Origin of the sequence: Evansella halocellulosilytica (genome assembly GCF_002335745.1) — a bacterium.
Lineage (GTDB): Bacteria > Bacillota > Bacilli > Bacillales > Salisediminibacteriaceae > Bacillus_CA > Bacillus_CA halocellulosilytica.
The window spans coordinates 727,641-842,983 of record NZ_NIST01000001.1; the positions used below are offsets into that span (position 1 = coordinate 727,641).

At 40.4% G+C, this 115,343-nt stretch carries 121 protein-coding genes, 2 rRNA genes, 2 pseudogenes and 1 other annotated feature (1 of these 126 only partly in view); of the genes and pseudogenes, 114 read left to right on the forward strand and 11 right to left on the reverse strand.

The genetic code is table 11. The features are described from left to right. The first annotated feature begins 519 nt into the window (after window positions 1-519). Window positions 520-3,455: ribosomal RNA gene (locus tag CD001_RS03295) — 23S ribosomal RNA — on the forward strand. Window positions 3,456-3,548: 93 nt separating this feature from the next. After that, window positions 3,549-3,665 (forward strand): 5S ribosomal RNA (gene rrf / locus CD001_RS03300). 327 nt (window positions 3,666-3,992) lie between these two features. Here rrf and CD001_RS27210 read toward each other — a convergent pair. Continuing rightward, window positions 3,993-4,121: pseudogene (locus CD001_RS27210) on the reverse strand (transposase); the annotation flags it as partial. A gap of 947 nt (window positions 4,122-5,068) precedes the next feature. Here CD001_RS27210 and CD001_RS03310 point away from each other — a divergent pair. The 69 genes from CD001_RS03310 (at window position 5,069) to rpsI (ending at window position 60,611) form a co-directional block, all read left to right on the forward strand. After that, window positions 5,069-5,782 carry an MgtC/SapB family protein gene (locus CD001_RS03310; protein WP_096186184.1) on the forward strand — a complete coding sequence of 238 codons (714 nt, stop codon included), beginning with the start codon at window positions 5,069-5,071 and terminating at the stop codon, window positions 5,780-5,782. A 198-nt stretch (window positions 5,783-5,980) separates the two neighbouring features. Continuing rightward, entirely contained in the window at window positions 5,981-6,454 is a 474-nt protein-coding gene (locus CD001_RS03315; RefSeq protein WP_096186185.1) for a CtsR family transcriptional regulator, read from the forward strand. Window positions 6,455-6,474: 20 nt separating this feature from the next. Further along, entirely contained in the window at window positions 6,475-7,011 is a 537-nt protein-coding gene (locus tag CD001_RS03320; RefSeq protein ID WP_096186186.1) for a UvrB/UvrC motif-containing protein, read from the forward strand. Window positions 7,012-7,014: 3 nt separating this feature from the next. Next, the gene (locus CD001_RS03325) at window positions 7,015-8,106 is read left to right on the forward strand and encodes a protein arginine kinase (protein ID WP_096186187.1); all 1,092 of its coding nucleotides are present in this window, start codon (window positions 7,015-7,017) and stop codon (window positions 8,104-8,106) included. After that, window positions 8,103-10,547: an ATP-dependent protease ATP-binding subunit ClpC gene (gene clpC / locus CD001_RS03330; RefSeq protein WP_096186188.1), complete on the forward strand. Its 2,445-nt coding sequence runs from the start codon at window positions 8,103-8,105 to the stop codon at window positions 10,545-10,547. The genes CD001_RS03325 and clpC overlap by 4 nt, the downstream gene beginning before the upstream one ends. Before the next feature lie 299 nt (window positions 10,548-10,846). Further along, window positions 10,847-12,253, forward strand: coding sequence for a DNA repair protein RadA (radA, locus tag CD001_RS03335; RefSeq protein ID WP_096186189.1), 1,407 nt, complete (start codon window positions 10,847-10,849; stop codon window positions 12,251-12,253). Continuing rightward, window positions 12,228-13,310: a DNA integrity scanning diadenylate cyclase DisA gene (gene disA / locus CD001_RS03340; RefSeq protein ID WP_096186190.1), complete on the forward strand. Its 1,083-nt coding sequence runs from the start codon at window positions 12,228-12,230 to the stop codon at window positions 13,308-13,310. The genes radA and disA overlap by 26 nt, the downstream gene beginning before the upstream one ends. Window positions 13,311-13,522: 212 nt before the next feature. Beyond that, window positions 13,523-14,626, forward strand: coding sequence for a PIN/TRAM domain-containing protein (locus CD001_RS03345; RefSeq protein WP_096186191.1), 1,104 nt, complete (start codon window positions 13,523-13,525; stop codon window positions 14,624-14,626). A gap of 17 nt (window positions 14,627-14,643) precedes the next feature. After that, window positions 14,644-15,336 (forward strand): 2-C-methyl-D-erythritol 4-phosphate cytidylyltransferase, encoded by a 693-nt coding sequence (gene ispD / locus CD001_RS03350; RefSeq protein WP_096186192.1) that lies wholly within the window; start codon window positions 14,644-14,646, stop codon window positions 15,334-15,336. Beyond that, entirely contained in the window at window positions 15,336-15,818 is a 483-nt protein-coding gene (gene ispF, locus CD001_RS03355) for a 2-C-methyl-D-erythritol 2,4-cyclodiphosphate synthase (RefSeq protein ID WP_096186193.1), read from the forward strand. Before ispD ends, ispF begins: the two co-directional genes overlap by 1 nt. A 120-nt stretch (window positions 15,819-15,938) precedes the next feature. Next, a complete protein-coding gene (gene gltX, locus CD001_RS03360) occupies window positions 15,939-17,399 on the forward strand; it encodes a glutamate--tRNA ligase (RefSeq protein WP_096186194.1) in 1,461 nt (486 codons plus the stop codon). 445 nt (window positions 17,400-17,844) lie between these two features. After that, a complete protein-coding gene (gene cysE / locus CD001_RS03365; protein ID WP_096186195.1) occupies window positions 17,845-18,516 on the forward strand; it encodes a serine O-acetyltransferase in 672 nt (223 codons plus the stop codon). Window positions 18,517-18,520: 4 nt separating this feature from the next. Next, window positions 18,521-19,921: a cysteine--tRNA ligase gene (gene cysS, locus CD001_RS03370; protein WP_096186196.1), complete on the forward strand. Its 1,401-nt coding sequence runs from the start codon at window positions 18,521-18,523 to the stop codon at window positions 19,919-19,921. Between the two features lie 6 nt (window positions 19,922-19,927). Next, on the forward strand, window positions 19,928-20,353 hold the full coding sequence (locus tag CD001_RS03375) for a Mini-ribonuclease 3 (RefSeq protein WP_306454055.1): 426 nt from the start codon (window positions 19,928-19,930) through the stop codon (window positions 20,351-20,353). Next, window positions 20,343-21,098, forward strand: coding sequence for a 23S rRNA (guanosine(2251)-2'-O)-methyltransferase RlmB (gene rlmB, locus CD001_RS03380; protein WP_096186197.1), 756 nt, complete (start codon window positions 20,343-20,345; stop codon window positions 21,096-21,098). Before CD001_RS03375 ends, rlmB begins: the two co-directional genes overlap by 11 nt. A gap of 1 nt (window position 21,099) precedes the next feature. Beyond that, a complete protein-coding gene (locus tag CD001_RS03385; RefSeq protein ID WP_096186198.1) occupies window positions 21,100-21,609 on the forward strand; it encodes an NYN domain-containing protein in 510 nt (169 codons plus the stop codon). Window positions 21,610-21,747: 138 nt separating this feature from the next. Continuing rightward, window positions 21,748-22,401 carry an RNA polymerase sporulation sigma factor SigH gene (gene sigH, locus CD001_RS03390; RefSeq protein ID WP_096186199.1) on the forward strand — a complete coding sequence of 218 codons (654 nt, stop codon included), beginning with the start codon at window positions 21,748-21,750 and terminating at the stop codon, window positions 22,399-22,401. A 245-nt stretch (window positions 22,402-22,646) separates the two neighbouring features. After that, the gene (gene rpmG / locus CD001_RS03395; RefSeq protein ID WP_096186200.1) at window positions 22,647-22,796 is read left to right on the forward strand and encodes a 50S ribosomal protein L33; all 150 of its coding nucleotides are present in this window, start codon (window positions 22,647-22,649) and stop codon (window positions 22,794-22,796) included. Between the two features lie 185 nt (window positions 22,797-22,981). After that, window positions 22,982-23,176 (forward strand): preprotein translocase subunit SecE, encoded by a 195-nt coding sequence (gene secE / locus CD001_RS03400; RefSeq protein WP_257009694.1) that lies wholly within the window; start codon window positions 22,982-22,984, stop codon window positions 23,174-23,176. A gap of 241 nt (window positions 23,177-23,417) precedes the next feature. Then, a complete protein-coding gene (gene nusG / locus CD001_RS03405; RefSeq protein WP_096186201.1) occupies window positions 23,418-23,951 on the forward strand; it encodes a transcription termination/antitermination protein NusG in 534 nt (177 codons plus the stop codon). Window positions 23,952-24,125: 174 nt separating this feature from the next. Next, entirely contained in the window at window positions 24,126-24,551 is a 426-nt protein-coding gene (gene rplK / locus CD001_RS03410) for a 50S ribosomal protein L11 (RefSeq protein ID WP_142303541.1), read from the forward strand. Between the two features lie 84 nt (window positions 24,552-24,635). Next, window positions 24,636-25,373 carry a 50S ribosomal protein L1 gene (gene rplA, locus CD001_RS03415; RefSeq protein ID WP_096190473.1) on the forward strand — a complete coding sequence of 246 codons (738 nt, stop codon included), beginning with the start codon at window positions 24,636-24,638 and terminating at the stop codon, window positions 25,371-25,373. A gap of 47 nt (window positions 25,374-25,420) precedes the next feature. Then, window positions 25,421-25,566: a sequence feature (ribosomal protein L10 leader region), on the forward strand. Between the two features lie 92 nt (window positions 25,567-25,658). Then, window positions 25,659-26,159 (forward strand): 50S ribosomal protein L10, encoded by a 501-nt coding sequence (rplJ, locus tag CD001_RS03420; protein WP_096186202.1) that lies wholly within the window; start codon window positions 25,659-25,661, stop codon window positions 26,157-26,159. A gap of 66 nt (window positions 26,160-26,225) precedes the next feature. Next, complete coding sequence (gene rplL, locus CD001_RS03425) at window positions 26,226-26,591, forward strand: 50S ribosomal protein L7/L12 (protein ID WP_096186203.1); 366 nt, start codon at window positions 26,226-26,228, stop codon at window positions 26,589-26,591. A gap of 150 nt (window positions 26,592-26,741) precedes the next feature. Beyond that, window positions 26,742-27,359 carry a class I SAM-dependent methyltransferase gene (locus CD001_RS03430; RefSeq protein WP_096186204.1) on the forward strand — a complete coding sequence of 206 codons (618 nt, stop codon included), beginning with the start codon at window positions 26,742-26,744 and terminating at the stop codon, window positions 27,357-27,359. Window positions 27,360-27,766: 407 nt separating this feature from the next. Beyond that, window positions 27,767-31,309 carry a DNA-directed RNA polymerase subunit beta gene (gene rpoB, locus CD001_RS03435; RefSeq protein WP_096186205.1) on the forward strand — a complete coding sequence of 1,181 codons (3,543 nt, stop codon included), beginning with the start codon at window positions 27,767-27,769 and terminating at the stop codon, window positions 31,307-31,309. 36 nt (window positions 31,310-31,345) lie between these two features. Beyond that, on the forward strand, window positions 31,346-34,957 hold the full coding sequence (gene rpoC, locus CD001_RS03440) for a DNA-directed RNA polymerase subunit beta' (protein ID WP_096186206.1): 3,612 nt from the start codon (window positions 31,346-31,348) through the stop codon (window positions 34,955-34,957). Between the two features lie 83 nt (window positions 34,958-35,040). Further along, window positions 35,041-35,289, forward strand: coding sequence for a 50S ribosomal protein L7ae-like protein (locus tag CD001_RS03445; RefSeq protein WP_096186207.1), 249 nt, complete (start codon window positions 35,041-35,043; stop codon window positions 35,287-35,289). A 114-nt stretch (window positions 35,290-35,403) separates the two neighbouring features. Next, complete coding sequence (rpsL, locus tag CD001_RS03450; RefSeq protein ID WP_096186208.1) at window positions 35,404-35,817, forward strand: 30S ribosomal protein S12; 414 nt, start codon at window positions 35,404-35,406, stop codon at window positions 35,815-35,817. Between the two features lie 57 nt (window positions 35,818-35,874). Beyond that, window positions 35,875-36,345: a 30S ribosomal protein S7 gene (gene rpsG / locus CD001_RS03455; RefSeq protein ID WP_096186209.1), complete on the forward strand. Its 471-nt coding sequence runs from the start codon at window positions 35,875-35,877 to the stop codon at window positions 36,343-36,345. A gap of 149 nt (window positions 36,346-36,494) precedes the next feature. Further along, window positions 36,495-38,576 (forward strand): elongation factor G, encoded by a 2,082-nt coding sequence (fusA, locus tag CD001_RS03460; RefSeq protein WP_096186210.1) that lies wholly within the window; start codon window positions 36,495-36,497, stop codon window positions 38,574-38,576. A 117-nt stretch (window positions 38,577-38,693) separates the two neighbouring features. Next, complete coding sequence (tuf, locus tag CD001_RS03465) at window positions 38,694-39,884, forward strand: elongation factor Tu (protein WP_096186211.1); 1,191 nt, start codon at window positions 38,694-38,696, stop codon at window positions 39,882-39,884. A gap of 834 nt (window positions 39,885-40,718) precedes the next feature. Then, window positions 40,719-41,027 (forward strand): 30S ribosomal protein S10, encoded by a 309-nt coding sequence (gene rpsJ / locus CD001_RS03470; RefSeq protein ID WP_003156464.1) that lies wholly within the window; start codon window positions 40,719-40,721, stop codon window positions 41,025-41,027. A gap of 36 nt (window positions 41,028-41,063) precedes the next feature. Next, window positions 41,064-41,696 carry a 50S ribosomal protein L3 gene (gene rplC / locus CD001_RS03475; protein WP_096186212.1) on the forward strand — a complete coding sequence of 211 codons (633 nt, stop codon included), beginning with the start codon at window positions 41,064-41,066 and terminating at the stop codon, window positions 41,694-41,696. Between the two features lie 26 nt (window positions 41,697-41,722). Then, complete coding sequence (gene rplD / locus CD001_RS03480) at window positions 41,723-42,346, forward strand: 50S ribosomal protein L4 (protein ID WP_096186213.1); 624 nt, start codon at window positions 41,723-41,725, stop codon at window positions 42,344-42,346. Further along, window positions 42,346-42,636 (forward strand): 50S ribosomal protein L23, encoded by a 291-nt coding sequence (rplW, locus tag CD001_RS03485; RefSeq protein WP_096186214.1) that lies wholly within the window; start codon window positions 42,346-42,348, stop codon window positions 42,634-42,636. Before rplD ends, rplW begins: the two co-directional genes overlap by 1 nt. A 32-nt stretch (window positions 42,637-42,668) precedes the next feature. Further along, window positions 42,669-43,499, forward strand: coding sequence for a 50S ribosomal protein L2 (rplB, locus tag CD001_RS03490; protein WP_096186215.1), 831 nt, complete (start codon window positions 42,669-42,671; stop codon window positions 43,497-43,499). A gap of 63 nt (window positions 43,500-43,562) precedes the next feature. Beyond that, the gene (gene rpsS, locus CD001_RS03495) at window positions 43,563-43,841 is read left to right on the forward strand and encodes a 30S ribosomal protein S19 (RefSeq protein WP_096186216.1); all 279 of its coding nucleotides are present in this window, start codon (window positions 43,563-43,565) and stop codon (window positions 43,839-43,841) included. A 21-nt stretch (window positions 43,842-43,862) separates the two neighbouring features. Next, entirely contained in the window at window positions 43,863-44,204 is a 342-nt protein-coding gene (rplV, locus tag CD001_RS03500; protein WP_096186217.1) for a 50S ribosomal protein L22, read from the forward strand. 2 nt (window positions 44,205-44,206) lie between these two features. Further along, window positions 44,207-44,866: a 30S ribosomal protein S3 gene (gene rpsC / locus CD001_RS03505; protein ID WP_096186218.1), complete on the forward strand. Its 660-nt coding sequence runs from the start codon at window positions 44,207-44,209 to the stop codon at window positions 44,864-44,866. 2 nt (window positions 44,867-44,868) lie between these two features. Further along, entirely contained in the window at window positions 44,869-45,303 is a 435-nt protein-coding gene (rplP, locus tag CD001_RS03510; protein ID WP_096186219.1) for a 50S ribosomal protein L16, read from the forward strand. Then, complete coding sequence (gene rpmC, locus CD001_RS03515) at window positions 45,293-45,496, forward strand: 50S ribosomal protein L29 (protein ID WP_078578514.1); 204 nt, start codon at window positions 45,293-45,295, stop codon at window positions 45,494-45,496. The genes rplP and rpmC overlap by 11 nt, the downstream gene beginning before the upstream one ends. A 21-nt stretch (window positions 45,497-45,517) precedes the next feature. Continuing rightward, on the forward strand, window positions 45,518-45,781 hold the full coding sequence (rpsQ, locus tag CD001_RS03520; protein WP_096186220.1) for a 30S ribosomal protein S17: 264 nt from the start codon (window positions 45,518-45,520) through the stop codon (window positions 45,779-45,781). A 43-nt stretch (window positions 45,782-45,824) separates the two neighbouring features. Continuing rightward, a complete protein-coding gene (gene rplN, locus CD001_RS03525) occupies window positions 45,825-46,193 on the forward strand; it encodes a 50S ribosomal protein L14 (RefSeq protein WP_096186221.1) in 369 nt (122 codons plus the stop codon). A gap of 56 nt (window positions 46,194-46,249) precedes the next feature. Next, window positions 46,250-46,561, forward strand: coding sequence for a 50S ribosomal protein L24 (rplX, locus tag CD001_RS03530; RefSeq protein WP_096190474.1), 312 nt, complete (start codon window positions 46,250-46,252; stop codon window positions 46,559-46,561). A 29-nt stretch (window positions 46,562-46,590) separates the two neighbouring features. Next, the gene (gene rplE, locus CD001_RS03535) at window positions 46,591-47,130 is read left to right on the forward strand and encodes a 50S ribosomal protein L5 (RefSeq protein WP_096186222.1); all 540 of its coding nucleotides are present in this window, start codon (window positions 46,591-46,593) and stop codon (window positions 47,128-47,130) included. A gap of 29 nt (window positions 47,131-47,159) precedes the next feature. Next, the gene (locus CD001_RS03540) at window positions 47,160-47,345 is read left to right on the forward strand and encodes a type Z 30S ribosomal protein S14 (protein ID WP_096186223.1); all 186 of its coding nucleotides are present in this window, start codon (window positions 47,160-47,162) and stop codon (window positions 47,343-47,345) included. 27 nt (window positions 47,346-47,372) lie between these two features. Then, the gene (gene rpsH / locus CD001_RS03545) at window positions 47,373-47,771 is read left to right on the forward strand and encodes a 30S ribosomal protein S8 (protein WP_096186224.1); all 399 of its coding nucleotides are present in this window, start codon (window positions 47,373-47,375) and stop codon (window positions 47,769-47,771) included. A gap of 28 nt (window positions 47,772-47,799) precedes the next feature. After that, a complete protein-coding gene (gene rplF, locus CD001_RS03550) occupies window positions 47,800-48,336 on the forward strand; it encodes a 50S ribosomal protein L6 (RefSeq protein ID WP_096186225.1) in 537 nt (178 codons plus the stop codon). Window positions 48,337-48,369: 33 nt separating this feature from the next. Beyond that, complete coding sequence (gene rplR / locus CD001_RS03555; protein ID WP_096186226.1) at window positions 48,370-48,732, forward strand: 50S ribosomal protein L18; 363 nt, start codon at window positions 48,370-48,372, stop codon at window positions 48,730-48,732. A gap of 21 nt (window positions 48,733-48,753) precedes the next feature. After that, a complete protein-coding gene (gene rpsE / locus CD001_RS03560) occupies window positions 48,754-49,254 on the forward strand; it encodes a 30S ribosomal protein S5 (RefSeq protein WP_179298908.1) in 501 nt (166 codons plus the stop codon). 13 nt (window positions 49,255-49,267) lie between these two features. Continuing rightward, window positions 49,268-49,456, forward strand: coding sequence for a 50S ribosomal protein L30 (gene rpmD / locus CD001_RS03565; protein WP_096186228.1), 189 nt, complete (start codon window positions 49,268-49,270; stop codon window positions 49,454-49,456). Between the two features lie 28 nt (window positions 49,457-49,484). Continuing rightward, window positions 49,485-49,925: a 50S ribosomal protein L15 gene (gene rplO, locus CD001_RS03570; protein WP_096186229.1), complete on the forward strand. Its 441-nt coding sequence runs from the start codon at window positions 49,485-49,487 to the stop codon at window positions 49,923-49,925. Then, on the forward strand, window positions 49,925-51,217 hold the full coding sequence (gene secY, locus CD001_RS03575; protein WP_096186230.1) for a preprotein translocase subunit SecY: 1,293 nt from the start codon (window positions 49,925-49,927) through the stop codon (window positions 51,215-51,217). Before rplO ends, secY begins: the two co-directional genes overlap by 1 nt. A 65-nt stretch (window positions 51,218-51,282) precedes the next feature. After that, complete coding sequence (locus CD001_RS03580; RefSeq protein WP_096186231.1) at window positions 51,283-51,936, forward strand: adenylate kinase; 654 nt, start codon at window positions 51,283-51,285, stop codon at window positions 51,934-51,936. Further along, a complete protein-coding gene (map, locus tag CD001_RS03585; protein ID WP_096186232.1) occupies window positions 51,933-52,682 on the forward strand; it encodes a type I methionyl aminopeptidase in 750 nt (249 codons plus the stop codon). Before CD001_RS03580 ends, map begins: the two co-directional genes overlap by 4 nt. 16 nt (window positions 52,683-52,698) lie before the next feature. Further along, window positions 52,699-53,001 carry a KOW domain-containing RNA-binding protein gene (locus CD001_RS03590; protein ID WP_096186233.1) on the forward strand — a complete coding sequence of 101 codons (303 nt, stop codon included), beginning with the start codon at window positions 52,699-52,701 and terminating at the stop codon, window positions 52,999-53,001. Window positions 53,002-53,005: 4 nt separating this feature from the next. After that, window positions 53,006-53,224: a translation initiation factor IF-1 gene (gene infA, locus CD001_RS03595; protein WP_010896341.1), complete on the forward strand. Its 219-nt coding sequence runs from the start codon at window positions 53,006-53,008 to the stop codon at window positions 53,222-53,224. A gap of 45 nt (window positions 53,225-53,269) precedes the next feature. Beyond that, on the forward strand, window positions 53,270-53,383 hold the full coding sequence (gene rpmJ, locus CD001_RS03600; protein ID WP_003322638.1) for a 50S ribosomal protein L36: 114 nt from the start codon (window positions 53,270-53,272) through the stop codon (window positions 53,381-53,383). Between the two features lie 20 nt (window positions 53,384-53,403). Further along, a complete protein-coding gene (gene rpsM / locus CD001_RS03605; protein ID WP_096186234.1) occupies window positions 53,404-53,769 on the forward strand; it encodes a 30S ribosomal protein S13 in 366 nt (121 codons plus the stop codon). Between the two features lie 18 nt (window positions 53,770-53,787). After that, window positions 53,788-54,180, forward strand: a complete 393-nt coding sequence (rpsK, locus tag CD001_RS03610; RefSeq protein WP_096186235.1) for a 30S ribosomal protein S11 — start codon at window positions 53,788-53,790, stop codon at window positions 54,178-54,180. A gap of 181 nt (window positions 54,181-54,361) precedes the next feature. Beyond that, entirely contained in the window at window positions 54,362-55,306 is a 945-nt protein-coding gene (locus CD001_RS03615; protein ID WP_096186236.1) for a DNA-directed RNA polymerase subunit alpha, read from the forward strand. Window positions 55,307-55,377: 71 nt separating this feature from the next. Next, window positions 55,378-55,740, forward strand: coding sequence for a 50S ribosomal protein L17 (rplQ, locus tag CD001_RS03620; RefSeq protein WP_096186237.1), 363 nt, complete (start codon window positions 55,378-55,380; stop codon window positions 55,738-55,740). A gap of 521 nt (window positions 55,741-56,261) precedes the next feature. Further along, window positions 56,262-57,110: an energy-coupling factor transporter ATPase gene (locus CD001_RS03625; protein WP_096186238.1), complete on the forward strand. Its 849-nt coding sequence runs from the start codon at window positions 56,262-56,264 to the stop codon at window positions 57,108-57,110. Then, window positions 57,086-57,955 (forward strand): energy-coupling factor transporter ATPase, encoded by an 870-nt coding sequence (locus CD001_RS03630; protein ID WP_096186239.1) that lies wholly within the window; start codon window positions 57,086-57,088, stop codon window positions 57,953-57,955. The genes CD001_RS03625 and CD001_RS03630 overlap by 25 nt, the downstream gene beginning before the upstream one ends. Window positions 57,956-57,957: 2 nt before the next feature. Further along, window positions 57,958-58,764, forward strand: a complete 807-nt coding sequence (locus CD001_RS03635) for an energy-coupling factor transporter transmembrane component T family protein (RefSeq protein WP_096186240.1) — start codon at window positions 57,958-57,960, stop codon at window positions 58,762-58,764. 12 nt (window positions 58,765-58,776) lie between these two features. After that, the gene (truA, locus tag CD001_RS03640) at window positions 58,777-59,562 is read left to right on the forward strand and encodes a tRNA pseudouridine(38-40) synthase TruA (RefSeq protein ID WP_096186241.1); all 786 of its coding nucleotides are present in this window, start codon (window positions 58,777-58,779) and stop codon (window positions 59,560-59,562) included. A 198-nt stretch (window positions 59,563-59,760) separates the two neighbouring features. Beyond that, window positions 59,761-60,198 (forward strand): 50S ribosomal protein L13, encoded by a 438-nt coding sequence (rplM, locus tag CD001_RS03645; RefSeq protein ID WP_096186242.1) that lies wholly within the window; start codon window positions 59,761-59,763, stop codon window positions 60,196-60,198. Window positions 60,199-60,218: 20 nt separating this feature from the next. Beyond that, a complete protein-coding gene (gene rpsI / locus CD001_RS03650) occupies window positions 60,219-60,611 on the forward strand; it encodes a 30S ribosomal protein S9 (RefSeq protein ID WP_096186243.1) in 393 nt (130 codons plus the stop codon). Between the two features lie 101 nt (window positions 60,612-60,712). On the opposite strand, the gene CD001_RS03655 is transcribed toward rpsI, so the two are convergent. Together CD001_RS03655 and CD001_RS03660 are read right to left on the reverse strand one after the other, a co-directional pair. Beyond that, window positions 60,713-61,888: a site-specific integrase gene (locus CD001_RS03655; protein ID WP_096186244.1), complete on the reverse strand. Its 1,176-nt coding sequence runs from the start codon at window positions 61,886-61,888 to the stop codon at window positions 60,713-60,715. Window positions 61,889-61,940: 52 nt separating this feature from the next. Then, window positions 61,941-62,456, reverse strand: a complete 516-nt coding sequence (locus tag CD001_RS03660; protein WP_096186245.1) for a helix-turn-helix domain-containing protein — start codon at window positions 62,454-62,456, stop codon at window positions 61,941-61,943. 164 nt (window positions 62,457-62,620) lie between these two features. On the opposite strand from CD001_RS03660, the gene CD001_RS03665 reads away from it, so the two are divergent. The 13 genes and pseudogenes from CD001_RS03665 (at window position 62,621) to CD001_RS03720 (ending at window position 77,678) form a co-directional block, all read left to right on the forward strand. Next, window positions 62,621-62,911 carry a hypothetical protein gene (locus CD001_RS03665; RefSeq protein WP_078593158.1) on the forward strand — a complete coding sequence of 97 codons (291 nt, stop codon included), beginning with the start codon at window positions 62,621-62,623 and terminating at the stop codon, window positions 62,909-62,911. 1,123 nt (window positions 62,912-64,034) lie between these two features. Next, window positions 64,035-65,132, forward strand: coding sequence for a hypothetical protein (locus tag CD001_RS03670; protein WP_096186246.1), 1,098 nt, complete (start codon window positions 64,035-64,037; stop codon window positions 65,130-65,132). 136 nt (window positions 65,133-65,268) lie between these two features. After that, a pseudogene (locus CD001_RS26770) lies at window positions 65,269-65,415 on the forward strand (ATP-dependent DNA ligase); the annotation flags it as partial. Window positions 65,416-65,558: 143 nt separating this feature from the next. After that, window positions 65,559-66,698, forward strand: coding sequence for a tyrosine-type recombinase/integrase (locus tag CD001_RS03675; protein WP_096186247.1), 1,140 nt, complete (start codon window positions 65,559-65,561; stop codon window positions 66,696-66,698). 4 nt (window positions 66,699-66,702) lie between these two features. After that, window positions 66,703-68,793, forward strand: a complete 2,091-nt coding sequence (locus CD001_RS03680) for a tyrosine-type recombinase/integrase (protein WP_096186248.1) — start codon at window positions 66,703-66,705, stop codon at window positions 68,791-68,793. Next, window positions 68,786-69,166, forward strand: a complete 381-nt coding sequence (locus CD001_RS03685; protein ID WP_012960940.1) for a DUF6262 family protein — start codon at window positions 68,786-68,788, stop codon at window positions 69,164-69,166. The genes CD001_RS03680 and CD001_RS03685 overlap by 8 nt, the downstream gene beginning before the upstream one ends. 159 nt (window positions 69,167-69,325) lie before the next feature. Next, the gene (locus tag CD001_RS03690) at window positions 69,326-70,981 is read left to right on the forward strand and encodes an IS1182 family transposase (RefSeq protein WP_096186249.1); all 1,656 of its coding nucleotides are present in this window, start codon (window positions 69,326-69,328) and stop codon (window positions 70,979-70,981) included. A gap of 183 nt (window positions 70,982-71,164) precedes the next feature. Then, window positions 71,165-71,758, forward strand: a complete 594-nt coding sequence (locus CD001_RS03695; protein ID WP_012960941.1) for a class I SAM-dependent methyltransferase — start codon at window positions 71,165-71,167, stop codon at window positions 71,756-71,758. Between the two features lie 35 nt (window positions 71,759-71,793). Next, window positions 71,794-72,162, forward strand: coding sequence for an ArsR/SmtB family transcription factor (locus CD001_RS03700; RefSeq protein ID WP_012960942.1), 369 nt, complete (start codon window positions 71,794-71,796; stop codon window positions 72,160-72,162). Beyond that, complete coding sequence (locus CD001_RS03705; protein WP_012960943.1) at window positions 72,155-74,329, forward strand: heavy metal translocating P-type ATPase; 2,175 nt, start codon at window positions 72,155-72,157, stop codon at window positions 74,327-74,329. Before CD001_RS03700 ends, CD001_RS03705 begins: the two co-directional genes overlap by 8 nt. 223 nt (window positions 74,330-74,552) lie before the next feature. After that, window positions 74,553-75,971, forward strand: coding sequence for a dihydrolipoyl dehydrogenase (gene lpdA, locus CD001_RS03710; RefSeq protein WP_012960944.1), 1,419 nt, complete (start codon window positions 74,553-74,555; stop codon window positions 75,969-75,971). A 146-nt stretch (window positions 75,972-76,117) separates the two neighbouring features. Beyond that, window positions 76,118-76,735, forward strand: coding sequence for a CadD family cadmium resistance transporter (locus CD001_RS03715; RefSeq protein WP_012960945.1), 618 nt, complete (start codon window positions 76,118-76,120; stop codon window positions 76,733-76,735). A 259-nt stretch (window positions 76,736-76,994) separates the two neighbouring features. Then, window positions 76,995-77,678, forward strand: a complete 684-nt coding sequence (locus CD001_RS03720) for an ATP-dependent DNA ligase (protein ID WP_096186250.1) — start codon at window positions 76,995-76,997, stop codon at window positions 77,676-77,678. A gap of 167 nt (window positions 77,679-77,845) precedes the next feature. On the opposite strand, the gene CD001_RS03725 is transcribed toward CD001_RS03720, so the two are convergent. The 4 genes from CD001_RS03725 to CD001_RS03745 form a co-directional block, all read right to left on the reverse strand. Beyond that, entirely contained in the window at window positions 77,846-78,181 is a 336-nt protein-coding gene (locus CD001_RS03725; RefSeq protein WP_257009695.1) for an AbrB/MazE/SpoVT family DNA-binding domain-containing protein, read from the reverse strand. Window positions 78,182-78,284: 103 nt separating this feature from the next. Beyond that, window positions 78,285-79,025 (reverse strand): replication initiation protein, encoded by a 741-nt coding sequence (locus CD001_RS03730; RefSeq protein WP_096186251.1) that lies wholly within the window; start codon window positions 79,023-79,025, stop codon window positions 78,285-78,287. Between the two features lie 763 nt (window positions 79,026-79,788). Continuing rightward, window positions 79,789-79,992, reverse strand: coding sequence for a hypothetical protein (locus tag CD001_RS03735; protein ID WP_096186252.1), 204 nt, complete (start codon window positions 79,990-79,992; stop codon window positions 79,789-79,791). Between the two features lie 1,548 nt (window positions 79,993-81,540). Beyond that, window positions 81,541-82,038 (reverse strand): hypothetical protein, encoded by a 498-nt coding sequence (locus tag CD001_RS03745; RefSeq protein WP_218839233.1) that lies wholly within the window; start codon window positions 82,036-82,038, stop codon window positions 81,541-81,543. Window positions 82,039-83,286: 1,248 nt separating this feature from the next. Here CD001_RS03745 and CD001_RS03750 point away from each other — a divergent pair. Further along, the gene (locus tag CD001_RS03750; RefSeq protein WP_096186255.1) at window positions 83,287-83,916 is read left to right on the forward strand and encodes a nitrite reductase; all 630 of its coding nucleotides are present in this window, start codon (window positions 83,287-83,289) and stop codon (window positions 83,914-83,916) included. Window positions 83,917-83,967: 51 nt separating this feature from the next. On the opposite strand, the gene CD001_RS03755 is transcribed toward CD001_RS03750, so the two are convergent. Next, a complete protein-coding gene (locus tag CD001_RS03755) occupies window positions 83,968-84,930 on the reverse strand; it encodes a cupredoxin domain-containing protein (protein ID WP_179298591.1) in 963 nt (320 codons plus the stop codon). A gap of 323 nt (window positions 84,931-85,253) precedes the next feature. Here CD001_RS03755 and hutP point away from each other — a divergent pair, with 323 nt between their 5' ends. From hutP to CD001_RS03795, 8 genes are all read left to right on the forward strand, one after another. After that, the gene (gene hutP, locus CD001_RS03760) at window positions 85,254-85,706 is read left to right on the forward strand and encodes a hut operon transcriptional regulator HutP (RefSeq protein ID WP_096186257.1); all 453 of its coding nucleotides are present in this window, start codon (window positions 85,254-85,256) and stop codon (window positions 85,704-85,706) included. 165 nt (window positions 85,707-85,871) lie between these two features. Further along, window positions 85,872-87,407 (forward strand): histidine ammonia-lyase, encoded by a 1,536-nt coding sequence (gene hutH / locus CD001_RS03765; protein WP_096186258.1) that lies wholly within the window; start codon window positions 85,872-85,874, stop codon window positions 87,405-87,407. A gap of 160 nt (window positions 87,408-87,567) precedes the next feature. Beyond that, window positions 87,568-88,317 carry a PIG-L deacetylase family protein gene (locus CD001_RS03770; protein ID WP_096186259.1) on the forward strand — a complete coding sequence of 250 codons (750 nt, stop codon included), beginning with the start codon at window positions 87,568-87,570 and terminating at the stop codon, window positions 88,315-88,317. Between the two features lie 50 nt (window positions 88,318-88,367). Continuing rightward, complete coding sequence (locus CD001_RS03775) at window positions 88,368-90,206, forward strand: ABC transporter substrate-binding protein (RefSeq protein ID WP_096186260.1); 1,839 nt, start codon at window positions 88,368-88,370, stop codon at window positions 90,204-90,206. 136 nt (window positions 90,207-90,342) lie between these two features. Next, the gene (locus tag CD001_RS03780; protein WP_096186261.1) at window positions 90,343-91,320 is read left to right on the forward strand and encodes an ABC transporter permease; all 978 of its coding nucleotides are present in this window, start codon (window positions 90,343-90,345) and stop codon (window positions 91,318-91,320) included. Then, window positions 91,313-92,170 carry an ABC transporter permease gene (locus CD001_RS03785; protein WP_096186262.1) on the forward strand — a complete coding sequence of 286 codons (858 nt, stop codon included), beginning with the start codon at window positions 91,313-91,315 and terminating at the stop codon, window positions 92,168-92,170. The genes CD001_RS03780 and CD001_RS03785 overlap by 8 nt, the downstream gene beginning before the upstream one ends. 2 nt (window positions 92,171-92,172) lie before the next feature. Then, entirely contained in the window at window positions 92,173-93,138 is a 966-nt protein-coding gene (locus tag CD001_RS03790) for an ABC transporter ATP-binding protein (RefSeq protein ID WP_179298592.1), read from the forward strand. Further along, window positions 93,135-94,148, forward strand: a complete 1,014-nt coding sequence (locus CD001_RS03795; RefSeq protein ID WP_096186264.1) for an ABC transporter ATP-binding protein — start codon at window positions 93,135-93,137, stop codon at window positions 94,146-94,148. Before CD001_RS03790 ends, CD001_RS03795 begins: the two co-directional genes overlap by 4 nt. A gap of 83 nt (window positions 94,149-94,231) precedes the next feature. On the opposite strand, the gene CD001_RS03800 is transcribed toward CD001_RS03795, so the two are convergent. Continuing rightward, a complete protein-coding gene (locus tag CD001_RS03800; protein WP_096186265.1) occupies window positions 94,232-95,623 on the reverse strand; it encodes an MATE family efflux transporter in 1,392 nt (463 codons plus the stop codon). 22 nt (window positions 95,624-95,645) lie between these two features. After that, on the reverse strand, window positions 95,646-95,918 hold the full coding sequence (locus CD001_RS03805) for a metal-sensing transcriptional repressor (protein WP_096186266.1): 273 nt from the start codon (window positions 95,916-95,918) through the stop codon (window positions 95,646-95,648). A gap of 196 nt (window positions 95,919-96,114) precedes the next feature. On the opposite strand from CD001_RS03805, the gene CD001_RS03810 reads away from it, so the two are divergent. From CD001_RS03810 to CD001_RS03845, 8 genes are all read left to right on the forward strand, one after another. Continuing rightward, window positions 96,115-96,459 (forward strand): metal-sensitive transcriptional regulator, encoded by a 345-nt coding sequence (locus CD001_RS03810; RefSeq protein ID WP_407081091.1) that lies wholly within the window; start codon window positions 96,115-96,117, stop codon window positions 96,457-96,459. Window positions 96,460-96,484: 25 nt separating this feature from the next. Beyond that, window positions 96,485-96,706 carry a copper chaperone CopZ gene (gene copZ / locus CD001_RS03815; protein WP_096186267.1) on the forward strand — a complete coding sequence of 74 codons (222 nt, stop codon included), beginning with the start codon at window positions 96,485-96,487 and terminating at the stop codon, window positions 96,704-96,706. Between the two features lie 146 nt (window positions 96,707-96,852). Then, window positions 96,853-99,285 carry a heavy metal translocating P-type ATPase gene (locus CD001_RS03820; RefSeq protein WP_096186268.1) on the forward strand — a complete coding sequence of 811 codons (2,433 nt, stop codon included), beginning with the start codon at window positions 96,853-96,855 and terminating at the stop codon, window positions 99,283-99,285. Continuing rightward, window positions 99,282-100,205, forward strand: a complete 924-nt coding sequence (locus CD001_RS03825; RefSeq protein WP_096186269.1) for a hypothetical protein — start codon at window positions 99,282-99,284, stop codon at window positions 100,203-100,205. The genes CD001_RS03820 and CD001_RS03825 overlap by 4 nt, the downstream gene beginning before the upstream one ends. A 120-nt stretch (window positions 100,206-100,325) precedes the next feature. Continuing rightward, a complete protein-coding gene (gene hutG / locus CD001_RS03830) occupies window positions 100,326-101,249 on the forward strand; it encodes a formimidoylglutamase (RefSeq protein ID WP_306454107.1) in 924 nt (307 codons plus the stop codon). Between the two features lie 37 nt (window positions 101,250-101,286). Beyond that, complete coding sequence (gene hutU / locus CD001_RS03835) at window positions 101,287-102,954, forward strand: urocanate hydratase (protein WP_096186271.1); 1,668 nt, start codon at window positions 101,287-101,289, stop codon at window positions 102,952-102,954. 68 nt (window positions 102,955-103,022) lie between these two features. After that, on the forward strand, window positions 103,023-104,282 hold the full coding sequence (gene hutI, locus CD001_RS03840) for an imidazolonepropionase (protein ID WP_096186272.1): 1,260 nt from the start codon (window positions 103,023-103,025) through the stop codon (window positions 104,280-104,282). Between the two features lie 232 nt (window positions 104,283-104,514). Further along, window positions 104,515-105,129, forward strand: a complete 615-nt coding sequence (locus CD001_RS03845) for a DJ-1/PfpI family protein (RefSeq protein WP_096186273.1) — start codon at window positions 104,515-104,517, stop codon at window positions 105,127-105,129. Window positions 105,130-105,255: 126 nt separating this feature from the next. Here the strand turns inward: CD001_RS03845 and CD001_RS03850 are convergent, their stop codons facing one another. Continuing rightward, window positions 105,256-105,588: a four-helix bundle copper-binding protein gene (locus CD001_RS03850; RefSeq protein WP_096186274.1), complete on the reverse strand. Its 333-nt coding sequence runs from the start codon at window positions 105,586-105,588 to the stop codon at window positions 105,256-105,258. 336 nt (window positions 105,589-105,924) lie between these two features. Between CD001_RS03850 and CD001_RS03855 the strand changes: the two genes are divergently transcribed. From CD001_RS03855 to CD001_RS03910, 13 genes are all read left to right on the forward strand, one after another. Beyond that, window positions 105,925-107,151 carry a YVTN family beta-propeller repeat protein gene (locus tag CD001_RS03855; RefSeq protein ID WP_096186275.1) on the forward strand — a complete coding sequence of 409 codons (1,227 nt, stop codon included), beginning with the start codon at window positions 105,925-105,927 and terminating at the stop codon, window positions 107,149-107,151. A gap of 155 nt (window positions 107,152-107,306) precedes the next feature. After that, on the forward strand, window positions 107,307-108,008 hold the full coding sequence (locus CD001_RS03860) for a response regulator transcription factor (protein WP_096186276.1): 702 nt from the start codon (window positions 107,307-107,309) through the stop codon (window positions 108,006-108,008). An 83-nt stretch (window positions 108,009-108,091) separates the two neighbouring features. Continuing rightward, window positions 108,092-108,268, forward strand: a complete 177-nt coding sequence (locus tag CD001_RS26240) for a hypothetical protein (RefSeq protein ID WP_179298593.1) — start codon at window positions 108,092-108,094, stop codon at window positions 108,266-108,268. 53 nt (window positions 108,269-108,321) lie between these two features. Further along, complete coding sequence (locus CD001_RS03865; RefSeq protein WP_096186277.1) at window positions 108,322-109,005, forward strand: TVP38/TMEM64 family protein; 684 nt, start codon at window positions 108,322-108,324, stop codon at window positions 109,003-109,005. A gap of 59 nt (window positions 109,006-109,064) precedes the next feature. After that, the gene (gene resA / locus CD001_RS03870) at window positions 109,065-109,592 is read left to right on the forward strand and encodes a thiol-disulfide oxidoreductase ResA (protein WP_078593147.1); all 528 of its coding nucleotides are present in this window, start codon (window positions 109,065-109,067) and stop codon (window positions 109,590-109,592) included. Window positions 109,593-109,603: 11 nt separating this feature from the next. Next, entirely contained in the window at window positions 109,604-110,314 is a 711-nt protein-coding gene (locus tag CD001_RS03875; RefSeq protein ID WP_096186278.1) for a cytochrome c biogenesis CcdA family protein, read from the forward strand. Between the two features lie 176 nt (window positions 110,315-110,490). Next, complete coding sequence (locus CD001_RS03880; protein WP_078593145.1) at window positions 110,491-110,877, forward strand: cupredoxin domain-containing protein; 387 nt, start codon at window positions 110,491-110,493, stop codon at window positions 110,875-110,877. A 339-nt stretch (window positions 110,878-111,216) separates the two neighbouring features. After that, window positions 111,217-111,585, forward strand: a complete 369-nt coding sequence (locus CD001_RS26245) for an AbrB/MazE/SpoVT family DNA-binding domain-containing protein (RefSeq protein WP_078593143.1) — start codon at window positions 111,217-111,219, stop codon at window positions 111,583-111,585. 115 nt (window positions 111,586-111,700) lie between these two features. After that, entirely contained in the window at window positions 111,701-112,993 is a 1,293-nt protein-coding gene (locus CD001_RS03890) for a cytochrome b family protein (RefSeq protein ID WP_096190477.1), read from the forward strand. A 342-nt stretch (window positions 112,994-113,335) separates the two neighbouring features. Further along, window positions 113,336-114,310, forward strand: a complete 975-nt coding sequence (locus CD001_RS03895) for a C40 family peptidase (protein ID WP_096186279.1) — start codon at window positions 113,336-113,338, stop codon at window positions 114,308-114,310. A gap of 301 nt (window positions 114,311-114,611) precedes the next feature. After that, window positions 114,612-114,824 carry a heavy-metal-associated domain-containing protein gene (locus tag CD001_RS03900; RefSeq protein WP_078593141.1) on the forward strand — a complete coding sequence of 71 codons (213 nt, stop codon included), beginning with the start codon at window positions 114,612-114,614 and terminating at the stop codon, window positions 114,822-114,824. 44 nt (window positions 114,825-114,868) lie between these two features. Further along, window positions 114,869-115,027, forward strand: a complete 159-nt coding sequence (locus CD001_RS27215; RefSeq protein ID WP_078593140.1) for a DUF2933 domain-containing protein — start codon at window positions 114,869-114,871, stop codon at window positions 115,025-115,027. A gap of 269 nt (window positions 115,028-115,296) precedes the next feature. After that, window positions 115,297-115,343, forward strand: the 5' portion of a protein-coding gene (locus CD001_RS03910; RefSeq protein WP_096186280.1) for an NAD(P)/FAD-dependent oxidoreductase. The gene runs 580 nt beyond the window's last position; only the first 47 of its 627 coding nucleotides appear in the window; it begins with the start codon at window positions 115,297-115,299; its stop codon lies beyond the right edge, outside the window.

The following is a 115,343-nucleotide window of genomic DNA, read 5'->3' on the forward strand; positions in this document are numbered from 1 at the left end:
TACTTTATCGACGTTTGCGCTTTTTGTTTAGTTTTGAGAGGTTATTTTTTTATCTCTCCATTAAATGTTATTTGCAAAGAGGATTAAGCTATTCGATGAAGAGCGACGATCATCTGCCGTTTTGCAAAGAGGGTCAAGGAGTTCAAGGAAGCAATTGACGAGCCACTGGAGCGTACAACAGTACGTGAGGATGGTGAGGAATGAAGCTGACACAGAAATCTGCAGGCCATCTGCCGCAAAATTGTCCTTTGAAAACTAGATAACAGTAGAAAGACTGATTGATCTTCACCGGTTGTTTGAAGCGAATCCTAACGGATTCGAACGAGTACAACCGAGTGTCTTAGAAGGTTAAAAGACGCCATATGCAAAATTGCAAAACTCAAATTGAGTAGGTTTTGCAAGGAGGATCGAGTTGTTCAAGGAAGCAAGGAATTGAGCGACTGAGCGTATGAAATAGATACGTGACAGGAGCGAGAGACACAGCTGACACAGAAGAACGACGATCATCCGCCGCAAAATGGTTAAGTTATGAAGGGCGCACGGCGAATGCCTTGGCACTAGGAGCCGAAGAAGGACGGGACGAACACCGATATGCTTCGGGGAGCTGTAAGTAAGCTTTGATCCGAAGATTTCCGAATGGGGGAACCCACCACCTGTAATGAGGTGGTATCCATACCTGAATCCATAGGGTATGAGAAGGCAGACCTGGGGAACTGAAACATCTTAGTACCCAGAGGAAGAGAAAGAAACATCGATTTCCTGAGTAGCGGCGAGCGAAACGGAAAGAGCCCAAACCAAGAGGCTTGCCTCTTGGGGTTGTAGGACACTCCATACGGAGTTACAAAGAAACGGAGTAGATGAAGCGACCTGGAAAGGTCCGCGGGACAAGGTAAAAGCCCTGTAGTCGAAACTTCGTTTCCTCCGGAGTGGATCCTGAGTACGGCGGGACACGAGAAACCCCGTCGGAATCCGGGAGGACCATCTCCCAAGGCTAAATACTCCCTAGTGACCGATAGTGAACCAGTACCGTGAGGGAAAGGTGAAAAGCACCCCGGGAGGGGAGTGAAAGAGATCTTGAAACCGTGTGCCTACAAGTAGTCGGAGCCCGTTAATGGGTGACGGCGTGCCTTTTGTAGAATGAACCGGCGAGTTACGATTACGTGCAAGGTTAAGTTGAAAAGACGGAGCCGCAGCGAAAGCGAGTCTGAACAGGGCGAATGAGTACGTGGTTGTAGACCCGAAACCGTGTGATCTACCCATGTCCAGGGTGAAGTCCAGGTAACACTGGATGGAGGCCCGAACCCACGCACGTTGAAAAGTGCGGGGATGAGGTGTGGGTAGGGGTGAAATGCCAATCGAACTCGGAGATAGCTGGTTCTCCCCGAAATAGCTTTAGGGCTAGCCTCGAGGGAAGAGTATTGGAGGTAGAGCACTGATTGGACTAGGGGTCCCCACAGGATTACCGAATTCAGTCAAACTCCGAATGCCAAATACTTATCCTCGGGAGTCAGACTGCGAGTGCTAAGATCCGTAGTCAAGAGGGAAACAGCCCAGACCATCAGCTAAGGTCCCCAAGTATACGTTAAGTGGAAAAGGATGTGGAGTTGCTTAGACAACCAGGATGTTGGCTTAGAAGCAGCCATCATTGAAAGAGTGCGTAATAGCTCACTGGTCGAGTGACTCTGCGCCGAAAATGTACCGGGGCTAAACGTATCACCGAAGCTATGGATTGTCCTTACGGACAGTGGTAGGGGAGCGTTCCAAGGGCGTTGAAGCTCAACCGAGAGGATGGGTGGAGCGCTTGGAAGTGAGAATGCCGGTATGAGTAGCGAAAAGAGGGGTGAGAATCCCCTCCGTCGAAAGCCTAAGGTTTCCTGAGGAAGGCTCGTCCGCTCAGGGTTAGTCGGGACCTAAGCCGAGGCCGAAAGGCGTAGGCGATGGAAAACAGGTTGAAATTCCTGTACCACCACGTCACCGTTTGAACAACGGGGGGACGCAGGAAGGTAGGGTAAGCACGGCACTGGATGTCCGTGTCCAAGCAGTGAGGCTGGTAAGTAGGCAAATCCGCTTACCGTAAGGCTGAGCTGTGATGGCGAGCGAAATTTTAGTAGCGAAGTTCCTGATCCTACACTGCCTAGAAAAGCCTCTAGTGAGGTGACTGGTGCCCGTACCGCAAACCGACACAGGTAGGCGGGAAGAGAATTCTAAGACGCGCGGGAGAACTCTCGTTAAGGAACTCGGCAAAATGACCCCGTAACTTCGGGAGAAGGGGTGCTCTATTAGGGTGTATGCCCGAGAGAGCCGCAGTGAATAGGCCCAAACGACTGTTTATCAAAAACACAGGTCTCTGCCAAGCCGCAAGGCGACGTATAGGGGCTGACACCTGCCCGGTGCTGGAAGGTTAAGAGGAGGGGTTATCCCTTACGGGAGAAGCTCTGAATTGAAGCCCCAGTAAACGGCGGCCGTAACTATAACGGTCCTAAGGTAGCGAAATTCCTTGTCGGGTAAGTTCCGACCCGCACGAAAGGTGCAACGATTTGGGCACTGTCTCAACGAGAGACCCGGTGAAATTATATTACCTGTGAAGATGCAGGTTACCCGCGACAGGACGGAAAGACCCCATGGAGCTTTACTGTAGCTTGATATTGGATTTTGGTACAGCTTGTACAGGATAGGTAGGAGCCTTGGAAACCGGAGCGCCAGCTTCGGTGGAGGCATCGGTGGGATACTACCCTGGCTGTACTGGAATTCTAACCTCGAACCGTGATCCGGTTCAGGGACAGTGTCAGGTGGGCAGTTTGACTGGGGCGGTCGCCTCCTAAAGAGTAACGGAGGCGCCCAAAGGTTCCCTCAGAATGGTTGGAAATCATTCGCAGAGTGCAAAGGCATAAGGGAGCTTGACTGCGAGACATACAGGTCGAGCAGGGACGAAAGTCGGGCTTAGTGATCCGGCGGCACCGTATGGAAGGGCCGTCGCTCAACGGATAAAAGCTACCCTGGGGATAACAGGCTAATCTCCCCCAAGAGTCCACATCGACGGGGAGGTTTGGCACCTCGATGTCGGCTCATCGCATCCTGGGGCTGAAGTAGGTCCCAAGGGTTGGGCTGTTCGCCCATTAAAGCGGTACGCGAGCTGGGTTCAGAACGTCGTGAGACAGTTCGGTCCCTATCCGTCGCGGGCGTAGGAAATTTGAGAGGAGCTGTCCTTAGTACGAGAGGACCGGGATGGACACACCGCTGGTGTACCAGTTGTTCCGCCAGGAGCATCGCTGGGTAGCTACGTGTGGACGGGATAAGTGCTGAAAGCATCTAAGCATGAAGCCCCCCTCAAGATGAGATTTCCCATCACGTCAAGTGAGTAAGATCCCTCAGAGAAGATGAGGTTGATAGGTCTCATGTGGAAGCATGGCAACATGTGGAGCTGAGAGATACTAATCGATCGAGGGCTTAACCAATGTTTTATCAAACCTTCTAATACCGAAGGTCATCAGTCAAATGTTATCTAGTTTTGAGAGGATAAACAAAAGAACTTCTCAACATTTAAATAGTCCAGTGACGATAGCGGAGAGGTCACACCCGTTCCCATGCCGAACACGGAAGTTAAGCTCTCCAGCGCCGATGGTAGTTGGGGGCTCTCCCCCTGTGAGAGTAGGACGCTGCTGGGCTATCAAAGGCACCTTCAAAAGAAGGTGTCTTTTTTCTATGTAATGAAAAAAAGAAAGTGATATCGTAAGATATCAAACAGGGAATGTACAGGGGGAACAAGAAGGTCAAGGAAGCGAGCCTCGGAATGTACGATGTCCATGAGAAGTGAGCAATGAGAGGAATGAACGCTGGCTAAGAGCACAACTTCCTGTTGTAACGCCAGCACTAGTACATCCTGTACGTCGGAGATTCGCCGTTCATCGTGTGCCGAAAAGCGCCGATGCCGATGGTAGTTGGGGGCGCCCCCTGTGAGAGTAGGACGCTGCTGGGCAATCAAAGACCACCTCTTAGCTCGCTGAGAGGTGGTTTGCGATCTTTTTTATGTTTTGTGCTGCCGCTGTCATCAACGCTTGTTCTGATGCGCCCTTTAAGCTGCGTAACCGGCAGTAGCGAAGCCCGTGGAGCTGTTTGGCATCAATTTTTCTTAGTAAGTGGTCGTCTGAGACTAACTGATCGATAGAGACCATTTCGAGTTCAACTTGTTTTGCACGAATGGGGCGTAACACACGATCACCTCACGAGTGGTTTTATCTATATTATACTATATTTACCTGAATAATCAGATAAAACTGATGAAAAAATAACCATCATTTCTAAATAGGAAACGATGGATGTTCTAGGTTGATTGAAGAACGAAAGGCGGCGACTCCAATGGGATCAGCGCAGTCTGAAAATCCATTCTGACGATGCTTCGCTGAGTCAGAATTAGTTGAAGACAAGCCCCATGGAAAGCGTCCGCCGGGAGGGATGAGATCGTGAGATATCATACTTTTCTTTTAAAAAAAGGCTGTTGAGAAAACTTTCTCAACAGCCTGGCACCTTCTATTGAAGGTGTCTTTTTTCATGAAATGAGATGTTATTGAGGGGAATAGGTATGAGCATCATTAATTTAGAATCATTCTAGTTAGCGGATAAAATGAATATTTTACCGGATAAACCCGGATTTTTCGCGGATAAAACGAAATTTTTACCGGATAAACTCAAATTTTTCATGGATAAATTGAATATTTTACCGGATAAACTGAAAAATTCGCGGATAAACATCAAAAATCATTAATAACACCATGAAACGCCCGTTGTGAGTATCCCTTGTGAGAGTTGGATACTACTTGCGGATCAACTGAATCAAAAGTCCCTCCAAATGAAGGGGCTTTTTGTTTAAAGATCACTTAAAGGGTTTCTTGGAATATATATCGAAATAAAGTACATAGATTAAAACTCATTTTTAAAAGACAGTGAACAGTTATAACAATAAAATACATCATATAATTAAAAAGTGATGGATAAATATCTCACTAAAGCTTAATGTAAATACATTTTTAAGAATAAAACATAATAATAAAGGACTTGGCAGGTGAAGAAAATGGATTGGGGATTAATTACAACAAATGATACTACTATAATGACTGTCAGACTTATTTTGGCAGCTTTATTAGGTGGGTTAATAGGGGTGGAAAGAGAGTTTCACCATCACCCAGCTGGTTTTCGGACACACATGCTTGTTAGTGTAGGGTCCTGTTTAATTATGCTATTGGCGTTCTATGGGTTCCAGACTTATATGGAAAATAATCCTGATGTTGTTACATTTGACCCTTCACGTCTTGCTGCATATGTTGTAAGTGGTATTGGCTTCTTAGGTGCTGGAACAATATTAGTGCAAGGGTATACGGTAAGAGGGTTAACGACAGCCGCTTCTATATGGGTTGTAGCTGGCATTGGTTTGACAGTTGGTGCTGGGATGTATACACCAGCTATTATCACAACCGTTATTGTGATTTTAAGTTTATTTTTTCTTGGAAAAATTAACTTTAACTTTTTATCAAAAAGTAATAAAAAGCAAATATATGTACTAGTGGAAGAAGAGAGCAGTGAATTAAACCTTTTAGTAAAGGAAATTGAAGAAGCAAAAATAATAATAAGTGGAATCAAGTCTGAAAAACAGAAAATATATAATGATAAACCTATGATTGAATATCGTCTTTTAGTGGAATATGAAGATAAGGAAGTCATGTTCACAGTATTAGATCAACTGCAGCGAATGGCGTTTGTCCTAGAAGTAACCCTTGAATCTCGTTAGAATTAAGGGAAAAGTTCGTGGTCATACTGTAAATGAATGCTGAAATGCTAATAAAATGCAAAAAGGTTGCAGAACTTAAAAATATGGATATAATAAAATTATAGTCAAAGATAGTCAAAGTCAAAAATAAGTTAATTTGACTTTATCTTCATTATAATGACTAATAAAACCTGTTCATCACTCGCAGGAGGGATCGTGATGGGGAATATATCGGATGTTATCGAGCAATATTTAAAGAAAATAATTGAACAAAGTGAACATGAAGGTGTTGAAATTAAGCGTAGCGAATTAGCTGAGAAGTTCGATTGTGTACCTTCGCAAATCAATTATGTCATCAGTACTCGTTTTACAGTTGAACGTGGTTATTTAGTTGAGAGTAAACGTGGTGGCGGGGGATATATTCGAATCATAAAAGTAAGGCCTGATGATCAAATGGCCTTGTTTGATCAAATTATTGAATTAATTGGTCACGAAATCCCTCAAGCGTCTGGTGCTAATATCGTGCTGAGACTGTTGGAAGAAGGTGCGATCTCTAAACGAGAAGCAAATTTAATGCTAAGTGCGATTGATAGGTCAACGATCACTTTGAAGCTTCCTTTACGGGATGAAGTGAGGGCAAGGTTGTTAAAGTCAATGATAGCAACTTTAAAATATAAAGAGTTGAAAGAGTAATTTAGAAGGAGGGATTAGGTATGCTCTGTCAAGAATGTAATCAAAGGGAAGCATCTTTGCATTTTACAAAAATTATAAATGGCAAGAAAACAGAATTTCATATATGTGACCAATGTGCAAAGGAAAAAGGAGACTATATACCAGGATCAAATAGCTTTTCGATTCACCAACTGTTATCAGGATTACTTGATTTTGAGCAGCCGATGTCTTCATCAGACCAAAGTGTTTCAAATAAAGGACATCAGCTAACGTGTAGTTCTTGTAATATGACTTATCCTCAATTTGCAGAAATAGGCAGGTTTGGCTGTTCGGAATGCTATAAAACATTTGATGAAAAGTTGAACCCGATATTCAAACGAATTCATAGTGGCAATGCGGTTCACGGTGGGAAAATACCGAAGCGGCTCGGGAAGGATCTTCACATTCATAAAGAAATAGAACAGCTCAAGGCAGAGATGCAGCGTTATATTCAAAACGAGGAATTTGAAAAAGCAGCAGAAGTACGTGATCAAATTCGCTCCTTAGAAAAGAGCTTAAATGAGAAAAAGGAGGGGTGAGAAATGTCTCTTCAAAATTTCATTAGTAATGCGATCAGCCCGTGGATGAACAACGAAGGTCCTGAGGCCGATATCGTATTAAGTAGCAGGGTTCGATTAGCAAGAAATTTAGCAGATAAACCATTTCCAATCGCTGCCTCAAAAGAGCAATTAAGTGAAGTGATTCAAGATGTTGAACAACGGTTTGCCGGTCATGCTCATCGTAAATTCGGCCAGCTAGAGCTTCTAAATATGGAAGAGTTGAAACAAAATGAAAAAAGAGTGCTTGTTGAAAAACATTTGATTAGTCCAAACTTATCTGACGAATCAAAAGCAGGAGCGGTATTACTTAGTGAAGATGAATCATTAAGTGTAATGGTTAATGAAGAAGACCATTTCCGAATTCAAGTATTGCTGTCTGGATTTCAACTGAATCAAGGGTTAAAGTATGCCAATGAAATAGATGATTGGATGGAAGAAAAAGTTGACTTTGCTTTTACAGAGAAGCGGGGGTATTTAACTAGCTGTCCGACAAATGTCGGGACAGGATTACGGGCATCTGTCATGATGCATCTTCCAGCATTAGTTATCACCCAGCAAATGAAACGAATCCTTCCTGCGATCAACCAACTTGGTCTCGTTGTTAGAGGGATATATGGGGAAGGAAGCGAGGCATTAGGAAACTTGTTTCAAATTTCAAACCAAATGACGTTAGGAAAGTCTGAACAAGATATTATCGATGATTTACGCAGTGTCGTTATGCAACTCATTCAGCAGGAACGATCAGCTCGTGAATTATTACTAGAACAATCAAAAGTACAAATCGAAGACCGTGTATATCGATCATATGGAATCCTATCGTACAGTCGGAATATGGAATCAAAAGAAGCAACTCAGCGGTTGTCAGATGTACGATTAGGAATCGATATGGGTTTAATAAAGGGTGTAAGTGGCAAGATTTTAAATGAGTTAATGATTTTGACACAGCCAGGGTTCTTGCAGCAATATGCAGGTGAAATTCTGTCACCGGAACAGCGAGACCAAAGGAGAGCATTGTTAATTCGTGAAAGATTAAAATTAGAAAGTGAATTTCAAAGCGGAGGTGGAAACAAATGATGTTTGGACGTTTTACAGAAAGAGCACAAAAGGTTCTTGCATTAGCACAGGAGGAAGCAACAAGGTTAGGGCATAATAATATTGGTACTGAGCACATTCTCCTTGGTTTAGTTCGCGAAGGTGAAGGGATTGCTGCTAAAGCATTAAGTGCTCTCGGACTAAGTTCAGATAAAATTCAGAGTGAAGTTGAAAACCTTATTGGTCGGGGGGAAGAACAGTCAACACAAGTGCATTATACACCTCGAGCGAAAAAGGTAATTGAGCTCTCAATGGATGAGGCACGTAAGTTAGGACATTCTTACGTAGGTACTGAACACGTCCTCCTCGGATTAATCCGTGAAGGTGAAGGTGTGGCTGCTAGAGTTTTAAATAACCTAGGAGTCAGCTTAAATAAAGCAAGACAACAAGTTTTACAGTTACTAGGGAGCAGTGAATCTGCTAATAGCCAGCAGCAGTCTACCGGAGGTTCTGGCAGTAATGTTAGTACGCCTACTTTAGACAGCTTAGCACGTGATTTAACAGCAATTGCTAAAGAGGATCAAATTGATCCGGTAATCGGCCGTTCCAAAGAGATCGAACGCGTCATCCAAGTATTAAGTCGCCGTACAAAAAACAACCCTGTACTTATTGGTGAACCAGGTGTTGGTAAAACAGCAATTGCAGAAGGACTTGCACAGCAAATTATTAATAATGAAGTTCCTGAAACACTTCGAAATAAACGAGTGATGACGTTAGATATGGGAACAGTCGTTGCAGGTACAAAATACCGAGGTGAATTTGAAGACCGATTAAAGAAAGTGATGGAGGAAATTCGCCAAGCAGGTAATGTTATTCTATTTATCGATGAATTGCATACATTGATTGGTGCTGGAGGAGCTGAAGGTGCAATTGACGCATCTAACATTTTAAAACCATCTCTAGCCCGCGGTGAGCTTCAATGTATCGGTGCGACAACATTAGATGAATATCGAAAGTACATTGAAAAAGATGCTGCGTTAGAAAGAAGATTCCAGCCTATTCAAGTGGATGAACCGACACTTGAGGAATCTGCTCAAATCTTAAAAGGATTGCGTGATCGTTATGAAGCTCATCACCGTGTAACCATTACAGATGATGCGATCGATGCAGCAGTCAAACTATCAGATCGTTACATTTCCGATCGTTTTTTACCAGATAAAGCAATTGATTTGATTGACGAGGCAGCGTCTAAAGTCCGACTCCGTTCTTATACAGCACCACCGAACTTGAAAGAAATGGAGCAAAAATTAGAAGAAACGAGAAAAGAAAAAGATGCTGCAGTACAAAGCCAAGAATTTGAGAAAGCCGCATCTTTAAGAGATAGTGAACAACGAATTCGTGAAGAATTAGATGACTTGAAAAAGCAATGGAAGGAAAAGCAAGGTCAGGAAAACTCCGAGGTTGTTACAGATGATATTGCGATGGTCGTTTCCAGCTGGACTGGAATACCAGTGAGCAAGCTCGCTGAAGAGGAGACGGACCGCTTACTTCGTATGGAGGAGATTCTTCATAATCGTGTAATCGGCCAAAATGAAGCGGTAGAAGCTGTTTCAAAAGCAATCCGCCGAGCACGAGCAGGTTTAAAAGACCCTAAACGTCCGATTGGTTCATTTATTTTCTTAGGACCGACAGGGGTAGGTAAGACGGAATTGGCACGAGCTGTTGCAGAATCATTGTTTGGCGATGAGGATGCCATTATTCGTATAGACATGTCAGAGTACATGGAAAAACATACGACATCTCGTCTCGTCGGGTCACCACCTGGATATGTAGGACATGAAGAAGGTGGACAATTAACAGAGAAAGTTCGCAGAAAGCCATACTCTGTCATTTTATTAGATGAAATTGAAAAGGCTCACCCTGAAGTGTTTAACATTCTGCTTCAAGTTTTAGAGGATGGGTTCTTAACGGACTCCAAAGGTCGCAGAGTCGATTTCAGAAATACGGCGATTATTATGACATCCAATGTTGGAGCAAGCACGCTTCGACAGGCTAAGAGTCTAGGTTTTACTGCGCAACAGGAAGGGCAAGACTACAAAGATATGAAGGGAAAAGTGATGGGAGAACTGAAGAAAAGCTTCCGTCCGGAGTTCCTAAATCGTATTGATGAAATTATTGTCTTCCACTCACTTGAGAAAGATCATATTAAAGAAATCGTTTCATTAATGTCAGAGCAATTGAAGAAACGACTCTCTGAACAAGGGATCGACTTTGAGTTGACAAATAAAGCAAAAGAAAAAATCTCAAATGAAGGGTTTGACCCTGAATATGGAGCTAGGCCGCTTCGTCGAGCATTACAAAAGCAAGTTGAAGACCGTCTTTCTGAAGAATTGCTGAAGGGGAATATTTCAAAAGGTCAAAAAGTGGTCATTGATGTGAAAGATGATGAATACATTGTTACTTCAGAAGCAATGACTAGCTAATTCGTATCATTGTATTAAGAGTTGCCGGAAAAAGTATTAGTGCTTTTTCCGGTTTTTCATCTACATCGATTTTTGGGCTTGTTGAAAATATCTGGATAAAATAATTCATGGTAAAATAAACAATAAAGCTGTTCAAAAAGTCAGGAAATGATTAGTGAAATGTTCGAATACATAAAAAGCCGTACGATGACGTAAATGAACGTTTTCGATGAAATGACGTTGCAAAGGATTCGGAATAACTCTTATTGTCCTCTTTTTTGAACACGGACCAATCATGTACGGATGGGAAGTGGTTTCAAATGGCGAAAAGAAAAACAAAATACGTTTGTCAGGAATGTGGCTATGAATCGATGAAATGGATGGGGAAATGCCCGGGATGTCAGAGCTGGAATACGATGGTCGAGGAGTTTCAACCTTCAGCGACGGAAAAAAAACGAGGATTTGTCACTTCACCTAGTACAACAACAATGAAACCTCAACCAATTACGAAGATCGAAAGAACAGAAGAAGCTCGTTATGATACCCATATTAATGAATTAAACCGTGTATTGGGTGGAGGGATTGTCCCAGGATCTTTAGTTTTAGTTGGTGGAGATCCGGGAATTGGTAAATCAACCTTACTTTTGCAAGTTTCAGCTGAAATGTCTAAGAGTAAAAAAAGGGTGCTTTATATATCTGGGGAAGAATCAGTCAAACAAACGAAGATTCGAGCAGACCGGTTGGAAATATCGAACGATGAATTGTACGTATTAGCAGAAACCGATGTTGAGCATATTGAAAAAGCGATAGAAGAAATAAATCCAGCACTCGTTATAATTGATTCGATTCAGACCGTTTATTTGGATAGTGTAAGCAGTGCACCTGGAAGTGTTTCGCAAGTACGTGAATGTACAGCTGCGTTTATGAGAGTAGCGAAAACGAAAGGAATACCTATTTTTATTGTTGGACATGTAACGAAACAAGGTTCGATAGCGGGTCCGCGTTTATTAGAGCATATGGTTGACTCTGTTTTGTATTTTGAAGGCGAACGGCATCATACATACCGGATTCTCCGTGCTGTAAAAAACAGATTTGGATCAACGAATGAGATAGGGATATTTGAAATGAAAGAACTCGGGTTAAAAGAAGTACTCAATCCTTCTGAAATTTTCCTTGAAGAACGCTCAGCAGGAGCGGCAGGTTCAGCTGTTGTCGCTTCAATGGAAGGAACGAGAACGGTTTTAGTAGAAATTCAAGCGTTAATTTCTCCGACTAGTTTTGGTAATCCTAGAAGAATGGCGACTGGCATTGACCACAACCGGATTTCATTATTAATGGCTGTTTTAGAAAAGCGGGTTGGGATGCTGTTACAAAATTCAGATGCATACGTCAAAGTAGCTGGCGGTGTCCGATTAGATGAACCATCAATTGATTTATCGGTTGCTGTTGCAATCGCATCAAGTTTTAGAAATTCGCCAACCTCACCGACAGATGTATTTGTTGGAGAAGTAGGATTGACAGGGGAGGTAAGACGGGTCTCCCGTGTTGAGCAACGAGTATTAGAAGCGGAAAAGTTAGGGTTTAAACGTGTGATCATCCCCGAGAAAAACATTGGCGGGTGGACGATACCAAAAGGGATAGAAGTCGTCGGTGTAACGACTGTCAATGACGCATTAGATGTGACGTTAGGAGGAACGACAAGTGGATCACCAACATTCGAATTATGATTCTAATTTCATCAGTAATGTACTGAAGCTTGTGTCACCAGGAACGCCTTTAAGAGAAGGGATCGATAATGTTCTTCGGGCGAAAACAGGAGGACTTATCGTATTAGGGTATAATAATGAGATGATGAATATTGTCGACGGCGGCTTTTTCATTAATTGTGAATTTTCACCGGCATATTTATATGAATTAGCGAAAATGGACGGGGCAATCATTTTAAGTGAAGAAGGAGACAAAATCTTATACGCCAATACTCAACTTGTACCGAACAATGCGATCGAATCTACTGAAACAGGAATACGCCATCGTACAGCACAACGTGTAGCAAGACAAACAGGAAACCTCGTCATTTCCATTTCTCAGAGACGAAATGTTATTACATTATATCAAGGAGATTATCGGTATGCGTTAAAAGATATCGGTGTCATCTTAACAAAAGCAAATCAAGCAGTTCAAACGTTAGAAAAATATAAATCAGTGCTAGACCAAAGTATTACGAATTTAGGAGCATTAGAATTTGAAGAGCTCGTAACATTTCAAGAGGTCTCTCAAGTCATGCATCGAGTGGAAATGGTACTGCGGATTAAAGGGGAAATTTTAAATTACGTAAATGAACTTGGAAATGAAGGGCGTTTAATTTCCATGCAGCTTGAAGAACTCGTATCAAACATTGAGAAAGAAGCAATATTACTCATAAAAGATTATATGAAAAACCCTAGTCAGGATCCTGAACAGCTTTTACAACAATTAAAGAGAATGTCGAATGAGGAGTTACTTGATGATCAAGTCATTGTCAAACTTTTAGGGTATGCTAAGACGGCAAATTTAGCTGAATTCGGCATTTGTCCTAGAGGCTTCCGTATTATGCATAAGATACCTCGCATTCCCCCGGTTGTCGTTCAGAATTTAATAGAAAGGTTTGAAGACTTGCCAAATATTCTGAGAGCAAATACAGAAGAATTAGATGAAGTTGACGGAATTGGGGAAGCGCGAGCAAGGAAGATTAAAGAAGGCTTAACAAGAATTCAAGAACAACTCTTTATCGATCGTCATATATAATGTCAAAATAAATCAATTCTTGACGAATTGTAAAATAAAAGTTATAATTGAAAATTTACTGTAATTGACAACGCTAGAGTTGTTTTGTTAAGGTATTGTTATCCTTAAAAACGGGGATATATTAATAAATATGTAACTTTTTGTGATTTTTTTAGAATAACGTTTACATTCATATTACTTGTCTATAATGGTTAAAGGAGGTGAAGTAGAGGATGCTTCGTAAAGTTATTCAGTTGTTTATTATGATTGTTGGTGGGACAATAGGATTTATATTTATACCGGATGTTATCGAGTTGCTGAACTTAGGAGAAGTTCCTGCGTGGCTGACAAATCCGTATACTGGGGCGGCATTAGGTGCAATTATATTATTTTTATCTACTTTTTGGTTTGTTGATGATATTGTTGAATTTATACGTATTACAGAAGAAACATTAGTCAAGGCTCCTGTAACGGACTTACTTTTTGGTACAATGGGTTTAGGAATCGGACTTCTTATTGCATTCCTCATCGGCTTGCCGTTAGAGGCAATTCAAGTCACAGTAATCAGTACGATATTACCTCTGTTTTTAACATTACTTCTTGGATATTTAGGATTTAGAGTTGGCTTTAAAAAACGAGACGAATTAATGAATTTTTTCCCAATGGCGAATAAAGGGAGCGCGAAAGATCGTAAAAAAGGAGATCTTGCTTCTGAAGAAGACGGAAAAAACTCATTAAAGATTTTAGATACAAGTGTCATTATCGACGGTCGTATTGCGGATATTTGCCAGACAGGATTTTTAGAAGGGACTTTAATCATTCCTGAATTTGTTTTAGAAGAATTACAGCATATCGCAGATTCATCGGATGTATTAAAGCGTAACCGCGGCCGTAGAGGGTTGGATATTTTAAACAAAATTCAAAAGGAACTTTCAGTTGCTGTTGAAATTTATGAAGGTGATTTTGAAGAGATTCAAGAAGTGGATAGTAAACTTGTGAAATTAGCAAAGCTAATAGAAGGTTATGTTGTCACAAATGATTTTAATTTAAATAAAGTATGTGATTTACAAGGTGTAGCGGTTTTAAATATTAACGACCTAGCGAATGCGGTAAAACCTGTCGTTCTTCCAGGTGAAGAAATGAACGTTCAAGTCATTAAAGACGGCAAGGAACAAAACCAAGGAATCGCGTACCTTGATGATGGTACGATGATTGTTGTTGAAGAAGGACGTAACTATATTGGCAAAGAAATTGAGGTCATCGTAACAAGTGTCTTGCAAACATCTGCAGGACGGATGATCTTCGCTAAACCGAAACTGCTAGAGAAAGCACTATAAAAAGAGGACAGATAAACATGGGGAAGTATAATGTCATTATTCCTGCTGCGGGACAAGGGAAAAGAATGAAGGCAGGTAAAAATAAACAATTTATTACGATTGACCAAGATCCTCTCCTCATTCACACATTACGTGTGTTTGAGGGGGATCTTCTTTGTGACGAGATCATTTTGGTCATTAATAGCGAAGAAAAGCCTGAAATGGAAGCGCTGATCGAGCAGTTCGGGTTAAAAAAAATAAACAAGCTAGTGCCTGGTGGGAAGGAAAGACAGCAAAGTGTATTTGAAGGATTAAAAGCTGTCGAAGGTGACCCTGTCGTACTTATCCATGATGGGGCACGCCCTTTTATTCAGACAGAAGTGATTAGTAAACTCGTAAGTAAAGTGGAGACAGGAGTGTCGGCGACTGTCGGTGTTCCAATGAAAGATACTGTAAAAAAAGTACAAGGCGGTCTCATTGAGGAAACGGTAGATCGCACAAGCTTGTGGGCTATTCAAACACCACAAGCTTTTCGCTGTTCAGAAATAGTGAGCGCTCATAAAGAGGCTGAAATGAACGACTATTTTGGTACGGATGATGCAAGTTTAATGGAATATGTGAATAAGCCTGTTGCGATCATTGAAGGTGACTATGAAAATATAAAGGTGACAACACCAGAAGATTTACTTTTTGCAGAAGCGATCATTAAAAAAAGAAAGGAAGATCAGTGATGATTCGAATTGGACAAGGGTTCGATGTTCATCAATTAGTAGAAGGAAGGCCGCTCATTCTTGGAGGAATTGACATCCCTCATGAAAAAGGATTGTTAGGTCATTCAGATGCTGATGTACTATTACATACAATATCAGACGCTATTTTAGGTGCGATTGGAGAAGGGGATATCGGAAAACATTTTCCTGATACAGATCCGAATTTTAAAGATGCTGACTCAGCAAAGCTGTTAACTCATGTTTGGGAAATAGCGAAAGAAAAAGGAATGACATTAGGGAACGTTGATTGCACGATTATGGCACAAAAGCCTAAGATGGCTCCTTATATCGAACAGATGAGAGAACGTATTGCTCAATTACTTGAAGCAGATACGAGCCGAGTAAATGTAAAGGCAACGACAACAGAGCAGCTTGGGTTCACTGGGAGAGAAGAAGGAATTGCTTCAATGGCAGTCGTTCTTTTGGAAAGTACGAATTCATAAGGTTTGTTTCAAAAGACTCTCATACCCGAATTTTGTACGAGGTTGAAAACTTGACCTAATGAAAGAAAAAAGTGATAAAATAAGGAAAGCTAAGAACAAAAGAATGGAAGGTGTCATACTATGACTCAACAAGTACGTGTTAGGTTTGCTCCGAGCCCAACGGGGCATTTGCACATTGGTGGAGCACGGTCTGCATTATTTAATTATTTATTTGCCCGCCATCAAAATGGGAAATTTATTGTTAGAATTGAAGATACAGATCAAGCAAGGAATGTAGATACAGCAACTGAAAAATTAATGGAAAGCATGAAATGGCTTGGCATCGACTGGGATGAGAGTGTCGATGTTGGCGGCCCGTATACTCCATATAAAAGTATGGAACGTTTAGACATTTATAAACAATATATCGAGCAGCTTATTGAAGAAGGAAAAGCATACTACTGTTACATGTCTGAGGTAGAGTTAGAGGCTGAGCGGGAAGAACAGCGTTCACGCGGAGAGACGCCGAAATATAGCGGACGTGACCGATACTTAACGAAAGAACAGCGGGAAGCCTACGAAAAAGAGGGAAGAAAACCTGTCGTTCGTTTCCTTGTACCAGAAGATAAAACGGTCGTAGTCGATGATATTGTTCGCGGAGATGTCACATTTGAAGCTGAAGGAATTGGTGACTTCGTCATTGCTCGGGCAGATGGAATTCCAACTTACAACTTTGCAGTTGTTATTGATGATCATTTAATGGAAATCTCTCACGTTATTCGTGGGGAAGAACATTTATCAAACTCTCCTCGCCAAGTGTTGATCTATGAAGCTTTCGGTTGGGAAACGCCAAAGTTTGCTCACGCATCCTTAATTTTAAATGAAGACCGTCAAAAGATGAGTAAGCGTGACGAGTCGATTATTCAGTTTGTTGAACAGTATCGTGATTTAGGCTATTTGCCAGAGGCGATCGTTAACTTTATCGCTTTACTCGGATGGTCTCCAGGTGGCGAAGAGGAAATTTTAACAAAAGAACAATTAATTGAGCAGTTTAGCTTGGAACGAGTCATTAAGGCTCCTGCAGTATTTGATACGAAAAAGCTTGCGTGGATGAACAACCAATACATGAAAGCAGCTGATGTCGATCGCGTTGTCGAGTTGGCACTGCCACATTTGATTAAAGCTGGAAAGCTCCCGCAACAACTAACTGCGGAGGAACGTGCATGGGCTGAAAAGCTTATTGCACTCCATCAGGAAAAAATGAGTTACGGAGCGGAAATTGTCGGGTTAACTGAGTTGTTCTTTAAGACTGATATCGATTATAATGAAGATGCGCAGGACGTTTTAAAGGAAGAACAAGTTCCAGAAGTTCTCAGCGCATTTAAAGATAAAGTGGCTTCTTTAGAAGATTTTAAAGCGGATCAAATCAAAGCTTCGATGAAAGAAGTACAAAAAGAGACAGGTTTTAAAGGGAAGAGGCTCTTTATGCCGATACGGGTTGCAACAACCGGACAAATGCATGGTCCAGATTTACCGCAAGCAATTGAATTGTTAGGGAAAGATGTCGTTGTTGCAAGGTTAGATAAAGTTCTAAATCAATAAGAGACTATTTAAAACAGTCTGTTGATCATAATTGTTTTTCAATACAACTTCTATAAAATAAAACCGTTGATGAGGAAAAGTACATTATCTTTTTCCTTTATGAGTCCTCCATAGGAATGTACTCGAAAAGAGAGAGCTGTCACTGGCTGAAAGCAGCTTAAGGAAGAAATAATGGAAATGCACCTCTGAGTTCCTTGAAGAAAAGCAATAAAAGGTAGTTTTAAAGAGACAGCAAGGTTGCTAATCGAAAGATCTATAGCTGTTATTGACCTACCATTGTGAAAGCTAATTATTCGAGGACGGCACTAAAGTCGTTATTAATGGAAAGTGAAGCTTATGCTTAAACAGAGTGGAACCGCGTGAAAGCGTCTCTGTGCCGTTGTGGCACCGAGGCGTTTTTTTAATGATCATAAGTAAGTGGGAGGATGGAAGGAGGTTTTAACGAGTGTTCAAAACTTTAAGGAATGATGTTGATGTCGTGCTCGAACAAGACCCCGCAGCGAGAAACAGGTTGGAAGTCATTATAAATTATTCAGGGGTTCATGCAATTTGGTCCCACCGATTTGCTCATTGGCTCTGGAAGAAGCGGCTCTATTTTATTGCAAGGTTTTTGTCTCAAGTAAGTCGTTTTTTTACAGGGATCGAAATTCATCCAGGGGCAGTCATCGGTCAGCGTCTCTTTATTGACCACGGTATGGGAGTTGTTATAGGAGAAACGTGTGAAATTGGTGATAATGTAACGATTTATCAAGGGGTCACACTCGGAGGAACCGGGAAAGAGAAAGGGAAACGTCATCCGACTATTGAAGATAATGTCCTCATTGCTTCAGGAGCAAAAGTGTTAGGCTCTATGAGAATTGGGCAAAACTCAAATATAGGAGCAGGATCAGTTGTTTTAAAAGAAGTCCCTCCAAATTCGACCGTCGTCGGCATTCCGGGACGAGTCGTTATCCAAGATGGTGTGAAATTATCGAAGAATTTGGACCATATTAACTTACCTGACCCAGTTTCAGATAAATTTCGTGAGCTAGAAGATGAAATTTTGCGTTTGAAAGAAGAAATGTATCAATTAAAAGCCGAAAAGGAACAACTTGAGAAAAATGAAGGAGGCTCGTAGTACGATGAGTATTAAAATGTATAATACATTAACGAGAAAGAAGGAACCTTTTATCCCGATAGAAGAAGGAAAAGTAAAAATGTATGTTTGCGGACCGACAGTTTATAACTATATTCATATCGGGAATGCACGTCCGGCGGTTGTATTCGACATGGTCCGGCGTTATTTGCAATATAAAGGGTTTGACGTGAACTATGTCTCTAACTTTACGGATGTCGACGATAAAATAATTAAAGCTGCAGAAGAGATGGGCGAAGATGTCATGACTGTTGCAGAACGCTTTATACGTGCATACCATGAAGACACGGAGGCTCTAGGCGTTAAAAAAGCTGATGAACACCCTCGTGTAACGAATACAATGCCAGATATTATTACATTTATTGAACGTTTAATTGAAAAAGGCTATGCATATGAATCACAAGGGGATGTTTATTTTAGGACGAGGAAATTTGATAGCTATGGAAAGCTTTCTTATCAATCAATCGATGACCTCCAACTAGGTGCACGAATTGAAGTAGGGGATAAAAAGGAAGATCCTCTAGACTTCGTTTTATGGAAAAATGCAAAACCTGGTGAAATTTATTGGGAAAGCCCTTGGGGGAATGGAAGACCTGGCTGGCATATTGAGTGCTCAGCGATGGTAAAGAAATACCTTGGTGATACAATTGACATTCATGCTGGTGGACAGGACTTATCCTTTCCGCACCACGAAAATGAAATCGCCCAATCCGAAGCGCTGAATGAGAAAAAAATGGCGAATTACTGGCTTCATAATGGCTACATTAATATCGATAATGAGAAAATGTCCAAGTCATTAGGAAACTTTATTCTCGTACACGATATTATTAAAAAGTATGAGGCAGAAGTTGTACGCTTCTTTATCGTAAATGCCCACTATCGAAGTCCGATTAACTTTAATGATGAACAATTAAACAGTGCAAAGAGTAGTCTTGAGCGGATTAAAACGACCTACCTAAACGTATCTCACCGTCGTGATGAAACAGCAGACTTAGGAGAAAATACGGAAAAGTGGGTCGAAGAAATCGAAAAGCATCATGTGCGATTTATTGAAGAAATGGACGATGACTTTAATAGTGCCAATGCTGTAGCTGTTATGTTTGATCTTGTTAAAAGTGCGAATCTTTATTTACGAGAAAAACATACGAATAAAGATGTGTTGAACAAGTATTTACAGCGTCTTGAAGACATGGCATTTGTCCTCGGTCTTCAATTAGGTGTAGAGGAAGAACTGCTTGACGAAGAGATCGAAGCATTAATACAAGAACGAATTGATGCACGTAAAAATCGAAATTTCGCACGAGCTGATGAAATACGTGATGAATTAAAAGAGAAAAATATTATTCTTGAAGATACCCCTCAAGGAACAAGATGGAAAAGAGGGTAATGAACAGTGAAATTAAATAAAACAGTGAATGAACCAGAACAGTTAAATGCCCTTGCGTTGGCTTACATGGGAGATGCGGTATTGGAGATGTATGTCCGATACCGTCTCATTGCAAGTGGACAAGTCCGTCCGAATAAACTGCATCGTACGGCAACAGAATACGTTTCTGCTAAAGCCCAAGCGAAAGTGCTCCATCAGCTTTTTGATGAAAAATGGCTGACAGAACATGAAAAAAGTGTTGCATTAAGAGGGAGAAATGCGAAGTCAGGGACGATTCCGAAAAATACCGATCATGCGACTTATCGATATAGTACTGCGTTTGAAGCGTTAATAGGATATCTTTACTTAACAGATGAATTCGAGCGTCTTGATGCGGTTGTTGAAAAGGCAGTTCATATTATTGAAGGGAAGGAGGAGGAAAATGACAAGTAAACAAGATTATTTAGCAGGTAAAAACCCGATCATTGAAGCATTAAAAGGGAAGCACCCTATTCATAAAATCTGGATTGCTGAAGGCTCGCAACGTGGACAAATGTCCCAAGTTATTAAATTGGCGAAAAGTGCACAAGTGAATGTTCAGTTTGTTCCTAAAAAGAAAATTGATCAAATGGTATCTACCAATGCTCACCAAGGCGTTGTCGCTCAAATTGCAGCTTATGAATATCAAGACTTGTCTGTTTTGTTTGAGAATGCAGCAAACAGGAATGAAGCTCCTTTCTTTTTAATATTGGACGAACTTGAAGACCCGCATAATCTCGGGTCGATTTTAAGGACTGCTGATGCTGTTGGTGCTCATGGTATCATCGTACCGAAGAGGCGATCTGTTGGTCTAACGTCCACAGTTGCAAAGGCATCGGCGGGTGCGATTGAACATGTACCTGTCACGAAGGTGACGAACTTGGCGCGGACAATGGACGAGCTGAAAAAGGAAGGTCTCTGGTTTGTAGGAACGGATGCTAAAGGGACCGAAGACTATCGTGAAACCGACTTGGACATGCCTGTCGGTCTTGTGATTGGCAGTGAAGGAAAGGGAATGAGTCGGTTAGTTAAAGAAAAGTGCGATTTTCTCGTTCGTATTCCTTTAGCCGGAAAAGTAACATCGTTAAATGCCTCCGTTGCAGCAAGCTTGCTAATGTACGAAGTATATCGCAGCAGACACCCCCAAGGGAAGAATTAACATGCGGCGTGTCCTGCTTGTAGACGGTTATAATATAATTGGCGACTGGCCAGAGTTACGCAAGCTTCAACTAAATGATTTAGAAAGTGCTAGAGATATTCTCATCGAAAAAATGGCAGAATATCAAGCATACACGGGGATCGAAGTGATGATTATTTTTGATGCTCACATGGTTCCGGGCGTCGGGAAAAAATATCAAAACTATAAGCTGAATATTATCTATACAAGAGAAAAAGAGACCGCTGATGAACGAATTGAAAAGCTCGTTAAACAATTAAAAAGGGTTGATACGCAAATTTATGTCGCGACTTCAGATTTTGTTGAGCAAAGAGTTATATTTGCAAGTGGTGCGTACCGAAAATCAGCCCGTGAGTTAAAAACTGAGATGGAAGCGATCGAAAAAGGGATTGAAAAACAAGTAATCCTGACGAAAAAGGCAAAAGTCAAAACAAAACTGCCTATTACAGAGGAAATGGCAGAAATTTTTGAAAAATGGCGTCGAGGTGACTAGTGACCATCTTGACGCTGTTGTTTTGTATCCTGTATAATATTTCTATATTTAGACAATTCACTCTGTTTAAAAAGATCTTAACATTTCCAAAAAGAAGCTTTTTAAACATTGAATTAAAGCAGGGTCGGAGGGATCGCGGTGGCTTTAAACCTCATCGAGAATAAACTGCAAGCCAAATATGACGAGACAGAAGACGAAACCCTCGTTGAATATGTGCGAGAAGGCGACAGCACTGCGCTTGAGTATTTAATTAATAAGTATAAGAACTTCGTACGCGCAAAGGCAAGGTCCTATTTTTTAATCGGTGCTGATCACGAGGATATCGTTCAGGAAGGCATGATTGGTTTATACAAAGCAATTCGTGATTTTAAAGGGGACAAGCTTTCTTCATTTAAAGCATTTGCAGAACTATGTATTACTCGCCAAATTATTACGGCAATAAAAACAGCTACAAGACAAAAGCATATTCCATTGAACTCATATGTTTCGTTGGACAAGCCGATATATGATGAAGAATCCGACCGAACTTTATTAGATGTGATTTGTGGATCACGAGTAAGTGACCCTGAAGAGCTTCTAATTAATCAGGAAGAATTCGATGATATTGAATTAAAAATGGGAGAAATTTTAAGTGACCTGGAACGAAAAGTATTAATGCTTTATCTTGATGGGCGAAGTTACCAGGAAATTTCCGTAGATTTAGACCGTCATGTAAAATCAATAGATAATGCTCTTCAGCGTGTTAAACGCAAGCTTGAGAGATACGTTGAACTAAAAGGGGTAAAACTTTAAAAACTTTGAAACAACTGCAAGAAAAACAGGGAGATAGCCCTGTTTTTCTTTTACACCTTTACATGGTTGATCCATTTATTTATAAAGTCTGAACAAAGAGTATCGATAACTTCAATTTTTCACTTATGAAAACGACCGATAAGGTCGACAATGAAGGTAGGGCAGTGATTGACATATAGCCAAGCACTGTGATAAGTTTTAAAAGTATGTATGTATGAAACGTAAGGTGAAAAAGGAGACGGACGATGTCTAAAAAAATTGTCCTAGCGTGTTCACATTGTCATTCACGTAATTATTCTACAAATAAAACGATGCAACAACAAGGAGAAAGACTCCAAGTAAAGAAATATTGTAAAGCTTGCGGAACCCATACAATTCATATGGAGTCGAAATAGATCGTATAAATACGTGTTCAAAAAGAGGCGAGAAGGCCAAGGCGACGACGTTTTGAGTAGCGGAGCGTATGGTGTTCATACGTGAGTAGGTTAGAAACGAGTCAACACAGAAATTAAGAAAGCTATTTTCCCTGGATTTTTTGAACATCCTCGTACAAAACGTTTAATAATGGAGGTGGCGGCAAGTGGCAGAAACGGCTAAAAAACCTGTGAAGTTTTTAAAAGATGTTTCAACAGAAATGAAAAGGGTCACATGGCCAAATCGAAAAGAGCTGGTTAGATATACAGGAGTTGTCATTGCAACTGTAGCATTTATTGCAGTCTTCTTTGCGATTGCAGATTTGGGTATTTCAACGGTAATTCGTACGATTTTAGACTAAAAAGAGCTTGTTTAAAAAAGAGGATAATAAAGGTCGAATCGCTCAAAACACCACAGTATGGAGAATTAGTACGAATAGTGGTTAACGTATGAGTATCGCAAAACACTTTCCCTGCGGACGAATAATCACTGGGACGTATCAACGATGAGATTCGACTACTTTTTTCTGGAACTTTTTGAACATCCTCTGTATGAAAATTTGAAGCGGTTAGAGGAGGGAAGGACGAAACTGTCCTGAACGCATGGAAAAGAATTGGTACGTCGTTCACACTTATTCTGGTTACGAGAATAAAGTAAAGACGAATTTAGAAAAACGAGTAGAATCGATGGAAATGACTGATAAGATTTTCCGCGTCCTCGTTCCAGTAGAAGAAGAAACAGAAGTAAAAAATGGAAAAAGCAAGCAAGTAACCAAAAAAGTGTTTCCAGGTTACGTCATTGTGGAAATGGTTATGACAGATGATTCCTGGTATGTTGTACGTAACACTCCTGGTGTCACGGGATTCGTCGGCTCTACAGGTGCTGGATCGAAACCGACTCCGCTTCTTCCAGAAGAAGCGGACAACATTCTGCGTCAAATGGGTGTAGAAGCTCCGAAAGCTGATGTGGACTTTGAAATTAAAGAATCTGTTAAAGTGAAAGAAGGTCCATTTGCGAACTTTATTGGTTCAATAGAAGACATTTACCCGGATAAACAAAAGCTAAAAGTACATGTTAATATGTTCGGAAGAGAAACACCCGTTGAGCTTGAATTCAATCAAGTTGAAAAAATCTAATTTGAAAATGACTTGATATATGTTGAATGAAGTGATAAAATTTGAATGTTGTTAATGAACGTGGACATATCGTTCACGTTTTTTCCTGCAGTAATGCAGACATATGAGTGGGAGAGTAGAACAGTGAAATGTTTGCTCGGTTTACCACATCACGGACTTAAGGAGGTGTGTCGCGTGGCTAAAAAGGTCATTAAAGTTGTTAAGTTACAAATCCCAGCTGGAAAGGCGAACCCAGCTCCACCTGTTGGTCCAGCTTTAGGTCAAGCAGGTATTAACATTATGGGATTCTGTAAGGAGTTTAACGCTCGTACACAAGAACAAGCGGGCTTAATTATCCCAGTAGAGATTACGGTATTTGAAGACCGTTCATTTACATTTATCACTAAAACTCCACCTGCAGCAGTTCTACTTAAGAAAGCAGCTGGAATTGAAACTGCATCTGGAGAGCCTAACCGAAACAAGGTGGCTACATTGAAACGTGATAAAGTACGCGAGATCGCGGAAACTAAAATGCCAGACTTAAATGCTGCAGATGTTGAAGCGGCTATGCGTATGGTAGAAGGTACTGCCCGAAGCATGGGAATTGTTATCGAAGATTAATTGATACCCATGTTTGAAGATGAAGGTTGCGAGTAAAGGATGTTGATCCTGCCTATTAAACAATTAGGTTCGCAACCTTTATTAGTGGGAGGTCTAACCGCTAAAACCACAATCGAGGAGGAAATGAAATTGGCTAAAGGTAAAAAATACCAAGATGCACTGAAAGTCGTTGACCGTGAAAAAGTTTACGATGTAAAAGAAGCAGTGGAACTTGTTAAGAAAACAGCGACAGCAAAGTTTGATGAAACAGTAGAACTTGCTGCGCGTCTAGGCGTAGATCCGAAGAAAGCAGACCAACAAATCCGTGGTGCTGTTGTACTTCCGAACGGAACAGGTAAAACTCAACGAGTGCTTGTATTCGCAAAAGGAGACAAAGCGAAGGAAGCGGAAGCTGCTGGTGCAGATTATGTTGGAGAAGAAGACTTAATCAACAAAGTAAACCAAGGATGGTTTGAATTTGATGTTGTTGTTGCAACACCAGACATGATGGCACAAGTAGGTAAACTTGGTCGTGTACTAGGACCAAAAGGTCTTATGCCAAACCCTAAGACAGGTACTGTAACGTTCGATGTTGAAAAAGCAGTGAACGAAATCAAAGCAGGTAAAGTTGAATACCGTGTTGATAAGCAAGGAAATATCCATGTACCAATCGGGAAAGTTTCTTTCGACAATGACAAGCTTGTTGAAAACTTCGAAACAATGGTTGATACATTGATGAAAGCAAAGCCTGCAGCTGCAAAAGGAACATACATGCGCAACGTTGCGATTGCTTCAACAATGGGACCTGGTCTAAAGGTAAATGTTTCTAGCTACAAACAATAATTAGATGTTGACTTCGATTATCGAAGTAGATATACTATTTTTTGTGAACAAAATAACTCGTCATACCGTAGACAGCAGGTGCGGTTTCCGCTTAATTTCCTGCCGAGGTAAGTAACGTATAGATCCTAGTAAGATAGAGTGATCGATCATTACTGCCTCCGTGTGTCTGCATGGAGGCATTTTTTATGGTGCGTGTTCAAAAAAAGGTGGGATTGTTGTTCCTAGACTTTTTGAACATCCTCTAATACGGTACGGTATGAACAATCTTGCACAGGAGGTGTCATGATGAGCGCTGTTATCGAAAAGAAAAAGCAAGTTGTTGATGAAATTACAACAAAGCTTAAAGAAAGCCAATCTACAATTGTTGTAGACTATCGTGGACTTGATGTTGCCGAGGTGACTGAACTTCGTAAACAACTACGTGAAGCGAATGTAGACTTTAAAGTTTACAAAAACTCAATGGTTCGCCGTGCGACCGCTGAGGCTGGCTTAACTGAAATTGATGAGCAATTAGTAGGACCGACTGCGATTGCATTCAGTAACGATGATGTGATTGCTCCTGCGAAAGTGTTAAATAACTTCGCTAAAGACCACAAAGACCTTGAATTGAAAGCTGGAATTATTGAAGGTCGAGTAGCTACTTTAGAAGAGGTTAAAGCACTAGCGGAACTTCCATCTCGCGACGGATTACTTGCAATGCTACTCAGCGTTATGCAAGCTCCAGTACGAAACTTTGCATTGGCGACAAAAGCTGTTGCAGAGCAAAAAGAAGAACAAGGTGCATAATCAACGAATACCGATGTGCAGCCTAACGGTTTAAAATAATTATATTTAATAGGAGGAAAAGTAAAAATGACTAAAGAGCAAATTATTGATGCTATTAAAGAAATGTCTGTTTTAGAGTTAAACGATCTAGTTAAAGCGATCGAGGAAGAATTTGGAGTAGAAGCTGCGGCTCCTGTAGCTGTTGCTGGCGGTGCTGCTGCTGAAGGTGCAGCAGAAGAAAAAACTGAGTTTGACGTAGTACTTGAAGAAGCTGGCGGTTCTAAGATCAACGTAATCAAAGTTGTTCGTGAAATCACTGGCCTTGGCTTGAAAGACGCAAAAGCTCTTGTAGACGGAGCGCCTGATACACTTAAAGAAGGTGTTGCGAAAGAAGAAGCTGAAGAAATGAAAGCTAAGCTAGAAGAAGCTGGCGCGAAAATCGAGCTTAAGTAAGCTTGATCGATGATAGAAAAAACTCGCTTTGATATCAAAGCGAGTTTTTTGAACTTTGTTGTTATATAACGGTTATATTATTTTTCTTATGACAACAATGGTATACGTGTAGGTGAAGAAATGAGAACAAAACGATGGGGGGGCGTTGTATTGTCCAATCATTATTACTCGGAGAAACCTCAAGTAGAAAGTCAACGGGAACAAATCGATGATGAGATTAATGGGGAAGTATTTAAATTTACGGTGGATCGCGGTGTGTTTTCTAGAAAAGGGGTAGACTTCGGGTCAAAATTATTAATTGAAACGTTCGATGATGAATCTCTTGTCGACGGACCGATAGCAGATGTTGGATGCGGCTGGGGACCAATCGGTATTGCTCTTGCTAAAGCATATCGTGAACGAACTATGTACATGTTTGACATTAATGAACGCGCAGTTGAATTATCAACAGAGAATGCGAAGAGTAATCAAGTGAAAAATGTAAAGATTGAACCAAACAACTTATTGGATGGTCAGTCAAATGCATTTTTCGCGGCAATCGTGTCGAATCCTCCGATTAGAGCAGGGAAAGACATCGTGTTTAAATTGTATGAGCAAGCAGTTAAGTCATTGAAGCTTGAAGGGGAGCTTTGGCTTGTCATCCAAAAGAAACAAGGGGCAGCATCGACAGTAAAAAAGCTTGAAGAGTTAGGTTTAGATGTGAATGTTTTGAAGAAATCGAAAGGCTATCAAATCATTAGAGGAAAAAAGATTGACTCCGAAAGTTAGTTATGTTAATGTTATTTAATGCGTATGAATATAAAGTTGAAAATGGGGCAAATATGCTTTTGAATCAAAACGTAGTTTGTGGCTGAGGAAAAGGGCGCAGGACTTTGTTTTGTTTATGATATTTTACAACTCATTTAAAAATGATCATTGTACAAAATAGGTGATGTGTATAAAAAGGGTGAATTTGGACAAACTATTAACGTCTTTTATGCCTTTTCAAGGTATAAGTCTTACAGACCCTTTTTTTGTTTTTTTTACATATGAAAACAATGCTTTTCATAAAAAAGATGACATCATTTTCATAAGAAAAAAGTAATGCCTTTAATTTTGTGTGTCAAAGGGTGGATCTACAAATCGTATACCATCCTTATGATGATAAAAACGTTAGTTTTTAAGGGGTGAATCAGTTGACAGGTCAACTAGTTCAGTATGGACGCCACCGCCAGAGAAGGAGCTATGCCCGCATCAATGAAGTGTTGGATCTTCCGAACTTGATCGAGATTCAAACTGCTTCTTATCAATGGTTTCTTGATGAGGGTATTCGCGAAATGTTTGGAGATATTTCGCCAATTGAAGATTTTACTGGTAATTTGGTGCTCGAGTTTATCGATTATAGCTTAGGAGAACCGAAATATTCAGTAGAAGATTCCAAAGAACGGGATGTAACATATTCAGCTCCGCTTCGTGTGAAGGTACGTCTCATTAATAAAGAGACAGGTGAAGTGAAAGAGCAAGAAGTGTTTATGGGAGACTTCCCTCTCATGACAGATACGGGAACGTTTGTCATTAACGGTGCTGAACGAGTTATCGTTTCACAGCTCGTCCGTTCACCGAGTGTGTATTACAGTGAAAAGATGGACAAAAACGGGAAAAAAGGATTCACTGCTACAGTTATTCCGAACCGTGGTGCTTGGTTAGAGTTAGAAACCGATGCGAAAGATATTGTTTATGTTCGTATTGACCGCACAAGAAAAATCCCAGTCACTGTATTATTACGTGCGCTTGGGTTTGGATCGGATCAAGAAATTATTGATTTGTTAGGTGAAGATGAGTATTTACGAAATACGCTCGAAAAAGACAATACAGACAGCTCTGAAAAAGCGCTTCTGGAAATCTATGAGCGCCTTCGCCCGGGAGAACCTCCGACAGTCGACAATGCCAAAAGTTTATTAGAATCGCGTTTCTTTGATCCAAAGCGCTATGATCTAGCGAATGTTGGACGTTATAAGATGAACAAAAAACTTCATATTAAAAATCGTCTGTTTAATCAGCGCCTTGCAGAAACGCTCGTTGATCCTGATACAGGGGAAGTGTTAGCAGAAGAAGGTGCATTGATCGACCGTCGATTACTAGATCGACTGCTGCCATATTTAGAAAGCAACGTAGGCTTTAAGCATATTAATCTTCATGGTGGAGTGGTTGACGATGAAGAGGTTGATCTTCAGTCTGTCTTAATTTACCCTCCAAATGGTACAGAAGAGGACGAGCCGATTCGAGTAATAGGTAATGGGGTTGTAGATAAGTCAGTTAAAAATATTACACCAGCTGATATTCTTTCTTCTATTAATTACTTCTTCAACCTATTGCATGGTGTAGGGAACACCGATGATATCGACCATTTAGGAAACCGTCGTCTTCGTAGTGTCGGTGAACTCTTGCAAAACCAATTCCGTATTGGTTTATCAAGAATGGAGCGAGTTGTCCGTGAACGTATGTCCATTCAAGATGCGAATATGATCACACCGCAGGCATTAATTAATATAAGACCTGTCATTGCTTCGATTAAAGAGTTCTTCGGAAGCTCTCAGTTATCACAGTTTATGGACCAAACGAACCCGTTAGCTGAGCTAACGCATAAGCGTAGACTTTCTGCCCTTGGACCTGGTGGATTAACGCGTGAACGGGCAGGATTTGAAGTTCGTGACGTACACTATTCCCACTATGGACGTATGTGTCCGATTGAAACACCTGAAGGTCCAAACATTGGTTTGATAAACTCTCTATCCAGTTATGCGAAGGTGAACGAATTCGGTTTTATGGAAACTCCTTATCGTAAGGTTGACCATGAGACAGGTCGAGTAAGTCCTCAATTCGATTATTTGACAGCTGATGAAGAGGATAACTACGTTGTCGCACAAGCGAACGCGAAGTTAGATGAGAACGGTTCTTTTGTCGACGAAAATATTATTTGCCGCTTCCGTGGTGAAAACATTATCGTCCCACGTGATCGTGTCGATTACATGGACGTTTCTCCTAAGCAAGTAGTCTCAGCTGCAACAGCGTGTATTCCTTTCTTAGAAAACGATGACTCCAACCGTGCCTTAATGGGAGCGAACATGCAACGTCAAGCTGTTCCACTATTAGAACCGGAATCACCAATTGTCGGTACAGGAATGGAGTACGTATCTGCGAAGGATTCTGGAGCGGCTGTTGTCTCAAAAACAAAAGGACGCGTTGAAAGAGTTTCTGCTAAGTATGTTCAACTTCGCAAAATTGAAGAAGTGGATGGAAAAGAAGTAGAAACAGATGTCGTTCGTTACAACATGCAAAAGTTTGAAAGGTCGAACCAAGGTACTTGTTACAACCAACGCCCGATTGTCAGTGAAGGAGATATCGTAACTAAAGGCGAAATCCTTGCAGATGGTCCTTCGATGGAAAAAGGGGAGATGGCCTTAGGCCGAAACGTGATGGTTGGTTTCATGACTTGGGAAGGTTATAACTATGAGGATGCGATCATTTTAAGCGAGAGACTCGTTAAAGATGATGTATATACATCTATTCATATTGAAGAGTATGAATCAGAAGCACGTGATACAAAGCTTGGACCAGAAGAAATTACCCGTGACATTCCAAACGTCGGGGAAGATGCATTGAAGAACCTTGACGAGCGTGGAATTATTCGCGTCGGTGCTGAAGTGAAAGACGGTGACATTCTTGTTGGTAAAGTAACACCTAAAGGTGTAACGGAACTAACAGCAGAGGAACGCCTTTTACATGCGATCTTCGGAGAAAAAGCTCGTGAAGTTCGTGACACATCACTTCGTGCACCACACGGTGGAGACGGAATCGTTCTTGATGTAAAAGTTTTCAACCGTGAAGACGGGGATGAACTCCCTCCAGGAGTAAACCAGCTAGTACGTGTTTACATCGTACAGAAGAGGAAAATTCACGAAGGGGATAAAATGGCTGGTCGTCACGGTAACAAAGGTGTTATTTCCCGAATCTTACCGGAAGAAGATATGCCTTACTTACCAGACGGAACACCTATCGACATCATGTTGAACCCGCTCGGTGTACCATCTCGTATGAACATCGGTCAAGTATTGGAATTGCATTTAGGAATGGCGGCAAGAAACCTCGGTATTCATGTAGCAACTCCGGTCTTTGATGGAGCGCGTGAAGAAGATGTCTGGAGCACCCTTGAAGAAGCTGGTATGGCACGAGATGGTAAAACTGTGTTATATGACGGAAGAACGGGTGAACCATTTGACAACCGTGTATCTGTAGGGATTATGTATATGATCAAACTTGCTCACATGGTTGATGATAAGTTACACGCTCGTTCAACTGGACCATATTCACTTGTTACGCAGCAACCGTTAGGTGGTAAAGCACAATTCGGTGGACAGCGTTTCGGTGAAATGGAGGTTTGGGCACTTGAAGCGTATGGTGCAGCTTACACATTACAAGAGATTCTTACTGTTAAGTCTGATGATGTTGTCGGACGTGTAAAAACGTATGAAGCAATTGTAAAAGGTGAAAATGTACCAGAGCCTGGAGTACCAGAATCATTCAAAGTTCTCATCAAAGAACTTCAAAGCTTAGGTATGGACGTGAAAATGCTCTCAAGCAATGAAGAAGAAATTGAGATGTTAGAACTTGATGATGAAGAAGATCAAGGCAATGACAAGTTGAATTTGAACCTGGAATCCAGTGAATCAAACGGTTAATGGGAGAACTTGAATGCTGAAAGGGAGGTTAGCCCCTTGATAGATGTAAATAACTTTGAGTATATGAAAATAGGTCTTGCATCACCAGACAAGATTCGTTCTTGGTCTAGAGGTGAAGTGAAAAAACCAGAGACCATTAACTATCGTACGTTAAAGCCAGAAAAAGATGGATTGTTTTGTGAACGAATTTTCGGACCGCAAAAAGACTGGGAATGTCATTGCGGGAAATATAAGCGTGTCCGTTACAAAGGTGTTGTTTGTGACCGGTGCGGAGTAGAAGTTACACGTGCGAAAGTACGCCGTGAGCGTATGGGGCATATTGAATTAGCTGCCCCTGTCTCTCATATTTGGTACTTCAAAGGCATCCCGAGCCGTATGGGACTTGTACTAGATATGTCTCCTCGCTCATTAGAAGAAGTGATCTACTTTGCTTCTTATGTTGTAACTGATACAGGTGACACACCTTTAGAATTAAAACAACTTCTTTCTGAGAAAGAATATCGTACGTACCGTGAAAAATACGGCCGCTCTTTTACTGCCGCAATGGGAGCAGAAGCGATCCGTAAACTGTTACAAGATATCGACCTCGATAAAGAAGTAAACATGTTAAAAGAAGAGCTCGTTACTGCTCAAGGTCAGCGTCGTACGCGTGCAATTAAACGTTTAGAAGTACTTGAAGCATTCCGCCATTCGGGAAACAATCCTGCATGGATGATCATGGATGTATTACCGGTTATTCCACCGGAATTACGTCCGATGGTACAGTTAGACGGTGGACGCTTTGCGACATCTGATCTAAACGACTTATATCGTCGTGTGATTAACCGAAACAACCGATTAAAACGATTATTAGACCTTGGAGCACCGAATATTATCGTGCAAAACGAAAAACGTATGCTTCAAGAAGCTGTTGATGCGTTAATAGACAACGGTCGTCGCGGTCGTCCTGTAACAGGACCAGGAAACCGTCCATTAAAATCTCTATCCCATATGTTAAAAGGGAAGCAAGGGCGTTTCCGTCAAAACCTACTCGGTAAACGTGTTGACTACTCAGGCCGTTCTGTAATCGTTGTAGGGCCGCACTTAAAGATGTACCAATGTGGGCTTCCAAAGGAAATGGCATTGGAACTCTTCAAACCGTTTGTTATGAAGGAACTCGTCAGCAAAGGGTTAGCGCACAACATTAAAAGTGCAAAGCGTAAAGTAGAACGCATTCAGCCAGAAGTTTGGGATGTTTTAGAAGAAGTTATTAAAGAGCACCCAGTTCTATTGAACCGAGCTCCAACACTTCACAGACTTGGAATCCAAGCGTTTGAGCCTACTCTTGTAGAAGGCCGCGCGATCAAATTGCACCCGCTCGTATGTACTGCATACAACGCAGACTTTGACGGTGACCAAATGGCCGTGCACGTTCCGTTATCTGCTGAAGCACAAGCCGAATCGCGCTTACTTATGCTTGCAGCACAAAACATCTTAAATCCTAAGGATGGAAAGCCAGTTGTTACACCATCTCAAGATATGGTTTTAGGGAACTATTACTTGACTCTTGAACGTGAAGGAGCAATTGGTGAGGGGAATGTTTATAAAGATGCTGATGAAGCATTGACGGCATATCGTTGCGGGTTTGTCCACCTTCATACGAGAATTGCAATTCCTGTAGCATCTTTAAATAAAACGAACTTCAAGCAAGAACATGAAGATAAATTGCTGCTGACTTCTGTCGGTAAAATTATCTTTAATGAAATTTTGCCTGAGTCATTCCCTTATGTGAATGAACCGACGGCTCAAAACCTAGAAATTGAAACACCTGATAAATATATCGTTCCGTTTGATACCGATATTAAAAAAGAATTCCAAAAACGCGATGTTATTATGCCATTTAAGAAAGGCTTCTTAGGTGACATTATCGCAGAAGTATTTAAGAAGTTTAAAGTGTCTCAAACGTCAGTCATGCTTGATAAGATGAAGGACCTTGGCTTCCATTATTCCACGAAAGCAGGAATTACTATCGGTGTTTCTGATATCGTTGTATTGAAAGATAAGCAAGAGATTCTTGATGAAGCAGAGAAGAAAGTTGACAGAGTCGTTAAACAGTTCCGTCGCGGTTTAATTACCGAAGAAGAACGTTATGACAAAGTCATTGAAATTTGGAGTGCAGCCAAAGATATCATTCAAGATAAACTGATGGGAACACTCGATAAGACGAACCCAATCTTTATGATGAGTGACTCAGGAGCACGTGGTAATGCATCTAACTTTACTCAGTTAGCCGGTATGCGTGGTCTGATGGCGAACCCATCCGGACGAATTATCGAACTTCCGATTAAATCAAGTTTCCGTGAAGGTCTTACAGTACTTGAGTACTTCATTTCGACACACGGTGCACGTAAAGGTCTTGCTGATACAGCATTGAAAACCGCTGACTCTGGTTACTTAACAAGACGTCTAGTTGACGTTGCTCAAGACGTAATCGTTCGTGAAGATGATTGTGGAACTGACCGCGGTCTTGAAGTTCAGGCGATTACAGAAGGAAGTGAAGTTATTGAGCCGCTATATGACCGACTTGTTGGCCGTGTTGCTTTCAATACGATTAAACACCCTGAAACGGGTGAAGTATTAGTTGAAAGAGATGTAGAGATGGATGAAGATACAGCTAAAATCGTTGAGGATGCTGGTGTCAAATCCGTAACAATCCGCTCTGCCTTCACTTGTGATACGAAGCATGGTGTATGTCGTAAATGTTACGGACGTAACTTAGCGACTGGATCAGAAGTTGAAGTTGGTGAAGCAGTCGGTATTATCGCTGCACAATCGATCGGTGAACCAGGTACACAGTTAACAATGCGTACATTCCACACAGGTGGGGTTGCCGGAGATGATATCACTCAAGGTTTACCACGAATTCAGGAATTGTTTGAAGCACGTAACCCTAAAGGGCAAGCGGTTATCTCTGAAATCGAAGGTACAGTGACAGACGTGAAAGAAGTGAATGAGAAGAAGGAAATTGTCGTTCAAGGTGAAATCGAATCACGTAATTACGTCACGCCTTACGGTGCAAGGTTGAAAATTGAAGTTGGCGAAGAAGTGAAGCCAGGTCAAGAGCTAACTGAAGGTTCAATTGACCCTAAAGAACTATTAACCGTATCCGGTGTGCAAGGTGTCCAAGAATACCTCCTTCGTGAAGTACAAAAAGTTTACCGAATGCAAGGGGTTGAAATTGGAGATAAGCACGTCGAAGTAATGGTTCGTCAAATGCTTCGTAAAATCCGTGTTGTGGATGCAGGAGATACAGAAGTACTCCCAGGATCCCTCGTTGAAGTACATCAGTTTAATGAGGCGAACAGAGACATTCTGCTTCGTGGAGGTAACCCAGCGATGGGACGCCCGGTACTTCTCGGTATTACAAAAGCTTCACTTGAAACAGATTCATTCTTATCAGCTGCATCTTTCCAAGAAACGACTCGAGTTCTTACAGATGCTGCAATTAAAGGTAAGAGAGATGAACTTGTCGGCTTGAAGGAAAACGTCATTATCGGAAAGCTCGTTCCTGCTGGAACAGGAATGCAGCGATACCGCCGACTCACATCAACGAACGTTGAAGAGGAAGCAACAGACGAAATGGTCGAAGAAGTATCTATTCAAGAATAAATACAATTAGATGTTGACACGTGTTAGACACGGTGGTAATATATCTAAGTGTGCCAAATACCTGATGCTTTGGAGGATGGAAAATGTCTTATGAAAAAGTAGCCCAGGCAAACGCAAAAGTCGTCGGCACGAAACAGACGCTTAAAGCACTGGAAGATAAGCAGGTTAACGAGCTGATCGTTGCAGAAGATGCCGACCTAAAAGTGTTGCAAAAAGCACTAGATATTGCTGAAGCACAAGGTGTGTCGGTCATGAAAGTTGATTCCATGAAAATGCTTGGTAAAGCATGCGGAATTGATGTTAATGCAGCGATTGTAGCCTTAAAAAAGTAAAAAGAGTTTTTGCCTACGGGTTTGCCCCTTTAGGCAAAAACTTTCCTTTTACACATTTATGAACCACCTGGACCAGTGGGCTTAAATAAAATTGATATGAAAGGAGGAAATTACATGCCTACTATTAATCAATTAGTACGTAATGGTCGTAAAGCGAAAGTAGAAAAGTCTGACTCACCAGCACTGAACAAAGGGTACAACAGTTTTAAGAAAATGCAGACAAACCAAAGCTCTCCACAAAAACGTGGGGTATGTACTCGTGTTGGTACGATGACACCAAAGAAACCAAACTCTGCCCTTCGTAAATATGCTCGTGTACGATTAACAAACCAAATCGAAGTAACGGCATACATTCCAGGAATCGGGCACAACCTTCAAGAGCACAGTGTTGTTCTTATTCGCGGAGGACGTGTAAAGGACTTACCTGGGGTACGCTACCACATCGTTCGTGGAGCACTTGATACTGCAGGGGTTGAAAACCGAGCACAAGGTCGTTCTAAATACGGAACGAAGAGACCTAAGAAATAATGGCAATACTATTGAAGCAAAATTATATGATTGAATTTCGTGAAAGGAGGGAACCTTATGCCTCGTAAAGGACCTGTACCTCGCAGAGATGTTTTACCTGATCCAATGTATAACTCAAAATTAGTTACACGTTTAATCAACCGCATTATGGTTGACGGAAAAAGAGGTAAAGCACAAACAATTCTTTATAAAGCATTTGAACTAGTACAAGAACGTACTGGTAACGACCCACAAGAAGTATTCGAACAAGCGTTGAAAAATATTATGCCAGTTCTTGAAGTTAAAGCTCGCCGTGTTGGTGGTGCTAACTATCAAGTACCGATCGAAGTTAAACCTGAGCGTCGTACGACACTTGGACTTCGCTGGTTAGTAAGCTATGCTCGCCTTCGTGGTGAAAAAACGATGGAAGAGCGTCTAGCGAACGAAATTATGGACGCAGCGAATAACACGGGTGCAGCTGTGAAAAAGCGTGAAGATACTCACCGCATGGCTGAAGCTAACAAAGCATTTGCTCATTATCGCTGGTAAGTAATATATACCCCCTTAGCTCCACCTTAGGAAACTAAGGGAAAGATATACAGCCAGGGGAAGAGTGAAGGAGGGTTCCCCCTTCCTTTAACTACATACCCTGAAAACTAACTAACTAACATCTTCATTGAGGAAGGAGAAATTGACCAATGGGAAGAGAGTTCTCCTTGGAAAAAACTCGTAATATCGGTATCATGGCGCACATCGATGCTGGTAAAACGACAGCTACGGAAAGAGTTCTTTTCTACACTGGGCGTATCCATAAAATTGGTGAAACACATGAAGGTGCTTCTCAAATGGACTGGATGGAGCAGGAGCAAGAGCGTGGTATTACAATCACATCTGCTGCGACAACAGCTCAATGGAAAGGGCATCGTATTAACATCATCGATACACCTGGACACGTAGACTTCACAGTTGAAGTTGAACGTTCATTACGTGTACTTGACGGTGCTGTTGCAGTACTTGATGCTCAATCTGGTGTAGAACCACAAACGGAAACTGTATGGCGCCAAGCAACAACTTATCACGTACCACGAATTGTTTTCGTGAACAAGATGGACAAGATCGGTGCTGATTTCCTTTATTCATTAAGCACACTGCATGATCGTCTTGGTGCGAATGCAGCAGCAGTTCAGTTACCTATCGGTGCTGAAGATGACTTTGAGGGAATCATTGACCTTGTTACAATGGAAGCTTACTTCTATATGGATGACTTAGGAACACGTAGTGAAGCTCGTGAAATTCCAGAAGAGTATAAAGCTCAAGCGGAAGAGTATCGTGAAAAACTAATTGAAGCAGTTTCTGAGCTTGATGAAGAGCTTATGATGAAGTACCTTGAAGGTGAAGAAATTACAACGGATGAGCTAAAAGCAGCCATTCGTAAAGGTACTTGTAACGTTGAATTTTACCCAGTTCTCTGTGGATCAGCGTTTAAAAACAAAGGTGTTCAGCTAATGATCGATGCAGTAATTGATTACTTGCCATCACCATTAGATGTACCTGCAATTCAAGGGCATGTTCCTGGTAAAGAAGAAGAAACAATTGAGCGTAAAGCAGATGACAACGAGCCATTCTCAGCATTGGCGTTTAAAGTTGCAACTGACCCTTACGTTGGTAAACTAACATTCTTCCGCGTTTACTCAGGTACTGTTAATGCAGGATCATATGTTAAAAACGCAACCAAAAATAAGCGTGAAAGAATGGGACGTATTCTTCAAATGCACGCAAACCACCGTGAAGAAATTCCAACATGTTATGCTGGGGATATTGCTGGCGGTGTAGGTTTGAAAGACACGTCCACTGGTGATACTCTATGTGATGAAAAGGATCTTGTTATTCTTGAATCTATGGAATTCCCAGAGCCTGTAATCTCATTATCTGTTGAGCCTAAATCTAAGGCTGACCAAGATAAGATGGGTATTGCACTTGGAAAGCTTGCTGAAGAGGATCCAACTTTTAGAACACATACTGATGAAGAAACAGGCCAAACGATCATCGCTGGTATGGGTGAGCTTCACCTAGATATCATCGTTGACCGTATGAAGCGTGAATTCAAAGTTGAAGCAAACGTTGGTGCTCCTCAAGTTTCATATCGTGAAACAATTCGTCAAGCTGCACAATGTGAAGGGAAATTCGTTCGCCAATCTGGTGGTCGTGGACAATACGGTCACGTTTGGGTGGAATTTTCACCAAACGAAGAAGGCGCAGGCTTCGAATTTGAAGATGCAATTGTCGGTGGTGTTGTTCCTCGTGAATACATCCCTTCTGTAGGTCAAGGTCTTGAAGAAGCATTAGAAAACGGAATGATTGCAGGATATCCTGTTATCGACGTAAAAGCGAAGCTTTATGATGGATCTTACCACGATGTTGACTCTAACGAGATGGCATTTAAAGTCGCTGCTTCTCTAGCAGTAAAAGAAGCTGTGAAAAAATGTAACCCAGTTCTACTTGAACCAATCATGAAAGTAGAAGTTGTTGTTCCAGAAGAATACATGGGTGACATCATGGGTGACGTAACGTCTCGTCGAGGACGCGTAGAAGGTATGGAAGCTCGTGGTAACGCACAAATCGTTAAAGCGATGGTACCACTATCTGAAATGTTTGGTTATGCAACATCCTTACGTTCAAATACGCAAGGGCGTGGCCAATATACAATGCACTTTGACCACTATGAAGAAGTGCCAAAGAGTATTTCTGAAGAGATTGTTAAAAAACAATCTGGACAATAAACATCAAATATTGTCTCAATAATTATTTTGTTGTAAGCTAAGAAAGGTGATAGACTCGTTTCTAACATCTTTCTCATAATAAAAAAACACTTTCTTAAATTTAAGGAGGATTTCAAAATGGCTAAAGAAAAATTTGATCGTTCCAAGACGCATGCCAATATCGGTACAATTGGACACGTTGACCACGGTAAAACTACATTAACAGCAGCAATCACTCACGTACTACACAAGCAATCTGGTAAAGGTACTGCAATGGCATATGACCAAATCGACGGTGCTCCAGAAGAGCGTGAGCGTGGAATTACAATTTCAACTGCACACGTTGAGTATGAAACAGATACTCGTCACTATGCACACGTTGACTGCCCAGGACACGCAGACTACGTTAAAAACATGATCACTGGTGCCGCTCAAATGGACGGTGCGATTCTAGTTGTATCTGCAGCTGACGGCCCAATGCCACAAACTCGTGAGCACATTCTTCTTTCTCGTCAAGTAGGGGTACCTTCAATCGTAGTATTCCTTAACAAAACTGACCAAGTTGACGACGAAGAGCTACTTGAATTAGTAGAAATGGAAGTTCGTGACCTTCTTTCTGAGTACGACTTCCCAGGAGATGACATTCCTGTCGTTAAAGGTTCTGCACTTAAAGCACTTGAAGGAGACGCTGACCATGAGCAAGCAATCCTTGACCTAATGGCTCAAGTTGATGAGTACATCCCAACTCCAGAGCGTGACAAAGATAAGCCATTCATGATGCCAGTTGAGGACGTATTCTCAATCACTGGTCGTGGTACTGTTGCAACTGGACGTGTTGAGCGTGGACAATTAAACGTTGGTGACGAAATCGAAATCATCGGTATCGAAGAAGAGTCTAAAAAGACGACTGTAACTGGTGTTGAAATGTTCCGTAAGCTTCTTGACTATGCTGAAGCTGGTGACAACATTGGTGCACTTCTACGTGGTGTATCTCGTGAAGATATCAACCGTGGTCAAGTACTTGCTAAACCAGGTACTATCACTCCACACAAAAAGTTTAAAGCTGAAGTTTATGTTCTTTCTAAAGAAGAAGGTGGACGTCACACTCCATTCTTCTCAAACTACCGTCCACAGTTCTACTTCCGTACTACGGACGTAACTGGTGTTATCAACCTTCCAGATGGTGTAGAAATGGTTATGCCTGGAGATAACATTGAAATGACTGTAGAATTAATCGCTCCAATTGCGATTGAAGAAGGTACTAAGTTCTCTATCCGTGAGGGTGGACGTACAGTAGGTGCCGGAGTAGTTGCTGAAATCCAAGACTAATTGGAAATTAGTAAACTCAATATAGAAGGCCTCGGGAATGATTCCCTTGGCCTTTTTTGTCGTTTCGGAAACTATAAATTTAGATCTTGTGGTTAAGTTCTCGAAATAGTTGTTACGTCTAGCTCAGCGACGAGCGTTTTCATCACGAGCTTCCATACAGATGTGGTGACTTTCGGCAAGACTTTGGCATCAATACTTTTAACGGACATAGGATTCGCTATATCCACATAAAACGCTTATTTTTAAAAATAAAAGGACATAGGATCCCTTATTTAGTTAAAATCGTGAGAATATCTCTCCATAATCACATAATAGAGGAACGTCTGACCGAGAAACTTCTATAATTAACCTTTTTGATGTAAATAAAGGATCTAGTGTCCGCGAAACTTTTAAAGCGAAATGGAAGCAACGAGGACAACCTAAACATTTGTATACATTGTTTCAAAATGAGTGGAGTACCCGATGGATCGTCAACTATTGCTGTTCCCGGTAGAGTCGCTTCCATTCACTTCTTCGAACAACAATCTATGTGAAAAAAGTCGTTGCCAAATTATCACCAACATTTTCTAGCATCGATGATTAGTTTTCCCTTGCAAGAGGTTGAAAAGAATATGCAGCCTATGTATAATAGAAAAAGTGTGGCTGGATTCGTAATTTCTATAAAAAACCTTGCACACTTGCTAGGTTTCTTGTATAATGTTGAATGTTGGTCACTGGCAGGCTATGATTCGGAAGGTTGCTGACACACCCGGCCCCTTTGCCATGGCGGGTGCGAAGGATAATTTCCGATGAGCAAGTCTATTTCCAAAAATGGGCGAAAAAGGAGGTAATCAAATGGCAAAACAGAAAATTCGCATTCGTTTAAAAGCGTATGATCACAGAATTTTAGATCAATCAGCGGAAAAAATTGTGGAAACGGCTAAGAGATCTGGTGCTAGTGTATCTGGTCCAATCCCGCTTCCAACTGAGAAGTCCGTATATACGATCTTGCGTGCCGTTCACAAATATAAAGACTCTCGTGAGCAGTTCGAAATGAGAACTCATAAGCGTCTTATCGATATTGTGAACCCAACACCACAAACTGTGGATGCTTTAATGCGTTTAGATCTACCATCTGGTGTAGATATCGAAATCAAACTTTAATAAATTATTTTTATGAAATTATAGGAGGTGTGACTCATGGCCAAAGGAATCTTAGGTAAAAAATTAGGCATGACTCAAATTTTTGCTGAAAACGGCGAGGTTGTTCCGGTAACAGTTATCGAAGCGGACGCAAACGTTGTTCTTCAAAAGAAAACTGTTGAGGGTGATGGTTACGAAGCGATCCAAATCGGATTTGCTGACCAAAAGGACAGCCACCAAAACAAACCGGCAAAAGGTCATGCAGCAAAAGCGAAGACAAATCCTAAGCGCTTCGTTAAAGAAATCCGTAATGTAAATCTTGCGGATTATGAAATTGGTCAAGAAGTCAAGGTAGATACATTTGCAGAAGGAGACGTTGTAGACGTAACAGGTACGTCTAAAGGGAAAGGTTTTGCTGGTGCGATTAAGCGTCACAACCAATCTCGTGGACCAATGTCTCACGGTTCTCGCTACCACCGTCGTCCTGGTGCGATGGGACCTGTTGATCCAAACCACGTTCGTAAAGGTAAATTATTACCTGGACGCATGGGTGGAGAACAAGTGACAATTCAAAATCTTGAAATTGTACGTGTAGATACAGAGCGCAATTTACTACTAGTTAAAGGAAACGTGCCTGGAGCGAAAAAAAGCCATGTTTCCGTTATGTCTGCAGTTAAAGCAGCTGAATAAGATCGAATAGGAAAGGAGGAGCCCAGATGCCTAAAGTTACTTTGTATAACCAAGCTGGCTCACAAGTAGGCGATATTGAACTCTCAGATGCTGTATTCGGCATTGAACCTAATGAGAGTGTTCTATATGACGCAGTTGTCATGCAGCAAGCATCACAACGACAAGGTACACATGCAACAAAAGGTCGTTCAGAGGTTCGCGGCGGCGGTCGTAAGCCATGGCGACAAAAAGGAACAGGTCGTGCGCGTCACGGATCTATCCGTTCCCCAATCTGGGTTGGTGGTGGAGTTACATTTGGACCAAAACCACGCAACTACGGATATAAATTACCGAAAAAACAACGTCGTTTGGCGTTAAAATCTGCTCTTTCTTCCAAGGTGAATGCAGATGCATTCCGCGTATTGGAAGGATTATCTTTTGAAGCTCCAAAGACAAAAGAACTAATCAGTGTTCTTGAAGGATTGTCTGCGGAAAACAAAACGCTAGTTGTTACAGCAGACTACAATGATAATGTAGCGTTATCTGCTCGCAACATCCCTGGCGTAAAATTCGTCACTGCTGACGGTGTGAATGTTTTAGATATTGTTCACTTTGACAATGTCGTCATTACACAAGACGCTGTGAAAAAGGTAGAGGAGGTGCTTGCATAATGGCAAACGCTAGAGATATTATTAAGCGCCCCATCATTACTGAGCGTACAGCTGATCTTATGGCCGAGCAAAAGTACACATTTGATGTAGATCCTCGTGCTAACAAAACAGAAATCAAAAACGCTGTTGAAGAGATCTTTGGTGTGACAGTTTCTAACGTGAACACAATGAACTACAAAGGTAAGTTCAAGCGTTTCGGACGTTATACTGGCTATACTCGCAAGCGCAAGAAAGCCATTGTACAACTAACACCAGACAGCAAAGAATTAGAATTCTTTGAAGGTGTTTAAGCAAGAATTTATCGTGAAGGAGGGAAAATCAAATGGCTATTAAAAAGTACAAACCAACCAGTAATGGTCGCCGCGGTATGTCCGTTTTAGATTTCCAAGAAATCACAACTGACAAACCTGAGAAGACTCTATTAGAGCCTTTATCAAAGCGCGGTGGTCGTAATAACCAAGGTCGTTTAACAGTACGTCACCAAGGTGGTGGTCATAAGCGCCAATACCGTGTGATTGACTTTAAGCGTGATAAAGATGGAATTCCAGGACGCGTTGCTACGATCGAATACGATCCAAACCGTTCTTCAAACATTGCACTTATCAACTATGCTGATGGTGAAAAGCGTTACATTTTAGCACCGAAAGGGCTAAAAGTAGGAACTGAAATTATGTCCGGTAAAGATGCTGACATTAAAGTAGGAAACGCGCTTCAACTAAAAGACATTCCAGTTGGTACAGTGATTCATAACATCGAACTTCGCCCAGGAAAAGGCGGACAGTTAGTACGTTCTGCTGGTGCAGAAGCTCAACTTTTAGGTAAAGAGGGAGATTACGTTTTAGTACGTTTACGTTCTGGCGAAACTCGCTTAATCCTAGCAACTTGTCGTGCGACAGTCGGTCAAGTTGGTAACGTTGAGCACGAGCTTGTAAACATCGGTAAAGCAGGTCGTTCTCGCTGGTTAGGCAAGCGCCCAACCGTTCGTGGTTCTGTAATGAATCCAAATGATCACCCACACGGTGGTGGTGAAGGACGTGCTCCGATCGGACGTAAATCACCAATGTCTCCATGGGGTAAACCAACACTTGGATACAAAACACGTAAGAAAAACAAAGACACGGATAAATACATTGTGCGTCGTCGCAAAAAATAACGGGATTGTGCTACGGTTCTCGAATGGAAGGGCCGTAGGTCAATCACGAAGGGAGGTACAAATATGGGTCGCAGCTTGAAAAAAGGACCTTTTGTGGATGATCATCTTATGAAGAAAGTTGAAGCAATGAACGAGGGCGATGATAGAAAAGTGATTAAGACTTGGTCTCGTCGTTCTACAATTTTCCCTGAATTCATCGGTCATACGATTGCCGTATACGACGGTCGCAAACACGTACCGGTATATATTTCTGAAGATATGGTTGGACACAAGCTTGGAGAATTCGCTCCAACAAGAACGTATAAAGGCCATGCTTCTGATGACAAGAAAACACGACGTTAATAAAGAGGGGAGGTACTTTCCATGGAAGCAAAAGCAGTTGCGAAACAAGTGCGCATTGCTCCTCGTAAAGCTCGCTTAGTGGTTGATTTAATTCGTGGGAAACAAGTTGGTGAGGCAATCTCCATCTTACGTCACACGCCAAAGAAAGCATCTCCAATTGTTGAGAAGCTTTTAAACTCAGCCATTGCGAACGCAGAGCATAACTACGAATTGGAACCTGATAACCTAGTTATCAGTAAAGCATATGTTGACGAAGGTATTACATTAAAGAGATTCCGCCCACGTGCAATGGGACGTGCGAGCCGAATCAACAAACGTACGAGCCATATTACGGTCGTTCTAACAGAAAAGAAGGAGGGATAAGTGTGGGTCAAAAAGTAAATCCTAATGGACTTCGTGTTGGCGTTATTCGCGACTGGGAGTCAAAATGGTACGCAGAAAAAGATTATGCTGACCTACTTCACGAAGATATTAAAATTCGTGAATACTTGGAGAAGCGTCTACAAGAAGCTTCTGTATCCACCATTGAAATTGAACGTGCTGCAAACAGAGTAAACGTAACAATTTACACTGCTAAGCCAGGAATGGTTATCGGTAAAGGTGGTTCTGAAGTAGAAGCATTACGTAAAGCTTTAAATCAATTAACAGGTAAACGAGTTCACATCAACATTAACGAAGTGAAAACTCCAGACATGGATTCTCGTTTAGTTGCAGAAAATATTGCTCGCCAATTAGAAAATCGTATTTCATTCCGTCGTGCAATGAAACAATCAATTCAACGTACGATGCGTTCTGGCGCAAAAGGAATTCGTACGGAAGTATCTGGACGTCTTGGCGGCGCAGACATTGCTCGTTCTGAATCATACAGTGAAGGGACAGTTCCACTACACACATTAAGAGCTGATATCGATTATGGTACTGCAGAAGCAGATACAACATACGGTAAGCTTGGTGTTAAAGTGTGGATCTACCGCGGAGAAGTCCTTCCAACGAAAGGAACGAAACAAGAGGAAGGAGGAAAATAATCATGCTAATGCCTAAACGTGTAAAATTCCGTCGTGAACACCGTGGGAAAATGCGCGGTCGTGCGAAAGGCGGAACAGAAGTAAATTTCGGTGAATACGGTTTACAAGCGCTAGAAGCTTCATGGATTACAAACCGTCAAATCGAAGCAGCGCGTATTGCAATGACACGTTATATGAAACGTGGAGGTAAAGTATGGATTAAAATTTTCCCAGATAAGCCTTATACAGCAAAACCATTAGAAGTACGAATGGGTTCCGGTAAAGGTGCTCCTGAAGGATGGGTAGCCGTTGTAAAACCTGGGAAGATCATGTTTGAAATTGCTGGAGTTTCTGAAGAAGTAGCTCGCGAAGCATTGCGTTTAGCTTCTCATAAACTACCGATTAAAACGAAATTCGTAAAACGCGAAGAAGTGGGTGGTGACGCAAATGAAAGCTAATGAGATTCGAAACCTTACCACTGCCGAGATCGAACAAAAGTCAAAGTCATTAAAAGAAGAGCTATTCAATCTTCGCTTTCAGCTTGCGACTGGACAATTAGATAATCCAGCCCGCATCCGCGAAGTGAAGAAAGCTATTGCTCGTGCAAAAACGGTATTGCGTGAAAGAGAACTAGGAATCACGAACGAATAATCCTGAGAGGAGGTTTGCACTGTGACAGAGCGTAACAATCGCAAAAGCTATGTAGGTCGTGTAACATCCGACAAAATGGATAAAACGATCACAGTTACAGTTGAAACGTACAAAATGCACTCGCTCTACGGAAAGCGTGTAAAATATTCAAAGAAATTTAAAGCTCATGATGAAAACAATACTGCAAAAGTAGGCGATATCGTCCGCATTATGGAAACTCGTCCGTTATCTAAAGATAAGCGTTTCCGTCTTGTAGAAGTTATTGAAGAAGCAGTTATTATTTAATGAAAGTTTATGTTTACTTACCTGAAGGGAGGTAAAGAAGTCTATGATTCAACAAGAAAGTCGGTTAAAAGTAGCTGATAACTCAGGAGCTCGTGAAGTTCAGTGTATTAAAGTTCTTGGCGGTTCTGGACGTAAAACGGCGAACATTGGTGATGTGATCGTGTGTTCTGTAAAGCAAGCAACACCTGGTGGCGTTGTCAAGAAAGGTGAAGTTGTTCGCGCGGTAATTGTACGTTCTAAGAGCGGTGCACGTCGCCCAGACGGATCTTACATCAGATTTGATGAAAATGCAGCAGTAATCGTTCGTGATGACAAGAGTCCACGAGGAACTCGTATCTTTGGACCAGTTGCACGTGAATTGCGTGAAAACCAATTCATGAAGATCGTATCTTTAGCTCCTGAAGTACTTTAATCATAAATGAACGGAAATTTACGTCTTAAGGAGGTGCCCTTATGTCTCAACCAAAATTGCATGTCAAAAAAGGAGATACTGTTAAAGTAATCTCCGGCAAAGACAAAGGCAAGGAAGGTAAAATCCTTGAAGCATACCCAACTGACTACCGTGTGCTAGTGGAGGGCGTAAACATGGTGAAGAAACATGCGAAACCATCACAAGCGAACCCACAAGGCGGAATCTTAAATCAAGAAGCTCCGATTCACGTATCAAACGTGATGCCAATTGATCCAAAGACCGGAGAACCAACGCGTGTCGGTTATAAAGAAGAGAACGGAAAGAAAGTACGTATTGCGAAAAAGTCTGGCGAATCTTTAGATAATTAATCGCTAGAGGCTGAAAGGAGGTTTACTCAATGAGTCGTCTGAAAGAGAGATACAACCAGGAAATCATTCCTGCTTTAACTGATAAATTCAATTACTCTTCCGTTATGGAAGTACCGAAAGTAGATAAGATTGTCATTAATATGGGGATCGGTGACGCGGTACAGAACTCTAAAGTCTTAGATAAGGCTGTTGAGGAACTTACTGAAATCACAGGTCAAAAACCATTAATTACAAAAGCGAAAAAATCCATTGCAGGATTCAAACTACGTGAAGGAATGCCAATCGGTGCGAAAGTTACTTTACGTGGCGAGCGTATGTATGAATTCCTCGATAAGCTCATAAGCGTTTCTTTACCACGTGTTCGTGACTTCCGTGGTGTTTCAAAGAAAGCTTTTGATGGACGTGGAAACTACACATTAGGTGTAAAAGAGCAGCTTATTTTCCCAGAAATTGAGTATGACAAAGTTGATAAAGTCCGCGGAATGGACATCGTTGTCGTAACAACTGCTAACTCTGATGAGGAAGCACGCGAACTACTCACTCAAATGGGCATGCCGTTTCAAAAATAAGAACTTGCCAAAAGGGAGGAGTGAAGACCTTGGCGAAAAAATCAATGATCGCTAAAAACAAACGACCGAAAAAGTTTAAAGTTCAGGAATATACACGCTGTGAACGTTGTGGTCGCCCACATAGTGTCATTCGTAAGTTCAAACTTTGCCGTATCTGCTTTAGAGAACTTGCATATAAAGGTCAAATTCCGGGCGTCAAAAAAGCTAGCTGGTAATTCCGTTTAGGGAAGGAGGTAAATACGATGGTCATGACAGATCCAATTGCTGATATGCTGACACGTGTTCGCAATGCGAATACTGTAAGACACAATAGCTTAGAGCTTCCTGCTTCAAAAATAAAGCGAGAAGTTGCAGACATTTTAAAGCGCGAAGGATTCATTCGCGATTACGAATATATTGAGGATAACAAGCAAGGTATCCTTCGACTATTCCTAAAATACGGTGCTAACAACGAACGTGTTATCACAGGTATTAAGAAAATTAGTAAACCAGGACTTCGTGTATACGCAAAAGCTGATGAGCTTCCACGCGTATTAGGAGGATTAGGAGTTGCAATTATCTCCTCTTCTAACGGAGTCATTACAGATAAAGAAGCACGCCAGCAAAAAGTTGGCGGAGAAGTATTGGCTTACGTTTGGTAATTTGAACGCAAGAATGGAGGTGTAAGGTATGTCTCGTGTTGGTGTTAAACCAATTGAAATTCCTTCAGGAGTAGAAGTGAAACATGAAGGAAACACAATGACTGTAAAAGGTCCAAAAGGTGAATTAACAAAAGAACTACACCACGATATTATCGTGAAAATTGAAGATAACACTATAGTGGTTGAGAGACCATCAAACCATAAAGACCACCGTGCACTTCACGGAACAACACGTTCTGTGATTAACAACATGGTGGAAGGTGTAACGAAAGGTTACGAAAAAACGCTTGAACTTGTTGGTGTTGGATACAGAGCTCAAAAATCAGGTAACAAGGTAGTACTTAACGTTGGACTATCTCACCCTGTTGAATTCACACCAGAAGACGGTTTAGAAATCGATGTCCCTGAAAACACAAAGGTTATAGTTAAAGGAATCGACAAAGAACGCGTTGGAGCGCTTGCTTCAAATATTCGCGCAGTAAGAAAACCTGAACCTTACAAAGGAAAAGGTATTCGTTACCAGGGCGAATATGTACGTCGTAAGGAAGGTAAGACAGGTAAATAAGCCTAAATAGCGGAAAGAAAGGAATGACGTTCAATGATCACTAAGGCTGACAAGAATGTTGTACGTAAAAAAAGACACGCACACGTTCGTCGCTCGATCACAGGAACTGCAGAACGTCCTCGTTTGAATGTTTTCCGTTCTAATAAGCACATTACTGCACAATTGATTGATGACGTTTCTGGCGTAACAATCGTAGGTGCATCCAGCTTAGATAAAGAACTAAAACTTGAAAACGGCGGAAATAAAGAAGCAGCTAAAAAAGTCGGCGAACTTGTAGCTAAGCGTGCCTTAGAAAAAGGTCATGAGTCTGTAGTGTTTGATCGTGGCGGATACTTATATCACGGTCGCGTTAAAGAACTTGCAGATGCAGCGCGCGAAGCTGGACTGAAGTTTTAATCAAGGCTAGAAGGAGGGAAAATCATGCGTATCGACCCAAATAAATTGGAGCTAGAAGAAAGAGTCGTTACCGTCAACCGAGTTGCAAAGGTAGTAAAAGGTGGACGTCGTTTCCGCTTTGCTGCACTGGTTGTCGTTGGAGATAAAAACGGTCACGTTGGTTTCGGAATGGGTAAAGCTTTAGAAGTACCTGAAGCAATCCGTAAAGCAATTGAGGACGGTAAGAAAAACTTAATTCGCGTACCAGTTCAAGGAACTACAATTCCACACCAAATCACAGGGCAGTTTGGTGCAGGCAGTGTATTATTAAAGCCAGCATCTGAGGGTACTGGAGTAATCGCTGGTGGTCCTGTACGTGCGGTATTAGAATTAGCCGGTGTAGGTGACATCCTATCCAAATCCTTAGGATCAAACAACCCGATTAACATGGTACGTGCAACTGTCGAAGGACTTGCTAGCTTGAAGAGTCCTGAAGACGTAGCTAAACTACGTGGCAAATCTGTTGAAGAGTTGCTAGGTTAAGGAGGGATTTGGCATGGCAAAAAAATTAGAAATCACCCTCAAGAGAAGCCTGATCGGACGCCCTGAAGATCAGCGCATCACTGTGAAGACTCTAGGTCTTCGCAAGGTGAATCACACTGTCGTACAAGAGGACAATTCAGCAATTCGCGGAATGATCAACAAAGTTTCTCATCTCGTCAGTGTAAAAGAAATTGAAGCATAATAAGTTATACAGTTGAGGAGGTGCCAATATGAAACTTCACGAATTAAAGCCTGCTGAAGGATCACGCAAAGAGCGTAAGCGTGTTGGCCGTGGTATTGCTACTGGCAACGGAAAAACAGCCGGCCGTGGTCATAAAGGTCAAAACGCACGTTCAGGCGGCGGTGTTCGTCCTGGATTCGAAGGTGGTCAAATGCCAATCTTCCGCCGTTTACCAAAACGTGGTTTTACAAACCCAACTCGTAAAGAGTTTGCAATTGTAAACCTTGATACGTTAAATCGTTTTGAAGAAGGTACGGAGGTTACTCCTGAACTTCTAATCGAAACAGGTGTCGTAAGTAACGGGAAGGATGGAATCAAGGTTCTTGGAAACGGGACTCTTGAGCGCAAACTAACTGTGAAAGCACACAAATTCTCTGCATCTGCAAAAGAAGCGATCGAGGCTGCCGGCGGAACGACTGAGGTGGTTTAATGTTTCAGACAATCTCCAATATCATGCGTGTTGGTGATTTACGAAAAAAAATATTATTCACTTTAGCAATGCTCGTGATTTTCCGCATCGGTGCTCACATTCCAGCTCCTGGAGTGAATGCTGAAGCGTTAGACTTTGCAGGTGAAATGAACGCATTCGGTTTCCTGAACACATTTGGTGGAGGGGCACTTGAAAGGTTCTCGATTTTTGCAACGGGAATCATGCCGTATATTACAGCTTCCATTATCGTACAATTGTTGAGAATGGATGTTGTCCCTAAGTTTGCTGAATGGTCTAGACAAGGGGAGGCTGGGCGACGTAAGCTTGCTCAAGTAACGAGATACGGTACGATTGGCATTGCATTTATCCAAGCATTAGGAATGTCTATTGGATTTAACAACCTGTTTGAAGGGCTTGTTCCTAATCCAACAGTCAGTACGTATTTGCTAATTGCACTTACGCTAACAGCTGGTACAGCATTCTTAATGTGGCTAGGTGAGCAAATTACCGCAAACGGAGTAGGGAATGGGATTTCCATTTTGATCTTCGCTGGTATTGCTGCTGCCATACCTAATGGTGTCAACCAAATTTATGCGACACAGATCGCTGATGCAGGTGACCAATTATTTATCAATATCGTGATCGTTCTGCTGTTACTCGTTGCATTACTAGCCATTGTAGTCGGTGTGATTTTTGTACAGCAAGCGTTACGAAAAATACCAGTGCAATACGCCAAACGATTGGTTGCCGGGAAACCACAAGGGGGTCAATCAACCCACTTGCCATTAAAAGTGAACGCAGCCGGAGTTATTCCAGTTATCTTCGCGATGTCACTCTTCATCTTCCCGCCGACAGTGGCCGGATTCTTTGGAGATGATCATGCGATTGCTGGCTGGATCACACAAAACTTTGATTATACAGCGCCATTTGGACTTGTCGTTTATGCACTGTTAATCATCGGATTCACGTACTTCTATACGTTTGTACAGGTGAACCCAGAGCAGATGGCAGATAACTTGAAAAAACAAGGCGGTTACATTCCTGGTATCCGTCCCGGTAAAACGACGCAAGTATACATCACTCGAATCCTTTATCGTTTGACTTTCGTCGGAGCGCTATTCCTGGCAGTTGTATCAATACTTCCTGTGTTCTTTACAGAACTGGCAGGGTTACCTCCAGCCGTACAAATCGGTGGTACAGGGTTATTGATCGTTGTTGGTGTAGCATTAGATACGATGAAACAAATTGAAAGTCAATTAATTAAGCGATCTTACAAAGGATTTATTAAGTAAGGGAAGGGAGTCAGGCTCCCTTTGCCTTCGATCGTGAAAACAAACGACGGTGGAGGGATAGAGAGATGAATTTGATCTTAATGGGACTTCCGGGAGCCGGAAAAGGAACTCAAGCAGAAAAAATCGTCGAAAAATACGACATTCCGCATATTTCAACAGGTGATATGTTCCGCGCTGCGATTAAAGGCGGTACTGAGCTTGGCTTAAGAGCGAAAGCCTTTATGGATGAAGGGAACTTAGTACCTGATGAAGTAACTGTAGGTATAGTCCGTGAACGTCTAAGTAAAGATGATTGTAAAGACGGCTTTTTACTAGATGGTTTTCCTAGAACGGTTGCTCAAGCTGAAGCGTTAGAATCTATGTTAGAAGACCTTGGTCGAAAACTCGATCATGTCTTATATATTAAAGTTCCGAAAGAGGATTTATTCAAAAGGTTAACGGGACGTTGGATTTGCCCGACTTGCGGCGCAACGTATCACGAACTGTATAATCCTCCGAAAGTAGCCGGAAAATGCGACAAAGACGGCAGTGAGTTAATTCAACGTGATGATGACAAGCCAGACACAGTTGAAAAGCGTCTAGAAGTCAACTTTGAACAAACACAACCGCTTGTCGATTTCTATGAAGGAAAAGGCTACCTTCGTAATATTGATGGAAAACAAGAAATTCATGAAGTTTTCGAAGACCTCGATGAGATGCTGAAAGGAAACAATCGATGATTATTTGTAAGACGCCGAGAGAGCTAGATATCATGCGTGTTGCAGGTAAGATCGTAGCGCTGACCCATCAAGAGCTTCAAAAACACATTGAGCCTGGTATTACAACGAAAGAATTGGATCAAATCGCAGATAAATTTATTCGTTCACATGATGCGATTCCATCTTTTAAAGGCTATAATGGATTTACTGGCAGCATTTGCGCTTCAGTAAATGATGAATTGGTACACGGAATTCCTGGAGAACGGGTACTCAAGGATGGCGACATTATCAGTATTGATATTGGAGCTAAATATCAAGGGTATCATGGGGACTCCGCATGGACCTATCCGGTCGGGAACATTTCCGAAAGGACAAAGAAGCTTCTGGACGTTACTGAAAAATCACTTTTCAAAGGTCTAGCAGAAGCAAGGCCAGGAGAGCGCTTATCCAACATCTCAAACGCGATTCAAACCTATGTTGAATCATATGGTTTCTCAGTCGTAAGAGAATATGTTGGTCATGGAGTCGGTCAAGAACTTCATGAAGATCCGCAAATCCCGCACTTTGGACCACCTGGAAAAGGTCCTCGACTTAAGTCAGGAATGGTTTTAGCGATTGAACCAATGGTTAACGCCGGTTCCAGACATGTTCGCACGTTAAAGGACAACTGGACAGTCGTAACGACAGACGGGAAAATGTGTGCCCATTTCGAACACACCATTGCTATTGTTGAAACAGGATATGAGATTTTGACAAAAACCGAATGATGAAGGTGGTTGCTGAATGAAAGATCCTGAATCGGTTCTGCAAGTCGGAGAACTTGTGAGAATCTTGAACGGAAGGGACAAAGATAAATTTGCTTGTGTGATTGAGATCATTGATGATCGATTCGTTCTAATTGCTGACGGCGACAAGCGGAAAGTCGATCGAGCAAAGAGAAAGAATATCCAACACATTGAGCGATTAAATATCGTTGCTTCGGAAGTGAAAAATAGCATTGTTGAAACGGGTCGTGTAACCAATGCAAAATTGCGGTTTGCAATTTCAACATATATCGATGATAATTTACTGAAGGAAGGAGAGTAAATTCATGGCCAAAGAAGATGTAATCGAAGTAGAAGGAACGGTCATTGAGCCGCTTCCAAATGCGATGTTCCGCGTTGAGCTAGAGAACGGTCATAAAATTTTGGCTCACGTTTCCGGGAAGATCCGTATGCACTTCATTCGTATTTTACCTGGTGATAAAGTTACTGTAGAATTGTCTCCGTATGATTTGACTCGTGGTCGTATCACGTACCGATATAAATAAACAGACATGATAAATGTCACTCCGCAACATAAGGAGGTTGAAAACATGAAGGTAAGACCATCAGTGAAACCCATTTGCGAAAAATGTAAGGTTATTCGCCGAAAAGGTACCGTCATGGTAATTTGCGAAAATCCTAAACACAAACAAAAACAAGGTTAATTCACAGGAGGTGTAAAAGCATGGCACGTATTGCTGGTGTCGACATTCCTCGTGACAAACGAGTTGTCGTTTCTTTGACTTATGTCTATGGAATCGGACAGTCCCAAGCAAGCGCGATCTTAAAAGAAGCAGGCGTTTCTGAAGATACTCGCGTTCGCGATTTAACTGAAGATGAACTTGGGAAAATCCGTGAAGTAGTTGATACAATTAAAGTAGAAGGGGACCTTCGTCGTGAGGTATCTCTAAACATTAAACGCCTAATTGAAATTGGTGCTTATCGTGGTATCCGTCATCGTCGTGGATTACCTGTTCGAGGTCAGAAGACGAAAAACAATGCACGTACACGTAAAGGTCCACGTCGTACTGTAGCGAACAAGAAGAAGTAAAGGAGGTAATGTTCGGTTATGGCTAAAACGAAAACGACTCGTTCAAAGCGTCGTCAACGTAAAAATATTGAATCCGGTGTGGCACACATCCGCTCAACTTTTAACAACACAATCGTAACGATCACTGATCCACGCGGTAATGCTGTTTCTTGGGCAAGTGCTGGTGCACTAGGATTTAAAGGCTCTCGTAAGTCAACTCCATTTGCTGCACAAACGGCTGCTGAAACAGCTGCAAAAGCTGCAATGGAGCATGGTATGAAAGCTGTAGAAGTTTCCGTAAAAGGCCCTGGTGCTGGACGTGAAGCTGCAATTCGTTCACTTCAAGCAACTGGCTTAGAAGTAAGTATGATCAGAGATGTCACTCCAGTTCCACACAACGGTTGCCGTCCACCAAAACGTCGTAGAGTATAGTCGCATCAGAGGTATGGATGGACATACCCTTGTCAATAATGGTTAAGAGATATGTCTATCTTGGACACTCTTTAGAAGATATTGACGGTTTCGTGACAGGTCGGGATGTACCCAAAGAGGGATTCCGGTTGATGAAACAGTGTCAACCGGGGTTTCGACGTTTTGAAGGAGGGTTTGTTTAATGATCGAAATAGAAAAGCCAAAAATTGAAGCAGTTGAACTGAATGAAGATGCATCTTACGGGAAATTTGTTGTAGAACCATTAGAGCGAGGTTATGGGACAACGTTGGGGAACTCTCTCCGTCGAATTCTATTATCCTCACTTCCAGGATCTGCGGTCACAAGCGTCCAGTTTGATGGAGTTCTTCATGAGTTTTCAACAATTGAAGGTGTCGTTGAGGACGTAACAACGATTATCCTGAACTTAAAAAAGCTTGCTCTTAAAATTTACTCTGACGAAGAGAAAACACTAGAAATTGATGCACAAGGTGAAGGTGTCGTTACAGCAGCAGACTTCATGCATGACAGTGATGTGGAGGTTTTAAACCCTGACCTTCATATTGCAACACTTTCAAAAGGTGCTCAATTTAACATGAAAGTAACATCTAGCCGTGGACGTGGGTATTCCCCGGCTGAAATGAATAATAACGATGACATGCCAATTGGTGTAATTCCGGTAGACTCTATTTACACACCTGTATCACGTGTAAACTATCAAGTTGAAAACACTCGTGTCGGTCAAATTACGAATTTTGATAAGTTGACTCTCGATGTATGGACTGATGGAAGTATTCGCCCGGAAGAAGCAGTATCTCTTGGCGCCAAAATCTTAACTGAGCATTTAAACATTTTTGTTGGCTTAACGGATCAAGCACAAAATGCAGAAATTATGGTTGAGAAAGAAGAAGACCAAAAAGAAAAAGTGCTTGAAATGACGATTGAAGAGTTAGATCTGTCCGTACGTTCTTACAACTGCTTAAAGCGTGCTGGAATTAATACGGTACAAGAGCTCACTCAAAAATCTGAAGAAGACATGATGAAGGTTCGTAACCTTGGGCGTAAATCTCTTGAAGAAGTCCAAGAGAAGCTGGGCGAGTTAGGCCTAGGTCTTCGTAATGAAGAATAGACTCTTTCCTATTCATCACTTCCCATGTTAAAGCCACCACGGAGAATATGACCTGAGAAGGAGGGACTCACATGGCATACAGAAAATTAGGTCGTGATACTAGTGCTCGTAAAGCACTTTTTCGCGATTTAGCAACTGACCTAATTATTAATGAGCGCATTGAAACAACTGAAGCGAAAGCAAAAGAGCTTCGTTCAATCGTTGAAAAAATGATCACTCTTGGTAAGCGCGGCGATTTACACGCACGTCGTCAAGTTGCTTCTTTCGTACGTAATGAAGTAGCGGATGAAGAATCAGGCCAAGACGCGATCCAAAAATTATTTGATGATATCGCACCACGCTATGAAGAGCGTCAAGGTGGTTACACACGTGTTCTTAAGCTAGGACCTCGTCGTGGTGACGGCGCAGATATGGCTGTTATTGAGCTTGTGTAATAGATAAATGTATGTTTCTGCAAAAGGGCGAGACCAGGACCTTCAACGTGAGGTACTTGTTCTGTGCCCTTTTTTTGTAGGTGAAAAACTTGGTGGTAAGTCGTCTTTACAAGGGGCACGGTACTATACTTAGAGGTATTCATCAGATAATGAGGTAACAGTCTTCGGTCGAAGTGTGTGCACCTAATGACGAATGATCATGCAATTTGTAATCATCTGGATCGACTGAGTGAGGTGTAGATTAGAATGATTTTAGTTAGCGGATAAACCATAATTTTTGCAGGATAAACCGATGATTTTCATGGATAAACCATAAATTTTACAGGATAAACCGATGATTTTCATGAATAAACCAAAATTTTCACCGGGATTAACAGAGAAATTCGCGTATAAAGCAAACTTTCATACAAAATTAACCCTAATTTCTTCAAGAAAACAACCGATTTTTCGCTATAATACTGAATATGAGCATGGATGCTGCTGTGATAAATACAAATGACTCCGAACACGGAGGGGAATCGATGAAAAATGAAGTAATCTACATAAAAAATTTATCTTTTCGCTACAAAGATGAAGGGCCAAACGTCTTGAAGTCGATAGACTTATCAATCTATGAAGGGGAATGGATTTCGATCCTCGGACATAACGGATCAGGGAAGTCTACGTTAGCGAAGTTTTTCAATGCTTTATATGTGCCAGATGAAAAGATAGGACAAGTTATTGTCAACGGCTTTGATACGATTCATGATCGGCACACGAGCGAAATTAGACGTTCTGTTGCGATGGTGTTTCAAAACCCAGATAATCAAATTGTCGCACCGACTGTACGTGACGATATTGCATTCGGACTCGAAAATGCTGGCGTACGAAGAGAGGAAATGGTCATACGTGTAGCAGAAAGTATTGAAAAGCTTGGACTGACTGGGTTAGAACAAGAGGAACCGCACCATTTATCCGGCGGACAGAAGCAAAGAGTGGCGATTGCAGGAGCGTTTGCATTAAAACCGAAAGTACTCGTATTAGATGAAGCAACGTCCATGCTTGATCCTGTCGGCAGAAAGGAAGTTCTCGATATTGCTCGGACACTCCAAAAAGAAGAGAACATGACGGTCGTGACGATCACTCATGATGTAAACGAAGCATTATATTCCGATCGTGTTGTCGTTATGAAGCAAGGTACATTGCTGTATGATATGACTCCGGAGGAATTAATGAATGATCCTTCAGCCTTAAAGGAAGGCGAACTGAAACCACCTTTCATTATTGAAGTGGCTCAAGAATTGAGAGAGTATGGCATCGATTTGCCAGACGGTGTGATGACAGAGGAAGAATTGGTGAATGAACTATGCAAATTGAAGCAAAACAGATAAGTTTTACTTACATGAAAGGCTCACCATTTGAGAAAAAAGCAATAAACGATGTGTCATTAACGATTCCTAGCGGTTCCTATTCTGCCATTATCGGGCATACAGGGTCCGGAAAGTCGACATTCATTCAACATATGAACGGTCTTCTAAAGCCTACAGCCGGTGAAATGACCGTGGGCAATTGGGCAGTAAAACCTGACACAAAACAAAAAACGTTATACGATCTCAGGAAGCATGTCGGAATCGTGTTTCAATTTCCTGAGAATCAGCTTTTTGCGGAGACGGTCCTCGATGATGTTGCTTATGGGCCAGATAACTTCGGCTACACAAAAAACGAAGCGAGAGAAAAAGCAATGGAAGCATTGACCCTTGTTGGACTTGATGAGACGTTTTATGCTCGGTCACCGTTTGAGCTAAGCGGCGGGCAAATGAGAAGAGTTGCCATTGCAGGGGTTCTAGCTACGGATCCGGAAATATTAATTTTGGACGAGCCAACTGCAGGGCTTGATCCGAACGGACAGGAAGAAATGATGGAGTTGTTTTATCATTGGTATAAAACGAAGGAAGAACGCTCAGTCGTTTTGGTAACTCATCATATGGAAGACGCTGCTCGGTATGCAGAAACAGTTTTTGTCATGGATAAAGGAAGCTTAGTGATGGAGGGAAGTCCCACTAAAGTTTTTTCAAAAAAAGATGAACTTACACGTCTAGGTTTATCTGTTCCGCAAACAGTATCACTGTTAAGCCGATTAAAAGAGAAGGCGAAAGCAGAACAAATGGATATCGCAAAGTTTGATCTAAAAGCGACGGTTGATGAGATATGCTTATTTATGAGAAAGGGTGATTGATCATGCTTGACAATATCATCATAGGTCAATACATCCCAGGACGATCAATTGTCCATCAAATGGACCCTCGCGCTAAATTAATCTCTGTCTTCTTATTCATGGTGTTTTTGTTTGTTAGCAGACACCCACTTGCATTGGGCACTGCATTTTTGATCACGATCGTCTCGTTAATTTTAGCGAAGGTACCGCTTCGTTTTTATATTAAAGGAATGCGGATTATTGCTATCATTATTTTTATTACGTTTTTATTACATTTATTTTTAACGAGAGAAGGTCCAGTACTTGTTGAGCTACCATTTGTAACCGTGTATCTTGGTGGAGTAATAGAAGGGGGAATCGTTGCAGTCCGTGTCTTAATGTTAGTCATGATGGCCTCACTCATCACATTAACGACCACTCCAGTCGATTTAACGGACGGGCTTGAAACATTGATGACCCCTTTGAAAAAAATCGGATTGCCGGCCCATGAGCTTGCGTTTACGATGGGAATTGCCATTCGGTTTATTCCGACTTTACTTGATGAAACGTCGAAAATCATAAAGGCGCAAATGGCAAGAGGGGCGAACTTTACGCATGGATCGATATGGAGAAGGCTGAAAGCTCTCGTCCCTATTTTTATCCCGTTGTTTGTTCAATCATTCAAACGGGCTGAGGATTTGGCGATCGCGATGGAGGCTCGAGGCTATGAAGGTGGTGAAGGGCGGACAAAGTTCCGTCAGTTATCTTGGCAGAATAAAGATACAGTCTCAATATTCGTAATCGGACTATTTATCGTGATCGCGTTAAGTACGAGAGTGATGTATTCATAGGAGGCAAGTTAGATGAAACGGTTAAAAGCTATCGTTTCCTACGATGGAACACAGTTTTCCGGCTATCAAGTGCAAGTCAATACCCGTACTGTGCAAGGAGAGCTAGAGAAGGCACTGAAAAAAATTCATAAAGCACCCACTTATAAGGTAATTAGTTCAGGAAGGACAGACGCAGGCGTTCACGGTATCAATCAGTCGATTCATTTTGATACTATATTGTCTATTCCGGAAGAGCGGTGGCCGATGGCAATGAACAGTTTATTACCTGATGACATTATCGTTAAATCTGTCGAGGAAGTGGACCGAGATTTCCATGCACGTTATGACACGGTTGGCAAGGAGTATCGGTATGTCGTCAAGACGTCCAAGATGCAGGACGTGTTCAAACGAAACTACACATACCATTTACCTGTTCCACTATCCTTGGAAAAAATGAAACAAGGAGCCGTTCATCTAGTCGGTACGCATGACTTCACGAGCTTCTCTTCGCCAAAGACTGAAGTCGTGGATAAAGTGAGGACGATTTTTGCGATAGACATAAAAAATGAAGGTGATGAGTGGGTGTTTACGTTTATCGGGAGTGGGTTTCTATACCAAATGGTGCGGATTTTAGTCGGCACGCTTCTTACAATTGGTAAAGGGGAGCTAGACCCTTCTGAGGTTCCTCGAATTATCGAAGGGAAAAATAGAGAGCTGGCAAGCCCGACGGCGCCTGGATCTGGCCTATATTTATCACAAGTTTTTTATGATCAAGAAGCGTTAAATACCGCTATCCATAAATTGGACGGTAATAAATAAAAAAAGACAACGAAACCTGGTGTACATCGTATTGACATTGTTGTTTATCTATTATATGATGTTATATGGTATTTCTAAGCCCACTAGCCCCGGGTACGGAAATGGATCACAGTTTTTTGTAGGAAAGTCATGTTTAATTGTTCAATTGAAACGATTTTTTTGAACAAGCTTGAAAGAGTTATTTTAGGAGGGAAACAAATGCGTACGACATATATGGCAAAGCCAAACGAAGTTGAGCGTAAATGGTACGTTGTTGACGCGGAAGGTAAAGCGCTAGGTCGTCTTGCTTCTGAAGTTGCAAGCATTCTACGCGGTAAGCATAAACCAACTTTTACACCACACATTGATACTGGTGATCACGTAATCATCATCAATGCTGAAAAAATCCATTTAACTGGTAATAAATTAGCTGATAAGCTTTATCACCGTCACAGCCAATATCCTGGCGGACTTAAGACGTTGACAGCGCAAGAAATGCGTGATCGTAAGCCAGTTAAAATGCTTGAGCTAGCGATCAAAGGAATGCTTCCAAAAGGATCTCTAGGTCGTAAGCAAGGCATGAAACTTCACGTGTATGCTGGAAGCGAGCATCCACACCAAGCACAAAAACCAGAAGCTTACGAGCTACGCGGTTAATTTAGAAGGAGGGAATTTTCTTGGCACAGGTTCAATATTACGGAACAGGTCGTCGTAAGCACTCTGTTGCACGTGTTCGTTTAGTACCAGGAGATGGTAACATCACAATTAACGGACGTAACATTGATGAGTACTTTGACCTTGAAACGTTAAAACTTATCGTTAGACAACCATTAGCTGAAACTCAAACTGAAGGCACATACGATGTGAAAGTAACTGTAGACGGTGGAGGTTACACTGGTCAAGCAGGTGCAATCCGTCACGGTGTTGCACGTGCACTTCTAGAAGCGGACCCAGAGTACCGCCTATCATTGAAGAAAGCAGGCTTCTTGACTCGTGACGCTCGTATGAAAGAGCGTAAGAAATACGGTCTTAAAGCTGCTCGTCGTGCACCTCAGTTCTCGAAGCGTTAATAAACCTTATATACCAAGGGTTTGCCCTCTTTGCTCTTATGGAGCAGGGAGGGCTTTTTCATGTCCTAATTTAGAATTGAATACCCCTTGAATACCCCGCGCTAAAATGTCATGTACTTCTGGAACATCTCCGCTGTTTTCTCCTTCGCCTCATCGGTCACGTGAGTGTAAATATCCATCGTTGTTTGAATATCTGTATGACCGAGCCGAGCTTGTACATCTTTGATGGAAGCACCAGCTGCAAACAATAAACTGGCATGAGTATGCCTAAAGGCGTGAACGTTAATTTGCGGCAACTCTGGATTTTTTTTATAGATTCGCTCCAGCTTTTCATTCAAGTAAGCCAGTCGGCAATAATCCATCTCATGTTTCAACTGATTATAGACCGTAAAGACAGGCTGCTTATCATCAGATTGAAAAGAAGAAGAAAGTTCTAACGTCAGATAGCGCTGTATTTGCTTGCTACGCCATTTCTTTAAGATCGCCAGAGTTTCATCGTCTACACTAACCACACGCCGAGAGGCCTTTGTTTTCGATGTCTGGAGCTGCTTTTTGCCACTCATGTGAATTAAAGTCTTTTTCAAGCTGACCGTCTTATGATGGAAGTCCACGTCCGACCAATGGAGGGCGTACAGTTCCCCCTTGCGTGCTCCTGTGAAGGCGAGCAGACGAAACATGGTATAAGCCATGTCGTCGTCCTGAAGCGCCTCCAGGAAGCTCCTGAGCTCTTCTCGCGTGTAGTAATACTTTTTCTCTTCCAGCTCCGCATTATATTCCATCTCATGTTTTAGTTTCGGCATCGTGACATAATCCATCGGATTGCGCTTAATAATGTCCATTTTCATGGCATATCGAAAGACCTGGTTTGCTTGTATTTTATAATCCTTGAAGGTTTTAAGCTCCTGGGCCCACGCGTTGATAGCTTTTTGACAATGCGAGCGGGATATGTTTTTCATTTTGTAAGGACCGAAGAACGGGAGAATCCTCCTGAATTTACTCTCCAGCGCATACACCGTAGTCGGTTTTACTTCTCTACGATGCTGCTTAAACCATTCCTCAAAAACTTCCTGAAAGGTAATCTGTTCATTTTGGCGGAGCCCGTGTTCATCTACTTCCACCAATAATTTAGATAGTGCAACCTTTGCTTCTTTTTTTGTTTTGAAGCCCCGTCGTGTGGTTCGTTTCTTTTTTCCAGTGCGTGGGTCCTTACCGAGATACGCATTAAACATATAAGCGGTGGTACCGTCTTTCTTTGTGTACTTTTTAATGTTTGCCATAATAGTCTCCTTTCCAATACGCTGGCAGGCTATATACAGGAAAGGGAAATGCTTATTCAAAAATTAATTCAAGTATGGTTCTAACTTTTTTACGTTTTTCGTCTGTTAAAGATTCGTTCTTATAGTACAAGTCAATCTTCATATTAAGAAGATCATGAAGGTCAAATAATCTTCTTCTTAATTCGTCATCTGATAATTCTCTAATAGATTGCTCTCTGTTTTCTGTTTTCACTTCTTCAATACATGGAAGGCTTACATCTATAGTTCTCATTTTATTTAGGAATTTTTCACTTTTAACAGGCTCATTCCCCTCATATATAACAAGACCATTCTCAACATCAATATAAGACTCAGAGTAGCCGGCTAATTTCATTAGATAAACAGGTGAAATGTCTAACCCTATAGCAAGCTTTCTTATTAAGGCGGGTTTAGGTAAATCTTTATAACCGTTCTCTATTTGAGATAAATAAGAATCAGAGTAGCCCGTTCGTTCTTTTAAGTCTAGTAAAGTTAATTTTTTCTTTTTCCGAATCTCTTTGAGTTTGGCCCCGAATTCTTTAGCATCCAATAGAAAACCCTCCTTTTTTTAGTTTAATTAACATTATTATCACACGTTTACTTTACTAAGTAAAGTTTTTTCTAACTAAAAGTTGAAATTTATTTGGAAATGATTTACAATTAAGTGAGTGGATAATATTCTTACTAAGTAAACAAAGGGGGAGGACGAAGCTAATGAAGGGTTTTATACCATTGCAAGTCTCAGATGAGTTTAAGAGTAATTATTATGAGTTATTTTATGAACTCAGCAAAGAAGCTTTTGAAGCTGCTAAAAAAGAAAGTGGAGCGGGGAGGTTTATGACGAAAAAGCAATGTTGTGAGTTTATCGGCATTTCTTTTGGTCATTTGCAAAAATTGGAAAAACTTGGCTTGCCAATTATTGAGTTAGAAGGTAAGGTGCTCGTAGATCGTGAGGATGTTATTAAATTCGTGAGTAAATATAAAAAAATTGAAAATCTAATATAAAATAATTAAATCGCTGGCAGGCGATATATAAACAAGGAAAATATGGTTAAATGAGGGCCAACACATCGAAGGATAAGTGAAAAACTAAGAACAAAAGCAATTATTAGGTCACAATCAGTCAGAAGAAGAAATAGTCGATTATCTCCCAAATTGTTGGAAGATAATCGGCTTTTTTCTATTGATGAAATCCCTTTAAAAAATCTCAGAAGGGGAGACTCGTGATATTTTACCGTGTTTTAAGCTTTCCGAACAATTAAATAAAGTCATCGATTTTATATTAAATCTTCTATCAGTCACAGAACAAAGTAGCTGTCGTTTGAGGAAGCTTTTTCCCTTAGAGATACCTCAAACTCAAAAATGTTCCTCCGTTCCTGGTTTTTTCGAGAAAACTTTATATGCGTAACATGCATATATATAATATTTTTATTTATAGTCTTTACTTAAAAAAAAGAGGAACCAAGGTACATAAACCTGTGACCCCTTGGTATGATAGGATTTTGCTGTTCCTTTTTGACCTGTGACTCCAGGGACATTCGAGGTACATTCGGGGGTAAAAAGGAACAAACCGGTCGATTTTACTTGCGTACATGCAAAAACGGCATGATTATGTTCTACCCCTGTAAACGCCTACATCTTATAATACTTGCACACATGCAAAAATGACCGCAAAATAGGAACATTTAGGCCGAAAAAGGAACATTTTGACCCCAAAAAGAAACAAAGCAGGAACAAAAATAAGCAGCAAATAAATATATAAATCGAGGATTAAATATCACTCTGATCAAAGCCTTCAGCGATCAATTATTGTTAGTTATCCCAGTGAAACAATGAAGGGGAAGCGACGGTTGTGGATGATTTGATAAATCTGATCGGTACGTTGCCAAGACGAGAAAAAGGTATCTGCCTATAGTTGCGCAGCCGGGCGAGTTAAATAGTTACTGAGAAAAAAACCAGGAGTCGTCGATCACTAAAAAGAGCGGACCTTGTCACGATAACCAAACAAACGGGGCATAGTTCCACCCAATCGTAAGACATATAAGGTTGCAGAGTAGTAATTATTGCCGGATAATTAAAAAGAGATAAAGTAAGAGAATAAATCGTGAGATCTAAACCGAGGTGTTGTATGGATTTATTGCAAATTTCCAGAAGCCAGTTGATTAGTGAAGTATACGAAAGTGAAAAAATGATAATACGATTAACAAACGTACCGGCAGAGAGTCGATCGTATATTTCAAGTTCACTATTACCATATTTATCAATGATTTGTGATGGTATTGATGATCTTTTTCCAATGGAGGATGGTGGTGTTATTTCGAATGGTTTTGAAGATATAAATGGAAAGAGTTTTACCGCGCTTATCAAAGATATAAGAGCTAGTTCCAAATTGCTTACTGATAAAAGACGCATAAATAAATCAATCAAGATATTAGATAGTGAAATGGCAAAATTGCATGATGCGTTAATCAATGATTATAATGCGTTGCAATTAGCGTATGTAAAAATATCAGGGCAAGCGGACTTAGGCGTATTCTATTATAAAAACAAACCTTTTGCCAACAGTAGTCAACTGAGTTTATATATTAAACCATTCAATTCAAGTTTGATGGAAGTTAGGACTAGTTTATTCGAATTTAGCAGGCAGTCCGCTATGTACATAGGCGGGTTTTGTTCTAAGTTAAGGGGGCCTATATCACAGCTGAAGGAAGAAGACTATCATGCGGATATAGTTTATAAAGACTTCAAGCGCTTAGATTATATATACAGCGAAGAAACACACAGAAATATTTTTAATAGCGCAATTGAAAAAGGGGTAGCATTGTATTTACTGAATATGCAATGCCAATTGAATTTTGCCCTCATGATTATAGATTTACTAATAGAGGAACATCCACTGAAATACAGAATTCAATTGCTGATTTACTATTATTCTGTGCAAGCAATAGGTTTCGCTTTTAGCTCAGGTTATTTAGAAGAATTGAAAGAGCATCAAGAAACAATTACTTCTGTAATAGAGACTCATAAAAGTATATTTATAGACAACGCTTTTAGAAACAATCTGTTTCATTACAGGCTCTCCGAGGAGATTAATCCTTCATTGGGTGAAAACTATTTCAGAGCTATGGTGGAAACACACACATCCACACCATTAGAAAAACTACTAACCACTGTTTATAAAGAGATGAATACAGTTGAAAACTTAATTCAAGAAATTATCTACTAATGTTGGATCGTATCGGCAGCTTTTTATACGAGTTTCTTTTATAGAACGTTCGTAGATGAATCCCGGGGTGTAATTGCCATTAGATTACTAATTCGTTTATCACCTTCTCATAGTAAAATGAGTATGAGGTGATGACATGTTTGTTAGTCCGATGTTGCTTCATAAATCAGAAGTACCGTTTAATGACGAATCCTATATAACGGAGCTCAAGCTAGATGGAATCAGGCTGCTCCTATCCAAAATGAATAATAAGGTTCGCTTATATACAAGGCACAATAACGATTAACTATACTATAATAATAGTAGAACAATTAGTATAATATATGAACCTATTCTATTATTTTTTTACATACTAAAATTATTAAACAGATTTAAAAAGATTGGTTCAATATGTATAATATGTAAACGGTTCAGAGGGGGACATAGATGAAAGTTCAGGAAGTCTTATTGGAAAATAATATGAAAAGATACATGTTACTGGATGACAAAGGGCTGCTAGTCCTTCCGGTGATGAAATACATAAAATACCTAGATACACGGGGAAAAAGCCCAAATACTCAAAAAACGTACTGTTATGCATTAAAGGAGTATTTTACATTCTTAGAGGATGTCAACCTGGGATATAAAGATGTAAGATTAGAAGATTTGGTGGACTTTATTGCATGGCTTCGGAATCCATACGGAATTAATAAAGCAGTGCCACTTCAACCAACTGAAGCCAGAAAAAAGGAAAACACTATCAATCTAATTCTTACAGCTGTAAATGGTTTTTATGACTATTTATATCGAAATGAAGAGTTAGATAAAGCCATGGTTGATTTAGTCACGAAAGAACAATTATTTAAAGGGGCAAAGAGGGCATATAGAGATTTCCTCTACCATGTTAATCAAAATAGTCCTTCGCATAAAAACGTCCTGAGGGTCAAGAAGAGGAAAGTAAAGTTAAAAGTGTTGTCAAAAATGGAAGTTGAAATGCTCTATAATGGAGCAACGAATATTAGGGATAAGTTGTTAATACAAACTCTATATGAGACGGGCTTACGAATTGGAGAATTACTTTCGCTTTTTATTGAGGATTTTATATTTGATCATAAGGGCGGTCATAGGATTAAGCTTGTTGACCGTGGTGAGCTTGAAAATGGTGCCAAACTAAAAACTAGCGAAAGGGAAATTTATGTATCGCAATCACTTATGGACCTATTAGACGATTATCTTTATGAAGTGATTGACGATCTTGATATTGATACGAATTTCGTCTTTGTAAAATTAAAGGGAAAAAATATTGGACACCCAATGAATTATCAAAATGTTTCTGCTCTATTCAAACGGCTACGGAAAAAAGTCAAATTCAAGGTCCATCCACACCTTCTTAGGCATACTCACGCAACCATGTATTACAGACAAACTGGCGACATTAAACAGGTGCAAGAGCGTATAGGGCATAGCCAAATTCAAACGACTATAAATTTTTATCTTCATCCTTCCGAAGAAGATATCCGAAATAACTGGGAAAAGGCTCAGTCAGCGTTTCAAATCGGCAGTAAAGAATATAGTAATGGGGAGTAATGAAATGAACCTAAATGAACATAAGAGAGAAACTGAGGATTCGTTCTATCAGCGATTGACGAAAGAACTTTCCTTTTACATTGAAAAGGTGAAAACCAAAGAGGGATTAACTAATCTTACTGTTAATGACCCATATTTTTTATTGAATGATACATGGAGTATCGAAAAACTAGCCACCATCGAAAATTTTAAAGATGCGATTGCGAAGAAAAAATTTAATCGAACGAACGTTATTTTTAGGTTCAGTAATCCTCAAATTCTACTAGAAATGAAATATTTCGTCTTCCGGAAAATGTTCGATGATAACTGGACTATTAACACTTTATTTGTTCAAGGAAATTATAATTTAAAACAGTTAGGACTTTTTCTGGATGAAAAGTTTCCAAGATTGAATTCTATTTTAGATCTTGACATCGAAAAAGCTAATAAAAGGTGGATGATGTGGCTTCAGGAAAAGGGAATCGGTACACATACTAAGGATAAAAGATATGAGAATCCCGTTAAACGACCGGTAACAAGGTTTCTAAAGAGTGTTTATAATGATTTATCAAAACTACTTGATTTTCGGGATGAATGGGAAAAAGAAGTTTGGGATGTGCGTAATCTAAACCAGAAATACGGGATTTATTATAATCATGCTCGTAGTCATGTGAGGCTAGATTTTACAGTTGTGAAACAAATCCCCTTCCGTTTTGAAATACAAAAATGGCTGAAGTATCGCCTTCTTTCAAATGACTTAACTTGGGGTACAGCCGTTAATTATATGGTCAGCATTCCAAAGTTTCTGGATTTTATCTTTGAGTTAGAACCCACATGGAAAAATCTTAATGAACTTTCACGATCTCATTTTGAAGAATATTTGGACCTTTTACATAAAGAAAATGCCGAAAGGCAAAGAGTAACGTATTCTTATGAATACGTTACAAAAGCCATTTCTTCGGCAAATAAATTCCTTGAAGGTTTACAAACGATCAATTCACCTTTAGCACCTAAAAAAGATGTTAGAATGATTATTTTTAGATATGACCGTCCTAAAAAGAAAAAGAAGTCAAAAAAAGTAAAATATATTCCTGATTCTGTTTTACAACAACTATTTGACAATATTAATTACCTTCACGAGGAAGTACAACCTATTATATGGATAAGCTTTAAGACAGGATTAAGGGTGTCTGATACCTTGAGGCTGACACAAGACTGTTTGTTGAGAATTAATGGAAAATACCAACTTATTTCAGACGTGACCAAAACATGTTTAAAAGATCATTCGATACCGATAGATGATGAATTGGCAGATGTAATTGCGGTATTAATTAAGAATTCAAAGGAAAACAGTAACGAAGAAAACAATCCGCAAAACTACATATTCGTTCGCTATCGAGGAGTCCGAAAGGGAAGACCGTACTCTGCCGATTGGATTGGTGAAAGACTTAATTCATTGGCGAAAGAGAAAAAGATTGTTGATGAAAAAGGAGAGATATATCATTTCAGAATGCACCAATTTAGGCACACCTACGCTGTTAAAATGTTAAATAGTGGCGCAGATTTCTTTACAGTTCAGCAGTTATTGGCGCATTCCTCTCCGGAAATGACGCTTGTTTACGCAAGATTATTAGACACGACCAAGAGAAAAGTATTCGAAGAAGCAATGAAGCAAGGGTTGTTTAGTTTTGATGTGAACGGAGAAATGAAACAAATCAAGCCAAATGAAGAAATTCCTGAGGATATTTTAGAAGTCTTGTGGCGTGAACAAAAGTTAAGTGCTGTTGACAATCCTTACGGAACTTGCCACGCTAGAATCAATGGAAATTGCCCACACGCAGAAGAACCTCCGTGTCTTACATGTAATGGCGGTAGCCCTTGTAAGGATCTCGCAATAGGCTTTTCTGAATTAGACATCCAAAAATATGAGCTGCTTGTAAAAACTTCCTCTAGGACTATTGAAGTGTTGGAACAACGTGGTCGTCAAGATATTGCTGAAAAGAACAAAAAGAACTTGGAGCGATACCAAAATATCTTAAACACCATCCAATCCGGCAAATTTATTTTTGGACGTTTGGACCGCATTAAAAGAAAGCAGGGTTTGGCAAATGTCTAATTTTAATCGAAAAGAACAATTGAAAAAAATCCACGAGAGCCGCAAAGCAAATACGGCTTTAAAAGTGGACGGAGCAATCAAAAGGCTTATAAAAGCAAATGAAAGTATTAATTTTAACAGCGTGTCAAAGGAAGCCGGCATTGCAAAAGCAACGTTGTATAACAACGAGGACTTCCGTTCGAGAATTGAAAAATTAAGAAACCAACAATCACAAGTACCCACCCCGAAACAAGTGAAACAGGAAATGAATGAAAGCAACAAGGATGCCCTCATTGCATCCTTAAAAAGAAAAAATCAAAAACTGGAACAGGAAAACAAGCAATTAAGGAAGCAGCTGAAAGTTGCTTATGCAGATGTCTACAAAAAGTTATGAGAGGCTGGGACAAAACCAGTAAATGGTAAATAAAAATGGTCATTTCTAACCGGGTGTTAGAGATGACCATTTTTTACGTTTTTTTCATTATTAAAGCAGAAAAAAAGGACTCCCTCTGCTATGATTAAAGTACCACCAAAAACCATGGGAGGGATCCTTTTGTTTAAACAGTATAACATGAATCAAGTGATTTTGCCTTTAGATATGGAAAGAAAATTACATAAAGATGATATTGCGTTTACGATCCATGAGATGATCGAAGGTATTCCAGAGGAAGCATTCGAGCCGTTTCTTCGCGAAACGGGTACCCCTTCTTATCATCCTAAAATGATGATGAAAGTTATCTTATGCGCTTACACCCAATCCGTATTTTCTGGAAGAAAAATCGAAGCCCTAGTGCAGGACAGTGTGCGCATGATGTGGCTAGCACAAGGCTACGAACCAAGTTATCGCACCATTAACCGGTTCCGAGTGAACCTCCATGTACAAGACCTTCTCCGTGAATGCTTCGTACAATTCCGCAGTCAGCTAGTCGAAGAGAAGGTCATTGATCAAGAAGCGGTTTTCATAGATGGTACAAAGATCGAAGCAAACGCCAACAAGTACACGTTTGTCTGGCGTAAATCGACCGAACGACACAGTCAGAATTTAATTGAGAAATCAAATACGATGTATGAAGAGCTGTTGGAACAAGAGGTCATCCCTGCGATGGAACGGGAAAGTTCAGACGAACTTTCGACAGAAGAACTTCAATCCGTGGTGAATAAGCTGGATGACCACATTGAGGATTTCAATCAAAAGATTGAATCGAGCGATGATACAGCGGTACGGAAACAGCTCCGTTCCGATCGAAAAAAGCCTAAAGAGTATCAGAAACAGTTCAAGGATTTTCTTCAACGAAAACAAAAATATCAAACCGATATGGAGATATTTGGTGAACGCAATAGTTACTCCAAAACGGATCATGATGCGACATTCATGCGTATGAAAGACGATCACATGAGAAATGGTCAATTAAAGGCAGGGTATAACGTTCAACTTGCGACCGAAAACCAGTACGCTCTTGCTTATGATGTTTTTCCGAATCCAACGGACGTTAGAACATTGATTCCTTTCTTAGACCGTATAGAGAACGATTTTTTTGAATTACCTCGATATATTGTAGCGGATGCAGGGTATGGCAGTGAACAAAATTATCAAGATGTGCATGAAAATCGTGAACGGGAAGCTCTGATTACTTTCAACACGTATCGTAAAGAAAAGACCAAGAAATATCAAAAGGACCCTTCCAATTCGGCCAACTGGGCTTATGACGAAGAAAAAGATGCTTTCACTTGTCCCAACGGACAACAAGTCTCCTTTCTATATACATCGCAGAAAAAAGATCGATATGGGTTTACGAGAACCGTTAAAGTCTATGAGTGTGAGGACTGTTCTTCCTGTCCGTTACGGGCTGAGTGCAATAAGAGACAAAGTGGACGCAACCGAAGAATCTACTTTAATCCGACATGGGAAGAACAAAAAGCTTATATAAGAGAACAGCTTTCGGAAACGAAAACAGGTGAACTTTATGGTCAAAGAAAAATTGACGTTGAACCTGTATTCGGTTTTCTGAAGGCGAATTTGCGTTTCTCTCGAATGTCAGTGAGAGGAACTGACAAGGTGAAAAATGAGTTAGGGTTTGCATTCATGGCTGTGAACCTAAGAAAATACACCTCAAAACCCCAGAAGGTGTCCGGTAGGACACCTTACCATTCACAGAAAAAAGATTCGGATGATCAAAAAATGATCATCCGAACCTTTTTTTATTCGTAGAAACTAGTTTTGTCCCAGCCTCTTTCTTCTTGAACGAACGGGCAGTTTAATTGAATAAGAATCAGACATTGGGAATTGGGATAATCCAATTTTTTATTTTTCATTCAAATAAATGTTTGAATATCATTTAAAAAAGGAGTATACTTTAATCAAACAAACATTTGAATAATAAGGGGGGATTTTATGGAATTAAATAAGTTAGAGTTTTATTTGATGAATAATCCGATTAGACGTTGGTTACAAAAAAACGTTGAATTTAAAACTTTTAAGGGATTCTTAGATGAGCATAATCTTTCATTGGAGGGAAAAGTAGTATTAGATGCTGGTTGTGGATCGGGCTATAGCACAAAATTAATCCAACAATTCTCACCTGCTGAACTTGTAGGATTTGATTTAATGCCATCGCAAATTGTAAAGGCGAAACAAAAATATCCGGAATTGGATTTTTTTGTTGGGAATGTGTTAGACACACAATTAGATTCTAATAAGTTTGATGCAGTTTTTGTTTTTGGGATTTTACATCATATTCCTAAATGGAAAGATGCTATTGGAGAACTTTATAGAGTATTAAAGCCTGGAGGGGTACTTTTAGTTGAAGATTTGAATAAAGATGGCTCTCACTTCTTTGCAACTTATATGAAATTAGATCATCCCCCGGAAGCCTATTTTACTTGGGATGAGTTTACTCATCATCTTGAGGATACAGGATTCACTATTTTAGAACAAAGAAGGATTATCTCAAATGGAGTCGGGTCTTTCCTTTGTTTAAAAAGATAATATTTAAAACATTTCATTGATAAGGAGTGGTCAGTTTGAGTAAAAAAGACAATTGTGAGATTTATTGTTATGACGAAGAAAAAGTCAATCGAATACAAGGGGAATTGCAAAAGGAAGATATTTTTAGTGTTGCCCAACTATTTAAAGCACTTGCAGATGATAACAGGGCAAAGATTTCTTATGCTTTATGCCAAGATGATGAGTTATGCGTATGTGATGTTGCAAATATCATTGGTTCCTCTGTGGCAACAGCTTCCCATCACTTACGAACTCTTCATAAGCAAGGGATTGTGAAGTATCGAAAAGAAGGAAAACTTGCGTTTTATTCGCTAGATGATGAACATATTAAGCAGTTAATCGTTATTGCTTTGGCACATAAGAAAGAGGTGAAAGTAAATGTCTGAACAACAAGCAAAATTATCTGAAGAAGAAATGAAAACCTATCGCGTTCAAGGGTTTACCTGTGCAAATTGTGCAGGAAAGTTTGAAAATAATGTTAAAAAACTTCCTGGAGTTCAGGACGCAAAAGTAAATTTTGGTGCGTCTAAGATATCTGTTTACGGAGATGCAACGATTGAAGAATTAGAAAAAGCCGGTGCATTTGAGAATCTTAAAGTAAATCCTGAAAAATCTGCCCGTCATGTTTCGCAAGAGGTAACCGATGATACAAAAGAAGAAAAAGTTCCATTTTATAAAAAGTATAGTACATTACTTTATTCAACTTCGTTCCTTGCTTTCGGTTATCTCTCCTACTTTGTAAATGGAGAAGAAAATCTTCTTACAACCCTATTATTTTTAGCATCAATGTTGGTAGGTGGATTGTCGCTTTTTAAAGTAGGTTTGCAAAACTTATTACGCTTTGAATTTGACATGAAAACCCTTATGACAGTAGCTGTTATAGGTGGAGCCATTATTGGTGAATGGGGAGAAGTTGCTATTGTTGTCATTCTCTTTGCTATCAGTGAAGAACTTGAACGATTTTCCATGGATAGAGCAAGAAATTCGATTCGTTCTCTAATGGATATCGCTCCTAAAGAAGCACTCGTTAGACGTAATGGTCAAGAAATAATGATTCATGTCGATGAGATTGCTGTTGGTGATATCATGATTGTAAAACCTGGTGAAAAAATAGCGATGGATGGTGTAGTTGTAAATGGTTACTCTGCCGTCAACCAAGCAGCTATTACGGGTGAATCAGTTCCCGTTGAAAAAACGGTTGACGATGAAGTATTTGCAGGTACTTTAAATGAAGAAGGATTACTTGAAATAAAAATAACGAAACTTGTAGAAGATACAACGATATCTAAAATTATTCATCTTGTAGAGGAAGCACAAGGAGAACGCGCTCCTTCGCAGGCATTTGTCGATAAATTTGCAAAATATTACACACCCATCATTATGATCATTGCAGCATTAGTTGCTGTAGTCCCTCCCCTACTCTTAGGTAGTAGTTGGGAAACATGGGTTTATCAAGGATTGGCCGTTCTTGTTGTTGGTTGTCCATGTGCGTTGGTCATATCGACTCCGATTTCTATTGTTTCAGCAATTGGGAATGCTGCGAAAAAAGGTGTACTTGTAAAAGGCGGAGTGTATTTAGAAGAAATGGGTGCTTTAAAGGCAATAGCATTTGATAAAACAGGTACATTAACAAAAGGTGTTCCCGTTGTAACTGATTTTGATGTATTGAATAACCAAACGAATGAAAAAGATTTATTGGCGATTATTACTGCACTAGAGTATCGTTCCCAGCATCCCCTTGCTTCAGCTATCATGAAAAAAGCAGAAGAAGAAAACATTTTATATTCTAAAGTACTGGTAGAGGATTTCTCATCTATTACAGGTAAGGGTATCAAAGGAATTGTAAATGGGATGACATATTATATCGGTAGCCCGAAACTCTTTAGGGAATTATTAACTACTGATTTCGATAAAGACTTAGAACAAAATATTACTGCTCTTCAAAATCAAGGTAAAACAGCAATGATTATTGGAACTGAAAAAGAAATACTTGGAATTATTGCAGTTGCTGATGAAGTCCGTGAATCAAGCAAGGACATTATTCAAAAGTTACATCAACTTGGTATCAAAAAGACTATTATGCTTACAGGTGATAACAAAGGTACGGCGAATGCAATAGGAAGTCATGTTGGAGTATCTGATATCCGAGCCGATCTGATGCCTCAGGACAAATTAGAATATATAAAACAATTAAGGGCCGACTTTGGGAATGTCGCCATGGTTGGAGATGGTGTCAATGATGCACCTGCATTGGCAGCCTCAACAGTCGGTATCGCAATGGGTGGAGCCGGTACAGACACAGCCTTAGAAACGGCAGACGTCGCTCTAATGGGAGACGATTTAAGAAAACTTCCATTCACTGTAAAACTTAGCCGAAAAGCTCTTAATATCATCAAAGCTAACATTACTTTCGCCATTGCTATTAAATTTATTGCCTTACTATTGGTTATCCCAGGTTGGTTAACACTTTGGATTGCCATCCTTTCAGATATGGGGGCGACCATTCTAGTAGCGCTAAATGGTTTGCGCCTAATGAGAGTGAAAGAAGAATAAAGGAAAAGGGCTAAAAAGGCTTTCTAGACAGTTTGGAAAGCCTTTTTCTAAAATAATTTCAAATAGTATTACTTCTTAATATCCATCCTAAATAAATATGGGAAGATTGGGTATAAGTAAATAACAGCTTCATATTACATATAGGTATCCATATGGATAAAAAGAACTTTCATTGGAATTAAAATTAATTCTATTCTTTATCAAATCAAAGGAGGAAACTGATATGACTGTTGAAGGAAAAAGAGAAGTAGATTTGTTAGTTATTGGTGCAGGTTCAGGAGGTTATGTAGCTGCTATACGTGCTGCTCAGTTAGGGAAAAAAGTGGTGTTGGTGGATAAAGCAGAGTTAGGAGGGGTTTGCCTTAATCGTGGATGTATACCTTCAAAGGCTCTTATCAGTGCTTCTGAACGAGTAAAACACATAAAACATGCTAATACAATAGGGATAAAGGTTTCAGGTGAAGTTAATGTAGAGATGCCAGAAGTAGTGAAATGGAAGGACGGTATAGTGAATAAACTAACGAATGGTGTTCAGACTTTGCTGAAAGGAAATGGTGTCGAAGTCATTAGTGGGGAAGCATATCTGACTGAACCCTTTGTTGTCAAAATAAATATTGGTAACCAAGAACAAGTCTTTTCATACAAAGACTTAATTCTTGCAATAGGATCATTACCTACTGAGTTAAAAAGTATGCCATTTGATAGAAAAAGAATCATCTCTTCGACTGAGGCATTGACACTTCAGGAAGTACCGAAACATTTAGTTGTAGTAGGTGGCGGTTATATCGGTTTAGAGTTAGGAACTGCTTATGCCAAATTCGGAGCTAAAGTGACCATCCTTGAAGGATCAGATACAATTATTCCAGGTACGGACCCTATGCTGACAAGCGTAGTCAAACGTCATTTAAAGGAACATGGAATCACGGTCAAAACGAATGCTTTAGTCCAAGGCGGAGAAAATACAGGCGATGAAGTAAACATTGAGGTTCAAATTAATGGAAAAGAAGAGATAATCAAGGGTGACTATTGCTTAGTTTCCATTGGAAGAAAACCGAATACAGGGAAAATGGGGTTGGAAAATATTGGGGTAGAACTTGACCGACACGGGTTTATTAAGATAAATGATAAATGTCAAACAAATGTTGAACATGTATATGCGATTGGAGACTGTGCTGGTGGTTACCTCCTTGCTCATAAAGCTAGTTACGAGGGTAAAATAGCTGCCGAAGTAATAAGTGGGCTAAAAAGTGTGATTGATTTTCAGGCAATGCCTTTTGTAATTTTCAGCGATCCTGAAGTAGCCTATACAGGTTTAACGGAGAAGGAAGCAAAGGAAAAAGGATATGAAACGGTTTCTAGTCGATTTCCATTCCAAGCTAACGGTAGAGCCTTATCTGTTTCGGACGGTGATGGTTTCGTAAAAGTTGTAGCCGACAAAAAATCCAATCGAGTGTTAGGTGTACAAATGGTCGGACCAGATGTATCATCCCTGATTGCTGAAGCAGTTTTTGCGATTGAGTGTGGAGCAACAGCAGAAGATCTCAGCCTTACGATACATGCACATCCAACTTTACCTGAGCCCTTAATGGAAGCTGCTGAAGGTGTTATGGGACATGCTATTCATATGTTAAATAAAATATAATTAGAACAAGTTTGAGCATTAGAGTTGTCTAGAATAATAAAATCACGCCTCCCAACAATTTTTTTAATACATCTATATAAGAGTGTAAATTAAGGGGTTTTTAATATGAAGAAAAGTCCACATCCCAAAACATTGGAGATGGAAAAATGATTGTAACAATGCTTACAGCTGCTACGGTTTATGTGGCGACAGGAATTGATTATCTCGTTATCTTAATCCTCTTGTTTTCGCAAATAAAAAAAGGTGAGGTAAAACATATTTGGATAGGACAATATATAGGAACTGCGATTATTATAGGAGTAAGTCTTTTTGTTGCTCTAGGGGTTGCAAATTTAATTCCTCAGCAATGGGTTATAGGACTACTAGGGCTTTTACCACTTTACTTAGGTGTAAAAATATGGATTAAAGGAGAAGGTGATGAAGATGAAAGTAAGATTTTATCCTTATTCTCCTCAGGTAAATTTAATCAATTATTTGTGACGGTTACTTTCATTGTATTGGCTTCTAGTGCGGATGATTTTTCCATTTATGTACCGTACTTCACGACGTTAAATATGATTGAAATCTTTGTTGCTATTATTGTCTTTTTAATTATGGTTGGAGTTTTATGCTATGTCAGCTATCGTTTAGCTTCCTTAGATTTAGTATCGCAAAAAATTGAGAAATATGAACGTTGGATTGTACCAATTGTATTCATAGGGTTAGGGGTTTATATAATGTTTGAAAATGACACATTCGATGCTTTGATTTCATTTCTTCTTTGAAGTGACAAATCCAAACAATAAAGGAGAACTTTTTATGAATGTTGTTATAATCGGTAGGCCGACAGGCTGGTTAACAATGGGGAGGCACTCAAACAACATAAAATAAGTTTCATAGCGATTGCTAAAAAAATGTACAAGGTAAACAGTCGGTCTTCCGTAATGGGCACGATTGTTGAATAAGGAGTAAAGGAGTGATACATATTAGTCATAACTAGTATGTATCACTCCTTATTTTTTATGACTTTTTTTGATTTAGGTCTTGATAAATAATGAAGTCACAGGGAAATTCCCGGAGCTTCAACAGATAGATATACCCGATGGAACGATCTTAGATGGGGAGCTTATTGTTCCCGGACCGGAAGGCAAGCCGGATTTCGAGGCGATGATGGAAAGGTTCATGTCCAATAAAAAGAAACATCCGATTCAATTTGTCGTTTTTGATATTATCTATCACGAAAATAAAAAGGTAGCCAGCCTGCCGTTATATTTAAGAAAAGAACTATTAGCCGAGCTGGCGTTAGACTCAAGCCATATCGTGTTATCGAAATGGTTAGAAGGGAACGCCGAGGCGTACTTCGATTTGGTTCAACAGCAAGGCCTGGAAGGGATCGTGATGAAAGAGTCCCATTCTAAATACGAAATTAACAAGCGCTCCAGAAACTGGCTGAAGGTGATTACCTACCAGTATGCTGATGTGGCCATCACGGGATTAAGAAAAAAGGAGTTCGGTGTGCTGCTTTCATCCAAAGACGGCCAGTATATGGGACTGATGGAATTCATGCCACCGAAAGCCCGGAAAGAGTTTTACGGCCAGTATAAAGAGCTGATCGTGGATGAGAATGACAAATTTATCTATTTAACACCGGAAATAAAGTGTAAAGTAAAATATAGAAACCTCACAAAGCGAGGACTGCTGAGAATTCCTTCCTTTGTGGCGTGGTAATAACTTTAAGTCAAGCACCCAAATCGGGTGCTTTTTTCTTTATTATCCTAGGGAAAAAATAAAGGAGGAGACGACAAAAGGAGCAACCTCTAATCTTGATATTCTTTATTTTATTGGGAATGAAAACTTAAAAACCGAGAGGGCCCCTATTAGGGAAAAATTTAAAATCAAATCAATTCCTTCCCCTCTGGCTTTCCGAAGTCATAATCCAAGTGTGGATTCGTTTCACCTTTCGCCTTTGCTAACAAATCTTCTAGGGTTGGCTTGGTTTTAACTGATTTAACGACCATCTTTTCATCCAATAGTTGAAGTTCGATTTCAGAGCCATTTTTTATTCCTAGAGTCTTTGCGAATTGATTAGGAATACGAATCGCTAAACTATTACCCCATTTTCGAATCGTGGTCATATGGTTTAACCCCTTTTTGTTACTTCCATCCAATTTGGTATCTTCTCTTGAATTTTCTTCTTTGTTTACGTTTTTGTCTTTATCTTCGGATCTCATTGTATCACCTCTTTTCTAAAAGAATGTATTGAGATCAAATATACCTTATATAAAATATTAAGCAAAAACCAAGCACCAGAAATAAGGACTGTCACAGAGATAACTAGGATCTTTTCCTAAAATCGATATCCATTTTCCTTCTTGAAGTGTCGTCCGCGATTCTTATATCAAATTCGATCTGATCCACTTTTCTGCCGTGTTTAATCTCGGTAAAGTTGAACGTAAGGACATTTCTGTTCTTGAGTTCTTCCTGCGCCTTTAACAGCACCCTGGACTTGAAGTGGCCATACTGCTTGTATTTATCACCGACACCTAAATGCTCCTTTAATTTGTCGAGCTTGAACGTTCTTTTTTCTGTATTCACGTCCTGCTGTAAAAGCTCCAACAATCGAATTGTGTACGAGCTCTGCATACTGCTAATAGACTGGAAATCGTATTTCATATACCGGTCCCGTTCGGTTAAATTCATCAGGTGTGGCTCAATCACATCGTTAAACTGAATATGTACCATTCCGCCTCGGTAGACAATCCCTTTAAACCATGGGAACCAGCCAACCTTTGACTCTGTTTTTATCATGATTCGTTTCTTTGTGAGATGGTTTGCAATTTTATTTACCATGGAATCAGGACTGTTTTCTGAGATCTCTGCTGCTCTAAAAAATTCTGAGACGGTAAGCGAAACATTGGGGAAATGCTCAGGTGATCTCACAAACTTACCTGCAGCATATCGAATAATCTTATGCTCGGTAGCTGTCAAATCATCTTCATATATCGTTTGAACCGAATCATTAGATTGGTAAACTTGTTTTCTTTTTTCTGTATTTGAATTATCTGTATTCCTCATAAAAACCCTTCCCTAATTAAAATATTTCGTAGTCCGGTACTATTATTTCATAATATAACTAATATCGCGATAGCTTTAATGAAGTATAACAGATTGTGTCAACGTGTTTATTACTCCACACTTTTTCTCCCAGTTTTTTGCGAAAATCCTGCGAGTAAAAACCTAACGCATATCCAATAATTGACCGTACCCAGTATCCCTTTTTTTGGTTCCTTTTTTATATTATAAAAAAATAAATAAGACCAGAGTATCTATATGTGTTACATGACACGACTATTAAAAATTCTTTGAAAAACCTGGAACAGAGGACATTTGATAAATTATAAGATGAAAGTCGGCTTGTCTATTTTACCCGCATGTTTTTTCTCTGTGAAACGATTGGTTAATGAAAATGAACCGAGTAGAGGCCCCGTTAAGCGCATCTCACACATCTGTGAACATTATTATTATTATTGGTAAAGGTGCAAAAGCGTCCTTGAGGGCCTTATGGGTGCGGTGATTACTGTTAGGGGTTTTTGTTCTTAAAAATGATTTTTTTACATTTGATTTGCCATGTGAATTCTATTATAAAAAAGAAGGATTTGGATATTTATGTTAAAATATATAGAAGAAATACACAGAGATTGTGAGATGATGAACTTAAACTAACGGGGAGGTTCCTTCGATAAGGAGATACGATTTTTATTGAACTAACGAGCAGGTTAGGTCAAATTCCTGTTTTATATAAATAAAAGACGGTGAAAAAAGCACCGTCTATAAGTATCTATTTATTTTGTGTTTTTTCTTTGTAATAAAGGTAATCGACTTTATGTTTGGTAGCCATTAACTGCGAAGCCAAAACTGCCGTATAAACAGTGGTTAGTACAATTGCTCCAACACCAAGACCTGAAAGGGTTATCTTATTAGATGTACTCATTCCACTATTACTTGTACTCATTCCATTATTACTTGTGGATGCTTCTTCCATTTATATCCCCCCAATTTGTTTTTATAGGGGTATTATTTGTAACGGAATTTAAATTTATACCCAAAAAATAACTGAGAGAAAGCAGTCAGGTTCCTAAAACCCTTTAGTTTGTGAATAAATTCACTTAAACTATAGGAGAGCGTTAGTTGAACAAGTGTTAAATATAATTTATTGCTTTAACTCAGTTCCTATGGAACTGGGTTATTCTTTTGTGAACAATAAACGCTGCAATTTGCAGCGTAATTTACTATACATTTTCACTTGCATTTCAGGTTGCAAAATAGAGTTTTGCGATAGGAAACTAACCCGTTACGTTTATACGCTCTCTTATTTTTGTTCTGGGTGATTGAATATAGGTGTGTTCCGGTATAGTTTTAAAGCTCTGTTGCACACCGAAAAGGTCATTCTTGATGAAAATGTGCAAGCATTTTTGTCCAGTATTTCGGACCGGTGTGCGTACAGAGTTTCTTTTCGTGTGCATAAGACGAAGCAGGGATGCCTTGACGTAGCATACGGATGGCTTTGAACTTGGTTTTACTCGATCGAAGATAAAACACATCGTGTTTTTCGTAGAAGAGAGGTACGTGATTTAACTAGGGATGGAGCGAAGCGGAAGACCGAATGAGCACCCGAAGCGCAGCGTAGGGCAAGGAGATAAATGCGCGAGCATTTATCGACGCAGTAAGGGGGACGGTCAGCTATGCTGACTGACAAATGAGCGAAGCGAGGCTTGTCATACGTCCCCCTTATGCTCTTTCCCCTACCGCATACCGTATACCACACCGTATACCGCCCACTACCGATAAACACCGGTGCGACAGGCGGTACGGCATATCGGGGCGGATACTCCACCAGAATATGCCGCATATTCCGCACCGCATAAAGCCCGCCGTTATGGGAATCCGAAAATATGCCGACCGTCACAACGAGAAAAACGCGTATGACGGCATATTCGGACCCAGGCGGGCGATTCCCGGCGCATATTCCGCCCCGGAAGGCACTCCGATAGAGGCGGATCAGAGCGGCATACGGGGCGTGTATACGAGCTGATAATCGAACCGGGAGGACGCCCAGGTATTCGATCAGGGAGAGCAGGGGAGCTGCCAGAAAAGGGGGTAGGGGAAGCTGTCAAAAAGGTGTTAGAGAAGCGGAGAGTCATCGAAGCGAAACATCAGAAAAAGAGAAAGCAAGAAAGAGACTTTCGTCAAACAGCGGGGGCTGACCGAGGCGGTTGTATGACAAAAAAGTGCTCTTGTACGCACAAAGTGCGAACTGAAAAAGTCAGGAAAAACCACCGTAGGTCAGGCGGGACCCGCGCTGTTTGTAAGAAGGGCTTTCAAGCGATTTAGAGGGGGAAGGAGGGAGCGGTTATACGAGCGGAGCGAGAGAGTCGAGAAGGACCACCGACCGACGCGGGACCCGCTCTAAAGCGCTTGGTTCCAGGGTTTACGGGTCGGGAGAGACGGTCTGGTAGTTCCAAAGAGAGATCCACTCTGGTGTCATAAAAAAAGAACCGACGGCCCTGAAAAGGCTGTCGGTTCCGTGATTTTAGGCTGGCACCTTGGTGCGGTCTTCCACCGAGACTAAAATCGTTTCTTTTCCGTCTTTGAAGTTTTCGTACTCCACAGATTCTTTCATGACCATGTGAATCAGGTCTTCACCAAATAACTCTAAAAGCACTGGACGTAGAGAGTTATAGATGAAATGATGAACGCTTTCTATACGCTTTGATACGGATGGAATATAGATTTTCAGCATCGGGTAACCCTTGATATTGGTACCTTCGATACTCAGGCGTTTATACGCTTCAGGTGTATTTTCCGGAAACTCCGAGTCATCCGCCAAGCACATAGAATCATTGTCATATAAGTACTGGTAAGCCTCTGAGCGGACAATGGTTTTGTACTTTTCTTCATCGAATTCGATCGTTTCGACCTGGTGCTGTACGCTTTCAATAGCACTTGCCAATACGTTTAATTTTTCAGCGTTTAGCTCGTTTTCCTTGATATATGCGGTTAATCCTCTATATTTGTAATCTGCCATCATAATCGCTCCTTTTATTTACGAATTTTGATCTCGAATTGTTAACCGGTTGCGAATGCAACCTAAAACGCATACCGTGCCATACGCCGTATCACATCCGGTGCGACATCCCTTACCGATAATTTCCGTACGTTATATGCACTAACATGCGATGCGTATTTCATACGCAAGTCATGCAAAACAAGATACGCATGACATACCGCACCGTATAACAATCCGGACATCCTGCACGGTATCTCTCATCAAATACGCATAACATATGACATACCGTACGCATATCCTGTCTATTATCAAATACATACGGTATACGGCATGAGATACGTACGGTGTGTGGCATCCTATACGCATCACCATCCGGTGCGGTACTCCGTACGCATAAAATCAGTACGAGGTGTGGCACCGTGTACGCATGCTGTGTGACATCCCGTGGTGATTCATCAAATACGTAAGTTATGCTTTATGATGTACGCATACGGTGCCGTGTGGAACGGTATCGGCAAGTGATGTCACATATGAATCTTTTGCATCGAGTAGAATTTATTGTTACGGGTGTGAGATGCTTAAGGACGTCAATACCACCCCCCCTCGCTAGTTTTGTCACCTCAATGTTTTCTTTGGATGGATCACCGCATGAATAGAAAGGTGTAAGTTACTACCAAAAATTTAGCTGTATAAACTTACACAATAAAAAAAATTAGCATATATAACAAAATTACTATATAGGTTGAATTATTGTTTTACATTCTTAAAAAGAGTCTGTCTATAACTTCCCCAGTTCTCTCGTCTATCTGTTATATAAATTCCCTAGCATTTTAATTAACTCAAACCCATTTTCTTCTAATTGTTTATCATTCGCCTCACCATTAAGAGGGGTTGCCACCAGTTAGGTGCATTTAAAGAAAAACTTTTACATAAATTTAACGAATAATTTTGTGTGGTAATTTATTTATAAGTAGATAAGAAATTATGTTTGGAAGAGTAAAGAGTTCTATACAGAGAAGTAAAGAAGCAATTCTTCTTAAATTTTTTTACAGAACGAAGAAATGGTGGTTTCTATTAAAAGGATTAATTACCTAATCCCTTAATTCCTGTTAGCATTGTAGCCAGAGCAAGAAAGCTGACAGGTAAGACTGTTTGAAATTCTTAACTTCTCTAATGAGTTTTATTACTTTAAAAGTTGCATACCTAACGGGGGTATAGTAAAATGTAAATGACTAAATTAATAGAAGATTTAGAATTCGGAGGTGGAGTATGAAAAAGCCAAACATGGTACCATTAGCTATCAATGGTGGTATAGGGTTCGGCGCTAAGCTGACTCCTAAGCAGCTCGTTGCACTGGGATCTTATTTAGAAGAAGATATGGAAGTAGAATTAACAACGTTCCAACAGCTTATTATAAAAGTGGAAGAAGAAAAAGCTGAAAACGCTGTGGAAGAATTGGAAAAAGCCGGGTTCTCAGTTTATAAGGTAGGAAACTTTGTGAAAAGTCTTCGCACTTGCAATTTCTGTAAAGGATCTGAAATCGAAGGAATGCCTGTAGCTAAAGAACTGAATGAGCGAATTGCCGGTCAGGAGGTGCCGTTCACCCTCAGGCCTGCGTATACTGGATGCCCTAATGCATGCGGTGAACCTTTGATTAATGATATTGGAGTCATAAAAAGAAAGGAACATTATGAGTTGTATATTGGTGGAAAAGCTGTTGGAGAAGATGCTCAGGCTGGTTTGCTTTTAAAGGACCGACTTAATCCTGAAGAATTATTTGAATTAGTGGATAATGTCTTGGAACTCTACAGGAATAATGGCCGAAAAAGGGAAAGAATGGCCAAGTTTGTTTCCCGTTATGGTTTTGAAACGATTAAACAGGAATTAGGACTAAAATAATCAAAGAAACAGTAAAACCAGCCAGACGGCCGGTTTTTTCTGTTTTTGTCGTTAATTTATAATGAGTGTACCTGTCATACCTGCCTCTTTATGGCCAGGTATCGTACAGAAAAACTCATAAATTCCTTCTTTTAATGGAATAAAACTAACAGAAGATGTACTGTGAGGCTGTGCATGCACATGCAGTGTGGCTGTATTTGATGAATCAGAATGGCCATGGCTACCTCCGTGATTGTGAACCGGTGCCTGCAATATTTCATAAGCGAATTCACGAACTTCGAAGTCATGTTCAACACTGTCATGGTTAATTAGCTGGAGTTCTATAGGCTGTGCTTTAGCTATATGAATTTTTGCAGGCTGATAGGATAATCCGGGTGTTGTTATTTTAAGAATATCGGTCGTAATATTTTCGGAAGTACTACTGTCTTCTCCTGCCCTTTGATTGTTTCCATGGTCCCCATGGTTATGGGACGATGTGCCGGTATCATTTTTTACATCAATATAGCCGATTCCTATGAATATGAACAAAAAACAACAGAAGGTAAGTATAGGCTTTATCAGCCACCGCGGAGTGACCTGCGTTTCATTTCTTGAATTTCTAAGTAAAAACACAAGGATGAAGAAGGACGAGCACACTGTGATAATCAACAAAATCTTAACTAAAAGAATTCCTTCGGCACCTGAAACCATTACCCCGAGCATCGCTCCCATCATTCCACCCATAACCCCCGCTAATAGACCGTCAATTATTGCGAGGGGGCCTTTCGGAATACCGGTCAGTATTCCTGCACCCATACCGATGAACATGGAGAGAATGGTAGATAAGAATAAATTATCGCGATAGAGTACTCCGAGCAGCACTCCTATTGTCAGCCCGACCCCCATGCCGATAACCATAGCCCCCATCATACCGGACATAGAGGTTACATTTCTTCTGTTATACCATGAAATCAAAAAGGAAGCGGCAACTAATATACCAAGTACTGCAGAGATAGCAATAATAAAAAGTGTCAAAATAAATTCCCCCTTTTCTGTATCAAGAATATGTACAAGCAGAACATTGCATGACAACAAAATTTTAAACCGTCCGTTTAGGAATTGAAAATGGGAGGCTGAATAATAGGAAGGATGGGACAAACTCATGAACTAAAAGAGAGGAGCTATGATTAATACACCACAGTTTAACCTTTAATGAAAAATTCTCTTAACAGTTGAACTATAAATACTACTAATCAACTAACAAATTATTTTAATGGTTGACATGATTACCCCATACCCCTATAATGTATATAAGTTATCAGTTAATTCAGAAAAAAATAAAAAAGGAACATAAAATTATGTTTTTTATACCGGATAAGAGAATTGGAAGAACAGCAATGCATTTAGCTCTCACAGGGGAGAGGTCCCCTGATGGAGATTATATCAAAAAGCTGAATGAGGATAATTTAATTTTTTGCCAGGGAAAAGCAGGTTCTATGGAAATTAACAAAGTAGTTGCAGCAATTGAAACTGCTGCAAAGAAAAATGATATTATCAGATGCGATATTTACCGTGAAACCCATGCATTATACCATGCAACGATGGAGGGGCTGAACGGAATTACAAGAGGCCAGTTCCAATTAGGGACAGTTCTAAGATCAGTTGGCCTAAACTTTGCAGTTGTCCGGGGCAATCCTTATACAAATGAAAATGAAGGTGAATGGATAGCTGTGGCTTTTTATGGAACAATCGGAGCTCCTATAAAGGGAAAAGAGCATGAAGCAATCGGTTTAGGTATTAATCATATTTGAAACTAACGCCTAAAGTATACTAGTTATTAGGAGGCTGTTAGGAAACACTACCAAAAAAGGTGGTTTATTTCTGGCAGCCTCTTTTTGTATTCCTAGAAGAGGTAAATAAATCCAAGCACTAAAATATAAGCACATAAAACGTTAGAGGGCTAAGGGGAGATCATCATGGTAATTTTAACCGGTAATACACTCACAATCGAGGAATTTAAAAGAGTAGTTCTTAAAGGAGAAGAAGTAACTGCTTCTAAAGACAGCTGGAACAGAGTGGAAGCCAGCAGGCAGGCAGTTGAGAATATCGTGGAAAATGAAGAAACAATCTACGGCATTACTACCGGATTCGGTAAGTTCAGCGAGGTTTTTATAGACAAAGAGAATGTGGAAGAACTCCAATTGAACTTGATACGGAGTCATGCCTGCGGAACTGGAGAACCTTTTCCTGAAGAAGTCAGTAGAGGGATGGTTCTGCTAAGGGCAAACGCATTGTTAAAAGGGTTTTCCGGAGCAAAAAAGGAGACAATTGAATTCTTGTTGCTAATGTTAAATAAACAGATCCATCCTATTGTTCCACAACAGGGTTCCCTTGGTGCGAGTGGTGACCTGGCTCCTCTTTCGCATATTGCACTAGCTATGGTCGGAGAGGGAGAGGTTTACTATAACGGGGGAAAGCATTCAACAGAGATAATTTTTGCAATGGAGGAAATAAATCCTGTAAAGCTAGAAGCAAAAGAGGGGCTGGCGCTTATTAATGGTACACAGGCAATGACTTCGATGGGGGTGATAAATTACATTGAAGCGGAAAAGCTTGCATACCAAGCTGATCTCATTTCGTCGGTTACGTTGGAAGGTCTTCAAGGGGTGATTGATGCCTTTGACGAAGATATCCATAAAGCAAGAGGCTACAAAGAACAGGAGGAGGTGGCTGAAAGAATTCGTCAACACCTTGCCGGCAGTTGTCTAATTACACGTCAGGGTGAAATCAGGGTGCAGGATGCTTACTCAATAAGATGTATTCCTCAGGTTCATGGTGCATCCTGGCAGGTACTTGGGTATGTCAAAGAAAAACTGGAGGTGGAAATTAATGCTGCAACAGACAATCCCCTGATTTTTGATGATGGAAAGAAAATCCTTTCCGGTGGAAATTTCCACGGACAGCCAATTGCTTTTGCAATGGACTTTTTAAAAGTAGCTATGGCAGAGTTGGCCAATATTTCTGAAAGAAGGATAGAGCGGATGGTAAACCCCCAGCTGAATGATTTGCCACCATTCCTCAGTCCGGAGCCAGGACTTCAGTCAGGAGCGATGATTTTGCAGTATTGTGCTGCTTCACTTGTTTCGGAAAACAAAACACTGGCACATCCGGCGAGTGTCGATTCAATTCCATCTTCCGCAAACCAGGAGGATCATGTAAGTATGGGAACAATCGCTTCCCGTCATTGTCAGCAGATTATCGCAAACTGCCGAAGAGTACTTGCAATTGAATTCATATGCGCTATGGAAGCTGTGAAATACCGGGGTATCGAAAAAATGGGCCCAGTTACAAGTGAGTTTTATAATCAGGGGAGAGAGGTAGTACCTCCAATTGTAAAGGACAGAGTGTTTTCCCATGATATTGAGTCATTACAGTCCTGGCTGAAAAATATGCATAATATCTCACCAGAGAAAGCGTCATCATTGAATGGGAAGGAAAAAAATTTAATCTAAATGCATAAAAATAAATATCTTTGTTTTAAAAAAATTAACAAAATTTTTATAATTCCATTTACAAGCTCTTAATTTTGTTTTATGATGTTATTTAACAAGCCCACCGATACAATAGGGGGGTATAGTAAAAGTTGTTCGATAAACTAAAGGAGGATTTATGATGAGTGAAGGTAAACGCGTTTTATTATTAGGAGTATACGGTATGGAGGTAGTGGAGTGCGGCGGGGCTCTTGCACAAAATGTGGAAAATGGCGGCAAATCATTCGCATCCATGATGTTGTGCCGGGAGAAAAGTCAGCCGCAAGTGAAAAAGGCTGCAGAAGTACTCGGTGTAGAGATGACTTTCACAAATTTTGAATCGGGACATGTAGATACGAGTATAGAATCAAAACTGAAGCTTGTGAAAGTAATAAGGGAAATAAAGCCTGATATCGTCATTACTCAGGATCCTGAGCATTCTTACCACGATTTAGATCCCGACAGAAGGCCGGCAATGATATTAATTCTTGAAGCGTTAGCACTAGCAAGCAGGGACTTCGGATTAGATGAGATGCCTGGACTTGAGCCTCACCCAATTCCTACAATTTACTACATGACTCCACATCATCCGAATACCGTTGTAGATGTTTCCTCCGTTTGGGAAAAGAAAGATAAAGCAATGGACGTGCTTGAAAGCCAGATGGAATTCAGCGGCAGTCATTTTGACCGAGCCCTTGACCCGGCTGCAGCGGAAGTATTAGTACCTGGTTTCTCAAACCTTCAATCCAACTATGAAAAAGGGCGTGCAGTACATAAAGCTCTTGACCAGGCGGTTCACGTATACCATGGTCTTGCCACACACGGACACTTTGCCCTCGCAGAAGCATTCAGAAGAGAAGGTAACTTCCATTTAAAAACGTTAATTCAATAGGAACAATAAAATCAAAATTATCAGAAAATTCAGTAAAAGGGGGAAGGAGAATGAAAAAACGATCTCTGGTAAGTGTGTTGGCATTTCTGCTTTTATTTTCCATAATACAACCGGTACTTGCCGAAGGGGAGGCCGAAGTTGAAAGGCTAAGAGTAGGTATCACTACTGATGAAAGCACGCTCAATCCCTACACCTATGTAACAGGTTACCCTGGTCTTGACATGATTAATTTACTGTATGATAACCTTTTCCAGCTTGACTCGGAAAATCTGCCGGTTCCATGGCTAGTTGAGGATTATGATGTTAGTGAAGATGGACTTGTATATAATTTCAAACTGCATGAGGGTGTTACCTGGCATGACGGCGAAACCTTAACAGCTGACGATGTTAAATTCACTGTAGAGTACTTTCGGGAATATCCAAAATCCAGATTTACTAATCCGCTTTCCAGTATAGAAAATATCGAAGTGCATTCAGATACAGAATTCACTTTTGAGCTGACTCAGGCGGAAGCGAATTTCATGGTCCAGCCATTAGCTGATTTGCCAATCCTGCCGGAGCATATCTGGAAGGATATTGACAACCCTGATGATGAAAACAATTCTATTGGAAGCGGTCCATATGTTCTCCAGGATTATCGTTCAAGCCAGTACTATACTATGGTCGCTAATGAAGATTATTACAGAGGATCTCCAATGATTAAAGAAATCATTTTCCCGATTATTGAAGATACTACAGCTCTATTTACAGCACTCGGGGCAGGAGAAATCGATGTGATTTCTGCCAGTATCTCCCCGGAGCTTGTAGAGCAATTCGAAAATAATCCGGCAATTACGGTTGAAAGAGGTCCAGGATATAGTACAGCTCTTTTCCAAATAAATGCTGAAAAATATCCAATGACAGAAAAGCCATTCAGACAGGCCATATCACATGCGGTTAACACAGAAGATTTAGTGGATACAATCCTTCTTGGCTACGCTGAGACAGGAAGCCCTGGGTTCATTCACCCTTCATCGCCGTTCTTTAATGAAGATCTTGCTCATAACTTCGATCCAGATAAAGCAGAACAGCTGCTTGAAGAGGCAGGATTTACAGATGTAACAGGTGATGGATACAGGGAAGATCAGGACGGCAATGAAATTAAACTTACTACGCTTGTTTATTCTGATAATCCAATCCGAATCAGAACTGCGGAAATGATTGTTGAAGCACTTAATAATATTGGACTGAATGTAGATGTAAGAGCAATGGATATGACAACAGTTGATTCATTAATGTGGCCTGACTTCGATGTAAGCAAAGGCAGGGAATATGATTTGGGAGTGTGGAGCTGGTCAAACACGATGCAGCTTTTCCCTGACAGAATGATTGACCTTTTCTATTCTGATCCATCTCTTGGTTCTGTTAATATCGGCGGCTATGCAAGTGATGAATTCGACCAGCTGGCTAATACTTTAAGAGAAACAGTGGACGAGGATGAGAGACTGCGTATTATCCAAGAAATGCAGGCATTTGTAGCTGAGGATACTCCGCTTGTACCTCTTTACTACCAGGAAATAGTCAATGCATACAATGCTGAAGTGTATGATGGATATAAATTCCAGTTAGGTAAAGGTATTATTAACAAACTATCATTTGTCTCAATGGACGATGGTGCCACACCGGCTGAAGAAGCTTCAGATGGGAATGATGCAGATATGGACGCTGATGCTGGAGCAGATTCAAGTACAGACGAAGGCACAGCAGCTGCAGCTGACCTGACACGCTCAGAGAACACTGGATCTGGCGGAAATGCAGGAAGCATGATTATTCTATTATTAGTAATAGCGGGAATTGCAGCGGGTGCAATCTTCATTAAGAAAAAATCAGGAAGAGCAGACCAGGCTTAGTAGTTCTTTTATAGAATATTCCCGTAAAAGAAAAGGATAATTGCCTAAACTTTTGCGGGAATTTTATTTCTTATACTTAGACATTCTCCGGCATAATGCCGAGCGGAGTTAATGATAACTGCAGGAGGTGTGACCATTGGGTAAATACTTAGCTGGAAAAACATTTCAATACGGACTGGTAATATTTATTATTTTGACTTTGAATTTTTTACTTCCCAGGTTGATGCCTGGAAACCCTCTCGTTTTCCTCGCGGGGGAAGATGTGGGCTTTATGTCCACCGCTGAGCGGGAGGCAATATTAGATAAACACGGATTAAACGATCCATTACTCCAACAATATTGGATGTATTTAAAAAGCATTCTCACAGGAGACCTCGGCTATTCATACCAACAGAGAATGCCAATAACTGAACTTCTAATGGAAAGAATTCCATGGACATTGCTACTCACAGGCCTCAGCCTTGTGATTTCCACTATCATAGGTGTATTATTCGGAGCAAGGGCAGCGTGGAGAAGAGGAACAAGAACAGATGTAAATCTTCTTACAGGATTTATGTTCCTTAGTGCGATGCCGTCTTTCTGGGTAGGGATGATACTTGTATCTATTTTTGCCGCACAGCTTGGGTGGCTGCCAGTTTTCGGGGCTGAAAGCGGTTGGTCGAACTATACAGGTTTTGACAGAGTGTTAGATATTGCGCGTCATTTAGTCCTTCCGCTAGTAACTCTTGTATTAATTTCAGTGACCAATACATTTATGGTAATGCGGTATTCGATGCTTAATGTGCTCGGTGAAGATTACATTATGATGGCGAAAGCTAAAGGGGTTAAAGAGAAGGTTATTAAGCATAAGCATGCGCTAAGGAACGCACTTCTTCCTGTTGCAACTGTGTTTATGTTAAGTCTTGGATTTATGCTAGGCGGAGCAACGATTATCGAAACAGTTTTTGCATATCCTGGTGTAGGCAGGCTGATGTTCGAATCGGTTCTAAGCAGAGATTATCCGTTAATCCAGGCAACTTTTTTAATAATAACTTTCAGTGTAATCATAGCGAACTTCTTAGCGGACATTATGTATTCGTTCCTTGATCCAAAGGTGGGAAGCAAAAATGGATAAACAAAAACTAAAACATTATTGGAGTGTATTCAGTTCAAGTAATCTCGGTCTTATTGGGGTAGGTATCTTAATTTTATTTATCATAATTGCTGTAGCTGCACCAGTGCTTGCTCCTTACGACCCAGGTGAGCGTGTCGGCCAGCCATTCATGAAACCGAGTGGACAGCATCTTCTCGGAACTAATGATGTAGGGCAGGATATATATAGTGAATTAGTATTTGGGACCAGAATTTCACTGCTAATCGGTGTTATTGCAGCTTTCATATCAATTGGAGTTGGGTGTCTGGTTGGTATTGTTGCTGGATACTATGGAGGAAAAGTGGATGCTTTTCTAATGAGGCTTGTTGACCTTGTGTTAGTTATTCCTTTCCTGCCATTAATGATTTTACTGGCAGCTTTTATCGGGCCGAGTTTCTGGAACATAATACTTGTAATAAGTATTTTGACATGGGCAAGCCCGGCTAGGGTTATACGTTCACAAGTACTGACTATTAAAACAAAAGGATTTGTCGAAGCTGCCAGATCTATTGGCACAAACATTAATACGATTTTGTTCCGCCATATTCTCCCGGGCGTGGTACCAATCGCATTATCACAATTTGTTCTGGCGGCGAGTCATTCTATCTTAATTGAAGCATCTCTTAGCTTTCTTGGATTAGGTGATCCGTTCAGTAAAAGCTGGGGAACAGTGCTTTATTATGCCCAGGCCAGAGGTGCTTTCCTGACTGATGCGTGGGTATGGTGGATATTGCCGCCGGGAATGCTCATAACCACTTTAGTGCTTGGGTTTGCCTTTACAGGATACTCACTTGAAGAAATATTGAATCCAAGGCTCAAGAAAGGGAGGTAATCATGGAAGATATATTGACAGTTGAGGATCTCTCAACACATTTTACAACTGATAAAGGTGTAGCTAAAGCAGTTGAAGGAGTCAGCTTTTCAGTTAAGCAGGGAGAAATGCTGGGTCTTATCGGTGAATCAGGATGCGGTAAAACTACAGTAGCTCAATCTATTTTAAGATTAATAGAATACCCCGGAAAGGTAGTAGGTGGAAAAGCTCTGTTGGATGGCAAGGACTTAATTCAGGCTACAGACAGAGAACTTGAGAAACTAAGGTGGAAAGAGATTTCAGTAATTCCTCAAAGTGCTATGAACGCTCTTAATCCTATTTATACTGTCGGAGAGCAAATAATAGAATCTATACTTCTTCACGAAAACGTTTCAAGGAAAGAGGCTGTCAGAAGAACGAAAGAGCTGCTGGAACTGGTTGGAATTGATGGGGAACGATGGAGGCATTATCCCCATGAATTCAGCGGCGGGATGAAACAGCGGGTGGCTATTGCAATGGCCCTATCATGTAATCCAAAACTTGTTATATCAGATGAGTCGACTACTGGTCTGGACGTTCTTACCCAGGCTCAGGTAATAGCATTAATTAAAAAGCTTCAAAGGGAATTGAATCTCTCAGTTATACTTATTTCCCATGACCTTCCTATGGTTACTGCAATTTGTGACCGCATTGCGATAATGTATGCCGGAAAGATTATTGAATGGGCAGACACGAAGGATATTCTCACAGACGCACGTCATCCGTATGCTCAAGGTCTCCTGAAAGCTACACCTGACCTGGCAGAACCTGATAGGGACGTTATATCGATACCAGGAAGTGTGCCTAACTTAGTAAATCCGCCAGCTGGCTGTAGGTTCCATCCAAGGTGCGCAAACGCTATGGATATTTGCAAACAGCAGGTTCCTGAATTGAAGGAAGTAAAGCCAGGTCATTTCTCAGCTTGTTTCTTAGAGGGGGTTGGAGTATGAGTGAAGCATTAATTCAAGTGAAAAACCTCCGAAAAACTTTTACGAAAAAGTCAGGTAATATTTTCAATAGGAAAACGACCGAGGTCCATGCGGTTAATAATATTAATCTAGAAATAAAAAAAGGTGAAATTCTAGGTATTATCGGGGAAAGCGGCTGCGGAAAAACAACGACAGCCAGGATGATCATGCGGTTAATGAAGGAATCAAGCGGTGACATCATTTTTGATGGTGACAACCTCTCAAAATTAAATGAATCACAGACAAATAAAATGCGAAAAAAGATGCAAATGATATTCCAGGATCCATATGATACTTTAAATCCAGGAATGAGAATATTGGATATTATCATGGAGCCGTTGAATGCCCATGAAAAAAATATGTCATTTGAAGCTAAAGTTGAGCAGGTGAAACATGCTGTAGAGGAGATAGACTTAAAGCCTGCTGAAGACTTTATATACAGGTATCCTCATCAGCTGAGCGGAGGACAAAGGCAGAGGATAGCGATAGCGCGGGCGATTATCCTCCAGCCATTATTTATCGCAGCAGATGAACCTACTTCTATGCTTGATGTCTCTGTCCGTGCCGGAATCCTTAATACTATGCTGAATTTAAAAAAGAAAATGGGTCTAACTATGATGTTCATTACACATGACCTTGCAACCGCAAGTTATATGTGCGACCGTATTGCCGTAATGTACCAGGGAAAAATAGTAGAAGTAGGGGCTACGCAGAAAATAATCCGTAATCCTTCACATCCATACACAAAGGCACTTGTTTCAGTGGTGGCCGACCTGAATTTCTTTATTGAAAATAAAGAAAGTATTATTCTCGATGGCGAAGTCGATGCGACTAAGGTTCACAGCGGCTGCCCGTTTGTTGAAAGATGCCCGCATCAGGAAGATCAATGCCGCACAGTGAAACCTGACCTGGAATGTGTGGACGGAGAACATTTTGTTTCCTGCCACTGTCACCAGCATATTAAGGAAGAAAAGGAAGTCTCAATTTCATAAAGTGAAAAGAAAGCATAAAAAAGAGAAGTTAATCTCTATTGTTAACTTCTCTTTTTTAAAAAATAAAGTCCCTTACTTTTATATTAAATTCCTGACTGTTTACCTCTTGTATGTTTAAAAAATTTCTCATGAATCCAATCATCCCTGGTGAATTTTCTCCAGAGGATGACAGCCCGGAAAAGATTATCTAGGCCGATTGCAATCCAGACACCGGCGATGCCGAATCCTAGAGATATACCAAGAAGATAAACTCCGACGGTACGAATAACCCAGATGCCGATAGCGGTAATGTACATTGGATACTTTGTATTACCGCCCCCCTGGAAAACACCGGTAAGTACAAGCACCACTCCAAGTACAGGCTGGATAAAAGCATCAATCTGGAGAGCAATCTTAATCTCTCGGATAACATCCAGATCGTTTGTGAAGAAGGAACCGAGCCATTCTGCAGAAAAAAAGAGTACTACACCCAGAACAGTCATTATCCCAGCTGCAAGGTAAGTTATCAGTTTTCCTACCTGCTTGGCTTCCTGGAGCCGTCCTGCTCCAATATACTGGCCCATCAAGGTTGTGGCCGCAGCAGCAAAACCATAACCGATCATATAAGAAAACACTTCAATACTTCCGGCAATCTGGTGAGCTGCAAATGTATGTGTTCCGAGCTGAATGATGAACCCAAAATAAAGGACCTGGCCGATTCTCATAACAAGGCGTTCACCAGCTGCAGGGCCGCCCATTGATAAAAGATCGAACTGCATTGCTTTTGAAGGTTTCCAATAATCTCTAGTAAAGAACCCAATTTCAGTTTTAGAGGCTCTGATATAACGCCATAACATAATAACACCAACTATCCGCACAAGGACAGTGGCAAGTGCAGCACCAACGATACCCATCGCCGGTATAAAAAGGAAGCCGAAGATCAAAATGTAGTCCAGTATAATATGTAAAATATTTATATATATACTGACCTTCATAGGTGTTTTCGTGTCACCTGTACCTCTCAGGATGCTTCCGAGCACAAACATGAGTGAAATGAAGATTGAAGGGACGGCAACAATCTGAAAGTAAATAGTTCCACTTGCAATCACTTCTTCTTCCGCTCCCATTAACTGTAGGAATATCGGTGCGAAAAAGAGTGTTAATATTCCGAAAATTACTCCGGCAATTAGGGCTAAGATAATTGACTGCTGAGTAACATGTTTTGCTTTTTCCTTGTCGTTCGCCCCAATATATTTGGCGATATAAATATTGGCTGCAACTCCGATAGACATAAAGACAGCAAAATAAACCTGCAGGATTGCATTTGTAACCCCGACGGCGGAAACTTCCACAAGACCGATTTGGGAAAGGAATAAAGTATCTACAAAACCAATAACTGTCTGAAAAAAGTTATCAATAATTGCAGGAAGGGCAAGCGCAAAAATGACTTTAAACTGTTCTTTCGATGTCGGTTCCTGGGGAAGTGTATTTTTCATGATATATCGTCTCCCATCTGAATTATCGTATGAATTTGTCCATTGCTTCTTTTAATTCCTTTAAAATAAGCTGTTCATCACCTGACTTTACTGCATTCACTACACAGCTCTCCAGGTGATCATATAAAATTATTTTGCCGCAGCTGTCGATAGCCGAGCGTACAGCGGCCAGCTGGATAAGAAGGTCGCCGCAGTCCCGTCCTTCCTTGGTCATTTCTTTAACAGATCTCACATGGCCTTCGATTCTTGCTAAACGGTTTACAATTTGCTTTCTTTCTTTATGGTGGTCAGTCATCAGCAGTATCTCCTTTACTTGTATTTGAGTACATTATAACCCCTTAGGGGGGATGTGTAAATAAATTATACTCGATAAAAAAATTATGGTATCAATGTTTTTTTATCTGTTTATTTACATACGGGGGTGAGGTATAGTATAATTGGATTAAGTTGAATATTTAAGGTGAAAAAATATGATTGGAGGCTAGGCTTTGGTGCAACCGACCGAATTAAAAGATCTGCTTGTTAAAAAAGATGAAAAGAAGTGTTGCAGTAGTGATAATTTTCACGGACATGTCTCTCCAGATGTAAAGGTGGCATTAATAAAACGGATGAGCAGAATTGAAGGGCAGGTACGCGGGATTAAAGGCATGATAGACCGGGATGTATATTGTGATGATGTACTGAACCAAATGTCAGCAGTACAATCGGCTTTAAATTCTGTTTCACGGCTCCTTTTGGACAGTCACATGAAAACTTGTGTGATTGAAAGACTTAAAGAAGACGACAGAGAAGTAGTGGATGAGTTTTTGAAAACGGTATCTAAGTTGATGAAATAAATAAACTAAAAAAGGTGGTATTTATATGGCAAATGAAACAGTAAAAAAAGAAACTCTTAAAGTAGAAGGGATGTCATGCGGACACTGTGTCTCCGCAGTAGAGGGCAGTGTTGGCGGTTTAGATGGAGTATCGGGGGTAAATGTTAACCTGGATGAAGGCCTTGTAGAGGTTGAATATAACAACGGACTAGTTACTCTGGAAAAAATCAAAGAAACAATTGATGAAGAAGGCTATGACGTAGTTTAAGTATTAAAAAGATAGTAGTCCATACTGTGCCGCCAGACTGCGGCACAGTACCAATATTCAGTCATTTTCTTTGGCTCTTTACATACCCTACTGGTGTATTGTATAGTAACGGAAATCAAACAACAGAAAAGGAAGGAGAGAAATCAATGAACACAAAAGAAGCTACTTTAAAAATTTCTGGTATGACCTGTGCTGCATGTGCAAACCGGATTGAAAAAGTTTTAAATAAAATTGATGGTGTACAGGAAGCTAATGTTAATTTCGCGCTTGAACGGTCAAAAGTCATTTTTGACCCTTCACTGACTAATACCCTTGATTTTGAGCAAAGAATAGAAAAAATCGGTTTCAAGGTTGTTACTGAGAAAACAGAATTTAACGTGTCCGGAATGACCTGTGCTGCTTGCGCAAATCGGATTGAAAAGCGCCTTAATAAAATGGAGGGAGTTTCCACGGCGAATGTAAACTTTGCCCTGGAAACGGCCACCGTGCAATATGATGATTCGGCAGTTTCAATCAACGACATGAAAGAGGCAATTAATAAGCTTGGTTTCAAGTTAATGCCAAAAGAGAGCGAAGAAAGCAAAACGGATTATAAGGAGAAGGAGATCGAGAGGCAGACCGGAAAATTCCTTCTGGCCGCCATATTGACCCTTCCACTTCTATGGACAATGGTTGCCCATTTTGAATTTACGTTGTTCATTTATATGCCTGACATGTTTATGAATCCTTGGGTACAGCTTGCTCTTGCAACACCAGTTCAGTTTTTAGTCGGTGCCCAGTTTTACCAAGGCGCCTATAAGTCACTGAAAAATAAAAGCGCCAATATGGATGTGCTGGTAGCGCTCGGAACAAGTGCCGCTTATTTTTACAGTATATATCTCGGTTGGGAATGGATGCAGGCAGGCGCAATAGGTATGCCGGAGCTGTATTTCGAAGCTGCAGCAATAATCATCACACTGATTGTACTTGGAAAATTGTTTGAAGTACGTGCGAAAAGCAAGACCAGTCAGGCTATTCAGAAGCTACTTGGACTCCAGGCGAAAACGGCCGCTGTTATTCGTGACGGTAAGGAAATGATTATCCCAATCGAAGAAGTTTTAACGGGAGATATCGTAGTAGTAAAACCTGGTGAAAAAGTACCTGTTGATGGTGAAGTGGTGGAAGGCCGCTCAGCAGTAGACGAGTCGATGATTACCGGGGAGAGCATTCCGATTGATAAGGCTGACGGGGATGGTGTAATCGGAGCGACAATAAATAAGAATGGTCTACTGAAAGTGCGGGCTACCAAAGTAGGGAAAGACACAGCACTTTCACAAATCGTAAAAATTGTTGAAGAAGCACAAGGGTCTAAAGCTGATATTCAAAGAATGGTAGACAAAGTATCCAGCATTTTTGTTCCGGTAGTAGTGGTATTTGCTGTATTAACATTCCTTACATGGTATTTTGTTGTAGCACCAGGAGATATGCGGGCCGCACTAATCCCAATGATTTCTATCCTTGTTATTGCCTGTCCTTGTGCTCTAGGCCTTGCCACTCCTACTTCCATTATGGCTGGTTCAGGACGCTCAGCCGAAATAGGTGTACTGTTTAAAGGCGGTGAGCATCTTGAAAATACTCAGGCTGTTCAGACAGTAGTTCTAGATAAAACTGGGACTGTAACAAAAGGTGAGCCTGAGTTGACAGATGTTTCTGTCTCAAAATCATTTACAGAAGAGGAATTATTAAAAGTTGTAGGATCCGCTGAGAAAAACTCGGAACACCCGCTAGCTCAGGCAATTGTTAACGGGGTGAAAGAAAAAGGTATTCAATTGATTGAACCAAGTGACTTTGAAGCTATACCGGGACATGGTATCCGGGCCACTGTAGATGGAAAAGAGGTTCTTGCAGGTACCAGAAAACTGATGAAGAAATTCTCTGTCTCTGTTGATGAGGCAAATCAATATATGGAAAATCTTGAAAACCAGGGTAAAACAGCTATGCTGATAGCTTTTGATGGGAAATTTGCAGGGGTTATCGCGGTTGCCGATACAGTGAAGGATACTTCCAAAGCTGCAATCGAGAGAATGAAAGATCTTGGTTTAGAGGTTATAATGCTCACTGGCGATAATACAAGGACTGCGGAGGCAATTGCTAAACAAGTTGGGGTTACTGATGTAATCGCGGAAGTCCTCCCTGAGCAGAAGAGCGACGAGATTGTTAAACTTCAGAGACAGGGTAAAAAGGTTGCTATGGTAGGTGACGGCATCAATGATGCACCAGCCCTTGCAGTAGCCGATATCGGAATGGCTATCGGGACAGGAACTGACGTAGCGATTGAAGCAGCGGATATTACACTCATGCGCGGTGACTTGAACAGCGTGGCGGATGCTATCACTATGAGCAGAAAAACGATGAGGAATATTAAGCAGAATCTGTTTTTTGCTTTCATTTACAACACTTCTGCAATACCAATCGCAGCGATAGGACTTCTTGCACCATGGGTAGCAGGGGCTGCAATGGCATTCAGCTCTGTTTCTGTAGTATTGAACGCTCTTAGGCTTCAGAAAGTTAAACTTGTAAAAGGGGAGGGATCCGTATGACGAAAGGAATAAGGGTATGGGTCATTTCCGGAATCGCTTACTTGATTCTTGTAATAGCCGGATACAGCGCTATAACCGGTGCAAATCCCCTGACAAGCGGGGAGATGCATCATGTGGATCACGATAATAACAATGCACACGAAGAGGAGCATTATGATAACGACCATAATGATCATGAAAACAACGAAAGTCATAATGACTATGAAGAAAACCATAATGACGGAGAACATAATGAGCACAATGATAATGAAGAACACGACCATGGGGACACTCACGCACACGGCGGCGGTGACTCGGAAGTAACGGTCCATGTTACTTATGAGTCAGGAAAGATTCAAGTACACCTTGAAGATGATGAGGGCCATGCACCTGAATTGCGTGAAACTCATGAAGAGTTAATGCACCTTATTGTAGTGAGCGATGAACTTGAAGATTACTTCCATTATCATCCTGTACAGCTGGAAAAGGACTTGTTCGAAACAGAAGTTTCCCTTGAAGAAGGAACATATTACGTCTTTGTTGATATCAGTCCACAAGGAAAAGATTATTCAATTGAGCCAATGAAAATAGATGTGGGAGAAGGTTCCAGCGACCGACCTCAGTTAACCTCAGATAGTGTAATGAAGCAGGTTCAAGAAGGAAAAGAAGTCGTGTTTTCACACACTGAGTTGTCTGTCGGGGACCCTGTGACTTTAACATTTGAATTGAGTGAAGCTCCCCAGCCTTATTTAGGTGCATTAGGACATGTAGTTATCATTGATGAAGATGTAGAAGAATTTATTCATGTGCATCCGATGTCTAAAAACGAGACTGTATTTGATGCACACTTTGAGAAACCTGGGACTTATAAGCTATGGGCGGAATTCAAATTCGAAGGCCAAGGAGTACTTGTTTTCTCGTATGTATTTGAAATTGAGTAAAAGAATGCCAACTTAATTATTTTTTGCTCATGCTGTTGAGAAATATAGTTAACATATTCAGAATTTAAAAATTAGTTTGAATGGAGGTGTTTTCCTATTTATAAGATAACAGACAAAGAAATTTGGAATGGACGAGTAGACAGCGAAACGGATCGAGCAAGTTTTCTCTTCCATCAACGTGTAATTTGTAAGCACGTTGATGACATAGAACAGTACAATTCTGCTTATGTTATTGTTGGTTTCACTTGTGATGAAGGGGTACGACGAAACAAAGGGCGACTCGGTGCAAAGATGGCACCCTCTGCAATTCGTAAATTACTAGGGAAATTACCTTATAACCTCCTCGAGGATCTTGATACCTTTGATATAGGCGATGTTGCTTGCTTGGATGAAGATTTGGAGAGAGCACAGAAAGAATTAGGTCAAACAGTTAACAAACTTTTTCGAAAAAATAAGACTCCGATTATATTAGGGGGAGGACACGAAACCCTATATGGTCATTATTTAGGAGCCAGACAGTTTATTGGTGAAGATAAAACGTTAGGGGTAATCAATATTGATGCTCATTTCGATTTAAGAAATGATGATATACCGACATCGGGAACGATGTTTAGGCAAATTTTAGAGCAGGATAAGAATGCAGGATATTTATGTTTAGGAGTTCAGGAATTTGGTAACACAAAAGCATTGTTTCAAACAGCTGAAAAATTGAGTTGCAGCTATATATTAGAGAAAAACCTGGCCCCTGATAATTTCCAACAAACATATGAAACAATTGATACATTCGTTAAAAACTATGATTGTGTGATTGTAACACTATGTATGGATTCGATTATTTCGTCTGCAGCACCCGGAGTTAGTGCCCCATCACCTTTTGGAATTGAGCCAAAAACAGTAAGAACCTTACTTGGATATATTGCAGGGAAAGAAAATGTACTTAGCTTTGATATATCAGAGGTAAATCCGTTATTTGATGAAGATGAAAAAACAGTAAGATTAGCAGCTCATTTGGTTGCAGAGATCATGAGCAGTTATAAAAAATAATGTTTAATTGTTTTAATTTATTCTAGGAGATGATTAGATGGGAACAAAATCTAGTATTCCTGTTATACAATATCGAGGCTCCGAACTTCATACTAAGGGATGGATTCAGGAAGCCGCATTACGAATGTTGAATAACAACCTAAGCCCAGAAGTTGCTGAAAACCCAGATGACCTTGTTGTATATGGTGGGATTGGTAAGGCGGCACGTAATTGGCAAAGCTATGAAGCGATTGTAAGGGAATTAAAACAACTAGAAGATGATGAAACACTATTAATCCAGTCAGGAAAGCCTGTTGTAGTTTTCCGAACACATAAGAATGCCCCAAAAGTACTTATTGCAAACTCAAACTTAGTTCCTGCTTGGGCAAACTGGGATCACTTTAACGAGCTTGATCAGAAGGGATTAATGATGTACGGACAAATGACGGCTGGTAGTTGGATTTATATTGGAAGTCAAGGAATTGTACAAGGAACATATGAAACATTTGCTGAATGTGCGAGGCAACATTTTAATGGTAGTTTGAAAGGAACAATTACCCTCACCGCTGGACTAGGAGGGATGGGAGGGGCTCAACCACTAGCTGTGACATTGAATGATGGTGTCTGTATTGCGATTGAAGTGGATCAGCATCGAATTAATCGACGCTTGGAAACAAAGTATTTGGATACACAAGCTTCTAGTTTGGAAGAATCTATTAAATTAGCAACGGAAGCACGTGACCAGGGGAAGGCGCTATCCATTGGGTTACTGGGTAATGCAGCAGAACTATTGCCGGAAATGATTGAAAAAGATTTTATTCCGAATGTGTTAACAGATCAAACATCAGCACATGACCCGTTAAATGGATATATTCCTGAAAATATGACACTTGAAGAAGCTATTGAATTAAGAAAAAGTGATCCTATATTATACACCAAAAAATCAAGGAAAAGTATTGCTGTTCATGTGAAAGCAATGTTAAAAATGCAGGATTCTGGTTCCATTACATTTGATTATGGAAATAACATTCGCCAAGTTGCAAAAGACGAAGGAGTGGAAAATGCTTTTAGCTTTCCTGGCTTTGTCCCAGCCTATATTCGCCCACAATTCTGTGAAGGAAAAGGACCGTTCCGTTGGGTAGCCCTCTCTGGTGACCCAGAAGACATTTATAAATTAGATGAAGTAATCTTGCGTGAATTTAGCTATAATGAGTCACTTTGCAAGTGGATGCGCATGGCACAGGAAAAAATTCAATTCCAAGGCCTTCCTTCCAGAATATGCTGGCTTGGATATGGAGAAAGAGCCCGTTTCGGAAAAATAATTAATAAAATGGTCGCAAGTGGAGAATTGAAAGCCCCAATTGTTATTGGACGTGATCATTTAGATTCAGGATCTGTTGCCTCCCCAAATAGGGAGACAGAAGCAATGAAAGATGGAAGTGACACGGTAGCGGATTGGCCAATACTAAATGCGTTGATTAATAGTGTTGGTGGTGCTAGCTGGGTTAGTGTTCACCATGGTGGAGGAGTTGGCATGGGATATTCTCTACATGCTGGTATGGTAATCGTAGCTGATGGGACAAAAGATGCTGAGGAACGTATTGAACGTGTACTTACAACGGACCCAGGTATGGGAGTAGCAAGACATGTAGATGCGGGTTACGAGCTGGCAGAAAAGACAGCGATGGAAAAAGGTGTTCATATACCAATGTTAAATACTAAATAGTTTATACCCTTTTCAAAACCCGGTAATGGTATATAGATAAATGGAAAGTAAAAAGGGAGTAATTATTAATGACTAAAATGATATACATCAAAAATGCTTCACAGATTATTACGATGAAGGGACATTCAGATCAACCAGCACAAAAAGCAGACATGTCTAATATAGGTGTTATCGAAAACGGAAGCGTCCTTACTCAAGACGACAAAATTATCGCTGTGGGAACAGATGAAGAGATCCAGTCAAAGTATAAAGAAGAGATTTCAAAGGCGGACCAAATTGATGCAACGAATAAGATCGTTACCCCAGGGTTAGTTGATCCTCATACCCATCTAGTTTATGCCGGTACTAGAGAGAACGAATACGCTATGCGTTTAAAAGGTAAAACCTATATGGAAATTATGAATGCTGGAGGCGGAATTCATGCAACTACAAGAACTACCCAACAAGCTGACTTTGAGCAATTATATAAAGAATCAAAAAGACGCTTAGATACTTTTATAAAATATGGGGTCACAACAATCGAAGCAAAAAGTGGTTATGGATTAACGACAGAAGATGAAATAAAACAACTAGAAGTAGCAAAACAACTGAATGAAAGTCACGCTGTTGATATCGTCTCAACGTTTATGGGTGCGCATGCAATACCGATGGAGGATAAAGATAACCCAGAGAAATTTATTGATCTTGTGATCAACGAAATGATACCTGAAGTAGCAAAACATAAATTGGCAACTTTTAATGATGTGTTTTGTGAACGCGGTGTATTCACACCAGATCAATCTAGAAGAATCTTGGAAGCGGGAAAAAAATACGGTCTAATACCAAAAATTCATGCAGATGAAATCGAGCCATATGCAGGAGCGGAGTTGGCAGCAGAGGTAGGAGCAGTATCGGCAGACCATTTACTGAAAATATCTGATCAAGGAATCCAAATGATGACAGAAAAAAATGTTATAGGTGTCTTGTTACCGGGAACTGCTTTTTTCCTAATGGCAGAGTTTGCAAAGGCAAGGAAGATGATTGATAGTGGGGTTCCTATTGCCTTATCCACAGATGCCAATCCAGGTTCGTCTCCAACCTTGTCATTACAATTCATCATGAATCTAGGTTGTTTAAAAATGGGTATGACGCCAGAAGAAGTATTGACTGCTACAACAATTAACGCTGCTCATGCTATCGGTCGAGCAGATTTAATCGGTAGCTTAGAAATAGGGAAGATGGCAGATATCACTATTTTTGATGTGAAAAATTACTATATGTTGTCGTATAACTATGGAATGAATCACGTTGAAAAGGTAATAAAGAGAGGTGAGCTAGTAGTAGGCTAATTTAATCAATTAGTTAGCCCAGAATATAAATTAACTTTGAGGAAAAAAATATGCATTTATCAACGAAAAAGCTTGACATAGCTTGCCATATGCCCCTTTAAAGTAGTATTATTCCATGTCCTATTGGATGGCTTTCAAATAGATCTAAAGATAGTGTAGATAATACAGTAAATGACAGAACATTATTTGGAACCCATTTGTGGGAATTGCATATTAAAAGGAGTTTATGAAAATGCTCAAAAAATACCATGTAGGTATACTACTATTTAATTATGTTGATGCTTTAGATTTTGCTGGCCCCTATGAAGTTTTTAACTTAACTACTTATAGTAATAACGATGTAAAAAAACTCTTCTCTAGCAATTTAGAGGATAAACCGTTTATGGTAAATACAGTTTCTCAAGATGGGAAGCAAATAACAGTACATAACGGTCTGCAAGTAAAGCCTGATTACAGTTTTTTCAATGCACCGAAATTTGACATTATCATTGTTCCTGGAGGTCCATTAAAAGCATTAAATTTAGTAGGGAGTAATAAAGAAATAATATCTTGGATTGAGAACTATAAGGATAAGATAGTAGCATCTGTATGTACTGGAGCATTTTTCTTAGCCCAAGCGGGAATTCTTAACGGGAAAAAAGCGACTACAAATCGGGTAGCCTTAAATCTGTTAGAGAGAAGTTTCCCAGAAGTAGAAGTTATTAGAGGAGTTAAGTATGTGGATGAAGGAAAAGTTATTACTTCAGCAGGTATATCCGCAGGAATTCAAATGGCCTTACATGTTGTTAGCAAATTATTTGACGAAGAGACAGCTAAACGAACTGCTCATACAATTGAATTAGATTAAATTATATTCCGCCTATAAGCATCTCTGCTTTATGTGACCCTTTCATTTTAGTAATACAAATGATTAAGTAGCATTTAAAAAGACGGCCAAACCTTCAACTCAAGAGGCTGGCCGTCTTTTAGTACATTATGCAGTAAGTTTTCGGCATTCTTCTGCGCACTTAAAGCATGCTTCCGCACATTTTTGACAGTGTTCATGATGGTCGTGCTTTTTGCATTCTTCTCCACATGCTTCACAGATCTCGGCACATACCGCAGCCAGTTGAGAAGCAAATGGTGTGCCTCTCCCTAAAGCCTGTTCTAAGTAGGAGCAAATATCTGCACATTCTCTGTCAAGGCGGATACACTCTGCCAGCATCTTCACATTGTCTTCCTTTAAACAAGCATCATAACAATGGTTGCACGCTTCCATACATTCGTGTAAGGTTTCGATTAATGATTGGTACTTTTCATGTGGCATATACTATTCCTCCTTTTTAGGTTTCTAATAAACAGTTTTCCACTTAGAAATAATTGTTAAACAGGATTTAGGAAGATTCGGTGCAACCAAGTTAGATTTAATCTTCCGTTAATAATTTGTTGTCAAAAAGAAATCTGAACTTCATACAAACTCCAATTTTTTTAAATATATAATACATTAGGTTCCTCTCAGGTAGTTATAAAGAAAGTGTGAAGAAAGAGAGACAATAGTTTGAACAGGAAAGAAATATAATTTTGTATGGTGATATACCTCACTCTAAGTTAATGTGTGCTCCTTTAATATAAACTTATAAAACTTAAGGAGGACTTTATCATCATGAAAAGAAAATCTACTTTGTTTTTAACCAGTATCCTTGCCGGAGCTCTCTTGTTGTCGGCATGCAGTGGAGAAGCCAATTCAGCGGAGACGGAGAGTAATTCTAATGAAGTTCTAGAGGGAAATGAGACAAATGAAACAAATGTAAATGGTGCAAACGAAGAAAATGGCGATGGGGCAAATGGGGATGAAGAGGAATCAGAAGAAACAGCCGTAAACAATGGTAACGAAGAAGAATACATCATTGCTGTAGCGAATGAAAAGGACGAAACTTTATCGGTAATTTATTATCCGGATGGCAGACAGGAATTGATCGAACTGGATGGGCAGGCACATAATGTGGAGGTTAATAAAGGAACAGGATTAATATGGGTAACGATCAACCCACCTCATGGTCATGGTGATGATGACGACGAAGACGGTCACAGTCATGGAAATAATGAAGATAATGAAAATAATCATGCCTATGGATCAAATGAAGACGAAGGAAATGGTGAACTCGTTACAGCCTATGACATTAACACTTTGGAAAAGGTAGCGGAGTATCCTGCAGGGAGCCATCCTGCACACGTATCAATCACAGAGGACGGGAATACTGTAGTTTTCTCCAATTCAGGTGAAGACACTGTAACTATTGTAGACCGTGCTACCGAGGAAGCTACTATAATAGAGGTTGGGAACTATCCACATGGTCTCCGAGTTTCTCCGGATCAGAGTTCAGTTTATGTTGCAAACATGCAGAGTGGCGATATAAGTATTATAGACCTTGAGGAAAAAACTGAAGTAAAGAGGTTGCATGTAGGAGATGGAGCAGTACAGACAGGTTTTTCCCATGACGGTAAATATGCATTTGCTGGATTACATCTTGCTGATCAGCTTGCAGTTATTGATACAGCGAGCCAGGAGCTTGTGAAGACAATTGATGTAGGTACTGGTCCTGTACAAATGTATGCCACTTACGATAATAAATATGTAATTGTCGCTAATCAGGGCAGTGAAGAAAACCCATCTGACACCATTTCAATTATTAGCTTGGAAGAGATGGAAGTGGTGAAGGAGCTGCAACTTGGCAAAGGTGCCCATGGAGTAGTGGTTTCCGAAGACAGCCTCTATGCATTTGTAACAAATATGTTTGAGGAAACTATCTCGGTAGTTAACCTCGAGACACTTGAAGAAGAAGAGCGTATAAACGTAGGAAAGTACCCAAATGGAATTTCAATAAATTAAGTGGTAAAATTCCCTCACCGCATAGTGAGGGAATAATTTTTTAGCTTTTTGAGCGGGTGAGCTTGTAAAAAATTAATCTTCATAAAAAATTCACTTGTTTGGTTTACTATATAATATAAAAGGAACTGATAGACACATTCGGGAGGTTTGGTTCTATGGGTGAACAAATTTTGATTGTGGATGATGAGAAGGAAATGAGAAAGCTGCTGTCAATATGTCTGAGACCAAGCCATTATCAGATAGATGAAGCCAGTAATGGGGAGGAAGCACTGGAAAAGATAAAGCAGTTTGATTACCAGTTAGTCATGCTGGATATTATGATGCCGGTCAAAGACGGATTTGAACTGTTGAAAACTTTAAGATTAAATTTGGAGAAACATATTCCTGTTATACTATTAACCGCACTTGGGGACTCAGACAGAGTAGTGGAGGGTCTTAAGTTAGGTGCAGATGATTATATCGTTAAACCATTTGAGCCAAAGGAGCTATTGGCAAGGGTAGAGGCTGTGCTTCGCAGATCAAGGAACAAATGGAATACTGCAGAGAAGGAAGGGTTTACAGTGATGGATCTGCATTTTCAGCCGGATAGTTATCGAGTGATATATGAGAACAAGGTACTACCACTAACAAAAAAAGAATTTCAAATCTTTTACCGGCTTGCGAACAATCCGGGGAGAGTGTTTAGCCGGGAAGATCTTCTGGAACTGGAGTGGGGTCTTGCCTACGAAGGTGATAATAGAACAGTCGATACCCATGTAAAGAATATACGGGAAAAACTAAAGAGCATTGGTTATGACAGGCCCGTGATTGAAACTGTCTGGGGAATTGGCTATAAAATCCCCGACTCAGACACATAAAGCGGCCGAATGGAACTTTTTATAAGTTATCCATATACCAAATTATAACTTCATCTGAAGGGTTCTATCGAAGGGATGGTTTTATGAGTGTTGCAGAATCTATAGTACATCTTCCGAGCTGGGAAGATGGAGGGTACATTTACACCTTTACATTAATGTTATTTATCTTCATTGCAGCTCAGGTTCTTGTCAGCATTTTAAAAAGGGAGAACAAAAAGCTCGAAGGAAGAGAAAAGCGTAAGGACGATGAAATTAAGTGACTTTAACATCTAGTGTACTTCAGAGGGGTAATCAAGGTTTGAAAAGGAGAACAATGTTGAAGCTACTTATTTTGGCAGCAGTTATTTTGTTTATAGCGTTAGGACTTGTAACACAGCAAGAATGGATTGGATACTTTAAAACCGGAGATTGGGCTTCCTTGGCAGAGGAAATGGGCAATCAGAGAGGTACAATATTAGTTATCACCTTTGTTTTTATGCTCATGCAGAATATTTTTTCTTTAACTCCATTCCTGCTGCTTACTATGTTTAATATTTGGTTGTTTGGCTTTTCTTATGGCTATCTATGGAGTTTAACAGGTAACTTTTTAGGATCGGTTCTGGTATTTTATCTGGCAAGGTACGGGTTTCAAAACTGGGCTGAAAAATACAATCATCTGGAGTTTAAACGTAAGGTTGAAAAAAACGGATTTAAGGTAGTCCTTTTTCTTAGGCTTTTTCCATTTATGCCGGCAAGCATTGTTAATATAGGCAGCGGGTTAGGCAAAATAAGTGCTAGAGATTACATTTTTGCAACCTTTATTGGGAACACAGTATTCGTGTTTATCCTTTCATTGTTTTCGGCAGGAGTGATTGCTCTGCAACATCAATACACTCTTTATATATTTATTTCTCTATTTCTATTGGCTGTTTTTATAGTAAATATAAAAAAGAGAAAGTCCAACTTACAGGGAAGGGAAGAGAATAAGTACGAACGAAAGAGTAGAAAACTTAAATAATATAATGATAGCTTTTAAAATGGGTACATAACCCTTTCAGCAAACATGGAGGGAAAGATATGAGGAAAAGATTAATTTACAGAACAGCCATCCTCAGTATAATGGCTCTTGTTATTGGTTATACAATATTTTCCAGCATTTCCGAAGAGCGAGGTCTTGTAGATAAAGGGGATGTCGCACCTGACTTTATTCTGGAGGATATGAATGGGAATATTGTCCATTTGGAAGAAATGCGGGGAAAAGGTATTTACTTAACGTTCTGGGCAACTTACTGCAGTTTCTGCCGGGATAAGATGGAATATTTAGTCGAACATTATCAGGACTATAAAGAAAAGGGCGTGGAAATAGTAGGTGTGAATGTGGACGAGGCTACAATTCAGGTAGAGCGTTTCCTTGAACGGCGCCCTGTACCATATACTACTGCTATAGACCGAGGTCTTCTTGTAGGTAATGCGTACGGTGTCACTGCGCTGCCGTATACTTTGCTGATTAATGAGAATGGAGCAGTTATTGAGAGGACAGTAGGTGGAAAAACAGAAGAACAGGTTCTGGAGGCCCTTGAAATGTTAGTTCCTGATTCGTTTTAAAGGAGAATTAAATGGATAACTTAACTATATTTTTTGCATTTGGAGCAGGCGTTTTGTCCTTTGTCTCTCCCTGTAACATTCCTTTATATCCTGCTTTCATCTCCTACATAACAGGGTTGTCGCAGGAGGAACTAAAGAATAAGAAATATAAGGCATCACCAAGCGCAATGATTCATACGTTTATTTTTATTTTAGGCTTTTCCACTATTTTTATTGCTCTGGGCATGTCTACGTCCTTTTTGGGGCAGTTTTTTATAAGGTACAGTGATCTTATCAGGCAGCTCGGGGCGATTTTTATTATATTATTTGGACTTTTTATAGCAGGGTGGTTTAAACCAGGATTTTTGATGAAGACCCGTCAGTATCAGTTTTCAAAAAGGCCAGGTGGTTTTCTGGGTTCTTATGCTATTGGACTGGCATTTGCAGCGGGGTGGACTCCTTGTATTGGTCCGATACTTGCCTCAGTAATTTCTCTCAGTCTTAGTAATCCCGGTTCTGGGATGGTATACATGGGAGTTTTTAGTATAGGATTCTCTATCCCCTTTTTTTTAATGGCCTTTTTCATAGGAAAATTGAATTGGATAAAAAAATATATGAACGTTGTCATGAAATCAGGCGGAATTATAATGGTTATTTTTGGTGTAATGCTGTATTTCGATCTGCTGACACTTATTACTTCCTTCCTTGTAAATAATGTTTTTGACGGGTTTATGGGATTTTAATGCTTCTCATAAAACTAAATTTGAACACTTTTTGAACAAACTCTATTCTTCACAATTTCAATTATTGGCGTAATTATAATATGGGTTAGGTGGGGCTGGAAAGAAGGTGGTAGAAACTATTCAGGCCTTTCATTTAATCAAATGATTTAAAAAATATTATTATGGAGGTTTTATTAATGAAGAAAAGGATTATTACTATCATTTCCATGGGTTTAGTATTACTGCTTGCTGCTTGTGGGGGAGAAGAAGATATAAATTCAACAGATATTCAAACAGGCAATGCAGGTAATAGTGAAGCTAACTCCGTATCAGAGACAGTGGATCTGAAAGCGGATAACTGGGATTTTGATCAGGACACTTATGTGGTATCGGCTGGCGAAGTTACAATAAATCTTAGCAACGAAGAAGGATACCATGGAATAGCCGTAGAGGGAACTGATATAGAAATCGAAGGTGACGGGTCTGCTACTGCATCCCTTGAACCTGGGGAGTACACGATTTATTGTAATATACCGTGTGGTGAGGGCCACGATGATATGGTAGCAACTTTGATCGTGGAATAAGAAGAATAGAAGGAACAGTGCTTAAGTTTGGAGCATTGTTCCTTTTTTATTGGCTTAATTACGCATGCTAAGTTTTTTAAAGTGAGAAACTTCATACTTTTATCATATGTTGCCTGTATAGTGAAATTCGTACTTGGAACCTGGAAGAGGGTTAAATGAAAATATAATTATTTATAAATCTGTCAGAGAAATGGGAGAGAAGGATATGAACCCAAAATACGTATTACCGTTTTATTTACTTTTCATTGCTGGAATGGTGTTTTTAGTATTTAAATTCTTATAAATCTTAAGTTAAACCTTATTATTCCTGTACTAAAGTATGTTAAGGAGGAAAAAGCAGTGCAAAAAGCCAAATATAGCATTTCTGTTCAAATTAATAAACTAATTGGCCTGGAAATAAAATGTATCGTTTCCCGGAATTTTACGATGACTTTGCCGAAAAAAATAAGACAGGAATGCGGTCTTTCTGTAGGTGACTTAGTTAATGTTGGTTTTTCTGAGGAGGGAAGAGGATTAATAATTAGTAAACCTGCAGCTCTTGAGGATTCGGTTGACAACAAAGTTATTATCGGTCAAAAAAACAGAATTATTATACCAGCTGAATTAAGAAAAAACTTACAGATTAAAAAAGGAGACAGTTTCACTGTATATCAGATGACCTGCAAGAATGCTTTTTTTCTGAGAAAAGAAGACGATTATGGTAATTAGCCGAGTAATGTATGTACGTTTCTGTAATTCCAGCAGATAAGAAGGGTCTATTTTTTATGTTGTTGACCAACCAGGGGAAAAGTATCGGAAGGAAGCTTCTTAAATGGAGGTTAAAATGGCACATGAGAATAAAAATACAAGAAAAACTTTACTTCGCCATCTTATTGTAGGAGTATTTTCTGCTTTTTTGGTCTACTTGTTTTACCTTTCCTATTCAGCATGGGGGGTTCAACCTGCATTATGGCCTGACTGGGGAGCTGACCATCCCTTCTGGCGTGCCTGGGCTCATGCCGCTTTTGTTCTTTTATTTCTCGCACTTATACTATCTCCCATGGCTATTCTCTGGGAGTCCGTGAAGCGTTTTAGGTCATGGCGGAGAGAGCTAGGCATATGGTTTGCTGTTCTGTCTTTTGGACATGGCTATGCTATCTGGGACCGCTGGGCGAGGTGGGATATAGCGACACTGTTCGGGTTTGAATATTTTGAAGAGGCAGGTAGTTATGTCCTGCTTAGGCCGGAAGTCGGTATTATGAATATGATGGGGCTGGTGATGGCACCGATGATCACCCTGCTTGCTGTAACTTCCTTTGACAGAGCTGTAAAGATTCTCGGTCCCTCCTCGTGGAAATGGCTGCATGGGTCACTTATTCATGTGATTTTCTATATTGTTATGCTTCGCGGTGTACTTTATCTGTTCTATTTCTTTCAGGTTACTCCTCCGGACTGGAGGGTGTACCCTCCAATATGGTTCTTATTTGTCTTTCTCTGGATGGGTATTATTGTTGTCCTACTACAGTCCGCGGCTTTCGCTAAAATTGTACTTCGACGAATTAATCGGAAACAAAAGGCAGGTATCCTTAAGAATTCAGCTGTAGTCGTTACAGCTATCATGTATATCATGCCTATGGTTCTGTTGACGGGAATAGTTGCCTATTTCGACAGCAGAGCATTAAAAGAACCTCCTTTTGCAGCTGAACAGGAACATGTGGTGCCCGAAGATTCTGCAGAATCCTTTGAGATGATTCTTCATTCTGATGGGCGGGATATCTACTTTTGGGCCGATAATCTCGATAGTGAACCTTACTTTCGCCAAATGATGGAGATGGATGGTGAAACGATTTTAGATGAGATATACCGATACAGCGAGCGGACCTTGTATGTGGGGGAACTTGACGATAATTCTGAGATTGTCTGGTCCGCCATCGAAAATATAGCGCCTGAGGATATCGGAATTTTAGAAATTTCAAACGGACCAGGGGTTTGGGTAGCGCAATATGGGCCAGGAGAGCATCAAATTCAGCTGGCCGAAGGAGAGCTGCAGGTCACTATTATCAGTGAAGGTGAAGCTATCTCAGAAGAAGTGTTTGAAATTCCTCCAGAAGTTGAACTGGATTCCGGAGGACGCTGATGTGCTTCAGAATAAAATGGCATGTCTTGAAAAAATAACATATGCACTAATTAAAGGAAGTATAATGCAGCCTCTATTCATGCATTGTACTTCTTTATGTATTTCCCCTAAAGAGAGAGAGGAAGTAAAAAAGAGTAACTGTCGAACAATGTCAAGGGAGAAAAATATTTCGATATAATTGCAAAATTTACATAACCTTTATCGTTTATTAACTAATTGACTACTATAGAGTTTACACAGAAATAATCTTATAAAATAGTAGTAGGTTAGCACTAGGAAAAAGCATGCTTTTAATATGAGAAAGTAATAAAAAATTAATAGATAAAGAGGGAGAGTTTAAAAATGAAAAAAACTGTTTTGAGTGTTGTTTTAGCGGGTACATTATTGGCTTTGCCTGAAGTGACTGATGCTGCTTTAGGAGACCAGACATTACGGGAGGGGATGAGGCACAGCGATGTGGTGGAACTTCAGGAAGCACTGCGGGAAAAAGGACATTTTACCTTTCATACTTCCACTGGATTTTTCGGTTCCATCACAGCAGATGCAGTACGATCGTTCCAGCGGAGTGCCGATATAACCGTTGATGGTATTGTGGGACCACAAACAGTAGGCGCGCTTGGGGCAGGCAGCAGTACGTCAAAGGTACAAACAAGCAGCCAGAATTCATCATCAGCAAGTGACTTTTCGCGAACGTTAAGAGTCGGGGACCGGGGAAATGATGTTGTTTCTCTTCAGGAAGCATTAAGAGAAAAAGGGCATTTTACCTTCCACACATCAACAGGGTATTATGGTTCCATTACAGCTGACGCAGTACGTTCATTTCAAAGAAGTGCCGGAATTTCTGTAGACGGTATAGCAGGTCCGCAGACATTCGGAGCCTTAAGAGGAAGTGGCGGCAATGCTCAGACATCAAGCCGAACTACTTCAATTTCTTCTGGACAAGCTTCCTCATCCAGATCATATGATGTTGAGAAGCTTATAAGAGATGCAAGAAATTTACTCGGTACTCCGTACGTATGGGGAGGTACCACCCCTTCAGGTATGGACAGCAGCGGGTTTATCACCTATGTATTCAGACAAAACGGGGTTTCTCTTCCAAGAACCCACAGTCAGTATTACCCGTTAGGAACTACTGTTCAGACTCCACAAAGAGGAGATGTCGTATTTTTTGAAACCTATAAAGCAGGTCCATCGCATGCTGGAATATATTTAGGAGACGGAACATTCATCCATAATAGCTCATCTCAGGGAGTAACCATTACGAGAATGGATAATTCTTATTGGAGCCCCCGTTATATTGGAGCTAAAAGATATTAATTTTAAATGTGGAGTTAATTTGCAGACGCGAGATGAAGATTAACAACAGACAACTTAAAAATAACTAAAAAAGGAGGGGAACACCTCCTTTTTATTGTGCGTTTGTTTGATTCAAAACCACGCTTTGCCGTATACAAACCTATACTTAATCCATTATTTGGAAGTTGACTCATTGATTTTATTAATTTGTTAACATTCTGTGTACTTTGCGCTGATCGGCCATCCTACATACTTTCTTCAGATATTGCTGCTATATTCAAATTAGGAACGTTAGCTGAAAAAGACGAGAGGTGAGATAAATATGAGTACGATTCACATCAGGGTTAAAGGTATGAGCTGTGGACATTGTGCTTCCTCAATAGAAGGTGGATTAATGAAGCTTGAAGGTGTGATGAGGGCAAACGTTGATTTAGCTGGTAAAGAGGTAACTGTTGACTATGAAGAGGGAGTAATTCACGTGGAAACACTGAGTAGAAAAATTAAAGACCTGGGGTATGAGATAGTTAGTCCCTAAACAGGCTGAGCACCAGTTTATTACAAAGAAAATGGGGGATTATCATGGGAGGCTCTAAACGTTTTTTAGTTTACTGCATAGGTATAATCCTGGTTGTAGGAATATTGTACTTTGTCATTGCCGGCAGTTTAAGCCCGATATTATTGATATTACTTATCTGCCCATTGTTACATTTGTTTATGCACCGAGGACATTCGCATTAAATACCGTGGATTCCTTGTTAAAATAATACCATTATCCTGTTTTAGAGTCCTGCTGTTAAAGCAGCTAATTTCCACAAAATAGCTGGTGAGAATAACCCGTTCATTAAAAGCTGCAATAGGTGAAAAAAGAACTTGCGAATTATCTTTAGTTCGCAAAGTTCTTTTTAAATTATTCAGTAATGGTGCAGCAGACGTGTGTTGAATACCTAGCGGGGGTATAGTAAGATGAGCGGAAGAACAAATAAATACTAAGAAATTGGAGGGAGAATATGAACAGTCCAAAAATGGTGCCATTAGCAGTAAACGGGGGTATAGG

Bases quoted from the DNA above. Each gene is read 5' to 3' on its own strand.
- CD001_RS03310 (WP_096186184.1), top strand. From the start codon at position 5,069: ATGGATTGGGGATTAATTACAACAAATGATACTACTATAATGACTGTC.
- CD001_RS03315 (WP_096186185.1), top strand. From the start codon at position 5,981: ATGGGGAATATATCGGATGTTATCGAGCAATATTTAAAGAAAATAATT.
- CD001_RS03320 (WP_096186186.1), top strand. From the start codon at position 6,475: ATGCTCTGTCAAGAATGTAATCAAAGGGAAGCATCTTTGCATTTTACA.
- CD001_RS03325 (WP_096186187.1), top strand. From the start codon at position 7,015: ATGTCTCTTCAAAATTTCATTAGTAATGCGATCAGCCCGTGGATGAAC.
- clpC (WP_096186188.1), top strand. From the start codon at position 8,103: ATGATGTTTGGACGTTTTACAGAAAGAGCACAAAAGGTTCTTGCATTA.
- radA (WP_096186189.1), top strand. From the start codon at position 10,847: ATGGCGAAAAGAAAAACAAAATACGTTTGTCAGGAATGTGGCTATGAA.
- CD001_RS03345 (WP_096186191.1), top strand. From the start codon at position 13,523: ATGCTTCGTAAAGTTATTCAGTTGTTTATTATGATTGTTGGTGGGACA.
- ispD (WP_096186192.1), top strand. From the start codon at position 14,644: ATGGGGAAGTATAATGTCATTATTCCTGCTGCGGGACAAGGGAAAAGA.
- ispF (WP_096186193.1), top strand. From the start codon at position 15,336: ATGATTCGAATTGGACAAGGGTTCGATGTTCATCAATTAGTAGAAGGA.
- gltX (WP_096186194.1), top strand. From the start codon at position 15,939: ATGACTCAACAAGTACGTGTTAGGTTTGCTCCGAGCCCAACGGGGCAT.
- cysS (WP_096186196.1), top strand. From the start codon at position 18,521: ATGAGTATTAAAATGTATAATACATTAACGAGAAAGAAGGAACCTTTT.
- rlmB (WP_096186197.1), top strand. From the start codon at position 20,343: ATGACAAGTAAACAAGATTATTTAGCAGGTAAAAACCCGATCATTGAA.
- CD001_RS03385 (WP_096186198.1), top strand. From the start codon at position 21,100: ATGCGGCGTGTCCTGCTTGTAGACGGTTATAATATAATTGGCGACTGG.
- rpmG (WP_096186200.1), top strand. From the start codon at position 22,647: ATGTCTAAAAAAATTGTCCTAGCGTGTTCACATTGTCATTCACGTAAT.
- nusG (WP_096186201.1), top strand. From the start codon at position 23,418: ATGGAAAAGAATTGGTACGTCGTTCACACTTATTCTGGTTACGAGAAT.
- rplJ (WP_096186202.1), top strand. From the start codon at position 25,659: ATGAGCGCTGTTATCGAAAAGAAAAAGCAAGTTGTTGATGAAATTACA.
- rplL (WP_096186203.1), top strand. From the start codon at position 26,226: ATGACTAAAGAGCAAATTATTGATGCTATTAAAGAAATGTCTGTTTTA.
- CD001_RS03445 (WP_096186207.1), top strand. From the start codon at position 35,041: ATGTCTTATGAAAAAGTAGCCCAGGCAAACGCAAAAGTCGTCGGCACG.
- rpsL (WP_096186208.1), top strand. From the start codon at position 35,404: ATGCCTACTATTAATCAATTAGTACGTAATGGTCGTAAAGCGAAAGTA.
- rpsG (WP_096186209.1), top strand. From the start codon at position 35,875: ATGCCTCGTAAAGGACCTGTACCTCGCAGAGATGTTTTACCTGATCCA.
- fusA (WP_096186210.1), top strand. From the start codon at position 36,495: ATGGGAAGAGAGTTCTCCTTGGAAAAAACTCGTAATATCGGTATCATG.
- tuf (WP_096186211.1), top strand. From the start codon at position 38,694: ATGGCTAAAGAAAAATTTGATCGTTCCAAGACGCATGCCAATATCGGT.
- rpsJ (WP_003156464.1), top strand. From the start codon at position 40,719: ATGGCAAAACAGAAAATTCGCATTCGTTTAAAAGCGTATGATCACAGA.
- rplC (WP_096186212.1), top strand. From the start codon at position 41,064: ATGGCCAAAGGAATCTTAGGTAAAAAATTAGGCATGACTCAAATTTTT.
- rplD (WP_096186213.1), top strand. From the start codon at position 41,723: ATGCCTAAAGTTACTTTGTATAACCAAGCTGGCTCACAAGTAGGCGAT.
- rplW (WP_096186214.1), top strand. From the start codon at position 42,346: ATGGCAAACGCTAGAGATATTATTAAGCGCCCCATCATTACTGAGCGT.
- rplB (WP_096186215.1), top strand. From the start codon at position 42,669: ATGGCTATTAAAAAGTACAAACCAACCAGTAATGGTCGCCGCGGTATG.
- rpsS (WP_096186216.1), top strand. From the start codon at position 43,563: ATGGGTCGCAGCTTGAAAAAAGGACCTTTTGTGGATGATCATCTTATG.
- rplV (WP_096186217.1), top strand. From the start codon at position 43,863: ATGGAAGCAAAAGCAGTTGCGAAACAAGTGCGCATTGCTCCTCGTAAA.
- rplP (WP_096186219.1), top strand. From the start codon at position 44,869: ATGCTAATGCCTAAACGTGTAAAATTCCGTCGTGAACACCGTGGGAAA.
- rpmC (WP_078578514.1), top strand. From the start codon at position 45,293: ATGAAAGCTAATGAGATTCGAAACCTTACCACTGCCGAGATCGAACAA.
- rplN (WP_096186221.1), top strand. From the start codon at position 45,825: ATGATTCAACAAGAAAGTCGGTTAAAAGTAGCTGATAACTCAGGAGCT.
- rplE (WP_096186222.1), top strand. From the start codon at position 46,591: ATGAGTCGTCTGAAAGAGAGATACAACCAGGAAATCATTCCTGCTTTA.
- rpsH (WP_096186224.1), top strand. From the start codon at position 47,373: ATGGTCATGACAGATCCAATTGCTGATATGCTGACACGTGTTCGCAAT.
- rplF (WP_096186225.1), top strand. From the start codon at position 47,800: ATGTCTCGTGTTGGTGTTAAACCAATTGAAATTCCTTCAGGAGTAGAA.
- rplR (WP_096186226.1), top strand. From the start codon at position 48,370: ATGATCACTAAGGCTGACAAGAATGTTGTACGTAAAAAAAGACACGCA.
- rpmD (WP_096186228.1), top strand. From the start codon at position 49,268: ATGGCAAAAAAATTAGAAATCACCCTCAAGAGAAGCCTGATCGGACGC.
- rplO (WP_096186229.1), top strand. From the start codon at position 49,485: ATGAAACTTCACGAATTAAAGCCTGCTGAAGGATCACGCAAAGAGCGT.
- secY (WP_096186230.1), top strand. From the start codon at position 49,925: ATGTTTCAGACAATCTCCAATATCATGCGTGTTGGTGATTTACGAAAA.
- CD001_RS03580 (WP_096186231.1), top strand. From the start codon at position 51,283: ATGAATTTGATCTTAATGGGACTTCCGGGAGCCGGAAAAGGAACTCAA.
- map (WP_096186232.1), top strand. From the start codon at position 51,933: ATGATTATTTGTAAGACGCCGAGAGAGCTAGATATCATGCGTGTTGCA.
- CD001_RS03590 (WP_096186233.1), top strand. From the start codon at position 52,699: ATGAAAGATCCTGAATCGGTTCTGCAAGTCGGAGAACTTGTGAGAATC.
- infA (WP_010896341.1), top strand. From the start codon at position 53,006: ATGGCCAAAGAAGATGTAATCGAAGTAGAAGGAACGGTCATTGAGCCG.
- rpmJ (WP_003322638.1), top strand. From the start codon at position 53,270: ATGAAGGTAAGACCATCAGTGAAACCCATTTGCGAAAAATGTAAGGTT.
- rpsM (WP_096186234.1), top strand. From the start codon at position 53,404: ATGGCACGTATTGCTGGTGTCGACATTCCTCGTGACAAACGAGTTGTC.
- rpsK (WP_096186235.1), top strand. From the start codon at position 53,788: ATGGCTAAAACGAAAACGACTCGTTCAAAGCGTCGTCAACGTAAAAAT.
- CD001_RS03615 (WP_096186236.1), top strand. From the start codon at position 54,362: ATGATCGAAATAGAAAAGCCAAAAATTGAAGCAGTTGAACTGAATGAA.
- rplQ (WP_096186237.1), top strand. From the start codon at position 55,378: ATGGCATACAGAAAATTAGGTCGTGATACTAGTGCTCGTAAAGCACTT.
- CD001_RS03625 (WP_096186238.1), top strand. From the start codon at position 56,262: ATGAAAAATGAAGTAATCTACATAAAAAATTTATCTTTTCGCTACAAA.
- CD001_RS03630 (WP_096186239.1), top strand. From the start codon at position 57,086: ATGCAAATTGAAGCAAAACAGATAAGTTTTACTTACATGAAAGGCTCA.
- CD001_RS03635 (WP_096186240.1), top strand. From the start codon at position 57,958: ATGCTTGACAATATCATCATAGGTCAATACATCCCAGGACGATCAATT.
- truA (WP_096186241.1), top strand. From the start codon at position 58,777: ATGAAACGGTTAAAAGCTATCGTTTCCTACGATGGAACACAGTTTTCC.
- rplM (WP_096186242.1), top strand. From the start codon at position 59,761: ATGCGTACGACATATATGGCAAAGCCAAACGAAGTTGAGCGTAAATGG.
- CD001_RS03655 (WP_096186244.1), bottom strand. From the start codon at position 61,888: ATGGCAAACATTAAAAAGTACACAAAGAAAGACGGTACCACCGCTTAT.
- CD001_RS03665 (WP_078593158.1), top strand. From the start codon at position 62,621: ATGAAGGGTTTTATACCATTGCAAGTCTCAGATGAGTTTAAGAGTAAT.
- CD001_RS03670 (WP_096186246.1), top strand. From the start codon at position 64,035: ATGGATTTATTGCAAATTTCCAGAAGCCAGTTGATTAGTGAAGTATAC.
- CD001_RS03675 (WP_096186247.1), top strand. From the start codon at position 65,559: ATGAAAGTTCAGGAAGTCTTATTGGAAAATAATATGAAAAGATACATG.
- CD001_RS03680 (WP_096186248.1), top strand. From the start codon at position 66,703: ATGAACCTAAATGAACATAAGAGAGAAACTGAGGATTCGTTCTATCAG.
- CD001_RS03685 (WP_012960940.1), top strand. From the start codon at position 68,786: ATGTCTAATTTTAATCGAAAAGAACAATTGAAAAAAATCCACGAGAGC.
- CD001_RS03695 (WP_012960941.1), top strand. From the start codon at position 71,165: ATGGAATTAAATAAGTTAGAGTTTTATTTGATGAATAATCCGATTAGA.
- CD001_RS03705 (WP_012960943.1), top strand. From the start codon at position 72,155: ATGTCTGAACAACAAGCAAAATTATCTGAAGAAGAAATGAAAACCTAT.
- lpdA (WP_012960944.1), top strand. From the start codon at position 74,553: ATGACTGTTGAAGGAAAAAGAGAAGTAGATTTGTTAGTTATTGGTGCA.
- CD001_RS03715 (WP_012960945.1), top strand. From the start codon at position 76,118: ATGATTGTAACAATGCTTACAGCTGCTACGGTTTATGTGGCGACAGGA.
- CD001_RS03725 (WP_257009695.1), bottom strand. From the start codon at position 78,181: ATGAGATCCGAAGATAAAGACAAAAACGTAAACAAAGAAGAAAATTCA.
- CD001_RS03730 (WP_096186251.1), bottom strand. From the start codon at position 79,025: ATGAGGAATACAGATAATTCAAATACAGAAAAAAGAAAACAAGTTTAC.
- CD001_RS03735 (WP_096186252.1), bottom strand. From the start codon at position 79,992: ATGGAAGAAGCATCCACAAGTAATAATGGAATGAGTACAAGTAATAGT.
- CD001_RS03745 (WP_218839233.1), bottom strand. From the start codon at position 82,038: ATGATGGCAGATTACAAATATAGAGGATTAACCGCATATATCAAGGAA.
- CD001_RS03750 (WP_096186255.1), top strand. From the start codon at position 83,287: ATGAAAAAGCCAAACATGGTACCATTAGCTATCAATGGTGGTATAGGG.
- hutP (WP_096186257.1), top strand. From the start codon at position 85,254: ATGTTTTTTATACCGGATAAGAGAATTGGAAGAACAGCAATGCATTTA.
- hutH (WP_096186258.1), top strand. From the start codon at position 85,872: ATGGTAATTTTAACCGGTAATACACTCACAATCGAGGAATTTAAAAGA.
- CD001_RS03770 (WP_096186259.1), top strand. From the start codon at position 87,568: ATGAGTGAAGGTAAACGCGTTTTATTATTAGGAGTATACGGTATGGAG.
- CD001_RS03775 (WP_096186260.1), top strand. From the start codon at position 88,368: ATGAAAAAACGATCTCTGGTAAGTGTGTTGGCATTTCTGCTTTTATTT.
- CD001_RS03785 (WP_096186262.1), top strand. From the start codon at position 91,313: ATGGATAAACAAAAACTAAAACATTATTGGAGTGTATTCAGTTCAAGT.
- CD001_RS03790 (WP_179298592.1), top strand. From the start codon at position 92,173: ATGGAAGATATATTGACAGTTGAGGATCTCTCAACACATTTTACAACT.
- CD001_RS03795 (WP_096186264.1), top strand. From the start codon at position 93,135: ATGAGTGAAGCATTAATTCAAGTGAAAAACCTCCGAAAAACTTTTACG.
- CD001_RS03800 (WP_096186265.1), bottom strand. From the start codon at position 95,623: ATGAAAAATACACTTCCCCAGGAACCGACATCGAAAGAACAGTTTAAA.
- CD001_RS03805 (WP_096186266.1), bottom strand. From the start codon at position 95,918: ATGACTGACCACCATAAAGAAAGAAAGCAAATTGTAAACCGTTTAGCA.
- copZ (WP_096186267.1), top strand. From the start codon at position 96,485: ATGGCAAATGAAACAGTAAAAAAAGAAACTCTTAAAGTAGAAGGGATG.
- CD001_RS03820 (WP_096186268.1), top strand. From the start codon at position 96,853: ATGAACACAAAAGAAGCTACTTTAAAAATTTCTGGTATGACCTGTGCT.
- CD001_RS03825 (WP_096186269.1), top strand. From the start codon at position 99,282: ATGACGAAAGGAATAAGGGTATGGGTCATTTCCGGAATCGCTTACTTG.
- hutU (WP_096186271.1), top strand. From the start codon at position 101,287: ATGGGAACAAAATCTAGTATTCCTGTTATACAATATCGAGGCTCCGAA.
- hutI (WP_096186272.1), top strand. From the start codon at position 103,023: ATGACTAAAATGATATACATCAAAAATGCTTCACAGATTATTACGATG.
- CD001_RS03845 (WP_096186273.1), top strand. From the start codon at position 104,515: ATGCTCAAAAAATACCATGTAGGTATACTACTATTTAATTATGTTGAT.
- CD001_RS03850 (WP_096186274.1), bottom strand. From the start codon at position 105,588: ATGCCACATGAAAAGTACCAATCATTAATCGAAACCTTACACGAATGT.
- CD001_RS03855 (WP_096186275.1), top strand. From the start codon at position 105,925: ATGAAAAGAAAATCTACTTTGTTTTTAACCAGTATCCTTGCCGGAGCT.
- CD001_RS03860 (WP_096186276.1), top strand. From the start codon at position 107,307: ATGGGTGAACAAATTTTGATTGTGGATGATGAGAAGGAAATGAGAAAG.
- CD001_RS26240 (WP_179298593.1), top strand. From the start codon at position 108,092: ATGAGTGTTGCAGAATCTATAGTACATCTTCCGAGCTGGGAAGATGGA.
- CD001_RS03865 (WP_096186277.1), top strand. From the start codon at position 108,322: ATGTTGAAGCTACTTATTTTGGCAGCAGTTATTTTGTTTATAGCGTTA.
- resA (WP_078593147.1), top strand. From the start codon at position 109,065: ATGAGGAAAAGATTAATTTACAGAACAGCCATCCTCAGTATAATGGCT.
- CD001_RS03875 (WP_096186278.1), top strand. From the start codon at position 109,604: ATGGATAACTTAACTATATTTTTTGCATTTGGAGCAGGCGTTTTGTCC.
- CD001_RS03880 (WP_078593145.1), top strand. From the start codon at position 110,491: ATGAAGAAAAGGATTATTACTATCATTTCCATGGGTTTAGTATTACTG.
- CD001_RS03890 (WP_096190477.1), top strand. From the start codon at position 111,701: ATGGCACATGAGAATAAAAATACAAGAAAAACTTTACTTCGCCATCTT.
- CD001_RS03895 (WP_096186279.1), top strand. From the start codon at position 113,336: ATGAAAAAAACTGTTTTGAGTGTTGTTTTAGCGGGTACATTATTGGCT.
- CD001_RS03900 (WP_078593141.1), top strand. From the start codon at position 114,612: ATGAGTACGATTCACATCAGGGTTAAAGGTATGAGCTGTGGACATTGT.
- CD001_RS27215 (WP_078593140.1), top strand. From the start codon at position 114,869: ATGGGAGGCTCTAAACGTTTTTTAGTTTACTGCATAGGTATAATCCTG.